Annotated in this window: 97 protein-coding genes, 1 rRNA gene and 1 other RNA gene (1 of these 99 running past the window's edge); 29 read left to right on the top strand and 70 right to left on the bottom strand. The window is 71.8% G+C overall.

Annotated elements, in window-relative coordinates; all coding sequences use genetic code 11:
* Positions 1-650 carry the 3' portion of a PTS transporter subunit EIIC gene (locus tag ACIHCX_RS27855; RefSeq protein WP_400034135.1) on the top strand. The gene continues 655 nt to the left of window position 1, outside the view, so 650 of the gene's 1,305 nt are visible here — the last part of the coding sequence; its start codon lies off the left edge, out of view; the stop codon is at positions 648-650.
* 80 nt (positions 651-730) lie between these two features.
* Here the strand turns inward: ACIHCX_RS27855 and ACIHCX_RS27850 are convergent, their stop codons facing one another.
* On the bottom strand, positions 731-1,483 hold the full coding sequence (locus tag ACIHCX_RS27850) for an MBL fold metallo-hydrolase (protein WP_400034133.1): 753 nt from the start codon (positions 1,481-1,483) through the stop codon (positions 731-733).
* Between the two features lie 220 nt (positions 1,484-1,703).
* Here ACIHCX_RS27850 and ACIHCX_RS27845 point away from each other — a divergent pair, with 220 nt between their 5' ends.
* The gene (locus ACIHCX_RS27845) at positions 1,704-2,153 is read left to right on the top strand and encodes a type II toxin-antitoxin system PemK/MazF family toxin (RefSeq protein ID WP_400034131.1); all 450 of its coding nucleotides are present in this window, start codon (positions 1,704-1,706) and stop codon (positions 2,151-2,153) included.
* 73 nt (positions 2,154-2,226) lie between these two features.
* Here ACIHCX_RS27845 and ACIHCX_RS27840 read toward each other — a convergent pair whose 3' ends face one another.
* From ACIHCX_RS27840 to clpS, 8 genes are all read right to left on the bottom strand, one after another.
* A complete protein-coding gene (locus tag ACIHCX_RS27840; protein WP_400034129.1) occupies positions 2,227-2,403 on the bottom strand; it encodes a hypothetical protein in 177 nt (58 codons plus the stop codon).
* 157 nt (positions 2,404-2,560) lie between these two features.
* On the bottom strand, positions 2,561-3,511 hold the full coding sequence (locus ACIHCX_RS27835; protein ID WP_400034127.1) for a PLP-dependent cysteine synthase family protein: 951 nt from the start codon (positions 3,509-3,511) through the stop codon (positions 2,561-2,563).
* Between the two features lie 17 nt (positions 3,512-3,528).
* Entirely contained in the window at positions 3,529-3,807 is a 279-nt protein-coding gene (locus ACIHCX_RS27830; RefSeq protein WP_400034125.1) for a MoaD family protein, read from the bottom strand.
* A gap of 144 nt (positions 3,808-3,951) precedes the next feature.
* A complete protein-coding gene (locus tag ACIHCX_RS27825) occupies positions 3,952-4,047 on the bottom strand; it encodes a putative leader peptide (RefSeq protein ID WP_400034123.1) in 96 nt (31 codons plus the stop codon).
* A gap of 89 nt (positions 4,048-4,136) precedes the next feature.
* A complete protein-coding gene (locus ACIHCX_RS27820) occupies positions 4,137-4,559 on the bottom strand; it encodes a Mov34/MPN/PAD-1 family protein (RefSeq protein WP_400034121.1) in 423 nt (140 codons plus the stop codon).
* A gap of 143 nt (positions 4,560-4,702) precedes the next feature.
* Positions 4,703-6,121, bottom strand: a complete 1,419-nt coding sequence (locus ACIHCX_RS27815) for an amino acid permease (protein ID WP_400034119.1) — start codon at positions 6,119-6,121, stop codon at positions 4,703-4,705.
* 442 nt (positions 6,122-6,563) lie between these two features.
* A complete protein-coding gene (locus ACIHCX_RS27810; protein ID WP_400034117.1) occupies positions 6,564-7,166 on the bottom strand; it encodes a DUF2017 domain-containing protein in 603 nt (200 codons plus the stop codon).
* 12 nt (positions 7,167-7,178) lie between these two features.
* On the bottom strand, positions 7,179-7,496 hold the full coding sequence (gene clpS / locus ACIHCX_RS27805; RefSeq protein ID WP_400034115.1) for an ATP-dependent Clp protease adapter ClpS: 318 nt from the start codon (positions 7,494-7,496) through the stop codon (positions 7,179-7,181).
* A 157-nt stretch (positions 7,497-7,653) separates the two neighbouring features.
* Between clpS and ACIHCX_RS27800 the strand changes: the two genes are divergently transcribed.
* Positions 7,654-9,000, top strand: a complete 1,347-nt coding sequence (locus ACIHCX_RS27800; RefSeq protein WP_400034113.1) for a nicotinate phosphoribosyltransferase — start codon at positions 7,654-7,656, stop codon at positions 8,998-9,000.
* A 97-nt stretch (positions 9,001-9,097) separates the two neighbouring features.
* The gene (locus tag ACIHCX_RS27795; protein WP_400034111.1) at positions 9,098-9,685 is read left to right on the top strand and encodes a nicotinamidase; all 588 of its coding nucleotides are present in this window, start codon (positions 9,098-9,100) and stop codon (positions 9,683-9,685) included.
* Positions 9,686-9,705: 20 nt separating this feature from the next.
* On the opposite strand, the gene ACIHCX_RS27790 is transcribed toward ACIHCX_RS27795, so the two are convergent.
* Positions 9,706-10,065 (bottom strand): hypothetical protein, encoded by a 360-nt coding sequence (locus ACIHCX_RS27790; RefSeq protein WP_400034109.1) that lies wholly within the window; start codon positions 10,063-10,065, stop codon positions 9,706-9,708.
* 121 nt (positions 10,066-10,186) lie between these two features.
* Positions 10,187-12,535, bottom strand: coding sequence for an immune inhibitor A domain-containing protein (locus ACIHCX_RS27785; protein ID WP_400034107.1), 2,349 nt, complete (start codon positions 12,533-12,535; stop codon positions 10,187-10,189).
* A gap of 485 nt (positions 12,536-13,020) precedes the next feature.
* Here ACIHCX_RS27785 and ACIHCX_RS27780 point away from each other — a divergent pair, with 485 nt between their 5' ends.
* Positions 13,021-13,341 carry a hypothetical protein gene (locus ACIHCX_RS27780; protein WP_400034105.1) on the top strand — a complete coding sequence of 107 codons (321 nt, stop codon included), beginning with the start codon at positions 13,021-13,023 and terminating at the stop codon, positions 13,339-13,341.
* Between the two features lie 24 nt (positions 13,342-13,365).
* On the opposite strand, the gene ACIHCX_RS27775 is transcribed toward ACIHCX_RS27780, so the two are convergent.
* Positions 13,366-14,220: an RDD family protein gene (locus tag ACIHCX_RS27775; protein ID WP_400034103.1), complete on the bottom strand. Its 855-nt coding sequence runs from the start codon at positions 14,218-14,220 to the stop codon at positions 13,366-13,368.
* 144 nt (positions 14,221-14,364) lie between these two features.
* Positions 14,365-15,873 carry an RDD family protein gene (locus ACIHCX_RS27770; protein WP_400034101.1) on the bottom strand — a complete coding sequence of 503 codons (1,509 nt, stop codon included), beginning with the start codon at positions 15,871-15,873 and terminating at the stop codon, positions 14,365-14,367.
* Positions 15,874-16,115: 242 nt separating this feature from the next.
* Here ACIHCX_RS27770 and ACIHCX_RS27765 point away from each other — a divergent pair, with 242 nt between their 5' ends.
* Entirely contained in the window at positions 16,116-16,529 is a 414-nt protein-coding gene (locus ACIHCX_RS27765; protein WP_400034099.1) for an SsgA family sporulation/cell division regulator, read from the top strand.
* A 10-nt stretch (positions 16,530-16,539) separates the two neighbouring features.
* Here the strand turns inward: ACIHCX_RS27765 and ACIHCX_RS27760 are convergent, their stop codons facing one another.
* The gene (locus tag ACIHCX_RS27760) at positions 16,540-17,946 is read right to left on the bottom strand and encodes an FAD-binding oxidoreductase (protein ID WP_400034097.1); all 1,407 of its coding nucleotides are present in this window, start codon (positions 17,944-17,946) and stop codon (positions 16,540-16,542) included.
* 240 nt (positions 17,947-18,186) lie between these two features.
* A complete protein-coding gene (hppD, locus tag ACIHCX_RS27755; RefSeq protein ID WP_400034095.1) occupies positions 18,187-19,335 on the bottom strand; it encodes a 4-hydroxyphenylpyruvate dioxygenase in 1,149 nt (382 codons plus the stop codon).
* 123 nt (positions 19,336-19,458) lie between these two features.
* On the opposite strand from hppD, the gene ACIHCX_RS27750 reads away from it, so the two are divergent.
* From ACIHCX_RS27750 to ACIHCX_RS27740, 3 genes are all read left to right on the top strand, one after another.
* The gene (locus tag ACIHCX_RS27750; protein WP_400034093.1) at positions 19,459-19,926 is read left to right on the top strand and encodes an Lrp/AsnC family transcriptional regulator; all 468 of its coding nucleotides are present in this window, start codon (positions 19,459-19,461) and stop codon (positions 19,924-19,926) included.
* Positions 19,927-20,002: 76 nt separating this feature from the next.
* Entirely contained in the window at positions 20,003-20,587 is a 585-nt protein-coding gene (locus ACIHCX_RS27745; protein ID WP_400034091.1) for an ArsR/SmtB family transcription factor, read from the top strand.
* Positions 20,588-20,598: 11 nt separating this feature from the next.
* Positions 20,599-20,784 (top strand): hypothetical protein, encoded by a 186-nt coding sequence (locus ACIHCX_RS27740; RefSeq protein WP_400034089.1) that lies wholly within the window; start codon positions 20,599-20,601, stop codon positions 20,782-20,784.
* 13 nt (positions 20,785-20,797) lie between these two features.
* Here ACIHCX_RS27740 and ACIHCX_RS27735 read toward each other — a convergent pair whose 3' ends face one another.
* The 11 genes from ACIHCX_RS27735 to ACIHCX_RS27685 all read right to left on the bottom strand — a co-directional run bounded on the left by ACIHCX_RS27735 (position 20,798) and on the right by ACIHCX_RS27685 (position 35,663).
* Entirely contained in the window at positions 20,798-21,589 is a 792-nt protein-coding gene (locus ACIHCX_RS27735) for a PDZ domain-containing protein (protein ID WP_400034087.1), read from the bottom strand.
* 99 nt (positions 21,590-21,688) lie between these two features.
* Positions 21,689-22,330, bottom strand: a complete 642-nt coding sequence (locus ACIHCX_RS27730) for an IclR family transcriptional regulator (protein WP_400034085.1) — start codon at positions 22,328-22,330, stop codon at positions 21,689-21,691.
* A 322-nt stretch (positions 22,331-22,652) separates the two neighbouring features.
* Positions 22,653-24,455: a DEAD/DEAH box helicase gene (locus tag ACIHCX_RS27725; RefSeq protein WP_400034083.1), complete on the bottom strand. Its 1,803-nt coding sequence runs from the start codon at positions 24,453-24,455 to the stop codon at positions 22,653-22,655.
* Positions 24,456-24,669: 214 nt separating this feature from the next.
* Entirely contained in the window at positions 24,670-26,154 is a 1,485-nt protein-coding gene (locus ACIHCX_RS27720) for an MFS transporter (protein WP_400034081.1), read from the bottom strand.
* A 95-nt stretch (positions 26,155-26,249) separates the two neighbouring features.
* Positions 26,250-26,861 carry an SUKH-4 family immunity protein gene (locus ACIHCX_RS27715; RefSeq protein ID WP_400034079.1) on the bottom strand — a complete coding sequence of 204 codons (612 nt, stop codon included), beginning with the start codon at positions 26,859-26,861 and terminating at the stop codon, positions 26,250-26,252.
* A 376-nt stretch (positions 26,862-27,237) separates the two neighbouring features.
* Complete coding sequence (locus ACIHCX_RS27710) at positions 27,238-29,541, bottom strand: xanthine dehydrogenase family protein molybdopterin-binding subunit (RefSeq protein WP_400034077.1); 2,304 nt, start codon at positions 29,539-29,541, stop codon at positions 27,238-27,240.
* Positions 29,538-31,760 (bottom strand): 2Fe-2S iron-sulfur cluster-binding protein, encoded by a 2,223-nt coding sequence (locus ACIHCX_RS27705; protein WP_400034075.1) that lies wholly within the window; start codon positions 31,758-31,760, stop codon positions 29,538-29,540. Before ACIHCX_RS27705 ends, ACIHCX_RS27710 begins: the two co-directional genes overlap by 4 nt.
* Entirely contained in the window at positions 31,757-32,650 is an 894-nt protein-coding gene (locus ACIHCX_RS27700) for an FAD binding domain-containing protein (RefSeq protein WP_400034073.1), read from the bottom strand. Before ACIHCX_RS27700 ends, ACIHCX_RS27705 begins: the two co-directional genes overlap by 4 nt.
* A gap of 263 nt (positions 32,651-32,913) precedes the next feature.
* Positions 32,914-34,644, bottom strand: coding sequence for a beta-N-acetylhexosaminidase (locus tag ACIHCX_RS27695; protein ID WP_400034071.1), 1,731 nt, complete (start codon positions 34,642-34,644; stop codon positions 32,914-32,916).
* Between the two features lie 139 nt (positions 34,645-34,783).
* Positions 34,784-35,065: a DUF3039 domain-containing protein gene (locus ACIHCX_RS27690; RefSeq protein ID WP_365420505.1), complete on the bottom strand. Its 282-nt coding sequence runs from the start codon at positions 35,063-35,065 to the stop codon at positions 34,784-34,786.
* A 28-nt stretch (positions 35,066-35,093) separates the two neighbouring features.
* The gene (locus ACIHCX_RS27685; RefSeq protein ID WP_400034068.1) at positions 35,094-35,663 is read right to left on the bottom strand and encodes a YqgE/AlgH family protein; all 570 of its coding nucleotides are present in this window, start codon (positions 35,661-35,663) and stop codon (positions 35,094-35,096) included.
* 275 nt (positions 35,664-35,938) lie between these two features.
* On the opposite strand from ACIHCX_RS27685, the gene murA reads away from it, so the two are divergent.
* Positions 35,939-37,285: a UDP-N-acetylglucosamine 1-carboxyvinyltransferase gene (murA, locus tag ACIHCX_RS27680; protein WP_400034066.1), complete on the top strand. Its 1,347-nt coding sequence runs from the start codon at positions 35,939-35,941 to the stop codon at positions 37,283-37,285.
* Between the two features lie 181 nt (positions 37,286-37,466).
* Here the strand turns inward: murA and ACIHCX_RS27675 are convergent, their stop codons facing one another.
* The 16 genes from ACIHCX_RS27675 to ACIHCX_RS27600 form a co-directional block, all read right to left on the bottom strand.
* On the bottom strand, positions 37,467-37,748 hold the full coding sequence (locus ACIHCX_RS27675; RefSeq protein WP_003990598.1) for an HU family DNA-binding protein: 282 nt from the start codon (positions 37,746-37,748) through the stop codon (positions 37,467-37,469).
* 297 nt (positions 37,749-38,045) lie between these two features.
* Positions 38,046-39,461 carry an NAD-dependent malic enzyme gene (locus ACIHCX_RS27670; protein WP_400034064.1) on the bottom strand — a complete coding sequence of 472 codons (1,416 nt, stop codon included), beginning with the start codon at positions 39,459-39,461 and terminating at the stop codon, positions 38,046-38,048.
* A gap of 386 nt (positions 39,462-39,847) precedes the next feature.
* The gene (locus tag ACIHCX_RS27665; protein ID WP_400034062.1) at positions 39,848-42,169 is read right to left on the bottom strand and encodes a HelD family protein; all 2,322 of its coding nucleotides are present in this window, start codon (positions 42,167-42,169) and stop codon (positions 39,848-39,850) included.
* Between the two features lie 64 nt (positions 42,170-42,233).
* The gene (locus ACIHCX_RS27660; RefSeq protein WP_400034060.1) at positions 42,234-42,998 is read right to left on the bottom strand and encodes an anti-sigma factor family protein; all 765 of its coding nucleotides are present in this window, start codon (positions 42,996-42,998) and stop codon (positions 42,234-42,236) included.
* Positions 42,999-43,048: 50 nt separating this feature from the next.
* Positions 43,049-43,570 (bottom strand): sigma-70 family RNA polymerase sigma factor, encoded by a 522-nt coding sequence (locus ACIHCX_RS27655; protein WP_400034058.1) that lies wholly within the window; start codon positions 43,568-43,570, stop codon positions 43,049-43,051.
* Between the two features lie 343 nt (positions 43,571-43,913).
* Positions 43,914-44,507, bottom strand: coding sequence for a CGNR zinc finger domain-containing protein (locus tag ACIHCX_RS27650; protein WP_400034056.1), 594 nt, complete (start codon positions 44,505-44,507; stop codon positions 43,914-43,916).
* Positions 44,508-44,657: 150 nt separating this feature from the next.
* Positions 44,658-45,461 (bottom strand): hypothetical protein, encoded by an 804-nt coding sequence (locus ACIHCX_RS27645; RefSeq protein WP_400034054.1) that lies wholly within the window; start codon positions 45,459-45,461, stop codon positions 44,658-44,660.
* Between the two features lie 31 nt (positions 45,462-45,492).
* Entirely contained in the window at positions 45,493-46,530 is a 1,038-nt protein-coding gene (locus ACIHCX_RS27640) for a hypothetical protein (protein ID WP_400034052.1), read from the bottom strand.
* Positions 46,518-47,180 carry a hypothetical protein gene (locus ACIHCX_RS27635; protein ID WP_400034050.1) on the bottom strand — a complete coding sequence of 221 codons (663 nt, stop codon included), beginning with the start codon at positions 47,178-47,180 and terminating at the stop codon, positions 46,518-46,520. Before ACIHCX_RS27635 ends, ACIHCX_RS27640 begins: the two co-directional genes overlap by 13 nt.
* A gap of 195 nt (positions 47,181-47,375) precedes the next feature.
* Positions 47,376-48,278, bottom strand: a complete 903-nt coding sequence (locus ACIHCX_RS27630; RefSeq protein ID WP_400034048.1) for a MauE/DoxX family redox-associated membrane protein — start codon at positions 48,276-48,278, stop codon at positions 47,376-47,378.
* Between the two features lie 34 nt (positions 48,279-48,312).
* A complete protein-coding gene (locus ACIHCX_RS27625) occupies positions 48,313-48,933 on the bottom strand; it encodes a cell wall protein (protein WP_400034046.1) in 621 nt (206 codons plus the stop codon).
* A 13-nt stretch (positions 48,934-48,946) separates the two neighbouring features.
* Positions 48,947-49,150, bottom strand: a complete 204-nt coding sequence (locus ACIHCX_RS27620) for an RlpA-like double-psi beta-barrel domain-containing protein (RefSeq protein WP_400034044.1) — start codon at positions 49,148-49,150, stop codon at positions 48,947-48,949.
* Between the two features lie 571 nt (positions 49,151-49,721).
* Entirely contained in the window at positions 49,722-51,008 is a 1,287-nt protein-coding gene (locus ACIHCX_RS27615) for an acyltransferase (protein WP_400034042.1), read from the bottom strand.
* 332 nt (positions 51,009-51,340) lie between these two features.
* On the bottom strand, positions 51,341-53,569 hold the full coding sequence (locus ACIHCX_RS27610) for a glycosyltransferase (protein ID WP_400034040.1): 2,229 nt from the start codon (positions 53,567-53,569) through the stop codon (positions 51,341-51,343).
* Complete coding sequence (locus ACIHCX_RS27605) at positions 53,569-54,939, bottom strand: hypothetical protein (RefSeq protein WP_400034039.1); 1,371 nt, start codon at positions 54,937-54,939, stop codon at positions 53,569-53,571. The genes ACIHCX_RS27610 and ACIHCX_RS27605 overlap by 1 nt, the downstream gene beginning before the upstream one ends.
* A 138-nt stretch (positions 54,940-55,077) precedes the next feature.
* Complete coding sequence (locus tag ACIHCX_RS27600; RefSeq protein WP_400034459.1) at positions 55,078-56,082, bottom strand: LysR family transcriptional regulator; 1,005 nt, start codon at positions 56,080-56,082, stop codon at positions 55,078-55,080.
* A gap of 77 nt (positions 56,083-56,159) precedes the next feature.
* Here ACIHCX_RS27600 and ACIHCX_RS27595 point away from each other — a divergent pair, with 77 nt between their 5' ends.
* On the top strand, positions 56,160-57,389 hold the full coding sequence (locus tag ACIHCX_RS27595) for an MFS transporter (RefSeq protein ID WP_400034037.1): 1,230 nt from the start codon (positions 56,160-56,162) through the stop codon (positions 57,387-57,389).
* On the opposite strand, the gene ACIHCX_RS27590 is transcribed toward ACIHCX_RS27595, so the two are convergent.
* Together ACIHCX_RS27590 and ACIHCX_RS27585 are read right to left on the bottom strand one after the other, a co-directional pair.
* Positions 57,360-57,542, bottom strand: coding sequence for a DUF397 domain-containing protein (locus ACIHCX_RS27590; RefSeq protein ID WP_400034035.1), 183 nt, complete (start codon positions 57,540-57,542; stop codon positions 57,360-57,362). The two genes, ACIHCX_RS27595 and ACIHCX_RS27590, sit on opposite strands and share 30 nt — an antisense overlap.
* On the bottom strand, positions 57,539-58,357 hold the full coding sequence (locus tag ACIHCX_RS27585; protein WP_400034033.1) for a helix-turn-helix domain-containing protein: 819 nt from the start codon (positions 58,355-58,357) through the stop codon (positions 57,539-57,541). Before ACIHCX_RS27585 ends, ACIHCX_RS27590 begins: the two co-directional genes overlap by 4 nt.
* 137 nt (positions 58,358-58,494) lie before the next feature.
* Here ACIHCX_RS27585 and ACIHCX_RS27580 point away from each other — a divergent pair, with 137 nt between their 5' ends.
* Positions 58,495-58,986, top strand: a complete 492-nt coding sequence (locus ACIHCX_RS27580) for an ATP-binding protein (RefSeq protein ID WP_400034031.1) — start codon at positions 58,495-58,497, stop codon at positions 58,984-58,986.
* On the opposite strand, the gene ACIHCX_RS27575 is transcribed toward ACIHCX_RS27580, so the two are convergent.
* The 6 genes from ACIHCX_RS27575 to ftsE all read right to left on the bottom strand — a co-directional run bounded on the left by ACIHCX_RS27575 (position 58,908) and on the right by ftsE (position 63,361).
* Entirely contained in the window at positions 58,908-59,243 is a 336-nt protein-coding gene (locus tag ACIHCX_RS27575; RefSeq protein WP_400034029.1) for a hypothetical protein, read from the bottom strand. The genes ACIHCX_RS27580 and ACIHCX_RS27575 overlap by 79 nt on opposite strands.
* Before the next feature lie 180 nt (positions 59,244-59,423).
* Positions 59,424-59,823, bottom strand: a transfer-messenger RNA (tmRNA) gene (gene ssrA, locus ACIHCX_RS27570).
* A gap of 119 nt (positions 59,824-59,942) precedes the next feature.
* Complete coding sequence (gene smpB, locus ACIHCX_RS27565; RefSeq protein ID WP_400034027.1) at positions 59,943-60,422, bottom strand: SsrA-binding protein SmpB; 480 nt, start codon at positions 60,420-60,422, stop codon at positions 59,943-59,945.
* Between the two features lie 57 nt (positions 60,423-60,479).
* Positions 60,480-61,652: a S41 family peptidase gene (locus ACIHCX_RS27560; RefSeq protein WP_400034025.1), complete on the bottom strand. Its 1,173-nt coding sequence runs from the start codon at positions 61,650-61,652 to the stop codon at positions 60,480-60,482.
* A gap of 68 nt (positions 61,653-61,720) precedes the next feature.
* Complete coding sequence (gene ftsX / locus ACIHCX_RS27555; protein ID WP_400034023.1) at positions 61,721-62,638, bottom strand: permease-like cell division protein FtsX; 918 nt, start codon at positions 62,636-62,638, stop codon at positions 61,721-61,723.
* 33 nt (positions 62,639-62,671) lie between these two features.
* A complete protein-coding gene (ftsE, locus tag ACIHCX_RS27550) occupies positions 62,672-63,361 on the bottom strand; it encodes a cell division ATP-binding protein FtsE (RefSeq protein ID WP_225078664.1) in 690 nt (229 codons plus the stop codon).
* 253 nt (positions 63,362-63,614) lie between these two features.
* Here ftsE and ACIHCX_RS27545 point away from each other — a divergent pair, with 253 nt between their 5' ends.
* Complete coding sequence (locus tag ACIHCX_RS27545; protein WP_400034020.1) at positions 63,615-63,806, top strand: hypothetical protein; 192 nt, start codon at positions 63,615-63,617, stop codon at positions 63,804-63,806.
* Between the two features lie 130 nt (positions 63,807-63,936).
* On the opposite strand, the gene ACIHCX_RS27540 is transcribed toward ACIHCX_RS27545, so the two are convergent.
* The 4 genes from ACIHCX_RS27540 to ACIHCX_RS27525 all read right to left on the bottom strand — a co-directional run bounded on the left by ACIHCX_RS27540 (position 63,937) and on the right by ACIHCX_RS27525 (position 69,770).
* The gene (locus ACIHCX_RS27540) at positions 63,937-64,713 is read right to left on the bottom strand and encodes an LPXTG cell wall anchor domain-containing protein (protein WP_400034018.1); all 777 of its coding nucleotides are present in this window, start codon (positions 64,711-64,713) and stop codon (positions 63,937-63,939) included.
* Positions 64,714-65,032: 319 nt separating this feature from the next.
* Positions 65,033-66,145: a peptide chain release factor 2 gene (gene prfB, locus ACIHCX_RS27535; RefSeq protein ID WP_400034016.1), complete on the bottom strand. Its 1,113-nt coding sequence runs from the start codon at positions 66,143-66,145 to the stop codon at positions 65,033-65,035.
* 529 nt (positions 66,146-66,674) lie between these two features.
* Positions 66,675-67,958 (bottom strand): serine/threonine-protein kinase, encoded by a 1,284-nt coding sequence (locus ACIHCX_RS27530; RefSeq protein ID WP_400034014.1) that lies wholly within the window; start codon positions 67,956-67,958, stop codon positions 66,675-66,677.
* A 111-nt stretch (positions 67,959-68,069) separates the two neighbouring features.
* On the bottom strand, positions 68,070-69,770 hold the full coding sequence (locus ACIHCX_RS27525) for a protein kinase (RefSeq protein ID WP_400034012.1): 1,701 nt from the start codon (positions 69,768-69,770) through the stop codon (positions 68,070-68,072).
* A gap of 585 nt (positions 69,771-70,355) precedes the next feature.
* Between ACIHCX_RS27525 and ACIHCX_RS27520 the strand changes: the two genes are divergently transcribed.
* The 6 genes from ACIHCX_RS27520 (at position 70,356) to galE (ending at position 81,376) form a co-directional block, all read left to right on the top strand.
* The gene (locus tag ACIHCX_RS27520; RefSeq protein WP_400034457.1) at positions 70,356-74,081 is read left to right on the top strand and encodes an FHA domain-containing protein; all 3,726 of its coding nucleotides are present in this window, start codon (positions 70,356-70,358) and stop codon (positions 74,079-74,081) included.
* 163 nt (positions 74,082-74,244) lie between these two features.
* Complete coding sequence (locus ACIHCX_RS27515) at positions 74,245-75,639, top strand: ABC transporter substrate-binding protein (protein WP_400034010.1); 1,395 nt, start codon at positions 74,245-74,247, stop codon at positions 75,637-75,639.
* A gap of 7 nt (positions 75,640-75,646) precedes the next feature.
* Positions 75,647-76,990 (top strand): carbohydrate ABC transporter permease, encoded by a 1,344-nt coding sequence (locus ACIHCX_RS27510; protein ID WP_400034008.1) that lies wholly within the window; start codon positions 75,647-75,649, stop codon positions 76,988-76,990.
* Positions 76,987-77,898 carry a carbohydrate ABC transporter permease gene (locus tag ACIHCX_RS27505; protein WP_400034006.1) on the top strand — a complete coding sequence of 304 codons (912 nt, stop codon included), beginning with the start codon at positions 76,987-76,989 and terminating at the stop codon, positions 77,896-77,898. Before ACIHCX_RS27510 ends, ACIHCX_RS27505 begins: the two co-directional genes overlap by 4 nt.
* A gap of 822 nt (positions 77,899-78,720) precedes the next feature.
* Positions 78,721-80,340: a glycosyltransferase gene (locus tag ACIHCX_RS27500; protein WP_400034455.1), complete on the top strand. Its 1,620-nt coding sequence runs from the start codon at positions 78,721-78,723 to the stop codon at positions 80,338-80,340.
* Between the two features lie 55 nt (positions 80,341-80,395).
* On the top strand, positions 80,396-81,376 hold the full coding sequence (gene galE, locus ACIHCX_RS27495; RefSeq protein ID WP_400034003.1) for a UDP-glucose 4-epimerase GalE: 981 nt from the start codon (positions 80,396-80,398) through the stop codon (positions 81,374-81,376).
* On the opposite strand, the gene ACIHCX_RS27490 is transcribed toward galE, so the two are convergent.
* The 3 genes from ACIHCX_RS27490 to ACIHCX_RS27480 form a co-directional block, all read right to left on the bottom strand.
* Positions 81,321-82,280: an ABC transporter substrate-binding protein gene (locus ACIHCX_RS27490; RefSeq protein ID WP_400034001.1), complete on the bottom strand. Its 960-nt coding sequence runs from the start codon at positions 82,278-82,280 to the stop codon at positions 81,321-81,323. The two genes, galE and ACIHCX_RS27490, sit on opposite strands and share 56 nt — an antisense overlap.
* Before the next feature lie 23 nt (positions 82,281-82,303).
* Positions 82,304-83,059 (bottom strand): SDR family NAD(P)-dependent oxidoreductase, encoded by a 756-nt coding sequence (locus ACIHCX_RS27485; RefSeq protein ID WP_400033999.1) that lies wholly within the window; start codon positions 83,057-83,059, stop codon positions 82,304-82,306.
* Positions 83,060-83,140: 81 nt separating this feature from the next.
* Positions 83,141-83,779: a TetR/AcrR family transcriptional regulator gene (locus ACIHCX_RS27480; protein ID WP_400033997.1), complete on the bottom strand. Its 639-nt coding sequence runs from the start codon at positions 83,777-83,779 to the stop codon at positions 83,141-83,143.
* A 169-nt stretch (positions 83,780-83,948) separates the two neighbouring features.
* Between ACIHCX_RS27480 and ACIHCX_RS27475 the strand changes: the two genes are divergently transcribed.
* Both ACIHCX_RS27475 and ACIHCX_RS27470 read left to right on the top strand, forming a co-directional pair.
* Positions 83,949-84,863, top strand: a complete 915-nt coding sequence (locus tag ACIHCX_RS27475) for an ABC transporter permease (RefSeq protein ID WP_400033995.1) — start codon at positions 83,949-83,951, stop codon at positions 84,861-84,863.
* A complete protein-coding gene (locus tag ACIHCX_RS27470; protein ID WP_400033993.1) occupies positions 84,856-85,665 on the top strand; it encodes an ABC transporter ATP-binding protein in 810 nt (269 codons plus the stop codon). The genes ACIHCX_RS27475 and ACIHCX_RS27470 overlap by 8 nt, the downstream gene beginning before the upstream one ends.
* An 81-nt stretch (positions 85,666-85,746) precedes the next feature.
* Here ACIHCX_RS27470 and ACIHCX_RS27465 read toward each other — a convergent pair whose 3' ends face one another.
* The 4 genes from ACIHCX_RS27465 to ACIHCX_RS27450 all read right to left on the bottom strand — a co-directional run bounded on the left by ACIHCX_RS27465 (position 85,747) and on the right by ACIHCX_RS27450 (position 94,210).
* On the bottom strand, positions 85,747-87,261 hold the full coding sequence (locus tag ACIHCX_RS27465; RefSeq protein ID WP_400033991.1) for a hypothetical protein: 1,515 nt from the start codon (positions 87,259-87,261) through the stop codon (positions 85,747-85,749).
* 247 nt (positions 87,262-87,508) lie between these two features.
* Positions 87,509-92,440, bottom strand: coding sequence for an NAD-glutamate dehydrogenase (locus ACIHCX_RS27460; protein WP_400033989.1), 4,932 nt, complete (start codon positions 92,438-92,440; stop codon positions 87,509-87,511).
* A gap of 506 nt (positions 92,441-92,946) precedes the next feature.
* The gene (locus ACIHCX_RS27455) at positions 92,947-93,615 is read right to left on the bottom strand and encodes an HAD family hydrolase (RefSeq protein WP_400033987.1); all 669 of its coding nucleotides are present in this window, start codon (positions 93,613-93,615) and stop codon (positions 92,947-92,949) included.
* A gap of 79 nt (positions 93,616-93,694) precedes the next feature.
* Entirely contained in the window at positions 93,695-94,210 is a 516-nt protein-coding gene (locus ACIHCX_RS27450; protein ID WP_400033985.1) for a DUF6912 family protein, read from the bottom strand.
* Positions 94,211-94,570: 360 nt separating this feature from the next.
* On the opposite strand from ACIHCX_RS27450, the gene ACIHCX_RS27445 reads away from it, so the two are divergent.
* The gene (locus ACIHCX_RS27445; RefSeq protein WP_400033983.1) at positions 94,571-95,314 is read left to right on the top strand and encodes an Rv3235 family protein; all 744 of its coding nucleotides are present in this window, start codon (positions 94,571-94,573) and stop codon (positions 95,312-95,314) included.
* 136 nt (positions 95,315-95,450) lie between these two features.
* Here ACIHCX_RS27445 and secA read toward each other — a convergent pair whose 3' ends face one another.
* Positions 95,451-98,267, bottom strand: a complete 2,817-nt coding sequence (gene secA / locus ACIHCX_RS27440) for a preprotein translocase subunit SecA (protein ID WP_400033981.1) — start codon at positions 98,265-98,267, stop codon at positions 95,451-95,453.
* A gap of 291 nt (positions 98,268-98,558) precedes the next feature.
* On the opposite strand from secA, the gene ACIHCX_RS27435 reads away from it, so the two are divergent.
* Both ACIHCX_RS27435 and ACIHCX_RS27430 read left to right on the top strand, forming a co-directional pair.
* The gene (locus ACIHCX_RS27435) at positions 98,559-99,137 is read left to right on the top strand and encodes a GNAT family N-acetyltransferase (RefSeq protein ID WP_400033979.1); all 579 of its coding nucleotides are present in this window, start codon (positions 98,559-98,561) and stop codon (positions 99,135-99,137) included.
* Between the two features lie 143 nt (positions 99,138-99,280).
* On the top strand, positions 99,281-100,483 hold the full coding sequence (locus ACIHCX_RS27430) for a winged helix-turn-helix domain-containing protein (RefSeq protein ID WP_400033977.1): 1,203 nt from the start codon (positions 99,281-99,283) through the stop codon (positions 100,481-100,483).
* A 24-nt stretch (positions 100,484-100,507) separates the two neighbouring features.
* On the opposite strand, the gene ACIHCX_RS27425 is transcribed toward ACIHCX_RS27430, so the two are convergent.
* The 7 genes from ACIHCX_RS27425 to mtnA form a co-directional block, all read right to left on the bottom strand.
* The gene (locus tag ACIHCX_RS27425; protein WP_400033975.1) at positions 100,508-101,254 is read right to left on the bottom strand and encodes a response regulator; all 747 of its coding nucleotides are present in this window, start codon (positions 101,252-101,254) and stop codon (positions 100,508-100,510) included.
* A gap of 227 nt (positions 101,255-101,481) precedes the next feature.
* Positions 101,482-102,168: a ribosome hibernation-promoting factor, HPF/YfiA family gene (gene hpf / locus ACIHCX_RS27420; protein ID WP_400033973.1), complete on the bottom strand. Its 687-nt coding sequence runs from the start codon at positions 102,166-102,168 to the stop codon at positions 101,482-101,484.
* Between the two features lie 314 nt (positions 102,169-102,482).
* Positions 102,483-103,322: a ComF family protein gene (locus ACIHCX_RS27415; RefSeq protein WP_400033971.1), complete on the bottom strand. Its 840-nt coding sequence runs from the start codon at positions 103,320-103,322 to the stop codon at positions 102,483-102,485.
* A gap of 184 nt (positions 103,323-103,506) precedes the next feature.
* A complete protein-coding gene (locus ACIHCX_RS27410; RefSeq protein WP_400033969.1) occupies positions 103,507-105,381 on the bottom strand; it encodes an LpqB family beta-propeller domain-containing protein in 1,875 nt (624 codons plus the stop codon).
* The gene (mtrB, locus tag ACIHCX_RS27405) at positions 105,371-107,446 is read right to left on the bottom strand and encodes an MtrAB system histidine kinase MtrB (protein WP_400033967.1); all 2,076 of its coding nucleotides are present in this window, start codon (positions 107,444-107,446) and stop codon (positions 105,371-105,373) included. The genes ACIHCX_RS27410 and mtrB overlap by 11 nt, the downstream gene beginning before the upstream one ends.
* A gap of 1 nt (position 107,447) precedes the next feature.
* Positions 107,448-108,137 (bottom strand): two-component system response regulator MtrA, encoded by a 690-nt coding sequence (gene mtrA / locus ACIHCX_RS27400; RefSeq protein WP_009188938.1) that lies wholly within the window; start codon positions 108,135-108,137, stop codon positions 107,448-107,450.
* Between the two features lie 112 nt (positions 108,138-108,249).
* Positions 108,250-109,392, bottom strand: coding sequence for an S-methyl-5-thioribose-1-phosphate isomerase (gene mtnA / locus ACIHCX_RS27395; protein ID WP_400033964.1), 1,143 nt, complete (start codon positions 109,390-109,392; stop codon positions 108,250-108,252).
* Between the two features lie 140 nt (positions 109,393-109,532).
* Here mtnA and ACIHCX_RS27390 point away from each other — a divergent pair, with 140 nt between their 5' ends.
* Genes ACIHCX_RS27390 through ACIHCX_RS27370 form a run of 5 tightly spaced genes read left to right on the top strand, consistent with a single transcriptional unit; the run spans position 109,533 to position 115,176 of the window.
* Positions 109,533-110,900, top strand: coding sequence for a hypothetical protein (locus ACIHCX_RS27390; RefSeq protein ID WP_400033962.1), 1,368 nt, complete (start codon positions 109,533-109,535; stop codon positions 110,898-110,900).
* 4 nt (positions 110,901-110,904) lie between these two features.
* On the top strand, positions 110,905-111,684 hold the full coding sequence (locus tag ACIHCX_RS27385) for a DUF4129 domain-containing protein (RefSeq protein ID WP_400033960.1): 780 nt from the start codon (positions 110,905-110,907) through the stop codon (positions 111,682-111,684).
* Positions 111,681-112,877 (top strand): DUF4350 domain-containing protein, encoded by a 1,197-nt coding sequence (locus ACIHCX_RS27380; RefSeq protein ID WP_400033958.1) that lies wholly within the window; start codon positions 111,681-111,683, stop codon positions 112,875-112,877. The genes ACIHCX_RS27385 and ACIHCX_RS27380 overlap by 4 nt, the downstream gene beginning before the upstream one ends.
* The gene (locus ACIHCX_RS27375; protein WP_400034453.1) at positions 112,877-113,866 is read left to right on the top strand and encodes an AAA family ATPase; all 990 of its coding nucleotides are present in this window, start codon (positions 112,877-112,879) and stop codon (positions 113,864-113,866) included. The genes ACIHCX_RS27380 and ACIHCX_RS27375 overlap by 1 nt, the downstream gene beginning before the upstream one ends.
* Entirely contained in the window at positions 113,866-115,176 is a 1,311-nt protein-coding gene (locus ACIHCX_RS27370; RefSeq protein ID WP_400033956.1) for a DUF58 domain-containing protein, read from the top strand. Before ACIHCX_RS27375 ends, ACIHCX_RS27370 begins: the two co-directional genes overlap by 1 nt.
* Positions 115,177-115,259: 83 nt before the next feature.
* Here ACIHCX_RS27370 and rrf read toward each other — a convergent pair.
* Positions 115,260-115,343 (bottom strand): 5S ribosomal RNA (gene rrf, locus ACIHCX_RS27365); the annotation flags it as partial.

Here is a 115,343-nt window from a genome sequence, read left to right as displayed (position 1 = left end):
GCAAGTGGATCACTGGGCTGGGCGCCGTAGGCGCCGGACTGTTCGGTCTGGTCAACCGTGCGCTGATCCCGGTCGGCATGCACCAGTTCGTCAACACCGTCTCGTGGTTCCAGATCGGCGACTTCACCAACTCCGCCGGCCAGGTCGTCCACGGCGACCTGAACCGCTTCTTCGCGGGTGACCCGCACGCCGGCCAGTTCATGTCGGGCTTCTTCCCGATCATGATGTTCGGTCTGCCGGCTGCCGCCCTGGCCATCGCGCACTCGGCCCGGCCGGAGCGCCGCAAGGCCGTCCTGGGCATGATGATCTCGCTCGCGCTGACCTCCTTCGTGACCGGTGTGACCGAGCCGATCGAGTTCACGTTCATGTTCATAGCCCCGGTGCTGTACGCGATCCACGCGGTGCTGACCGCCCTGTCCATGGCGATCACCTGGGCGCTCGGCGTGCACGCCGGCTTCACCTTCTCCGCCGGCTTCATCGACTACGCCCTCAACTGGAACCTGGCGACCAAGCCGTGGCTGATCATCCCGATCGGCCTGGTGTTCGCGGCGATCTACTACACCGTGTTCCGCTTCGCCATCACCAAGTTCAACCTCCCCACCCCGGGCCGCGAGCCCGAGGAGGAGACCGAGGACCTCACCAAGGCGTGAGCCCGGTCACAGCGTGAGAGGGCCCCCGGAGTTCCACGACTCCGGGGGCCTTTTCGCGTCCTGGGCCTGCTGACCTGGGCCTAGATGTCGTACGACGCTCCGGGCGCCGCGAGCTCCACCGGGCCGGCGTAGGCCGCGCGGGCGTGGGCGAGGTTGATCTGCGGGTCGGTCCACGGGGGGATGTGGGTGAGGACCAGGCGGCGGACTCCGGCACGCGCGGCGGCCTCGCCCGCCTCGCGGCCGTTGAGGTGCAGATCGGGGACGGTCTCCTTGCCGTCCGTGAAGGCGGCCTCGCACAGGAAGAGGTCGCTGCCTCGGGCGAGTTCCTCCAGCGCCGCGCTCACCCCGGTGTCCCCGGAGTACGTCAGCGCGCGCCCGCCGTGCTCGACGCGGATGGCGTAGGCCTCCACGGGGTGGGCCACCCGCTCGGTGTGCACGGTGAACGGGCCGATCTCGAAGGTGCCGGGCTTGACCGTGTGGAAGTCGAAGACCTCGCTCATCGAGGAGGCCGTGGGGGTGTCGGCGTAGGCGGTGGTCAGCCGGTGCTCGGTGCCCTCGGGCCCGTACACCGGGATGGGGTCGCACCGGCCTCCGTCGTAGCGGTAGTAGCGTGCGACGAAGTAGCCGAGCATGTCGATGCAGTGGTCGGCGTGCAGATGACTCAGGAAGATGGCGTCGAGGTCGTAGAGACCGCAGTGGCGCTGCAGCTCGCCCAGGGCGCCGTTGCCCAGGTCGAGGAGCAGCCGGAAGCCGTCGGCCTCGACGAGGTAGCTCGAGCAGGCCGATTCCGCGGACGGGAACGACCCCGAGCAGCCGACGACGGTGAGCTTCATGAAGCAGAAACCTCCGCTGGCGGGAAAACTTCAGAAGAGAGGAAGGTGACGGGGGTCGTGCGGTCCGTCGAGCCTAAGGCGGGATACGGCCGGTCGCTCCTCCGGCAAAGCCCGTTGTGGGCGAACTCACCTGTGGTGTCACCGGTTCGGCTGGACCTGGGGCGCATGGGGGGCGTTGAAGGGCGCGCACCGAGGGTCGCACGCCGGTAACGTCATGGTTGTGGACACGTCCTGGTGGCTGGCGCTCGCGGCGGTGGTGTTGCTCGCGCTCGTCGCCACGCTCGTCGACGGCTGGGGACGGGGCCGCAGGCCGCCGAAGAGGTTGCGTCCCGGCCGTCCGGGCGGGCGGCGTGCCGCGGCGCGGCCGCAGCCCGCGGAGATCTGGTGGGCCAGTCTGCCCCACGGCGACGGGCCGGGGGCGAAGGACCGGCCCTGTCTGGTGCTGGCGGTGCACGGCAAGCGCGCCAGGGTCGCGGAGATCACCAGCAGGTACCACGACGAGCGGTCCGGAGTGATCCCGCTGCCGCCGGGCTCGGTGGGGGACACGCAGGGGCGGACCAGCTTCCTGGAGACCGACGAGGTCCGGGAGGTGCCGGTGTGGGACTTCCGCCGCCGGGTGGGGGTCGTGGACCCGGTGCTCTGGGACCAGGTCCGGTACCTCGCGGGCTGAGCGGGACGTGCGCGGGCGGGCTGGGCGGGACGGGCGCGGCGTTGTCGTGTCCGTGTGTCGCGGCCCGTCGGGTTCATGACCCCGTCACCCGCACGGTGACCGTCCACCGCCGGATGCCGTGACAGGCGCTCCGGCCCGGGCCGGCGGGGGTGGCGTCCTCGCCGCGGTCCGCGCCGTCGTGCGGTGCGGCGCGGCCGAGGAGGAGCAGGGCCGCCGCCTCGGCGGTGGCGTGGAGCGTCGAACGGCGCATGGGGGCGGCCGCCTTTCTGCTGTGCCCGGGATGCCGTGCCCTGTCCTTCTGCCGGTGTGGCGTTCCTCCAGCACATCAGGATCCCGTCCCCCACGCACGCGGGGCCCCGGCCGGATACGACGGCCGGGGCCCCGCGGTCGGGACTTTCGCACAGGCCCTACGCCCAGAGCTGGCCCTGGAGGGTCTCGATGGCCTCCTCGGTGGTGGCCGCGGTGTAGACGCCGGTGGAGAGGTACTTCCAGCCGCCGTCGGCGACGACGAACACGATGTCGGCGCTCTCGCCCGCCTTCAGTGCCTTCTTCCCGACGCCGATCGCCGCGTGCAGGGCGGCGCCGGTGGAGACGCCCGCGAAGATGCCCTCCTGCTGGAGGAGTTCGCGGGTGCGGGTGACCGCGTCGGCGGAGCCGACCGAGTAGCGGGTGGTGAGGACGGAGGCGTCGTAGAGCTCGGGGACGAAGCCCTCGTCGAGGTTGCGCAGGCCGTACACCAGGTCGTCGTAGCGCGGCTCGGCGGCGACGATCCTCACGTCCGGCTTGTGCTCGCGCAGGTAGCGGCCGACGCCCATGAGGGTGCCCGTGGTGCCGAGGCCCGCGACGAAGTGGGTGATCGAGGGCAGGTCGGCGAGGATCTCGGGGCCGGTGGTGGCGTAGTGGGCGCCGGCGTTGTCCGGGTTGCCGTACTGGTAGAGCATCACCCAGTCCGGGTGCTCGGCGGCCAGTTCCTTGGCCACCCGCACGGCGGTGTTGGAGCCGCCCGCGGCCGGGGAGGGGATGATCTCCGCTCCCCACATGCCGAGCAGGTCGCGGCGCTCCTGGGAGGTGTTCTCGGGCATCACGCACACCATGCGGTAGCCCTTGAGCTTGGCCGCCATGGCCAGCGAGATGCCGGTGTTGCCCGAGGTGGGTTCGAGGATCGTGCAGCCCGGGGTGAGCCGGCCGTCCTTCTCCGCCTGCTCGATCATGTGCAGGGCGGGACGGTCCTTGATCGAGCCGGTCGGGTTGCGGTCCTCCAGCTTCGCCCAGAGGCGGACGTCGGCCGACGGCGACAGCCGCGGCAGGCACACCAGCGGGGTGTTGCCCACCGCGGCCAGCGGGGAGTCGTAACGCATCGCTGCTCAGCGACCGATCAGCGCATCCCACCGGCGACGGCCGGCAGGATCGTCACGTTGTCGCCGTCGGTGAGCTTGGTGGAGATGCCGTCCAGGAAGCGCACGTCCTCGTCGTTCAGGTAGACGTTGACGAAGCGGCGCAGCTGCTCGCCCTCCACGATGCGGGCCTGGATGCCCGGGTGCCGGGCCTCGAGGTCGGCGATGAGGTCGGCGAGGGTCTCCCCGTTGCCGTCCACGGCCTTCTGGCCGTCGGTGTACTGGCGGAGGATGGTGGGGATGCGGACCTCGATGGCCATGGTTGCGGGCTCCTGTCGGTAAGGATGTCGTCGGGGGTGGATCCCCGGCTCGGACGCGGCCGGGCGCACGTTCGGGATACCCCGGGCTTTCGGCACGGGGAAGGGAGCGCCGCGGCCCTCACGGCCGTGCGGCGGCGCGGAACGTCAACAGATGGCGCTCTTCAGCCTGCACAGGTCGACGTGCAGCCGCGCCACGAGCAGCATGCCCGGCGTCTTGTCGCTCACGTCGTGGAAAACCATGCGGTCATCGTATCGATTCCCGGTCCGGGACCCGGAGTGTGATCTCGGGACTCGGACACTTCGCATCCGCGTCACGAGACGTTCGGCGCTCAGTACGCCTCCACCACCTTGACTTCCTCCTCCGTGACCTCGCCCTCCACGATGCGGAACGAGCGGAACTGGAACTCGCCGAGCCCGTCGGTGTCGGCGGTGGAGACCAGGACGTAGTGCGCGCCGGGCTCGTTGGCGTAGCCGATGTCGGTGCGGGAGGGGTAGGCCTCGGTCGCGGTGTGCGAGTGGTAGACGATCACCGGCTCCTCGTCCCGGTCGTCCATCTCCCGGTAGAGCTTGAGCAGGTCCTGCGAGCCGAACTCGTAGAAGGTGGGCGAGCGGGCCGCGTTCACCATGGGGATGAACCGCTCGGGCCGGCCGGAGCCCACGGGTCCGGCCACGACGCCGCACGCCTCGTCCGGGTGGTCCTTGCGGGCGTGGGCGACGATCTGGTCGTAGAGGGCCTGGGTAAGGGTCAGCATGGCGGCCAGCATAGACATGTGGGCCGTTCCGTACCGGAGTTCGGTACGGAACGGCCCACATGCTGGACGTCCTGAGCGGCCGCGGAAGCGGGTGCTTGGGGGACCCGCTCCTGCCGAACGTCCGGTCGGTAAGTGCCTCGGGGTCAGCCGATCTTCTCGAGTTGCGGTTCGCGGCGGTCGGCGACCTGTGGGTTGCGGGTCCTGAGGACCGCCCAGCCGACGGCCAGGGCGGCGGCCCACCCGGCCATCACGTACAGGCAGACGCGGGAGTCGGCGTCGTACGCGATCAGGCCGGTGACGAAGAGCAGGAACGCGATGGCGACGTAGGAGCACTTGGCGCCGCCGGGGGCCGGGAAGGAGGAGGCGCGCAGCCGGCCCGCCTCGACGCCCCGGCGGTACAGGACGTGGCTGATCAGGATCATCAGCCAGGTCCAGATGCCGGCCGCGGTGGCGACGGAGGTGACGTAGCCGAAGGCCTTCTCCGGGACGACGTAGTTCAGCACCACGCCGATACCCATGAAGGCGACGGAGACGGTGATGCCGAACGCGGGGGTCTTGGAGCTCGACAGGCGGCTGAAGCACCGGGGGGCCTCGCCGTTGTCCGCGAGGGTGCGCAGCATCCGGCCGGTGGAGTACATGCCGGAGTTGCAGGAGGACAGGGCCGCGGTGAGCACCACGAAGTTCACGATGCCCGCGCCGGCCGGGATGCCGATGACCGCGAACGCCTTCACGAAGGGGCTGACGCCCTCGCCGAACTCGGTCCACTTCACCACGCACAGGATGACGGTGAGGGCGCCGACGTAGAACAGGGCGATGCGCCAGGGAAGGGTGTTGATCGCCTTGGGGAGGGTCTTCTCCGGGTTCTCGGACTCGCCCGCGGTGACGCCGACCAGTTCGACGGCGAGGTAGGCGAACATCACGCCCTGGAGGGTCATCAGGGAGGAGCCGACACCCCTGGGGAAGAAGCCGTCGAACTCCCAGAGGTTGCTGACGGCCGCGGTGTCGCCTGCGGCGCTGAAGCCGAAGGTGAGGACGCCCAGGCCGATCACGATCATGCCGATCAGGGCGGTGACCTTGACCATCGAGAACCAGAACTCGATCTCGCCGAAGACCTTCACGGAGATCAGGTTGGCCACGAACAGGACCACCAGGAACACCAGGGCGGTCACCCACTGCGGGATGGCGGGGAACCAGTAGTGGACGTAGATCGCGGCGGCCGTCAGCTCGGCCATTCCGGTCACCACCCACATCAGCCAGTACGTCCAGCCGGTGAAGAAGCCGAAGAACGGGCCGAGGAACTCGCGGGAGTACTCCGCGAAGGAGCCCGAGACGGGGCGGTAGAGCAGCAGTTCGCCGAGCGCCCGCATGATGAAGAAGATGATCAGGCCCGCGAGGGCGTACATGACGATGAGGCTGGGTCCGGCCTTGGCGATGTTCGCCCCCGCGCCCAGGAAGAGACCGACGCCGATGGCGCCGCCGATGGCGATCATCTGGACCTGGCGGCTGCCGAGCCCTCGCTCGTATCCCTCTTCGGGAGCTTCCGTGACCTGTGGGGAGGTCATGTGGTGTGCGCCTTTCTCCATGCCGACCCGGGCCCTCGGTCGGCCCCGGATCGGGTTTCGATCCCCCCGGATTGATGGAGTGCGTGCCCGGGTCTCCCCGGATCCGCTGTGCCTGGCCGGCTGTTGCCGGCTCGGTGGCGCACCCGGCCGGACGTGGGTGGTGTCCGCCGGGCGGTCGTGAAGATGTACCACGGCCGCATCGCTGATCGGCGGGGAGCTGTGTGATGCATGCCACAGGAAGAAGCGGACAAAGCACGCAGAGCGCACTCATACCCGGCCGCCACGGAGACCCGATCGTTATCCGGATTTGAGCGTCCTCTGAGCGAACGCGAAATCCGGATATACCGGGTGGATCACGGCACCGGGCGGGCCTGGACCGGATGGATCACGACGTGGGACCACGGCACGAGAGGCGTGGGACTACGTCATGGAAGGCGCGGCGCTACGGCAGGAGAGTGGAGACGAGGGTCTCCTGGAGCCCGCCCAGCCACAGGTAGGCCATCACCATCGGCTTGCGCGGATCATCGTCCGGCAGGCGGTAGAAGTCGTCCGTGTCGTCCTCGTCGGTGATCTCCAGTCGGGAGCCGATGGCGAGGCGCAGGTCGTTGAGCGCGCCGAGCCACCGCCGGGACTCGTCCGGCGTCAGCTCGAGCACCGCCGGGCCCTCTCCGCCGGGGGCGAGCGCGTTGAGCGAGTGGATCACCGCGAGGGCGTTCTCGCGCTTGCCGGCCCGCAGGTCGTTCTCGGTGTAGCGGCGGAACTCGGCGGAGTGGGCGCGCTGCTCGGCGGCCTCCCGCGGAGTGCCGGGCGTCTCGGGGTCGCGGTAGGCGTCCGGGAAGAGCCGCTTGAGGACGGGGTCGGAGGGCGGTTCGCTCGGGCCCTCGGCGAACAGCTCGGCGAGCGGGTCGGCGGGGGCGTCCTCGGCGGGACCCGGGCCGATCAGTTCGAGGAGCTGCACCGCCAGCGAGCGGATGATGGAGATCTCGACGTCGTCGAGCGCGACGGACGCGCCGCCGCCGGGGAGCGGTTCGAAGGTTCCGGGCATGGAGGGAGTTCGCTACTTCCGGTCCTGCTGCAGGGTGGCCCACAGACCATAGCCGTGCATGGCCTGCACGTCCCGTTCCATCTCCTCGCGGGACCCGCTGGAGACGATCGCCCGGCCTTTGTGGTGGACGTCGAGCATGAGCTTGGTGGCCTTGTCCTTGGAGTAGCCGAAGTACGTCTGGAAGACGTACGTCACATAGCTCATGAGGTTGACGGGGTCGTTGTGGACGATCGTCACCCAGGGCACGTCGGGTTCGGGTACGGCGAAAACCTCCTCCGCCGACTCGGTCTTCTCGATCTCGATGGGTGCGGCTGCCGTCACACGCCCCATGCTGCCACCCCGAGGGGGTACTCGCATAAACCAAGGGTCAAATCGTCAGTCTGACGAAATGGGAGTACGATTCCTCGCCAGGCATCATCCGGGGACGGTCCCCGGAACCCCCGGCCACGCCCGGGGGCACCCGCACGACATGTCTAGGAGAGCTTCGGTGAGCGTTGCGGACCTTGGGCTGCCGGTGGACGTTCCCTCGACGGCTCTGTTCACCGATCACTACGAGCTGACAATGCTCCAGGCCGCGCTGAGGGCCGGGACGGTCGGACGGCGCAGTGTGTTCGAGGTGTTCACCCGGCGGCTGCCCGACGGGCGCCGCTACGGCGTCGTGGGCGGCACCGGACGGGTGCTGGACGCGGTGGAGAACTTCCGCTTCGACGCGGGCGTCCTCCGTTTCCTGCGCGAGCGCCGGGTGGTGGACGAGCCGACCCTGGAGTGGCTCGCCGACTACCGGTTCGGCGGGGACATCTGGGGCTACCCCGAGGGCGAGGTGTACTTCCCGGGCTCGCCGATCATGCGGGTGGAGGGGTCGTTCGGCGAGTGCGTGCTGCTGGAGACCGTGATCCTGTCGATCCTCAACCACGACTCGGCGATCGCGGCCGCCGCCTCCCGGATGGCCTCGGCCGCCGGCGACCGCCCGCTGATCGAGATGGGGGCCCGCCGCACCCACGAGCTGGCCGCGGTCGCCGCCGCCCGGGCCGCCTACGTCGGCGGCTTCACCTCCACCTCCGACCTGGCCGCCGGCTTCCGCTACAACATCCCGACGGTGGGCACCTCCGCCCACGCCTTCACGCTGCTGCACGACAGCGAGCGGGACGCCTTCCAGGCGCAGGTCGACTCGCTCGGCCGGGACACCACGCTGCTGGTGGACACCTACGACGTGGCCGAGGCGGTCCGTACCGCCGTCGAGATCGCCGGGCCGGAGCTGGGCTCGGTGCGCATCGACTCCGGCGACCTGCTGCTGGTCGCGCACCGGGTGCGCCAGCAGCTCGACGAGCTGGGCGCCCGGGACACGAGGATCATCGTCACCTCGGACCTGGACGAGTACGCCATCGCCTCGCTGGCGGCGGCGCCCGTGGACGCGTACGGCGTGGGCACCCAGCTGGTCACCGGCTCCGGCCACCCGACGGCGTCCATGGTCTACAAGCTGGTCGCGCGCGCCGAGACCGGCGACGCCGGGGCGCCGCTGGTGCCGGTGGCGAAGAGGTCCACCGGCGGGAAGACCTCCGTCGGCGGCCGCAAGTGGGCGGCGCGCCGGCTGGACGCGCACGGGGTCGCGGAGGCCGAGGTGGTGGGCACCGGTCCGGTGCCGGACGACCTGGCCGGCCGGCAGCTCCTGGTGGAGCTGGTCAAGGGCGGCGAGGTGGTCGCCCGCGAGCCGCTGGACGCCGCCCGGGACCGGCACACGGCCGCCCGCGCCAACCTGCCGCTGTCGGCGACCCAGCTCTCTCGAGGGGAACCCGTCCTTCCGACGGAGTACGTCCACGGAGGGTCGGGTAGCTAAAGCGCGTGCCCCCGCTTCGGTACGCCCCCGAAAGTCCCCTCCTGTCCGGCCCCGCTCCCCCTCCGCCCACCGATCCGACAGCCGAAGGACACCGCCCATGCACCGCGCCTTGATCGTCGTCGATGTGCAGAACGACTTCTGCGAGGGGGGCAGCCTCGCGGTGGCCGGGGGCTCCGACGTCGCCGCCGCCATCACCGAGCTCGTCGGGCAGGCCCCTGCGGGCTACCGCCACGTGGTGGCGACCCGGGACCACCACATCGCGCCCGGTGGCCACTTCGCCGACAACCCCGACTTCGTCCGCTCCTGGCCCGCGCACTGCGTCGCGGGCACCGAGGGCGTGGGCTTCCACCCCAACTTCGCCCCCGCCGTCGCCTCCGGGGCCGTCGACGCGGTCTTCGACAAGGGCGCCTACTCCGCCGCCTACAGCGGCTTCGAGGGCACCGACGAGAACGGCGAGTCGCTGGCCGGCTGGCTCAGGGCCCGGCAGATCGACGAGGTGGACGTGGTCGGGATCGCCACGGACCACTGCGTGCGCGCCACCGCCCTGGACGCCGTGAAGGAGGGCTTCCGCACCCGGGTGCTGCTGGACCTCACCGCCGGGGTGGCCCAGGCGACCACCGAACGGGCGCTGGAGGAGCTGCGGCAGGCGGGCGTGGAACTCACGGGCAAGCCGGTCGTCGCCTAGGGCCTGTTGCGAAAGTCCCGTCAGGGCCCGGTGCGGTCTGTCACGACGCCTGCCGGTTGGGTGGCCGGTCTGCGCAGCAGGGCTCTGATCGGGTGCCACAGCTCCGGGGCGCCGACGGTGTCGCCGGGTGACGTGCGCCATATCAGGCCGTCGGGGTGGTGCAGGACCGCGGTGACCTCGTCCGGGGTCGGCGGGGCCGCGTTGCCCCGCAGGTAGACGGCGCGCAGGCCCAGGTTGCGCAGCCGGGTCAGAGCCCGGGCGCGGTTGCGCGCGTGGACGAGCACGCGCACGCCGCCGGTCCCGTCGAGAGTGGGGCTGGGCAGGTTCAGCGCCACCACCACGGTGCCGTTCGGCAGCTTGCAGAAGCCTCCTGCGGCCATGCGGTCACTTCCCCGTTCCGGTCGGTGTCAATAAGCAGGTCACAGCACGCACCTAAACACGATCGGCGGCAACCCGCCAGAGGGTTGCCGCCGATGTGCGTTTGACCTGCGAGGACGCCGATTACTTCAGCGCGCTGCCGACCTCGATCTCGATCGTGGAGCCGTCCTTGGCCTCCTTGGTGATCTTGATCTTGGTGTTGGTGTCAGTGACCTTGACGCTGCCGGTCGGGTTCGCCGGGTCGTAGTAGGTGCTGGCGTGGTCGTTGAAGACCGACACCCCCTTCGACGACTTGATCTTGGTCTTGACGCCCGCCTGGTGCAGCGTGATGCCGTCCGTGCCGTACAGGCTGAACGGCGAGTCGTAGGTCTGGACCCGGTTGCGCATCAGCGTGCCGTCGGACCACCGCAGCGCGTCCGGGTGCGAGTCGACCGGGAGGATCCGGCCGGTGCCCCGATGCTTGCTGGTGTTGTTGTCGGCCTCGGAGGTGTCCCACTTCCAGATCAGCAGGCCGTTCTGGTACGGGTAGTGCTCGACCCAGTCCGGACGGTCGGCGAAGCCGAAGTTGTACGGGCCGGTCTCCAGCGTGGTGTCGTACGAGACGTACTGGCGGTTCTCGGCTATGTAGTACTGCTGGTAGTCCTTGGTGAAGGACGCGCCGATGCGGGAGAAGCCGCTCGCCGTCCACTCCGGGTCCGCGCTCTCGGCGTCGTCCGCGAAGACCACCGAGCCGTCCGCGGTCAGCGTGATCCGGTCGGCCGTGAAGCCCTTCAGCGCCACGCCGCCGTCGGTCTGGTAGCGGAAGCGGAGCAGGATCTTCTGGCCCGCGTAGGCGTCCAGGGAGTACGACAGCTGCGTCCAGTCGTCGACCGAGCCGGTCAGGGCCGGGTTGCCGCTGCCGTCGCGCGGGATCGGCCGGCCGTCCACCGTGCCGTCCAGGGCGGTGTAGTTGGCGCCGCCGTCGGTGGAGACCTCGGCGTAGAGGAAGTCGTAGTCGGCCTCGATGTCGTACCAGCCGTCAAGGGTGAGGGCGGCCGACGTCTTGCCGGTGAGGTCCACGGACCGGGTCAGGGTGTTCTTCAGGTTGTTGGCGCTGCCGCTCCACCACTGGGTGGCACCCTGGGCCGGGGTGACGATCGTGGTGGTGACCGCCTTGTCGGGCAGGGAGACCACCACGGCCTGCCGGTGCTTGGTGTTGTACTCGGACAGACCCAGCTTGTGCGCGGACGTCACGCCGGCCTTGGCGAGGTCGTAGTTGAGCCAGCCGAGCTGGAGCTTGTCCCAGGCGTTCATGTCGCCCGGCAGGTCGCCGATGGCTTCCTTGCCGCGGCCGAGCCAGGAACCGGAGGACATCAACGTCCAGAAGCCGGTGGAGTTCTCGCCGCCCGCGGTGTCGTACTCGTCCGGCAGACCGAGGTCGTGGCCGTACTCGTGGGCGAAGACGCCGAGGCCGCCGTTCTCCGGCTGGATGGTGTAGTCGCCGACCCAGATGCCGGTGTCGCCGATCTGCGCGCCGCCGAGCTTGTTGTTCTCGGGGCCGGTGGAGCCGGCGTCGGTGCCGAAGGCGTACCAGCGGTGGGCCCAGATCGCGTCGGTGCCCTGGGCGCCGCCGCCGGCGGACTCGTCCTCACCGGCGTGCACGATCTGGAAGTGGTCGATGTAGCCGTCCGGCTCGTCGAAGTTGCCGTCGCCGTTGTAGTCGTAGCGGTCCCACTGGTCGTACTCGGCCAGCTGCGCCTTGATCTGGGCGTCCGTCTTGCCGGCCGCCTTCTGCTGGTCGACCCAGGCGTTCACACCGTCGCTGACGATGTTCCAGACGCTGGAGCAGGTGCTGGAACCGCACGCGTTGTTGCCGTAACGGGCCTCGTTCCACGGCACCTTGACCCAGTCGGAGACCGTGCCGTTGACCGAGTAGCGGCCCGAGGACTGGGTCTCGTAGTACTTCTTCATCGACTCGACGTTCTTGCCGGTGCCGAAGTACAGGTCCTGGTAGTGCTGCTGGTTGTAGTCCTTCTGCCAGGCCGTGGAGTTGTCCTTCTTGCGGTCCGGCGCGGCGATCTCGTTGTGCAGCGGACCGGGGGTGCCGCCGTACCTCGAGTCCGCCTGGTCGCCGAACTCGACCAGGATGGTGAAGATCTTGTCGGTCTTCTCCCGGCCCAGCTCGACGTACTTGGTGTCGCCCTTCTTGCCCTTGAGCTCGACGACCTTGGAACCCTTGTGGTCCTTCACCTTGGTCTTGCCGGCGATGACCTGGCTCAGGGCCTCCTGGCGCTGGGCCTTCTGCGTCCTGCTCAGCGGGCCGTCCAGGTCGTGCGCGTGCTGCTCCACCGGCTGCGGGTCGTGCCGGGTCACGGGAGCGGAGTCGGCCGTCGTCGCGGCCTCCGCCACGGCGAACGTCGAGAACGTGGCGGTGGCCGCCGCGAGCGCGACACCGATCGCGGTCGTTCTGAACGCCCAGCGTCTACTGGTCACTTGTGGTCCTCCCCTGCCGCGTCCGGGCGCGCGGAGAGGGCGGTCATGGGCCAGGGTCATGGGCCCATGGATCCTGGAGAGATCCGCGCGTGCGACGAACGCGTGTAGTCAAGTGACGCCATTCGACTAGACGTTCGCAAGAAAAACCAGATCTTGACTTGACCCCGTCAACTGCACTATGCGGAGCCGGTGTTCGCTTTGCGGACACGAAAGAGCCAGGGCCGAACGGCCCCTCCGGGCGCGTGCGCCCGTCCGCTCCGTGGATCGCATGACTCCGTGCGCCCCCCGTGCACCGGCACCACGGGTTAGGTCGTGCTTACCAACGGTTCCCGTCGGGCACACAGGCGAATAGAGTCGATTGGCGGACCGCCCGCACACGGGTGGAAAGCCAGGCCACGCCCGCGTCACACCTACACATCCTGTCCGCACCCTCCCCCGCAGCGAGAGGCACGGGGGGAGACCCCCACTTCCGAGGACCGATTGCCATGCCTCGTCCCACTGCCGCACAGGTCGCCTACGGTTCCTGCACCGTGATCCTCTCGACGCTCGCCATGCTGCTGCTGTCCAGGACGAGTTCGGGCCTGGGGATCGTGGTCATCACCCTCGCGGCACTCGCGCTGGGGCTCCTGGTCGCCCTGACGGTGCCCATGCCGAAGGCCCGCACGACCGAGTCGTCCGGCGCCCGCACCGCCGACGCCGGGCAGGTTCGGACGCAGGCCCGGGTCCAGGCACGGATGCGGGCGCGGGCACACCGGGAGCCCGTTCCGGCCGGCGTCGAGCCGGTACGGGGGCCGACGGCTCCCTGACCTCCTCGCCGCCCCGGACCGGGGTCAACCGGTGCTGACCACCACGGTCTTGGCCGCCTTGTCGTGCAGGCCCTGCTTGTACGGGCGGTCGAAGAAGCTCCAGCCTCCGCTGATCGCCAGCCAGAGGCAGGCGCAGCAGAACCAGCACGGGACCCAGAGCACCGCCGCGCGGGCCAGCGCGGTCGGGACGGACGGGGTGGAGCCGTCGTCGAGGTTCGCCACCCGCATGCCCAGCCACTTCTTGCCCAGGGTCTGCCCGTAGCGGGAGATCATGAAGGTGTCGTAGGCCATGTAGAGCACCACACCGACCACCGACTGCGCCACGGACTTGCCCACCTGCACGTTCCCGGCGTTGACCGCGTACTCGTTGACCCGCAGGGCCCAGGTGACGAGGGTGACGACGATACCGACGAGGATCAGGTCGACGATCCGCGCGAGGGTGCGTTTGCCGCTGTCGGCGAGCGGGGGCATACCGGCGAGCGGGTCACGGCCGTAGGGGCCGCCGCCGTACCCGCCGCTCTGCGGGCCACCACCGTAGGAACCGCCGCCGTAGCCACCGCCCTGCGGGCCGTAGGGGCCGCCACCGCCGTACCCGCCGTCTTGGGGGCCACCGCCGTACGGCCCGCCGCCCTGCGGGCCACCGCCGGGGGGCGGCTGTTCTCCGGGTGGCGGGGGCTGCTCGCCCGGGGGCGGGGGCATGCCAGCTGACGGGTCGTCGGAGTACGGGGAGCCGCCGGACCGTCCGCCGCCCTGCCCACCGCCCCACGCTCCGCCGCCAGTCCACGCACCGCCGCCCCACGGGCCGTCACCGTGGGATGGTCGCCGCCCTCCGGGGGAAGGGGGCTGCGGTCCGGAGCCGGGGGGCGGTTCGGTGCTCATGCACCCAATGGATCGTGCCCCCGGCCGCCCCGCATCCGGTACGCGGCCGTACGGATGAGACCGGCTCGGGCAGCGGCGGCGCGGGTACGGAGCCGCCCGCCCCTCCGTCCCGGTCGGCCCAGCCGGTCAGCCCGGTCAGCCCGGTCAGCCCGCCACGAACGTGTGCGCCGCCTTGTCGTGCCAGCACTGGCGCCACGGCCGGTCGAACAGGCACCACGCCATGCCCACGAGCCCGATGCCGAGGAGCCCGGGGACACCCCAGACGAGCCAGCGGCGCAGGGCCGAGCCGAACGACGGGGGCTCGTGGCCCTCGATGTCCCGCACCTCCAGACCGCACAGCCTCTTGCCCAGGGTGCGGCCCCACTTGGCGGTGGGCAGCACCTCGTAGACGACGCCGACGAGCAGCAGGACGGCGAGGACGACGGCGAGGTACGTCCCCGTGGTGCCGTCCAGGAGCCAGACCGTCACCGTGCGGCCGGAGAGCTTGGCCTCGTCGATCTTGCCGTTGACGTGGTCGATCGCCTTGGTGCCGAGCGGTACGGCGGCCACGGCGGTGACGCCCCCGAGGACCACCGAGTCGACGAGCCGGGCGGCCAGCCGCTTGCCGAGGCCGGCGGGCCGGGCCGCCGCCTGCCGCCGCACCACCGCCTGAAACGGGTCCTCCACCGGCGGCTTCCAGGGCGCCACGGGCTGCTGCTCACCCGAGCCGGCGAGCTGGTGCACCTGCTGCGCCCAGGAGGACTGCCCGCCGCCGGCACCACTGGTCAGCGGTGTCGCTGCGGGGGCGCCGGGGGCTTGCGGTCCACCGCGCTGAAGGGGCGGGGACGACGCGGAGGACGCCGGGGGCGCGGCCGGTGCGGAGGCGGCACCCGCCCTGGCTCCGGCCTGGCCCGGCGGCTGGGCCGCTGCCGCCCGCCCGGCGGAGGCATGTCCGGCCCCGAGACCGTGACCGCCGGCACCGCCTGCCACGGGCCCACCGGCGGCGGAAGCCCCGGCGGGCCCGGTGCAGGACGGGGTCCCGGAGGCCGGCGCGCCCTGGCCGGGCCGGCCCGGCGCGCCTACCGCCGGGGGCCTGGGACGCACCGTACGGAAGGTCATCGTGCCCTCGTCGACGGGCGTGCCCGGTCCCGGAACCCCGGGGGCGGCGTCGGCCGGGGCCCCCGGGGTACCGCCCGCCGTGGGGCGGCGGAAGACGAACGTGCCGTCCGAGGCGGCGCGGCCCGCGTCCGGGGCCGGCTCCGCGTCGGCCGGTGCGGGGTCCGCCGCGTGGGCCACCCTCGGGTCGACCGGTGCCGGGGACCCCCAGGAGACGCGGCGGTCCTGCTCGCCGCCGAAGCCGGACTGCCGGTTGCGGTCGGCGCCCCAGGCCGACGCCGGTTCGGGGCGGCCGCCCTGCGGTGGAGCGGCGGGGCCCGGGTCGGTCACGGGGTCCTCGTCGAAGAAGTGCGGCCCCGTCTCCTCGACCGGCGGGACCAGCGTCGTGTGCACGCCGGGCGGCGGCGCGAGGGGCTCGCCGTCGGCCGGTGCCGGGCGGCTGGTGCCCGGCACCCAGGCGGCACCGTTCCAGTACCGCACGTAGCCGGGGATGGACGGGTCCGGGTAGTAGCCTTCGCGGGGCCTGTCGTCACCGGGTGCCGGGGTTGGGGCGCTCATGTCCGTCGTCCCGTATCTGCTCGGGGGTCTCTTGAGGGCCTCCACATCTATCAGACCGAGGCGGGCAACACCCGCGGTCCGGCCGGACCCACTCCTTTCCGGGCAACCTCGTACACGTACTTCACGATCAGGTGACATCCGGATCGAAAAAGTTCGAGTGGCCCGCGTAATGCCCGGCGCTCACCGTGCTCTTCCTTCACAGGGGTCCGTCCAGGGGCCCGTCGGAGAGAGGAGAGACAACCATGGGGCACACCGTGGTGGACCGCGAACTGGAGCTGAGACTGATCCTGTCGCCCGAGTACGGCATCCCCGTCCCGGCGCGGCTCGCCTACCGCACCGACGACCCGTACGCCGTGCACATCGTCTTCCACGTCGACTCCGAGCATCCCGTGCACTGGACGTTCGCCCGGGAACTGCTCGTGGAGGGGGTGTTCCGGCCGTGCGGGACCGGCGACGTGCGGGTGTGGCCCTCGAAGGCGTTGGGCCGCAGCACGGTCCTGCTGGCGCTGAGCGCGCCCGACGGCGAGGCCCTGCTGGAGGCGTCGGCCGCGCAGGTGTCGGCCTGGCTGGAGCGCACGCTGCGCCTGGTGCAGCCGGGCAGCGAGGGCGAGCAGCTCGGCATCGACGACGAGCTGGCCGGGCTGCTCGCCCCGTGAGCGCGGGGTGTCAGAACAGCTTGCCGGGGTTGAGGATGCCCAGCGGGTCGAAGGCGTGTTTGACCGCCCGCTGCATCTCGACCCCGACCGGGCCGATCTCACGCGCCAGCCACTCCTTCTTCAGCACACCCACGCCGTGCTCACCGGTGATGGTGCCGCCGAGTTCGAGGCCGAGCGCCATGATCTCCTCGAAGGACTCGCGGGCGCGCCGCGACTCGTCGGGGTCCTGCGCGTCGAAGCAGACGGTCGGGTGGGTGTTGCCGTCGCCCGCGTGCGCGCAGACCCCGATGGTGAGCCGGTACTTCTCGGCGATCCGTTCGACACCCTCGAGCATCTCGCCGAGCCGGGAGCGGGGCACGCACACGTCGTCGATCATCGTCGTGCCCTTGACGGCTTCCAGCGCGGTGAGCGACAGCCGCCGCGCCTGCAACAGCATCTCGGACTCGGCGGCGTCGTCGGCGGGGACGACCTGGGTGGCGCCGGCCGCCTCGCACAGCGCGCCGACCGCGGCGAGGTCGGCGGCCGGGTCCGGCGTGTCGAACGCGGCAAGGAGCAGCGCCTCGGTGGTCTCCGGCAGGCCCATGTGGGCGAGGTCGTTGACGGCCTTCACCGTCGTACGGTCCATGAGTTCGAGCAGGGAGGGCACGTGTCCTCCCGACATGATCCGGCACACGGCGTCGCAGGCGGCGGCCGCGGAGGCGAACTCAGCGGCCAGCACGAGCTGTTGCGGCGGCTGCGGCCTGAGCGCCAGGGCGGCCCGCACGACGATGCCGAGCGAGCCCTCGGAACCCACGAACAGCCGGGTCAGGTCGTATCCGGCGACGCCCTTGGCGGTGCGGCGGCCGGTGGACATCAGCCGCCCGTCGGCCAGCACGACGTCCAGGCCGAGCACGTACTCGGCGGTGACCCCGTACTTCACGCAGCACAGGCCGCCGGAGGCGGTGCCGATGTTGCCGCCGATGGTGCACATCTCCCAACTGGAGGGATCCGGCGGGTAGTACAGGCCGTGCTCGTTCACCGCGCGGGAGAGCGCGGCGTTGACGACGCCCGGCTCGACGACCGCGATCCGGTCGACCGGGCTGATCTCCAGGATGCGGTCCATCTTGGTCAGGGACAGCACGATGCAGCCGTCGGAGGCGTTGGCCGCGCCGGACAGTCCGGTGCGGGCGCCCTGCGGCACGACCGGGACGCGCAGCTCGGTGGCGGTGCGCATGACGTGCTGGACCTGTTCCACCGTGCGCGGCAGGACGACGACGGCCGGGGCGCCGGACGGGCAGAAGCTCGCCATGTCGTGGGCGTAGGCGGCCGTGACGTCGGGATCGATGAGGACAGCCTCGGCCGGCAGGCCCGCCAGGAGCCGATCGGTGAGGTTGCCCAGGGATGCGTCGGGTGCGGCTTCAATACGGCTCACGATCACAGCCTCGCACCCGGGGACCGTCGGTGGGAACCCGTCGGCCGCACCCCCCTGCGCCTGGCCCTCGGTGGGCGCCGCACCGGGACCGGGCGGGCCGGGAAGGCGCCCGGTGGGCGGCACGACGGCGGCCCGCCCGCCGCGCGGGTGTCGCGGCGCGGGCGGGCGGGATGCCGCGAGCGGTGCCCCGGGCGTGGTGCGTGGGCGGGCTCGCGGCGAGCTCGGCGTGCGGGCCCAGCGGCGGGATCAGAGGTTTCCGCGGCGCTCCTGCTCGCGCTCGATCGCCTCGAACAGGGCCTTGAAGTTGCCCTTGCCGAAGCCCATCGAGCCGTGCCGTTCGATGAGCTCGAAGAAGACGGTCGGGCGGTCCTGGACCGGCTTGGTGAAGATCTGGAGCAGGTAGCCGTCCTCGTCGCGGTCGGCGAGGATCTTCATCTCGCGCAGGGTCTCCACGGGCACGCGGGTGTCGCCGACCCACTGGCCGAGGGTGTCGTAGTAGGAGTCGGGGGTGTCCAGGAACTCGACCCCGGCCGCGCGCATCGTGCGTACGGTCTGCACGATGTCGTTGGTGTTGAGCGCGATGTGCTGGACACCGGCGCCGCCGTAGAACTCCAGGTACTCGTCGATCTGGGACTTCTTCTTGGCGACCGCGGGCTCGTTGATCGGGAACTTGACCTTGAGCGTGCCGTCGGCCACGACCTTCGACATCAGCGCGCTGTACTCGGTGGCGATGTCGTCGCCCACGAACTCCTTCATGTTCGTGAAGCCCATGACCTTGTTGTAGAACCCGACCCACTCGTTCATCCGGCCGAGTTCGACGTTGCCGACGCAGTGGTCGACGGCCTGGAAGACGCGCTGGGCGGGCGGCTCGACGATGGGCTTCGCGGCCACGTAGCCGGGCAGGTACGGGCCCTCGTAGCCGGACCGCTCCACCAGGGTGTGGCGGGTCTCGCCGTACGTGGCGATCGCGGCGAGGACGACGGTGCCGTGCTCGTCCTTCAGCTCGTACGGCTCGGTCACCGAGCGGGCGCCGTGCTCGATGGCGTAGGCGTACGCGGCGCGCGCGTCCGGGACCTCGATGGCGAGGTCGATGACGCCGTCGCCGTGCTCGGCCACGTGCTGGGCGAGGAAGGTGCCCCAGTCGGTGGCGGGCTTGATCGCCGAGGTGAACACGAAGCGGGCGGAGCCGCTCTCCAGGACGTAGCTCGCGGTCTCGCGGCTGCCGTTCTCCGGTCCGGAGTAGGCGACCAGCTTCATGCCGAAGGCGGTGGAGTAGTAGTGCGCCGCCTGCTTGGCGTTGCCCACGGCGAAGACGACCGCGTCCATTCCCTTGACCGGGAAGGGGTCGGCCTGCCGGGCGGTCGCGTCGGGAGTGAGGTGTGTGGTCTGCGTCATAGCGGAAGCGTCACCCGGTCTCGCAAGGTGCGCAATAGTTCGCGCACTTGCTGGGCAATGTGCTCGGTGGAGGCGGCGAGTCTTCGGGCTTTCTGTACAGGATGACCATTGGGGAGACGGGACATGGCGATCGATCATCTGGACGGCCGCATCATCGTGCTGCTGGCGCGCGAGCCGCGCATCGGCGTGCTGGAGATGTCACGGCGGCTGGGGGTGGCGCGGGGGACGGTCCAGGCGCGTCTGGACCGCCTTCAGGCGCGCGGGGTGATCCGCGGCTTCGGTCCGGAGGTGGATCCGGCGGCGCTCGGGTATCCGGTCACGGCGTTCGCGACGCTCCAGATCCGGCAGGGGCAGGGTCCGGACGTACGGGCCCATCTGGCGAGCGTGCCGGAGGTGCTGGAACTGCACACCACCACCGGCACCGGCGACATGCTGTGCCGGCTGGTCGCCCGCTCCAACGCCGATCTCCAGCGCGTGATCGACCGGGTGGTGGGGTTCGAGGGCATCGACCGGGCGTCCACGGCGATCGTGATGGAGAACCCGGTGCCGCTGCGGATCATCCCGCTGGTGGAGCAGGCGGCGCAGGAGTGAGGACCGGGGCGACCGACGCGGCAGAGTTACAAAGGACCTGTTGCAAAGAGGCCTTTGCAACACTATCTTTGTACGCATGAACGAGCCCAGCGAATCGTCGGTCCGTCCTCTCGACGCCCGCTCGCTGCGGGGCCTCGCCCATCCACTGCGCATGCGGTTGCTGACCGCGCTGCGGCGTGGCGGGCCGGCCACCGCCTCCCAACTTGCCGCGAAACTGGGTGAGTCCAGCGGGGCCACCAGTTACCACCTGCGCCAGCTCGCCGCGCACGGGTTCGTCGAGGACGCTCCCGAGCACGGCAAGGGACGGGAGCGCTGGTGGCGGGCGGTCCACATGGGAGTGACCTTCGACGAGACCGTGCTGATGGACACCGACCCCGAAGTGCGCGGTGCCGCGGACCTGTACCTGCACGAGATCGCGAACCAGCGCACCCAGGAGCTGGCGACCTGGCTCGGCACCAGGAACGACTGGCCCGAGGCCTGGCGCCGCGCCTCGGACATGAGCGACTGGATGCTGCGTCTCACGCCGACGCTCGCCGCCGACCTCATCGAGAAGATGCACGAGCTCCTGGAGAGCTACCGGGCCCTGGCCCCCGAGGACGGCACCCCTGACAGCGAGACGGTGCGCGTCCACACGCACGTCTTCCCCATCCGCACGGACTGAAAGGCCGCCCCATGCACTCCGAGACCCACCTCGTACTGCACCGCACCCGCGCCGCCGAGCTCCGGGCCGAGGCCGACGCGTACCGGTCGGCCGCCCGGAGAGACGCCCCCGGCGCCCTGCGCACCCGGCTGGGCTGGACCCTCGTGGAGCTCGGCCTGCGCCTGGCCGCCGCTCCCAGGCCGGCCCCTGCCGTCTAGGGCCTGTTGGTCGTCAGCAGCTCGGGACGGAGCCCTTCCCCGTCTCCAGGGCGCCCAAGGCGTTGACGGCGCCCTTCAGGGTGGTCACCGGGATCAGGCGCAGCCCCTTGGGGAGTTCGGACTTGGCCTCGGCGCACTCCGCCCGGGGGACCAGGAAGATGGTGGCGCCGTCCCGGTGGGCGGCCTGGGTCTTGAGGGCCACGCCGCCGACGGCGCCGACCGTGCCGTCGGCGTCGATGGTGCCCGTACCGGCGATGGTGCGGCCGCCCGTGAGGTCGCCGCCGTTGCCGTCGCCGTGGAGCTTGTCGACGATGCCGAGGGAGAACAGCAGGCCCGCGCTGGGGCCGCCGACGTCGGCGAGCTTCAGCGTGACCTCGACGTTCTTGTCGCTGACGCCGAGGTACTTCAGGGCGGCCCGGGTGGCCGCGTCCTGGGACTGCCTCATCTGCTCGGCGTTGTGCTGCTCGATCTCCTTGACGCTGTCGCCGCTCGGGTAGACCGCGTCGCGCGGCATGACCGCCCGGTCGGTGGCGAACCAGCCGTCGATCACGTCCCCCAGGGAGACCTGCGCGTCCGGCCCTGTCGCCTCGATGGTCGTCATACGGAGCTGCCCGCTGGTGCTGCGGACGGGCGCGCCGGAGATGGTGATGACCTGGGTGCCCTTGTTCTCCCCGAGCACGTTCGCCGTCATCCCGGGCTGGGCCACCGAGAACGGCAGCGGCGCGAACACCGCCGTGGCGATCAGAGCCGCGACGGGCAGCGCGCAGACGGTGAGGGCCTGGGAACGCGTGAGACGAGAGAGCACGGGTTCAATCTATCCCGCGCACGCATTCCGGCCGGCCGACGGAGGACGAGGCGGGACGGGCCGGACGGGACAGGACGGGCCAGGTGGGTTCGGCGGCGGTCAGCGCAGGGCCTCCGCCACCTCGCAGGCCGCGTGTACGACGCGTGGGCCGACCCGTTCCGGTACGGCGTCCGCCAGCATGACGACCCCGACGCTGCCCTCCAGGCCCGTCACGCCGAGCAGGGGGGCCGCCGCCCCGCAGGCCCCGGCCTCCAGCTCGCCGCGGGTCAGGGTGTAGCCGGGTTCCGCGGCCGGCTGCCGGCGGGCCGCGAGGATCGCCTTGCCCGCGGCGCCCCGCTCCAGGGCGTGCCGGAAACCGGCCCGGTAGGCCACGTGGTAGTCGGTCCACGTCGGTTCGACCACGGCGACGGCCAGCGCCTCCGCGCCGTCCACCAGCGTCAGATGCGCGGTCGCCCCGATGTCCTCGGCCAGCGACCGCAGCGCGGGCAGCGCCGCCTCCCGCACCAGCGGATGCACCTGGCGGCCCAGCCGCAGCACTCCCAGCCCGACCCGGGCACGACCGCCCAGATCACGGCGGACGAGCATGTGCTGTTCCAGGGTGGCGAGCAGCCGGTACACCACGGTCCGGTTGACGCCCAGCCGGTGCGACAGCTCGGTGACGGTCAGCCCGTGGTCCGTCTCGGCCAGCAGTTTGAGGACTCTCAGTCCCCGGTCGAGCGTCTGGGAGGTCTCCGCGGTCACGACGCCCACTCCTTCGTGGTGAGGTAGGCGGCTCTCTCCACGTCGGACGCGTCACCGGGTCCCGTCGGTGACGCGCGGCAGAGGCCGCCGATCGGCCGGCGGTCCGGGCCGTCCCGGACTGAAGTCGCTTCACGGCTGCGCTCCGCGGCGGCGCTGCCACGGTGCGTCGGCGTAGCGGGACATTAGCGAAGCCGGTTCGCTGAGCGGAAGACTCCGTCCAGAATCCGGTCATCGTCCGGTACGGAGTGCGGTGTTCCTCCCGATACGTACTCCGGTGATGCCGTCGGACGACGCCTCAGGAACGCCCGGCGGCACCCCGGTGTCACTTCATCCGCGTGGCCCACTCCTGCACCTTGGCGATGCGCTGGCGCAACTGACCCGCCGTCGCCTCGGCGCTGGGCGGCCCGCCGCACACCCGGCGCAGCTCGGTGTGGACGACCCCGTGCGGCTTGCCGCTCTGGTGGACGTACGCGCCGACCATCGTGTTGAGCTGCCGGCGCAGCTCCATCAGTTCCTTGTGGGTCACCACCGGCCGCCGGTCGGCGGGCAGTTCGAGCAGGTCGGCCTCGGTGTCGGGCCGCTTGCGGCTGTGCGCGATCTGCCGGGCCTGCCGCTTCTGCAACAGCATCTGCACCTGCTCGGGTTCGAGCAGGCCCGGAATGCCGAGGTAGTCCTGCTCCTCCTCGCTGCCCGGGTGGGCCTGCATGCCGAACTCGGCGCCGTCGTAGAGGACCCGGTCGAAGACGGCGTCGGACTCCAGCGCCTCGAAGGGCAGCATGTCCTGCTCGCCGGTGTCCTCGTCCTGCTCCCGGTTCGCCTCGTCCATCTCCTTCTCGGACTCGGCGTACGGGTCCTCCTCGCCGTCCTTCTTCGGCTTGTCGAGGGCGTGGTCGCGCTCGACCTCCATCTCGTTGGCGAAGGTCAGCAGGTCCGGGACGGTCGGCAGGAACACGGAGGCGGTCTCGCCGCGCCTGCGGGACCGCACGAAACGGCCGACGGCCTGGGCGAAGAAGAGCGGGGTGGAGATGGTGGTCGCGTACACCCCGACCGCGAGCCGGGGCACGTCGACGCCCTCGGACACCATGCGGACGGCGACCATCCAGCGGTCCTCGCTGCCGCTGAAATCGTCGATGCGCTGGGAGGCGCCGGCGTCGTCGGACAGGACGAGCGTCGCGCTGCTGCCCGTGATCTCGCGGATCAGCTTGGCGTAGGCGCGGGCGGAGTCCTGGTCGGAGGCGATGACCAGGGCGCCGGCGTCCGGGATGGCCTTGCGGACCTCGGTGAGCCGCTGGTCGGCGGCGCGCAGCACGGCCGGCATCCACTCGCCGCGCGCGTCGAGCGCGGTGCGCCAGGCCTGGCTGACGGCGTCCTTGGTCATCGGCTCGCCCAGCCTGGCCTCGATCTCGTCGCCCGCCTTGGTGCGCCAGCGCATGTTGCCGCTGTAGGAGAGGAAGATGACGGGCCGGACGACGCCGTCGGAGAGGGCGGAGCCGTAGCCGTAGGTGTAGTCGGCGGACGAACGCCGGATGCCGGCCCCGTCCTCCTCGTACGTGACGAATGGGATGGGGTTGGTGTCGGAGCGGAACGGCGTACCGGTGAGGGCGAGCCGGCGGGTCGCGGGCTCGAACGCCTCCAGGCACGCCTCGCCCCACGACTTGGAGTCGCCGGCGTGGTGGATCTCGTCGAGGATGACGAGGGTCTTGCGCTGCTCGACGCGGTTGCGGTGCAGCATGGGGCGCACGCCGACGCCGGCGTACGTCACGGCGACGCCGTGGTACGACTTGCCGAGCGGGCCCGCGCTGTACTCCGGGTCGAGCTTGATACCTATCCGCGCGGCGGCCTCGGCCCACTGCTTCTTCAGGTGCTCGGTCGGCGCGACCACGGTGACCTGCTGGACGACGTGGTGGTGCAGCAGCCAGGAGGCCAGCGTCAGCGCGAAGGTCGTCTTTCCGGCGCCGGGGGTGGCCACCGCCAGGAAGTCGCGGGGCTGGGTCTGGACGTACTTCTCCATCGCCCCCTGCTGCCAGGCACGCAGCTTCCCGGCCGTACCCCAGGGGGCGCGACCAGGAAAGGCGGGCGAAAGGTGATGCGAGGAGTGGGACGAGCTGGCGGCGGTAGTAGTCACGGTCTCCGGTTCGCTGTGCTGGGGGTCTCGGCTACGTATGACGACCGGGCCACCCTACCGGCGGCCCGACGATGCCCACGCGCCGACGGCACAACGTCACCCGGGGATGGGACTGAGGTCACAACAGCGCCGTCACCGACGCACGGTCACTTCAGCCGCTCCGGGAGCTCCGCCCACTCGGCGGTCAGGTAGCCGGGCGGCGGACCGGTACCGCTCAAGGGTGAATTCGCAACCGCCGCGTCACCCAGACCCCCGTCAGTGCCACCGCCGCCATCGGCAGGAACACCGCCGCGAACGCGGCCGGGTGGGAGGTGGAGCCGGTGGTGGCCGCGGTCGTGTGGGCCACCGTGCCGCCGCCCAGGGCGGCGAAGGCGGCGCCGCCGGCGGCGAGCAGGACGACGTTGGAGAGGGCGTCGGAGATCTGCAGGGCCGCGGAGTTGGTGCCGGCCTCCTCCGGGGCGGACAGCCGCAGCAGCAGCACGCTGGTGGAGGCGATGACCAGGCCCATGCCGAAGCAGCCGAAGGCCCAGGAGACGGCGACCGTCCAGACCGGGACGGCGTGGATCAGCACACTGGGCACGGCGGCGACGGCCGCGGCCACCAGCACCATCCCGAAGGTCATCAGCCGCTCCCGGTGCGGCGCCATCCGCGGCCGCGACTGCACCCACGAGCCCAGCGCCCAGGTGACCCCACCGGCCGCGAGGGAGAACCCGGCGAGCGTCGGGGACAGCCCCCGCTGGGTGACGAGCATCAGCGGCACGAAGGACTCGGCGGCGATGAAGGAGCCCGCCGCGACCCCGCGCAGCAGCACCACGGACGGCAGCCCGCGCGCCGCCCGGTAGGTGCCGCGCGGCAGCAGCCCCCGCACGGCCGGAACCAGCAGCGCGGCCCCCACCACACCGGGCAGCAGCGACAGCCAGCGCAGGTCCTGGGCCGCGTACTGGAGCAGCCCGGCGCCCAGCGAGATGCCGAAGGCGAGCCGGATGCGGCGCAGGTCGAAGGAGGACTGCCCGCCGCTCTCCTCGCCGTCCTCCCCGGCGCCCTCGCCGACCGGGCCGCCCGCCCGCCGCCGAATCTGCGGCAGGGCGATGGCCAGCGGGAACACCACGAGCACCGGGATGCCGACGAACACCCAGCGCCAGCCCAGGTGCTCGGTCACCGCGCCCGAGGCGAGCGGTCCGACGATCGACGGGACCACCCAGGCCGCCGCGAACGCCGCCATGATCGACGGGCGCAGCCGCTCGGGGTAGGCCCGGCCGATGACGACGTACAGGGCGACGATCACCAGGCCGCCGCCGAGTCCCTGCACGGCCCGCCCCGCGATGAACACCCACATCGTGCCGGCCGTGCCCGCCAGCAGCAGCCCGGCCACGAACGAGCCGATCCCCGTGGTCAGCGGCCCCAGGGGTCCCCGGCGGTCCGACCACTGCCCGGAGAGCACCATCCCGAACAGGCTGGTGGTGAAGAACCCCGAGAACGCGAACGCGTACAGCGACACCCCGTCCAGCTCCCGCGCCGCGACGGGCATCGCCGTACCGACGGCGGTCGCCTCGAAGGCGATCAGCAGGACGACGGAGACGATCCCGATGCTCAGCGCCCGGTAGCTGCGGCTCAGCACGGTGTCGGTCGCCCCGTCAGGGGAGCCGGGTCTATCAGGGATGTCCGCGACCTCGGTGTCGCGTGGTTCCAGGGCGCTCATGGTCGCCAGCGTAAGGTGCGCAGTCCGCTTTGGCCCCTGTCGGGAGTCGGTCCGCGGTCAGGACCTTGGTCGTAGGACCAGGGCGAGGGCCCCGTTCATGAACGCCGCGTGGCAGTCCCGTTGCGTCCGCGGCACAGGAGCCACAGAGTGAAGGCGAGAGTGGAGACGTCCTTGGTGAGGGGGGCCGGCTCGGCCGCGGGCCCGCTCCAGGTGAGGACCTCGCCGGTGGTGCCGTCGACCAGCAGGTTGCCGCCGCCGGCGAAGCGGCCGAGGCGTATCAAGTGGGCCGCGCGCGCGGGGAGTTCGTCCGGCCAGAAGTCGTCGGGGCACTCGTCGGCGCAGAACTCGGCGAGCGTCGGCAGGGGTACGTCGCTGTCCGACTGGAGGAGTACGCCGTCCTCGGGCAGGCCCGTGTCGCGCAGGAAGCGGCGGGTGGGCTCGTGGGTGAGCGCGGCGGGGAAGTCGACCTCCTCGTAGCGCGCGACGCGGCCGTGGCCGAAGTCACGGTGCAGCAGGCGGGCGCGCAGGTCGAGGGTCAGCCCGGAGGCGGTGCCGGGCCGCACGGCCGGCACCGCCGGGCGGACGCGGGCCGCCGGGCGGGTGGGTGCCACCGCCGGGTGGAACGCGAACTCGGCGTAGGCACGGCGTGGGTCGCACCCCGCCTCGGGCAGGGTGATCACCCTGACAACGGTGTCGGTCGTACTCATCGGTCCCCCGTGCTGTTCGGTTCAGGTCCGGGACGGACGGCGTCCCGGGCTAGTGCCGCGGCGGGCAACGTTTGCCCGTCAAGGAGCGGCGTCCGGTGCGTGCTCTCGGTGTGCCGGCCGGAAGTCCTCGTACTGGATGTACTCGGGCTTTCGGCCGGTGCGGCGAGAGTGCGTGCCGGGCGTCGCGACGGGGCAAACGTTGCCCGTCGCGGCACTAGGTGGGTCCGGGCGCGCTCCGTCGCGGGCAACTTCCCTCGCCCCACTGCCAGAAGACTACGCCCCCTCACTGACAACACCCCAAAACGGAAGACGCCGGGCGGACGCCCGGCGTTGCCTTCCGGCCCGCCTCACCGCGGGCGGTCCCCCTGGACTTCCCTCACTGCGTGGTCACCACCGCGGCCTGCGGCCGGATGGGCAGGCGGTTGACCGGACGGCCCGTGGCGGCGCGCACCGCGGAGGCGACGGCCGCAGGGGAGGTCACCACCGGTACCGCGCTGACCGCCTTCGCGCCGAAGGGGGCGACGACGTCCCGCTCCTCGACCAGCTTCACGATCCGGACGTCGGGGGCGTCCAGGGCGGTGGACAGGGCGTAGCCGGTGAGGTCGGGGTGGCGCACCAGCCCGCGCGGGGTGCGCAGGTTCTCGGTGAGGGCGATGCCCACGCCCTGGGTGACGCCCCCCTCGATCCGGGCGGCCAGCTGGGCCGGGTTGAGCACCCGGCCCACGTCCTGGGCGAGGGCCATCTCCACGACCCGCACCGAGCCCAGTTCGACGTCCACGTCCACCACCGCGCGGATGGCGCAGAACGCCAGGCCCACGAAGGCGTCGCCCTGGCCCGACTCGTCCAGCGGCTCGGTGGGGTGCGGGCGGCACTGGGCGGTCGCCCACAGCTCCTTGCCGTCCAGCGCCTCCGTGACCGTGGTGGACAGCACACCGTCGTACGACGTGATCTTGCCGTCGGTGATCTGGAGCAGCTCGGTGGACATGCCGAACTTGTGGGCCAGCGGCTGGAGCAGCTGGGTGCGGACCATCTTCGCCGCGCGTTCCACCGCGCCGCCCGACACCCAGGTGTGGCGGCCGCGGCAGCCGGCGCCGGCCGGCGGCTGGTCGGTGTCGACCGGGGCCACGTGCACCTCGTCGACGCCGAGCGTGTCCTGGACGATCTGCCGGGCGAGCGTCGTGAAGCCCTGGCCGCTCTCCACCGCCGCGCACAGCACCGTCGCCACGCCGCCCTGGACCCGCACGGTCGCCGTGGAGACCTCGTCGGCGCCCTCCGCGCCGAGCATGTGCACCATGCCGAGGCCGTAGCCCACGCCCCGGCGCACCGCGCCCGGTTCGCCCGCGCCCTCGAGGCCGCCGGGCAGCAGCCACTCCTCCTCGGGGACGTCCTTGGGCAGCGGCGGCAGCGGGTGGTCCCGTACGGCCTGGAGCAGTTCGGCGACCGGGGCCGGGCACGTCACCGTCTGGCCGGTCGGCAGTACGTCGCCGGTCGCCATGGCGTTGCGCAGCCGCACCTCGGCCGGGTCCAGGCCGAGCTTCTTGGCCAGCTTGTCCATCTGCGCCTCGTAGGCGGCGCACACCTGCATCGCGCCCTCGCCGCGGACGTGTCCGGAGGGCGGGTTGTTGGTGCGCACGGCCCAGCCCTCGATGAAGGCGTTCGGGACGACGTAGGGGCCGCAGGCGAAGGACACGGCGGCGGCGAGGGCGTCGGAGGAGGTGTCGGCGTAGGCGCCCGCGTCCAGCAGGATCTGCGCCTCGACCTTGACCAACGTGCCCTCGGCGTCGGCGTGGTGGCGGTAGCGCAGCAGTGTCGGGTGGCGGTGGGTGTGGCCCAGGAACGACTCCTCGCGGGTCGCCGTGAGCTTCACCGGGCAGCCGGTCCTCAGCGCCAGCAGGCCGAGCGGGAGTTGGAAGCCCTGGTCCTCGCGGTCGGCGGTGGCGCCCGGCACACCGGTGACGACGATCTTCACGCGCTCGGGTTCCAGGCCGTAGCAGGCGGCGAGCGCGTCGCGGTCGGTGTGCGGGTCGGTGGAGGCGAGGTACAGCTCCACGCCGCCGTCGGGGCGGGGCACCGCGAGACCGGCCTCGGCGCCGATGGGGGCCGGGTCCTGGCGGCCGATGCGGTACAGGCCCTCGACGACGACCTCGCCGGCCGCCTCCGGGTCGCCGTGGCGCAGCGGGATGTGCCGGATCAGGTTGCCGTCGGGGTGCAGCGGCTCGGCCTCGAAGGCCTGTTCGGGGTCGGTCACCGGGTCGAGCACCTCGTACTCGACGATGACGGCGGCGGCGGCCATCCGCGCGGTGTCCGGGTGGTCGGCGGCCACGGCCGCGATGGGCTCGCCGTGGTGGCGTACGACCTCGGAGGCGAACACCGGGCGGTCGGCTGTGCCGCGGCCGTGCACCGGGCGGCCCGGGACGTCCTCGTGGGTGACGACGGCCCGTACGCCGGGCATCTCGCGCGCGTGCTTGGTGTCGATGGACAGGATGCGCGCGTGCGGGTGCGGGGAGCGCAGCACGGCCGCCCACAGCAGGCCCTCGGCCCACAGGTCGGCCGCGTACGGGAAGGTGCCCTCCGTCTTGGCGCGGGCGTCGGCGGCCGGCAGGGAGGAACCGAGACCGAGCGGCAGTGGTTCGGGTGCGGGGGCGGTCTCCGCGGCGGCGGTGGCGGCTTCGTTGCTCACGCCTGCCCTCCGTCCTGGCCGTAGGGGTCGTGCGGTGCCGGGGTGTCGAACGCGGAGGGGTGGACACCGCCGGCGCCCGGACCCGCCTGGTGGGGGATGCGCGGCTCGTCGGCCTCCTGCTCGGCCTCGTCCGTCGCGGTGTGCGCCTCGCGTTCGGTGACGACTTCCTTGACGGCCTGGAGGACGCCTCGGTAGCCCGTGCAGCGGCACAGGTTGCCGCAGAGCGCCTGGCGGGCCTCCAGTTCGGTCGGGTCCGGGTTGCCCTCCAGCAGGTCGTGCACGGTCATCGCCATGCCGGGCACACAGAAGCCGCACTGCACCGCGCCGCACCGGGCGAGCGCCCGCTGGACGTCCGAGGGCTGACCGTCCACGGCCAGTCCCTCGACCGTGCGCACCTCGCTGCCGGCCGCGGTGACCGCGGGCACCAGGCAGGAGGCGACGAGGCGTCCGTCGACCTGCACGTTGCAGGCGCCGCACTCGCCCTGCGAGCAGCCGTCCTTGGCGCCCGCGAGTCCGAGCCGCTCGCGCAGCACGTACAGCAGGGACTCGCCGATCCAGGCGTCGGTGACGGGCCGGTCGGCGCCGTTGACGCGCAGCACGTACGAGGCGAGCGGGTGCTCGTCCTGCGGGGGTGCCGGAGGCGGGTCCTCCTGGGCGGCGTCCGGCTGTCCGGCGTCCGGCTGTTCGGCGTCCGGGTCCGGGGTCGCGGAGCCCGTTGCGGGCTCCTCGGCGGCCCGGGAGGGCGACTGGGCATCCTCGGCCGGGCCGGGCCGTGCGGGCGGCTCGGCGGGCCCTTCGGCGGCCTCCACGGCCCCTCGGGCGTCCTCGCCGGCCTCGGCCGCGCCGGACGTGGACCGCGGGGAGTCCGCGGGGGACTCCGCCGGGTGCTCGGGCCGGGCCTGCGGGGCCTGGGCGCCCTGGTCCGCGCGGAGTTGGGCCTGCCGCTCCGCCGGGGCGCCGGCGGTGCCGTGCCCGGGTGCGGCTGCCGCGCCGTGCCCGTGCGGGGCGCCGGGCCCCTGGGCGGCGGCGGTGTCCGCGCCGGTTCCGGCCGCGGCCGACGGGAAGGGAGGGGCGGTCGCCGCGGAGGAGGCGGCCTGCGGCGCCGGCTGCTCGGCCGCGCGCGGACCCTCCGCCGGACGGCCCTCCACACGGCCCGCACCCGATGCCGCCCGGCCCTCGCGCGCCGCGGTCCCGTACGCGGCTTCAGCCGCCCCGGCACCGTCCGGCCGCCCGGCCGGGGCCGCGCCACCGGTCACGTCCCGCGCGGCGAAAGCCCCCGGCAGCCGCACGCCTCCGTGCGCGCCGTCCGCCGAAGTCCCGGCCCCGTACACGCCCTGGGCCTGCCCGGCACCGTGTCCAGCCGCACCCGGCCCTCCGGCCGGGGCCCCGCCACCGGCCGCTTCGGCGCCGGCACCCTGTCCGACCCCACCGGGCCGACCGGCCGCGAAGCCGCCATCGGCCGCACCACCCGCACCGGAAGCCCCCGGCAACCGCACACCCGCGCCCGAACCGCCCGGTGCAGCCCCGTACGCCGCTTCAGCCGGGCCGGTCCCGTAGGCGCTCTCGTGGGGGCCGCCCATCGGCGGCTCGCCGGGCTGTCCCGGTGTCCCGGGCTCGGCGCGGGGGCGGCTCCAGGCCTGGCCGACCTCCTCCGTGGCCCACGGGGCGGCCGCGCCGCCGGGGAGGGTGGTCGGAGGGGTGCCGCCCCACTGCTGCATCAGCGACGACGTGGTGAACTCGCCCGATTCGTCAGGGATGTCGCCCCCGGCGACCGGGATCGACCACTGCCCGGTCACATCCTGGCCCGGCACGTCCTGGCCGGGCGCGGAAGGGGCCTGGGCGACCGGGCCCCCCTGGGACTCGCCGAAGTTCCACTGCTGGGTGGCCTCCGGACGGTACGTGAACCGGTCGTCCGTGCCCGCGTCCTGCGGCACGGCGTTGGGGTCGGGCCACTGCGCGCCCTCGGCGGACCCGCCCGGCACGCCCCAACCGCCGGGCCCCGCCGGGTCGGTGCCCCCCGGGGAGGGCGTGGCCGCTATCCGCGGCGGCACGTAGCCGTGGCCGGGCGCCGCGAGCGGGCTGTCGGCGGCGAGGAGGGCGTCGATGCCGCCCTCGGGCAGCTTCACGAAGGCGGTGGCGCCGTCGTCGTACTCGCCCTGCGGCAGCGGATCCCATCGGCTGCCGCCCGGCGTGCCCTCCGCGTGCTGGTCGTCGGTCACGACAGCGCCCTCCCCAGTGCTCGTCGGGCCAGCGCGGCGACGGTGCGCCGCAGATGCAGTACGGCGGGCGGAAGCTGCTGCACGGAGCCGTCCTCGGCCGGAACCGGATCGGGGATGCAGGCCGCGGCCACGTACTCGCCGAAGGCGTTCTGCGCCTCCGGGACGATCACGCGGCCGTTGTCCCAGTCGATGAGCTGGGCCACCCAGTGCTCGGCGTCCAGCGGCCGCAGCGGCATCGGCGCTATGGCGCCCACCGCGCACCGCACCCCGCGCCGGGCCGGATCGAGGACCAGCGCCACGGACGCGACCGCGCGGCCCGGTCCGGTACGGCCGGTCGCCTTGAGGAAGACCTGCGGCGCGTGCAGCAGCGGCACGCGCACGTAGCCGATGAGTTCGCCCCCGCGGAGCATCTCCACGCCGGCCAGCAGGTGCGACACCGGGATCTCCCGGCGGGCTCCGCCCGGGCCCGCGATGATCAGGGTCGCCTCCAGGGCGGCCAGCACCGGCAGCGCGTCCCCGGTGGGGGCGGCGGTGGCGATGTTGCCGCCCAGGGTGCCCGCGTTGCGGATGTGCGGTGGGCCCGCGGCGCGCGCGGCGGCGGCCAGCGCCGGGATCAGCGCGGCGAAGTCGGGACGCCCCATGCGGGCGTGGGAGAGGCCGGCGCCGAGCAGCGCGTGGCCGTCCTGGTACTGCCAGCCGCGGATCTCGCTGATCCGGCCGAGGCCGACCAGCGCGGTGGGCCTGAGCTGCCCGGAGTTGACGGCCGCCATGAGGTCGGTGCCGCCCGCCACGGGCACCGCGGCGGGCATGGCGGTGAGTGCCGCCACCGCCTCGTTCAGCGTCGTGGGCAACGTGACGGCCTGCGCCGCCTGAGGTGCGTGCGTGGTCAAAACCGGCTGCCCCTTCCCGCTGCCCCCGCTGGTCCCACCTGTGCTGCCGTACGGTACGTGCCGACAGGGCGGACGTGGCAACTCTGGCACATCTTCGCAGGGCCCGAGGACAGGGGTCCGCTAGGTGACATTCGCCCACCTCATCGGGGACATCGTCCGATTTGGCACACCATCACCGATGCGAGCGAATTCCCACTCTTCGCTGACTCTTGCGGTCTTTTTCCGGCACTTGTTCGAGACAGCGGGCGGAACCGGTCGTCCCGCTACCTCGACGGCGGCGGCCCCTCCAGGGGCCGCCCGAGAACGCCGGGGCGCCGCTGCCACGGGCGCGGTCCGGCGGGCGGCCGGTAGCGGACTCCCAGGGCGTCCAGGCGCCCGTAGTGGGCGGTCATCCGCCGCTCGAAACCCGCGAAGTCCCGTTCCGCCGGGGCGGGCAGGGCGCTCCAGGCGACCTCGGCGAACGCGGCCAGCCGGGGGAACACCTGGTAGTCCACGCGGGCCTGATCCTCCATCACCTCGGTCCACACGTTGGCCTGCGTGCCCAGCACCCGGCGGGCCTGCGCCGCGTCCAGCTCCGGGGGTACCGGCTCGAACCGGTAGACGTCCTCCAGGGTCCGCACGAAGCCGATCGGCACGGGCTCGTCCTCGCCCGGGGCCTGGCGGTGGTCCAGGTACACCTGCTGCTCGGGGCACATGACGACGTCGTGACCCGCCCGCGCGGCGGCGATCCCGCCCGCGTACCCGCGCCAGGACGACACCGCGGCCCCCGCCGCCAGGCCGCCCTCCAGGATCTCGTCCCAGCCGATGAGCCGGCGCCCGCGCGCGGCGAGCCAGGCGTCGAAGTGGCCGACGAACCAGGCCTGGAGTTCGTCCTCGCCGGCCAGTCCGAGTTCCGCGATGCGCGCCTGCGCGGCCGGCGAGGCCCGCCACTGCTCCTTGGGGCACTCGTCGCCGCCGATGTGGACAAACGCCGAAAACGCAGAGAACGCTGAGAACGCTGAGAACGCTGAGAACGCTGCGGACCCCGAGAACCCCGCGGACCCCGCGGACCCCCCGGATCCGGTGTTCGCCACGGCGTCCACGGGGAACAGGTCGAGCAGTTCCTCGAAGACGCCCTCGTAGAAGCGCAGGGTGGTGTCGGTGGGGGCGAGGACGTTCGGACTGACCCCCCAGTCGTCCCAGACGGTGAGGGCGGCGGTGTCGACGACGTCGGTGTTGCCGAGTTCCGGGTACGCGGCGATGGCGGCCTGCGAGTGCCCGGGGACGTCTATCTCGGGGACGACGGCGATGTGCCGCTCGGCGGCGTAGGCGACGATCTCCCGGATGTCGTCCTGGGTGTAGTGACCGCCGTGCGGTTTGTCCTCCCACAGCGGGGACGCCCGGTGGCCGAATCTCGTCCGCGCCCGCCAGGAACCGACCTCCGTCAGCCTCGGGTACCGCTTGATCTCGACGCGCCAGCCCTGGTCGTCCGTCAGGTGGAAGTGCAGCACGTTGAGTTTGTGCGCGGCCATCAGGTCGAGGTAGCGCAGGACGCCGTCCTTCGGCATGAAGTGGCGGGCCACGTCGAGCATCAGACCGCGCCAGCGGAAGCGGGGGGCGTCCTCGATCACGCCCGCCGGGACCGCGTGGGCGGCGTCCGGCCGCAGGGGGGCGCGCCGGAAGGCGTCGGGGCCGAGCAGCTGGCGCAGGGTCTGCGCACCCCAGAAGACCCCGGCCGGGGAGCCGCCGCGGATCTCGACGCCCCGGCCGGGCACGGCGGCGAGCCGGTACCCCTCGGGCTCCAGGGAGTCGTCCAGGCGCAGCCGTACGGAGTCCGGGTCGTCCTCGGCGCCGGGCGCGAGGGGCAGGCCGAGGGCCGCGCCGAGCGTGCCGCGCAGCCAGCGTTCCGTGCCGCCGGTGCCCTCGGCGGCCCACAGGGTGGTGCCCCGGTCGAGGGGGACGGCGCGGTCCGGGAGGCCGGCCACGGCGCGCGGGGCCGGAATCACGTCGGTCATGCCCCCATGGGTAGCGGCGGCCGCGACACGGCGCAACGCCCGTTGCACATGGTGCACCGGCCGCCCCACGACACAGGCCCCCGAGGCGCGCCAGACGCGCCTCGGGGGCCCTGCGAGTCTCTGCCGAGCGGGCAGCGGGTTACTTCTTCTTGTCGTCGCCGCCCTCGCCGCCGCCGGTCATGGATTCGTAGATCTCCTTGCACAGCGGGCAGACGGGGTACTTCTTCGGGTCACGGCCCGGCACCCACACCTTGCCGCACAGCGCCACGACGGGCGTACCGTCGAGGGCGCTCGCCATGATCTTGTCCTTCTGGACGTAGTGGGCGAAGCGCTCGTGGTCGCCGTCGCCGTGGGACACCTGCGGCGTCGGCTCGACGAGGGTACCCGTACCAGTGCCGCGCTCGGGCTCGAGAGTGCTCATACGGCAAGGGTACTGAAGGCGCCGCGCATCAGTTGAGCGAAGGGTCGTCCGGATATGTGGCGACCATCGCCAGTTCGTTGCGCTGGCGGCGCAGCACCTCGCGCCACAGTTTCTCGGGGGCCGGTGAGGACACGTCGCCGGGTTCCGACTCGACGACGTACCAGGCACCCTCCGCCAGCTCGTCCTCCAGCTGGCCGGGTCCCCAGCCGGCGTATCCGGCGAAGATCCGCAGTGAGCCGAGGGCGGAGGCCAGCAGCTCGGGCGGTGCCTCCAGGTCGACGAGACCGATCGCGCCGTGCACCCGGCGCCAGCCCAGCGGGGCGCCTTCGCCGGAGCCGCCGGGGATGACGGCGACGCCGAGTGCGGAGTCCAGCGACACCGGGCCGCCCTGGAAGACGACGCCGGGCTCCCCGGCGAGGTCCGCCCACCCCTCCAGGATGTCGCCCACGTCCACGGGGGTGGGACGGTTGAGGACGACACCGAGGGAGCCCTCCTCGTCGTGGTCGAGAAGGAGCACCACCGCACGGTCGAAGTTCGGGTCCGCCAGGGCGGGCGTGGCCACGAGCAGCCGCCCTGTGAGCGAGGACACCTCGGTCATGCCAGACATGATCCCGCATCTTCCCCGCGCATGGGGAGCCAATCCGGCTACGGGGGTGAGCGCAGCTCAGGGGACACCGAAGCGTCACCGGCGCACGGCGTGTGCGGTGACCGCACGTGCCCGGTGCTCAACGGGGCGTGTTGGTGCGGTGTGGTAGGCCAACCCGGGCCGCCGACGGGCTTTCTGAAGGGGGGCGCATGGCGATTACCCTGTCTCTCCGGCCCCCTCCGAAATGATCGGCCGGCTCCTGCCCACCTCATCGGAACGCGAGATACATGACCGTCAACGGCACTGATGACGTACTGCTTGTCCATGGCGGAACCCCGCTGGAGGGTGAGATCCGTGTCCGCGGTGCGAAGAACCTCGTACCGAAGGCCATGGTCGCCGCCCTGCTGGGCGGTGAGCCAAGTCGCCTCCGCAACGTTCCGGACATCCGTGACGTGCGTGTCGTCCGCGGTCTGCTGCAACTGCACGGGGTGACGGTCCGTCCGGGTGACGAACCCGGTGAGCTGGTGCTCGACCCGACCCGCGTGGAGAGCGCGAACGTCGCCGACATCGACGCCCACGCGGGCTCCTCGCGCATTCCCATCCTGTTCTGCGGGCCGCTGCTGCACCGGCTGGGCCACGCGTTCATCCCCGGCCTGGGCGGCTGCGACATCGGCGGCCGGCCCATCGACTTCCACTTCGACGTGCTGCGGCAGTTCGGCGCGGTCATCGAGAAGCGGGCCGACGGGCAGTACCTGGAGGCCCCGCAGCGGCTGCGCGGGACGAAGATCCGGCTGCCGTACCCGTCCGTCGGCGCGACCGAGCAGGTGCTGCTGACGGCCGTGCTGGCCGAGGGTGTCACCGAGCTGTCCAACGCGGCCGTCGAGCCGGAGATCGAGGACCTGATCTGCGTTCTGCAGAAGATGGGCGCGATCATCGCGATGGACACCGACCGCACCATCAGGATCACGGGTGTGGAGAAGCTCGGCGGCTACGACCACCGGGCCCTGTCGGACCGGCTGGAGGCCGCGTCCTGGGCGTCGGCGGCGCTGGCGACCGAGGGCGACATCTACGTCCGCGGCGCCCAGCAGCGGTCGATGATGACCTTCCTGAACACCTACCGGAAGGTGGGTGGCGCGTTCCGGATCGACGACGAGGGCATCCGCTTCTGGCACCCGGGCGGCCAGCTGAAGTCCATCGCGCTGGAGACGGACGTGCACCCCGGTTTCCAGACCGACTGGCAGCAGCCGCTGGTGGTCGCCCTGACCCAGGCCACGGGCCTGTCGATCATCCACGAGACGGTGTACGAGTCGCGGCTGGGCTTCACCTCCGCGCTCAACCAGATGGGTGCCCACATCCAGCTCTACCGCGAGTGCCTGGGCGGCTCCGACTGCCGCTTCGGGCAGCGCAACTTCCTGCACTCGGCCGTGGTGTCGGGACCGACCCGGCTCCAGGGAGCCGACCTGGTCATCCCCGACCTGCGCGGCGGCTTCTCCTACCTGATCGCGGCCCTCGCCGCCCAGGGCACCTCCCGCGTCCACGGCATCGACCTGATCAACCGCGGCTACGAGAACTTCATGGAGAAGCTCGTGGAGCTGGGCGCCAAGGTGGAGCTCCCGGGCCAGGCCCTGGGCTGACCGAGCCCTCCCCCGCCGGGCCGGGCCCTGGGCTGATCCGCGCCCCCCGGCGGGCGCCGGGGGGCGCGTACGACGTTGGGGCGGCCCCCGGTGAGGGGACCGCCCCAAGGGCGTCGTGGTGGCCTGGAAGGACCGGCCTACAGCGCCTCGTACGCCGTCCCATGGCGTACGGACGCCGAGGTCACTTGCCCTTGGCCGCTTCCTTGAGCTTGCTGCCCGCGGAGACCTTCACGCTGTAGCCGGCCGGGATCTGGATCGGCTCGCCGGTCTGCGGGTTGCGAGCGGTGCGAGCGGCACGGTGGGTGCGCTCGAAGGTCAGGAAACCAGGGATGGTGACCTTCTCGTCCCCCTTGGAGACGATGTCGCCGACGACGTCGGCGAACGCGGCCAGCACGGCGTCGGCGTCCTTGCGGGTCACCTCGGCGCGGTCGGCCAGCGCGGCCACCAGCTCACTGCGGTTCATGTTGTTACTCCCGTGTTCTTCTTGCCGTTGCGGCGAGGCCGCATGTTGGGCACAGCGAAGCCGATGCTGCCAGGGTCCTCGGTGAGTCCCCGGACCCGGGTCCGTCGCCGAACCCTCGCGCCCAGGGAGGCATCCTGCCCCCACCTGCGGCGCGAATGCCAATCCAGCACCCATAGGAGTCGTGAGAACACCCTTGGGAGTCACACGAAGAGATGCCCGAGCCTGGCCGTCACGATAGGGCCGCACCGGCGGCGTGGTGCCACGACGCGCCGGTTTCGCGGCGCGTCGTGGCCATCCTCACGCCGTTGCCGCAGTCTTCGCGGCCGCCTCCCGGACCGCCCCGGCGACCGCGCCGGCGACCTTCTCGTTGAAGACGCTCGGAATGATGTAGTTCGGGTTCAGCTCGTCCCCGGTGACCACGTCGGCGAGGGCCTGCGCGGCGGCCAGCATCATCTCCGTGTTGACGGTACGGGACTGCGCGTCCAGCAGGCCGCGGAAGACACCCGGGAAGACCAGCACGTTGTTGATCTGGTTGGGGAAGTCGGAGCGGCCGGTGGCCACAACCGCCGCTGTCTGACGGGCGATTGCCGGGTCGACCTCGGGGTCGGGGTTCGCGAGCGCGAACACGATCGCACCCTCCGCCATGGCGGCCACGTCGTCGCCGTCGAGCACGTTGGGCGCCGAGACGCCGATGAAGACGTCCGCGCCGTGCACGGCCTCCTTCAGCGTGCCGGTCAGGCCCTCCGGGTTGGTGTTGTCCGCGATCCAGCGCAGCGGGGAGTCCGGGGCGGCCCCGACCAGGTCCTCACGGCCGGCGTGCACCACACCGTGGATGTCGGCGACGACGGCGTTCTTCACACCCGCGGCGAGCAGCAGGCGCAGGATCGCCGTACCGGCGGCGCCGGCGCCGGACATCACCACGCGCACGCTGTCGATCGACTTGTCGACCACGCGCAGCGCGTTGGTCAGCGCGGAGAGCACGACGATCGCGGTGCCGTGCTGGTCGTCGTGGAAGACGGGGATGTCGAGGGCCTCGCGCAGCCGGGCCTCGATCTCGAAGCAGCGGGGCGCGGAGATGTCCTCCAGGTTGATGCCCGCGAAGCCGGGGGCGATCGCCTTGACGATCTCGACGATCGCGTCGCTGTCCTGGGTGTCCAGGCAGATCGGCCAGGCGTCGATGCCGGCGAAGCGCTTGAAGAGGGCCGCCTTGCCCTCCATGACCGGCAGGGCGGCCTTCGGGCCGATGTTGCCCAGGCCGAGCACGGCCGAGCCGTCCGTCACGACCGCAACGGAGTTGCGCTTGATGGTCAGGCGCCGAGCGTCCTCGGGGTTCTCCGCGATCGCCATGCACACGCGGGCCACGCCGGGGGTGTAGACCATGGACAGGTCGTCACGGTTGCGGATGGGGTGCTTGGACGCCATCTCGATCTTGCCGCCGAGGTGCATGAGGAACGTACGGTCCGAGACCTTGCCCAGCGTGACGCCCTCGATGCCGCGCAGCTTCTCGACGATCTCCTCGGCGTGGGACGTCGAGGTGGCCGCGATGGTGACGTCGATCCGGAGCCTCTCGTGGCCCGACGCGGTGACGTCGAGGCCGGTCACCGACCCTCCGGAGGACTCCACGGCCGTGGTGAGCTGCGATACGGCGGTTCCGCCCGCCGGCACCTCCAGACGGATGGTCATCGAGTAGGAGACGCTGGGCGCCGTTGCCATGGCCGACTTCCTCTGCTTTCACCGTGTCGCGAAGTTCTGCCGTCCGATCGTCGCACCTACCCCCGGGTACGCGGTAGCCGCCCCTGATTGCGGACGTAGTGTTCACCGGGAGGTGTCGTTTTCGGAAAGTGAATTCCACCATACGAGAATCGGTGCGGTCACGGAAGACGCAGGGGCGGCGGGGAACGACAAAAGAGGCTCACGTCACATCGTGACGTGAGCCTCTTGGAAGTTTGACGACACCGACCCGCCATGCTCGCCTCGCGGCAAGTGGTCGCTCGTAGCGACAAAGGTTGGGCCCGGGGGCTTGGATCGGGCCGGTGCCGTGTCCAGGCTAACAAACGGATGGCTTGTGGCCATTCCCGTCGCAGCGGTTACTCCCGGATTCAGTCCCGCAGCAGATCCGGCACCCCGGCCCCGTCCGGCTCGTCCCGCTCGCCGGAGACCACCGTGAGCTGCTGGGTGGCCCTGGTCAGAGCGACGTACAGGACCCGCAGGCCGGCCGGGGACTCGTCCGCGATCTCCGCGGGCGAGACGACGATCGTCGCGTCGTACTCCAGGCCCTTGGCCTCCAGGCTGCCGAGGGCCACCACACGGTCGCCGAGCCCGGCCAGCCAGCGCCGGGCCTCCTCGCGCCGGTTCATGGCGACGACCACGCCGACCGTGCCGTCCACCAGGTCCAGCAGCCGTTCGGCCTCCGCCCGCACGGTCTTCTCCACGGAGCCCCGGACGACGGCGAAGCGCGGCTCCACGCCGGTGGAGCGCACGGCCCTCGGCGCGGTGGAGCCGGGCATGGCCAGGGCGAGGACCCTGGAGGACAGCTCGGCGATCTCCGCCGGGTTGCGGTAGTTCACGGTCAGCTCGAAGCGGCGGCGCGGCCGGGTGCCCAGGGCCTCGTCGCGGGCCTCGGCCGCCTCGTCCGGGTCGGACCAGGAGGACTGTGCGGGGTCGCCGACGACCGTCCAGGTGGCGTGCCGACCGCGGCGGCCGACCATCCGCCACTGCATGGGCGTGAGGTCCTGCGCCTCGTCCACGATGACGTGCGCGTACTCGGTGCGCTCCTGCGCCAGTCGCTCCGCCCGCTCCCGCTGCGACTCCTCGCGCACCGGCATCAGCTCCTCGAGGCCGGTGAGCTGGTCCAGCGGATCCAGTTCGCGCTTGCGGCGCGGGCGGGCCGGGGTGCCGAGGATCGCCTGGAGCTCGTCGAGCAGGGCGACGTCGTGCACCGAGTGGCCGCCGCGCCGCAGCGAGCGGGCCACCCGGCGCACCTCCCCCGGGTTGAGGATCCGGCGCGCCCAGCGGCCCAGCCGCCGCTCGTCGGCCATCGCGGTGAGCACCGCGGACGGGGTCAGCTCGGGCCACCAGGCGTCGAGGAAGGCCACGAAGGAGTCCTCGCCGGTGACGTCCTCGTCGAAGGAGGAGCGCAGCTCGGCGGCGAGTTCCGGGTCGGTGTGCCGGCCGGCGGCGCCCGACTTCTCCCACAGGGCGTCCAGGAGCAGCTTGCGGGCGCGCGGGCGCAGCAGGTTGACCGGCGCGGTGCCGCCGAGGGCGGTGCGCCGGACGTGGTCGAGCTCCTCGGCCTCCAGTTCCAGCCGGCGGCCGAAGGCGACGACCCGCAGCCGGTCCGGTGCGCCGTTCTGTTCCAGCGCGCCCCGTGCCGCCTTGCGCAGCACCTTCAGCATCCGGTACGAGCCCTTGGCCCGCGCCACCGCCGGAGCGTCGTACAGCGTGGCCTCGGTGCCGTCGACGAGCGAGCCGATCGCCCGGATGGCGACCTGGCCCTCCTCGCCGAGCGAGGGCAGCACACCCTCGGTGTAGGCCACGAGCAGCGGTGTCGGGGAGACGATCAGGATGCCGCCCGCATAGCGGCGCCGGTCCTGGTAGAGCAGGTAGGCCGCCCGGTGCAGGGCGACCGCCGTCTTCCCCGTCCCCGGGCCGCCCTCGACGTACGTCACCGAGGCGGCGGGGGCGCGGATGACCAGGTCCTGCTCGGCCTGGATGGAGGAGACGATGTCCCGCATGGTGTGGCTGCGGGCCCGGCCGAGCGCGGCCATCAGCGCGCCGTCGCCGATCGCGGGCAGCTCGTGGCCGTCGAGGAAGGCCTTCAGCTCCGGGCGCATCAGGTCGTCCTCGACCCCGAGCACACGCCGCCCCTTGGAGCGGATGACCCGCCGGCGTACGACGCGGCCGGGGTCGACCGGGGTGGAGCGGTAGAACGGGGCCGCGGCCGGTGCCCGCCAGTCGATGACCAGCGGGGCGTAGTCCTCGTCGAGGACGCCGATGCGGCCGATGTGCAGGGTCTCGGCGATGTCCGCCGTGCCGTCCCCGCGGACCGCGCCCTCGGCCGGCTCCACCGCGGTGTACGCGCCGTCCGGGCCCTTCCTGCCGTCCTTGCCGAGCAGCAGGTCGATCCGGCCGAAGAGGAAGTCCTCGAACTCGTTGTTCAGCCGGTTGAGGTGGACGCCCGCCCGGAAGACCTGCGCGTCCCGCTCGGCCATCGCGCCGGGTGTGCCCACCTGGCCGCGCTGGGCGGCGTCGCGCATGAGGAACTCGGCCTCGTGGATCTTCTCCTCGAGGCGGCGGTACACCCGGTCCAGGTGCTGCTGTTCCACACCGATCTCACGGTCCCGTACGGAGTCGTGCGCCGCTTCGTGCGCTGCGCCGTGGACCGATCCGACCGCGGAATCCTGTTGAGCCTGTGCGGCCACCGGGCCCCCTTCTGACGTGCTGGGCAGCCGTCAACCGTACGCGAAGGGGGCCCGCTCACGGAAGTTACGCGGGCACCTCGACGAGTCGCTGACCGTCGAAGGTCATCACTTCGAAGTGGTCGATCTGGTTCGGCTCCAGGGCCGAGCCGCCGCGGACGTAGAGGGGGTTCTTCGCCTCTTCCGTCTTCGCGTTCGGGACGCCGTAGCCCCACTTCGGGACGGACCAGGACGTGACCGTCTCGCGCTCGCCGTTCTTGCCGACGGCGACGAGCGAGCACTTCTGCGGGCCGGTGACGTTGTTCAGCTCGAGAACGGTGTTCGTGCCCCAGTCCTTCTTCTCGACGGCGACCGTCGCGGTGACCTTCGTCGTCGGGTCCGTCGCCGTGACCTTGTCGGGCATCGACTCGAAGGCGGACCGCGCGGGGCTCACGGCCACCGTGGTGTTGTTGTCACCGCCGTCCGAGCCGCTCACCGCGAACACGGTCAGCGGGCTGCCGATGATCAGCGCTGCCGCCGCCGCGACCAGATAGAAGCCGCGCCGGCGCTTCTGGGCGCGGCGTTCGGCGACCTCGTCGACGAGCTTCTCCACCAGGCGCGGGCCGGGCTTGGCCGACAGGGACTCGCCGACCACCTCGGGTGTGCCGGAGCCCGGCAGGTCCGCGAGCGCGGCCAGCATCGGCTCCATCCCGGCCAGCTCGTCGAGCTGCTGGGCGCACCACTCGCAGCCGGCGAGGTGCGTCTCGAAAGCGGTTGCCTCGGCGTCGTCGAGAATCCCGAGGGCGTAGGCGCCGACGGTCTCGTGCTCGTTCGGAGCCGGGGTTCCCTGCATGGCCCCAGACATACCCGCACCACCCGTTCCGAATCCCCCGTACCTGCTCATCACGCCGTCACCCCCCGCTCCTCCAGCGCCAGCTTCATCGACCGCAGGGCGTAGAACACCCGTGAGCGGACGGTGCCGCTGGGTATGCCGAGCGTCTCGGCCGCCTCGTTGACGGTACGCCCTTTGAAGTACGTCTCGACGAGCACCTCCCGGTGAGCCGGGGTCAGGTCGTCGAGCGCGTCCGACAGCGTCATCAGCCACAGCGCCTTGTCGATCTCGTCCTCCGCGGGGATGACCTCCAGCGGCGACGGATCGACCTCCTGCGGCCGGGCCTGCCGGCTGCGGTGGTTGTCGATGACGATGCGTCGGGCGACCGTCACCAGCCAGGGGCGTACCGAACCGGTCGCTCGATTGAGCTGGCCGGCGTTCTTCCAGGCACGGATGAGCGTCTCCTGCACCACGTCCTCGGCGCGCTGCCGGTCTCCGGCCACCAGCCGCAGGACATACGCGAGGAGAGGTCCGGCGTGCTCGCGATAGAGCGCACGCATCAACTCCTCATCAGGTTCCGAGGACTGGGACATGCGATGTCGGGCCCTCGATCCACGTTCATTGGCCACGGCCGCATCCTTGCGCACGCCCACCTCCGGTGTCCGGGGCTTCCCCCCAGTCGGTCGCTCGCCGACGGGTACGGATGCCGGGCACACCGTGTTCAAAACCGGCCGACGGATTTCCGTGGGGTGATGTGACGAGGGAGGACATGGGCGCACATTCCCCCCGCGTGGCCTTCACATTTCCGACACAGACACGAAGATGCGTGCGCTGCCCGCTCCGAGTGAAGACCAAACGGGGTGTTACGGAAATCACTTCGCCACCGGACTCACACAACCGGCAAATCGGCTGCGGGAGTTACCACCCCCACCCCCTCTACGCCCTTGAGTGGGCGGTGCGGCGGCGGTGGCGGGCCACCCGTTCGCGGTTCCCGCAGACCTCACTGGAACACCAGCGCCTCCTGCGCCCGCGGGACGTGTCCAGGTACACGATCGGGCAGTTGTCGCCCTCGCACTGGCGCAGGCCCGCCCGGGCCACCGGGTCGGTGAGCAACTCCACGGCGTCCCGGGCGATGACCGCGAGCAGGGCGGCGCACTCGGGCGGCCCCGCCAACTCCCGTACCAAAGCTCCGTCTTCGCCCCGTACTGCGCGGGGTGCGGGCGGCGCGGTGCGAGCGACGTCGTTGACGCGGGCGAGCGCGGGATCGTACGCCCGGGGCTCGATGGCGAGATACCCACGGACCAACTTCCCCACATTTCCCCGTAGTTCCCGAAAACCGGCGAGCCAGGAGGCGTCCGCGTGCGCCAGCGGGGAGCCTGGCGGCACCAGCCCCGAGCCGATGATCCACGCGCGCAGGGGCGCGACGGCGTCCAGCCGTTCCTCGGGGTGGGTGGTGGAGAGGAGATCCAGGCAGACCCGCCCGGCGTCGAACCTCAGCTCGTACGGGGCCGTGGCCGCAGCCAGTGCCATGTGCCTGTCACCGCCTAGGCTCACCCCGGCCGGCAGGCCTCACCGGGGCATCGTCGGAGGCCGGAAAACCGCTTCCCTCCCACAGTGCCCGCCCACCGGCCGGACCGGTAGCCCCCGGGCGGTCCGCCTCCGGTGTCCGGCCGGGGCGCCCTACTGGGGGTGGTACGGACCCGGCGGCTGCGGCGGGGTGTACGGCCCCGGCGGGGGGTACGCCTGCGGGTGAGGCGCCTGGGGGGCGGCGTACGGACCGCTCGAGTACGGCTGACCGTAGGGCCCGTTGTTGTACGGCCCGTTGTTGTACGCCCCGTTGTTGTACGGCCCATGACCGTACGGCCCCGCCTGCGCCGCCTGCCCCGCAACCTGCGCGCCTGACGGCAGATACCGGACCCGTCCGTCCTCCTGCGTCACCGGCACGAACCCCGCGGCCCCGAGCCGTGCCGCGAACTTGGCGTGGCGCTTGCGCGTGACGAGGACTCCGATGCCGAGAAGCACCATCGCCCCGGCCCACACACTCGCGGCGACGAGGAAGGCGGACGCATCGGCACCGAGCCGCACCGCGAGGATGACGCACCCGACGGTTACGCCCAGAGCTCCGTACACCATGCGCTTCTCAGCGCTCTTGTCGGTGAGGTCGAAGTTGATGCGCGCCTTGAGGAGTTCCAGCGCGTCCGGCACGAGCGGCGGCAGCGACACCCCGTCCCCGGCGTTCGGATACTGCGCCCAGTTCTGCGCGGCCCGCGCCTGGGCCTGCGGACCGGGGTCGGGCACGAGCAGCAGCGTGAGCACGTTGTTCCGTCCCCCGGAAAGGCGCGCGTCCGCGTACTCGTACCCGAACTGCTGGGCCACGAAGGAGAGTTTCGCGGCCTTCTTCACCGATCCCATGGGAATGGTCAGCTCGACGGGCTGCCCCTGCCGCACCAGTTCCAGCATCTTCCGAACCTGCTGCTTACTCACCACGCCCCCTTTTTCGTCTCTTCACCGTTGCTCAGCGGTTGACGGCCTGGATCTCCTGGACCGTGACGTCCTGGGTGTCGCCGAACGTGCCCTCGGGCAGATCGCCGCCCGCGCCGCCGGTGCCCGTCCAGTGGATCTTCCAGGTGATCGTGGCCCTCAACCGGTAGGAACCGTCACCCGACGACCGCAGGTACCTGACCCCGCAGGGCGGCGTCCGGTCGGCCTTCCCCTTGGCGTACGCCTCCCCGATACGGCCACCGTTGATCGCGCAGACCCCCGAGGCGGGGTAGGTCTCGGCGTCCGCCGTGCCGGGGTCGATCCTCAACGAGACCGGCTCGGCGGTCGTCGTCGCGGACATGTTCAGCACCGGAACCGAAGCCGTCACGGACACGGGCCTGAACCGCGCCCCGTCCAGCCACGCCCAGGTCGGCAGATTCACCTTGGTCGCCCCCGCGGGCGCGAGGGTCACCTCGGTACCGGGGACCCGGATCTCGTTGTAGGCGAGTTCGGCGAGGATCTGGGGGGTCACGGCGTTTTCGATGTTCGCGGGTGGAGCAGCGCCCCGATCAACCCAGAAGATCGGCTCATCACACTTGTCCCACCCCGGCGGGAAGTCCCTGTTGACGTACGAGTCCCACCAGTAGCCCTTGCCGGCCTTGTCCTTGTTGAAGTCCTTGTACGGGTGTCCGTCGACGTACCGGTCACGCTGCTGGGCGTCCCACTCGGGCCCGGTGGACTCGGCCTCCCAGATCGGCTCCAGGTACTTCTGCAGTTGCCCCGGCGTGTATTTGGGGGCATACCAGCAGGCGGGCGGGGTCCAGGAGGTAACCGGCGCGACCGGTCCCACGGAGCTGCCGGTCCCGTTCTTGGAACGATCGAAAACAATGCCACCGGCCGTCGCGGAGATCGTGTCACCGTCGGCTCCGCCCGAAGGTCCCTCCCCTGAGGACGGAGTCCGGGCACCGCCGCCGATCTTGTTGTCCGCCAGGGCAGGAGAAGCACCTGCGAAGGTCGATGTAATCAGGGCCAGCACAAGCAGTCCCCGTAGGCGCCGCTTCACGGCTGGCACTTGGCACTCCCCCGCTGCGAGGCAAGCTTCTCGATGGTCCAGACACCCTTGTCGTTCCGGTGCAGCCGAGTGCTGTACAGCACGTAGCTGTTCTTGGTGACGGGGGTCTTGTCGACCTTCTTCGACTTCAGGTACAGGTCGTACGCTTTGCCCTGATCCTCACAGTAGAGAAGGGACGCGCTGTTGGAGCCGCTGACATCGACTACCGGGTTGTAGTAGCGGTAGCTGCCGGTGGTACGCGCCTCGGCCTTCACGTACGCCTCGATGAACTGCTGCGTCTGCGCGGCAGCCTCGCCCTCGTAGTAGAACCGGTACGCCGCGTCGAGCGGGTTCTGGTTCACGATGGCGAGGTCCACTGACTTGATCGACTGCTCGCTGTCGGCCAGCACGGCGTCCTTGTCCCGGTCTCCCGTCTTCGGCCAGTCAAAGGTGTACGACAGATCCGACGGCAGCTGAATCTTGGGCCGCTCCACCGCCGGAGATGCCGATGCGCTCGGCGAAGCCGAGGTCTCTCCTCCGGTATCCGCGCCCGCGATCTTGTCGTTGGCTTTCGAGCCGCCGGCGTCGCTCCCGCCGCAACCGGCGAGGAGCAGTGCGGTCGCCGTACCGGCGACGGCTGTGGTGAGCAGGCGGGTTGGACGGCGGGTCACAGCAGGCTCCTGGTGGGGCAGGTGGGTTGGGCGAAACAGCCGACACGCTATCGAGACCACCCAAGCCCACACCAGCGCGATGCGCATCCGCCACGTCCGCGCATGAGACGTACGCGAACGGAGCCCGCGCCTCCGCTCACAGCTCACCGCCCCTGCGAGGAAGGCAGGGGCGGTGAGCCGGGCGGGACCGGTTCGTCAGCCGAGTGTGGGCAGGGCCCTGCGTGGGGGGATCGCGTTCAGCAGGTCCGATGCCAGTGGCTCCCCGGTGTCCGCGTCGACGAAGCTGACGCGGACCACGGGGTCGCCGGCGGTGTCGCGGCTGGCGGTGGCGTCCAGGGCGAAGACCACGGACACCGGCCGCGCGTTCTCCCGCGTCCCGTAGACACCCGAGAACAGGAGGATCCGCCAGCCGTCCTCCTCCCAGTGGTCCAGCAGACTCGACCGGACCACCGGGAAGGCGGTCTGCCAGGCGAGGGAGTTCTCCAGCAGCTCGACGCTGGCGGCGACCGGCACCCGGTCGCCGGCCTCGGTGCCGAAGAGCGGATGCCCGAAGACACGCAGCCTCAGCCGGCGCAGCGGCAGCAGCCACCACCGGTCGAGATCGACCGACAGTGCCACCAGGACGGCCGCGGCCACGGCCAGGAACACGAGCGAACCGCCGGGCCGTCCGGTGAGCGTGGACCACCAGGCTCCGTGCGCCACCGCCGCCGTCGCACCGCCCGCGAGCACCAGTGCGGCGCGCACGAACGCGCGCCAGGTGATCGGGGTGTCCTCGTTGGCCGTACAGCCGCAGGAGGACTCCGGTGCCAGCGCCCGGCCGTAGCCGAGATAGCCGAGGAACCCGGCCCCGAGGACGGCGGTGGCCGCGCCCGGCACCGGGTTCGCCGGTACGGCCAGCAGGCCCGCGGCGAGCAGGAGTTCCACGGCGCCGGTGCCGCGCAGCACCAGCGCCGCCCGCTCGCTGCTGCGCAGCATCCGGGCCAGCGCCGTCCTCGGTGCCTGGCGCACGGTGTCCCGGTCGAAGAGCTTGACCGAGCCGGTCCACCCCAGCAGACCAGCGAGGACCAGCGGTACGAGGCCCGTTGTCAGTGAGAGCATCCTTGTCTCCCCTTCTCCTCCTCGGATCCGGCCGTCAGTGCCCGACGGAGATGCGGACGACGTCCACCGCGTTGTCGGACGGCCGCCAGGCCCCGAGCACCTGGGCGCTCTGCCCGATGCGCAGCCGGGACAGGTCCGGGGTGAGCGCGCGGCCCGCGTAGGAGGCGTTCGTCGTGTCCCGGTGGAGGTGGCCGACGATCTCGTGCTGCCCGTGGGAGAAGTGCAGCCGGTCCTTCGCGATGCCGCGGATCGTGGTGTCGATGTTCACGATGTTCACCCACACCGCGTCGGCGGCGACGGTGCCGTCCGGCATCGGTACGCCCCGCGCGTACAGCCCGTCCCCGATCTCGATGTCGCGGGCGGTCGTCGGGCGGACCTTCCAGACGCTGGTGACGTTGGTCATCTGGACCCGGGAGTGGTCGCCGTAGGATCCCGCGACCTCCAGGACACTGCCGGTGATGCCGGTGATCCGGCCCTCCACGAAGGCCGACTTGGGGATCGCCGGGTCGAGCGACGGCTCGGCGGCGAAGGCCGCGTCGGCGTCGAAGCCGCCGAGGGCGGACGCCCCGACGATGGTGGCGCCGCTGAGCGCGGCCGTGGTGAGGAAGCGCCGGCGGCCCAGACCGCCGTTGTCGTTCTTCTGTCGATACGTCATGCCGGAGTCCTCCTCACTCGTAGATGTAGACCGGCAGCATGCCGGAGCTGAGGTTGCCGATCGCCGAGAAGGCGGCCGGGGTCAGGTCCAGGACGCGGTTGGTGCGGCAGGCGCCGTTGCAGCAGGTGGCCTCGCCGCACCAGGACTTGGTGCGCGGTCCGCAGTCGGTGATCGTGATGCAGACGGTGGCGCCGGAGCACTGGTGCCTGACGTTCATCACCGAACCGCAGCCGCGTCTGGGGATGTTCTCGCCGCACAGGTCGGGCCGGGTGATGTCCCAGCACGCCTGTGACGCGTTGGGCCAGGCGCCGTGATGCGCGCTGGACTGGCAGTTGCCGCAGGCGCCGCCGCCCGCGCTACCGCACGGACCCCAGGAGGATCCGCAACAGAACCAGCTCGTTTCACCGGCCCATAGGCTGGTCGATCCGCAAGCCATCGTGCCGTCTCCCTTTGTCGCTGAATGACGCGCGTGAGTGAGCGTGCATCCCCCGTTGTTTTGACGAGTGCATGACAATTTCAGGGTGAGGGTTGTGCGCACAGAGCATCCCCATGATGCGCCCGTCTACGCGCGTTGGCCAGAGCCCCGCAGCACTCCGACTCCGCGGTCTGCGAAGAGACTTCGTCCCCGGGTTCCCGGGCCCCCGGCGGCGACCCCGGTCCGCGCGGCCCGAACGCCCGGCCGGGGGCACCGACGCGAAGGCCCCGCGCCCGAAGGGACGCGGGGCACCCCGCCTCAGTGGACCCGCCTCAGCGGCGGCCCGCCTCACCGCCCCCGTGGGCGGCCCGGCTCAGCGGGCTCTCGCCGCCTGCTTCTTCTTCGCCCCGTTCGGCCACAGCCGGGGCTTGCGCTTCGCCGCCAGGTCCTCGATCCAGCCGACGGAGAGTACGGCCAGGCCTATCAACGGCCAGATGAGCACGAACTGCCAGAACATCTCCGTCGAGTCCAGCCACGAGGAGGCCGCGTCGCTCTCCATGAAGGGCAGGTTGTAGACCTGGTCGAGTATCGGCACCGTCGCCATGATGAGCAGGTTGTGCCAGAGGTAGATCGTCACCGCTCGGTTGTTGGAGAGGGTGATGAGCTTGTCCCACTTGGCCAGCCGGCCCGGCAGCGTCTGCCACGACGGGGAGTACTGCAAAAGGATCACCACGATGCCGAACGACCAGGTCGCCTGCGCGAGCGGGATGTCGTTCAGGTCCCAGCCGTCGGGGCCGAGATGACCGGACGCCCACCACAGCCCGAACGCCATCACCGCGGCCGCGCCGGACACCGCCGCATAGCGCGGGATCTTCTTCAGCATGCCGTTGTTGTGGGCGAAGCCGAGCACCCAGCAGCTGCCGTACACGGCGAAGTCCTGGACCGCGTTGCCGGTCTCGCCGGGGATGGTGACCAGGCCGGTGCCGATCACGGCGGTAAGCGCCAGCGGGAACAGCAGGGTCGCCCACGGCACCCGGCGGAACGCCCACAGCAGCAGCGGGGACGCGAGCACGAACCACAGGTAGGCCCGCAGGTACCACAGCGGACCCGCCGCCTGGTCCGCCCAGCTGCTCTCCAGCAGCCCGGACTCGGAGCCGATGCTCAAGGGGTACGGCGGGGCGCCGATCGGCACCAGGTAGTTGAACACGCTGACCGGGCCCCAGAAGGAGCCCCCGAGGTCCGGGTCCCTCGCCGGGCTCCAGCCCTGCACGAACAGGATGCCGAGCACCAACGCGCTGAACACCCACATCGGGGGCACCAGCCTGCGCACCCTGCTCTTGATCACGGACCACGTGGGCCGGCTGAGCGAGCGCGCCATGAGCGAGCCGGCCAGGGCGAACATCACGCCCATGGACGGGAAGAGGACCGACAGCCAGGCCCAGCCGAAGAGGTGGTACACCACCACACGCACCAGGGCGACGGAGCGCAGCAGGTCCAGATAGCGGTCACGACCCGCGCCCGCCGGCTTCTTCGCCGCGGCGGCCGCGTCCGCGCCACCGGTGGCGTCGACCGCGCCGGTCGCGTCGACCGTGCCGACCGCACCGGCGGTGCCCACCGGGACCGCGCCGTTCGCCGCGTCCCCCATCTTCTGCGCGGGCATCCGCACCTCGCCCGCACCGTCGTACGGCCACCCGGCAGTGGTGTCGACCGGATGCCCGCCCGCGGAACCGGCCGGGAATCCGCCGGCGGTACCTGCCGGGTACGGGTACCCGCCCGCAGAACCGGAACCGGCCGGGAATCCACCCGCGGTACCTGCCGGGTACCCGCCCGCGGAACCGGCCGTCGCCCCCGTCGCGTCCCCGTACGGCCAGTTCCCCGGGGCCTGCCCCGAGCCGGCGGGTGCAGAGGAGCCGTAAACGGGGTCCGGGCCCGGGGGCCTCCCCGGTACGCCCGGCGGCGGTGTGCCGTCCGCCGAGCCGTACTCGTGTGCCGTCATCCGACGGGCCTCCGTTCACTGCCGCTGTCCGCGGTCCGCTGTTGCGGTATCGAACCCGGCGCCTCCACCACGCCGGTACGCCGCAGCTTCTGCCAGCGCAGCCGACCGCCGGTGAGCGCCGTCATCCAGGACCGGAGCAGGACGACGTACATCAGTTGCCGATAGAGGATCTGCTGGAGCGGCAGCGAGATGAGGTGGTTCATCTTCTCGCGGTCCAGCCGGAAGGCGTACGCGGCGCAGATCGCCTGCACCGCCAGCACGCCGAGCCAGGCGCCGACGGTCTTCTGCGTGGGTCCGAACAGCAGCCCGTAGAGCAGGAAGACGTCGATCAGCGGGGCCAGCAGCGGAGCCACCACCATGAACAGGGAGACGAACGGCAGTCCGACGCGACCGAAGCGGCCGGAGGGTCCCCGTTCCACGACGGCCCTGCGGTGCTTCCAGATCGCCTGCATGGTGCCGTACGACCAGCGGTAGCGCTGGGACCACAGCTGCTGCACGGACTCCGGGGCCTCGGTCCAGGCGCGGGCGTTCTCCGCGTACACCACGCGCCAGCCGTCGCGGTGCAGGGCCATGGTGACGTCGGTGTCCTCGGCGAGCGTGTCCTCGCTCATGCCGCCGACCCGCTCCAGCGCGGTGCGCCGGAAGGCGCCCACGGCTCCGGGGATGGTCGGCATGCAGCCGAGCATGTCGTACATCCGGCGGTCGAGGTTGAAGCCCATCACGTACTCGATGTGCTGCCAGGCCCCGATGAGCGAGTCCTTGTTGCCGACCTTGGCGTTGCCGGCGACCGCGCCGACCTTCGGGTCGGCGAAGGGCTGCACCAGCTCGCGGATGGTGGACGGCTCGAACACGGTGTCGCCGTCCATCATCACGATGATGTCGTACCGGGCGTTGGCCAGGCCGCGGTTGAGCGCGGCCGGCTTGCCCGCGTTGAGCTGGCGGATGACACGCACGCCCGGCAGGTTCAGGTTCTCGACGATGCGCGCGGTGCCGTCGCTGGAGCCGTCGTCGATGACGAGCACCTCGATCGGGTGGTCGCTCGCGACGAGGGAACGCACCGTGTTCTCGATGCACTTGGCCTCGTTGTACGCCGGGACGAGCACCGTCACCGGCTCGGTGATCGGCGCGTCGGGGCCCCAGCGGAAGTTCTTCTTGCGCACCCGGCGGGCGTGCGCCCCGGAGAGGAGCAGCATCAGGCCGAAGCGGACGAGGACGAGGGTGCCGATGACGGCGAGGCCGACGACCAGCCCGCCGGTGATGTCGTCCGAGGCCTGCACCAGGAAGATCCAGGCCCGGCCCTTCCACAGTTCGGAGCCGGTGACCGGGGTGTGCGCGCTGGGTGCGCCGAGGGCCTCGGTGAGGTTCTGGAACTTGTAGCCCTTGGCCTGGAGGTCGGGCAGGAACCTGTCGAGCGCCTCGACGGTCTGGTGCCGGTCACCGCCGGAGTCGTGCATCAGGACGATGGCGCCGTCGCCGTGCCTCGGGGTGGCCCTGCGGATGATCTCGTCGACACCCGGCTTCTTCCAGTCCTCACTGTCGGTGTTGTTGAGGACGGTGAGGTAGCCGCGGGAGCCGATGTACTTGGTGACCGGCCAGGACGCGTTGTCCATCGCGTCGGCGAAGGACGAGTACGGCGGCCGGAACAGCGACGTGCGGATGCCGGCGGCGCCCTCCAGGGCCATCTGGTTCTGGGACAGCTGCCAGTCGATGCCGCTGGGCGACTTGTAGGACAGGTCGGGGTGGTTGAAGGTGTGCAGCCCGATCTCGTGTCCCTCGGCCACGATGCGCTTGACCAGGTCCGGGTACTGCGAGGCCATGGTCCCGGTGATGAAGAACACCGCGTGCGCGTTGTGCTTCTTGAGCACGTCGAGCACCTTGGGGGTCCACGTGGGGTCGGGACCGTCGTCGAAGGTGAGGACGAGCCGGTGCCTGGGCACGCTGAGGCTGGAGATCTTGTCGCCGCGGGTGTCGATGACCGGGCCGCCCTCGATGATCTCCTCGGGCACCTTGTCGTAGGAGACCTCGGGCCTGACCCGGTAGTCGGCGAGGATCTCGCTGTGCACGTAGCCGCGCAGCATCAGCATCGCGGTCATGGCGAGCAGCAGCATGACGGGGAGCACCCAGCGCATGGGCAGCCGGCGGCGTCTCAGATTGACGGGTGCCGGGGCACGCTGGGATCTCCCGTCGCCTCCGGTGGAGCGGCGACGGTTGGAACGGGAGGCCATCAGAGGACGTTCTCCGGGGAGTTGTCGGATGCGGCGCCGGGCTGGTCGGCGGCCAGGTCGGTGGTGGCGACGGGGTCCGCCTTGGGGGCTCCCCCGGCGTTGGTGGGATTGTCGGGCGTGGGCGGGTCCGTGTCCTGGCCGGGGTCGGTCGAGCCCGGATCGGTCGACGACGGGCCCGGGTCCGGGGACGAGCCGCCGCCCCCGGTGACGGGCGGCGTGGAGCTGCCCGGGGTGTCCTTCTTCGTGCTGGACGCGGAGGGCTGGGGCTTGGTCGACGCGGCGGGCGCGCTGCCGGGCGCGGCCGGGGCTCCCGGTCCGGCGGTGGATCCCACGGGCGGGTTCACACCGGCGCTCGGGTCGACGGGGGCGGAGGGGTCGACGGAGGCGTCGGGCAGGCCGCTGGCGTCCGGGGACGGGCTGGTGGCGTCCGACTGCTGCGGGGACTCCTTGACCTTGCTCGACGGCTGTTCGTCGGAGCCCGGGACCGGGAGCGGCACCCACGGGGCGGCCGCGTTCCCGGACAGCAGCGTGACGACGATGACGACCGCGTAGACCGCGCAGGCGAGGCCGATGGCGATGCCGAGCCGGCGGAAGCGGCGGCTGCGGCGGCCGGACTCGTCGACGAAGACGGGCCGGTCGGCCTCCTTGGCGACGGGCCCGGCCGAGCCGAGAGTGCCGCCCGGCCGCAGGCTCACGGCGTCGAGCTGCACGGTCACCTCGTGCGGGTCGTGGTTCTCCCACGGGTCCTCGACCTGGACCCGCAGGGGTCCGGTGCCCGCGGGGCCGCCGCCGACCGGGTCGGCCTGGTCCGTGTCCGCGCCCGCCGACGTCCCGGGTACCGCGACATTCGGCGTTCCGGACAGTACCTGGGTCTCCGCGGCGAGCGCGGGTCCCGGCAGCATCTGCGTCTCGGCGGCGGCCGAGCCGGACGGCATCGGGGTGTCCGCGGCGGCCGGGTCGGCCGTCGTCCAGGGGTCCGCCACCGGACCCGGCCCGGGCAGCAGCTGCGTCTCCGCCGCGGCGTCCGGGTCGGTGAAGTGGCCGTTGTCGAACCAGGACCCGGCCGCCGGCCTCTGGTTCAGGCCCTCGCCGGCTCCCCGCGGGTGCCCTTGCGCACCGTCCGGACCGGTCTTCGGCCAGGCCGCCGTCGGTCCGGCGGTGTCCGACCGCGCGTCCCGGCCACCGGTCTCCGGTGTCGTTTCGGCGGGACGGCCCGATTCCGGTTCCGTGCCGGAGGAGTCAGCGGATACGAGTGACTCACTCGGGTCCGCGGCCCTCTCGCGGCCGCCTCCGGACAGCGGTCCGGAGCCGCTCGGTTGGGCGTGATTTGGCCATTTGTCGACGCGCACGTACTTCCCCCCCAGGGGCATGACTTCCAGGTGGGTTACGAATCCGGGCCTATGTACTGTCGGCGGGCAAGGACCCCCACCCGGCCCGAGCGCCCCCCTTACCACAGTGCACCCGGGCCCCTGAATGTATCGCATGTGGCCATGCCATGGAGATGGGACTCAAATGTGCACACCCATCACCACCTCGTCCATGGCCGGAATCCATTCCTCCACAGGTCTGCACAACCACCCCTCCTCGCGTGCCAGTTCGACGGCGGAACGCCTGAGCGCCTCCAATCCCGGATGAATCAGACCTTTCCGCCACACCAACGAAACCGGCGACAGGGGCACAGGGTCGACAAGAGGCCGCAGAACCGTCTGGGGCATCGCCGGAAAGTCGACCACGGCGAGGATCGGGTTCCGGTGCTTGGCCATGATCCGCCGGAATTCGGCCACGCCGATCGCGAGCGGAGCGGGCGGTGCGACGCGGATGCCGCGTCCCTCGAACAGGTCACGGGCGAGGTCCGTCCACTCCAGCGTGCGCGGATTGCCCGCGCCCGCGTACACGGTCTCCCCGGCCAGCGCGTCGAGCGGCACCTGCTCCAGGTGCGCGAGCCGGTGCCCCTCGGGCAGGATGACGGCCATCCGCTCGTACCGCACGGGCTGGTGCAGCAGTCCCTGCCGGACCACGGGGTCGAGCCCGGCGAACCGTCCGAACGACGCGTCGAGCCGCCCGGCCAGGATCTCGGCGGCGGCACCGGTCAGGCCGCTCTCGAAACGGGTCATCAGTTCCAGGTGCGGGACGCGGGAACGGGCGCGGTCCAGCACCCGCTCCCCGAACAGGCCCGGGCTGTTGACGTCGACGAGCAGCGGCCGCTCCGAGCCGCCCCGGCCGAAGGCGTCGAGCAGCGCGCGCTGCGCCTGGAGCACCCGGCGGGCGTACGGCAGCAGCCGGGTGCCCTCGGCGGTCAGCGCGACCTGCCGGGTGGTCCGTACGAACAACACGGCGCCCAGCTCCCGTTCCAGCCGCCGGATGTCCCGGCTGAGGGCCTGCTGGGCGACGTACAGCCGGGCGGCGGCGCGGGTGAAGTGCAGTTCCTCGGCGACGGCGACGAAGGCACGCAGCAGGCGGGGGGCGATGTCCTCGACGGAGAGGGGCGGTCCGGGTTCGGCAGGCACCGGCAGAACTTACAACGCGGATGCGTCAATCGCATCCGATCAGGTGTTGGACCGCAGGTCGGGCCGCGGGTGACGGTAAGCGCATGCCGCCTTCACCGTCTCTCGCAGCACCGGCCCGGAACCCGTACCGGCGTCTGTTCACCCAGCCCGGCACCGTCGCCTTCACCCTCGGCAACCTCGTCGCCCGACTGCCCATGGGCATGTTCAGCGTGAGCGCGGTCATCATGATCGCCGGCTCCCGGGGGTCGTACGCCCTCGCCGGTGCGGTCACCGCCACCGGCCTCGCGGCGACGGCCGTCGTGGCCCCCTGGATCGCCCGGCTCGTCGACCGCCACGGCCAGGCGCGGGTCGCCGTGCCCGCGACGACGTTCGCCCTGCTCGGCGGTCTTGCCCTGCTGCTGTGCGTGCACTACGACGCCCCGGACTGGACCCTGTTCGCCGCCTACGCCGCCACCGCCACGACCCCCAACATCGGCGGGATGTCCCGGGCGCGCTGGGCCCACCTCTTCCGGAGCGACCCGGAGGCCCGGCACACCGCGAACTCCTTCGAACAGGCCGCGGACGAGCTGTGCTTCATGCTGGGCCCGGTGCTGGCCGCGTTTCTGTGCGGGTCCCTTTTCCCGGAGGCGGGCACGCTGACCGGCGGGATCCTGCTGCTGACGGGCATGCTGCTGTTCACGGCCCAGCGGGCCACCGAACCGCCGCCGAGCCCCTCGGGGAGGACGGCGCCCCCGCTGCGCGCCCCCGGTATGCCGCCGCTGCTGCTCTCCCTCGTCGCCACCGGCGCGGTCTTCGGGTCGATGGAGGTCGTCACCATCGCCTTCGCGGACGCCCAGGGTCACCGGTCGGCCGCGGGTGCCGTGCTCGCCCTCCAGGCGGCGGGATCGTGCGCGGCGGGTCTGCTGTACGGAGCGGTGAAGCCGTCCGGGCCCGCCGAACGCCGTCTTCTGTGGTGTCTGGCCGCGATGGCGGCACTGATGACCCTGCCCCTGCTCGCGGCGGGCATCACCGGGTCCCTGGTCGCACTGGCCGCCGCCCTGCTGCTCGCGGGGATGGCCACCGCCCCCACGATGGTCACCACGATGACCGTGGTGCAGCACCGCACCCCCGAGGGCCGCCTCAACGAGGGCATGACCCTCGCGGTGACCGGCCTGCTCGGCGGCATCGCCTGCGGCAGCGCGACCGGCGGCTGGGCGGTCGAACACGTCTCGCCGACGGCGGGTTACGCGGTCCCGGTGGTGGCGGCGACCATCGCCCTGCTGATCTCGCTCGCGGGCGCGCGCTCAATGCGCGGCATACGCAAGGAAGACTGACCAGGCGTCGGCGTCCACCACGAAACGGGGGCCCTCGACGCCGAGTTTGGAGTCCCGGACGTGGATGGTGCGGGGGGAGACGGCGACTTCGACGCAGGCGCCGCCCTGCGAGTCGCTGTAGCTGGACCTGAACCATGTCAGGGGTTCGCTCATAGCTCCTTCGCCACCTTCCTGATGAATGCGGCCGACTCCTCAACTCCCAGAGCCTGCATACGGATCATCCCATGTACCTGCACCAGGTCGCTGACCCTATTTGCGTCAGCGTGCAGCACGCTGGTCTCCGGACCCTCAACGTACGCGAAGCGTTCGTGTTCGTCAGTCTCAAGCAGGATGAACGAGCCGTTGAGTGCGAGGCCGCCGCACCTACCGAAGGGCAACACCTGGATGGCCACGTTGCGCCGCCCGCCGATCTCCGGCAGGTGGAGCAGCTGCTGACGCATCACCTCCCGTCCGCCCACCTCCGTGCGGAGCGCAGCCTCGTAGAGGACGAAGCCGTAGACCACTTTGCTGCGAGACGTCAGCGCCCCCTGCCTTTCCAGTCGCGCTCTGACCCGCTCCTCAACTGTCTCGTCGTCCAGCGGCGGACAGCTCTCGCCGATCAGTGCTCGCGCGTACTGCTCGACCTGCAGGAGACCGGGAATCAGCCCGAGCGAGTAGTCATGCACGGCGATGGCCTCGGCCTCGAGCGCCATGTACTCCTGTGACCGCGCCGGAAACGGCTCGGGTTTCAGGAACTCGTGTGCGGCAACCAACTTGCCGCCGGCCCGGCACAGTTGGTCCGCGATCTGCAGCAACCTGAGGGTCGGTCGGCGTCGGCCGCACTCCATCGACTTGACGTACTCGTAGTCGTAGCCGGCCTCTTCGGCCAGGGACTGCCGGGTGACCTGGGCCTCCTCCCGCCACAACTTGATCTGCCCACCGCAGTAACGCCAGTTCTGCTGCGCCTGCTGGGACTCCCCCGTGGCCACGCGCCCTCACCCGCCTCCCGCCGCCGCACCGTGTACAGCCACGCCGCGTACCCGACCCGCTCCTTTCGAGGCTAGGCACAGGCCAGCAGGATTTTCCCGCCGAACGACGGAGAATCACACGCAAGGAACCCGCCGGTATGCCGACACCGCACCGCTCCCCCACCGCGCTCCCCCGGGACATCGAGTTCCGCTTCCCCCGCGACGCGCGCAGCGTGGGCCGGGCCCGGCTGCTCCTGCGCGAACAGGCCAGGTCGTGGAAGCTGCCCGACGAGGTGACGGAGACGGCGGTGCTCCTGCTCAGCGAGCTGATGACGAACGCCTACCGGCACGCGAAGGCTCCCGGCCGGGAGATCCGGGCGCGCTGCGTACTGAGCGACGGGGGCCGCCTGCGCGTCTCGGTCGCGGACGCCGAGGACACGCTGCCCACGGTCCGGGAGGCGTCACCGGAGGAGGAGTCGGGCCGGGGGCTCGCCCTCGTGGAGGCACTGGCGGACGACTGGGGCGCCGAGCCCCGCCCCGGCGGCATCGGCAAGACGGTGTGGTTCGAGCTTCACTCGGAGGCGAAGGAGAAGCTGTGCCAGGGACCGGTGGCCTTGACGGCCTGGTCGGAGTTCCCGATGTCCAGGTAGTTGCTCTGTCCGCCCGGCGGCACGGTGCAGTCCTGTGTGGTGTACAGGACGAGGTTGCTCTGCGTCTGGTTGTCGACGTTGGTCACGCCCTCGGGGAAACGGTGGCATCCGTCGATCGGCGGGTTGGTGACGGTCTCCACGACCCGGGCACCGTTGCGGCCCACGACGTGACCGGACGCCGTGTCCTGGCACGCGGTGAGCGCGAGGCCGAGCAACGCGATCCCGATGAGCGCGGCCTGCGACCGTGAAGAAGGCATCGAGCCTCCTGAGGTACGAGGAACTGCGAGGGACGTCGTCCTTCCTTCACTATCCGCCAGATCGGACGGACCCGCCCGGCGAACCGTGCGCGGCGGCCGGGGCACGACGAGAAAAGCCCCGCCGCTCGAAAGCGACGGGGCCTTGCCCACATGGGTGAAGGAGGCTCGGGAGCCTCCCGATCGTGGAGATGGCGGGAATCGAACCCGCGTCCAACGGTGCGGAATCAGGGCTTCTCCGTGTGCAGTCCGCTTCGCTTTTCTCAGCCCCGGAGATCACGCGGACAAGTCTCCGACGGGCTCAGTCACTGTGTGGTTTCCCTCTTCACCCCGTGACCGGGATCAAGGTTTAGTCCCCTAGCTGATGCCAGGATCCGGGTCGGGAACAGCCCCGGGCTGACACTCCCTTTTGTAGGAGGCTCGCTCTGCTACCTGAGATCAGGCAGCGAGGGCGAAGGCCTGCTGGGAGGAATCGCGCTTGGTGTTGGCGATTATTTTTTCGGCCTGTGGTTTACGAGATCATGGCCGCTTCCTCGACACGCTTCCCCTGCTTCGACAGCCGCTGTCGAAACCGATCATCCCCATGTTGACTTTTCAAAAACCCTCCGAGGAGGGGGTCGCACCTGCCTCGCGGTGCTGGTGCCATCGTACGTGACCAACGCGGGTCCGTGCCAGCGTATTCCCCGCGTCCCGGACCCGCCGCTACGCCCGCTGCCTGCGCCGCGCCGCCGCCACCGCGCGGTCCGTCTCGCGGCGGTCCTGCTTCTCGCGGAGCGTCTGCCGCTTGTCGTACTCCTTCTTGCCCTTCGCCAGCGCGATCTCGACCTTGGCCCGGCCGTCCTTGAAGTACAGCGCGAGGGGCACGATCGTGTGACCCGTCTCCTGGGACTTCGACTCCAGCTTGTCGATCTCCGCGCGGTGCAGCAGCAGCTTCCGCTTGCGGCGGGCGCTGTGGTTGGTCCAGGTGCCCTGGCTGTACTCGGGCACGTGCACGTTGTGCAGCCACGCCTCGTGCCCGTCGAGCTGCACGAACCCGTCGACCAGCGACGCCCGCCCCTGACGCAGCGACTTCACCTCGGTCCCCATCAGCACCAGACCGGCCTCGTAGGTGTCGATGATGAGGTAGTCGTGCCGCGCCTTCTTGTTCTGCGCGATCAGCTTGCGCCCTTTTTCCTTAGCCATAGTGCGGTCCATTTTCGCACTACGGAGGCGGTGTGTGGGAAGCGCATTAAACGGGCCTCAGGTCGAGTCGCCCAGACCGGTCAGAACCGTCTGCGCGCGCCGCAGCGCGTCCGGCCCGGCGTCCAGGTCCGGGGTGATGCCGTGGCCGTCCACGGCGTGCCCGCCGGGGGTGCGGTAGTGCCCGACCGTGAGCTCGGCGACCGCGCCGTCCGGCAGCCGGCTCGGCATCTGCACCGACCCCTTGCCGAAGGTGCGGGAGCCCACGACCACCGCGCGGCCGCGGTCCTGGAGGGCGCCGGTGAGCAGTTCGGCGGCGCTCATCGTGCCGCCGTCGACGAGCACGACCAGGGGCCGGGTGGTGTCGCCGCCGGAGCCGGCGTGCAGGGCCTGCTGGTCGCCGTCGACGTCGTAGGTGGCGACCAGGCCGCCGTCGAGGAAGACGGAGGCGGTGGTGACGGCCTCGGCGACCAGACCGCCGGAGTTGCCGCGCAGGTCGAGGACGATCCCACCGGTGGCCGGGGACCGGCGTACGGCGGTGCGGACCTCCTCGCCCACGCCCTTCGAGAACGCCGCGATCCTGACGACGGTCACACCGCCCGCCGACCGCTGTACCGTGACCGGGTCCGTCGACAGGCGGGCCCGGCGCAGCGACTGCGTCCACACGCGCCGGCCGCGTTGCAGGCCCAGGGCGACGGTGGTGCCGACGGGCGCGTCGTCGGCGTCGCCCCGCAGCAGCGCGACCACGTCGGTGACCGGCAGCCCGTCGGTCCGCTCGCCGTCGACGCTGCGCAGCCGGTCGCCCGGGCGGATACCGGCGGCCGCCGCGGGCGAGCCCGCCCGGACCTTCGCCACCTCGACCCGGCCGTCCCGCCGGCGCCGCGCCGACAGGCCGACGCCGGTGTACTGGCCGTCCAGGGCCTCCTGGAACTCCTCGTACTCGCCCCGGGAGTAGACGGCGCCCCAGAGGTCACCGCTGCGGCTGACGGCGCGTTCGGCGGCCTGAAGGGGGGACTCGCCGTCGGCCACGGCCTCGGCCGCCGCCCGGGTCACTTCCTCGGACCGGCCCACCGGCTGCACCGAACGGGCCTCGTCCTCCTGGGACTTGAGGTCGTCGTGGCCGGGCAGGGAGCCCGTCGCGGCGCCCGCCACCAGCACGCTTGCGAAGACCAATGTCAGGGCGGCCCCGGCGCGACCGCGGCGGGGCTGACGAAACAGGTCACGGCCTGACATGGCGGTGAGTCTAGGACAACGCCCCGAGGTCGCACGGTTGCTCGACCGTACGACCTCTTTGGCGTGCGTCACACCTTCAGGTACTTGCGCAGCGCGAAGAACGCGGCCAACGCCGGCATCAGCACACTCGTCGCCAGGATGAGCGGCAGCTTCGTCAGCACCGCGTCCCAGCCGATGAAGTTGATCAGATTCAGCTTCTGCGACAGGGCGAGACCGTGGTCGATGATGAAGTACCGCGCGGTCACCAGGAACGCGCAGGCGACTCCGCCGCCGATCACGCCGGCGACCGCCGCCTCCATGATGAACGGCGCCTGGATGTAGAAGCCGGAAGCGCCCACCAGGCGCATGATCCCGGTCTCACGCCTGCGACTGAACGCCGAGACACGCACGGTGTTGACGATCAGCATCAGCGCGACGACCAGCATCAGCGACATCACCGCGCGCGCGGCCCAGTTCATGCCGTTCAGCAGCCCGAAGAGGTTGTCCAGGATGCCCTTCTGGTCCTGCACGGAGTACACGCCGTCCCGCCCGTTGAAGGCGCTGGCGATGACCTTGTACTGCTCCGGGTTCTTCAGCTTGACCCGGTACGACTCCTGCATCTGGTCGGGCGTGATGGTGCCGGCCAGCGGGGTGTCGCCGAACTGCTCCTGGTAGTGCTTGTACGCCTCGTCCTGGGACTCGTAGGTGACCTTCTCGACCACCGACATCTTCTTCAGGTCGGCGAGGATCGTCTTCTTCTGGTCCTCGGTGACCGCGCCCTTCGCGCAGTTGGGGTCGCTCTGGGCGTTGCTCTTGTTGCAGAAGTAGATGGTGACGTTGATCTTGTCGTACCAGTAGCCCTTCATGTTGTTGACCTGGTCGCTCATCAGGAGCGACCCGCCGAACAGGGCGAGCGACAGGGCGACGGACACGACGACGGCGAACGTCATCGTCAGATTGCGACGAAGACCGACACCGATCTCCGACAGGACGAACTGGGCGCGCATGGCGTCTGGTCAAGCCTTTCCGTCGTGGACTGGTCAGTGCTGGTAGCCGTAGACGCCGCGCGCCTGGTCGCGGACGAGGCGGCCCTTCTCCAGCTCGATGACGCGCTTGCGCATCTGGTCCACGATGTTCTGGTCGTGGGTCGCCATCACCACGGTGGTGCCCGTCCGGTTGATGCGGTCGAGCAGCTTCATGATGCCGACGGAGGTCTGTGGGTCGAGGTTGCCGGTGGGCTCGTCGCAGATGAGCAGCTTGGGCCGGTTGACGAAGGCGCGCGCGATGGCGACGCGCTGCTGCTCACCGCCGGACAGCTCGCCGGGTCTGCGGTCCTCCTTGCCGCCGAGCCCGACGAGGTCGAGCACCTGCGGCACGGACTTGCGGATCTCGCCCTTGGACTTGCCGATGACCTCCTGGGCGAAGGCGACGTTCTCGGCGACCGTCTTGTTGGGCAGGAGGCGGAAGTCCTGGAAGACCGTGCCCAACTGGCGGCGGATCTGCGGGACCTTCCAGTTGGAGACGCGTGCGAGGTCCTTGCCCAGGACGTGCACCTGGCCGTGGCTGCACCGCTCCTCGCGGAGGATCAGCCGCAGGAAGGTGGACTTTCCGGAGCCGGAGGACCCCACCAGGAACACGAACTCACCCTTCTCCACTTCCAGGGAGACATCCCTGAGGGCCGGGTGGGTCTGCTTGGGGTAGACCTTGGAGACATTGTCGAATCGGATCACGGATGCACCACGGATCGCCGGGGGTAGGTGAGCGTGACCATACGCGAACCGGGTAGGGGCGCGCAGTCGCCGGTTGGGTTTACGTAGGGGATGTGTGTTTTTGTACGGGGCATATTCTCGCGGAGTTGATACAGAACCCACGCTTGCGGAGCGACCCGCGCGCCGATCCGGCGAACCTGGCATGGTGGGGGAGGGAACGTTCGCGCGCGCGTGGGCGTTGACTGAGTGGAACCGGTGCAAGGAGGGCGAGCGCATGACGTACGACCGGCTGGTGTGCGCGAACTGTGCGGCGCCCGTGAGCGAGGGCCGGTGCCCCGTGTGCCGTGCGAACCGCGAGCGCCTTCAGCAGGAGAACTTCTTCGCGGGCCTGAACCCTGTGGCGCTGATCGCGCTGCTGGTGGTGCTGATCGGCGCGCTGGCGCTGCTGGCCCACCAGACGGTGTAGGGCGCCACCGAGGACTACGCGGACGACGCGCAGGGGGCCCGGAGCTTGCCGCTCCGGGCCCCCTGGTCATTCACTCACCCTTACGCCGCGTACCGGACGCCGCGTACCGTGCGTGTACCGGTCGCCACGCTCAGGCAGCGGCGCCGCCGCGGCCCTCCATCAGACGCGGCAGGAACCGGAAACCGATACCGCCGGCGATCATCGTGGCGGCGCCGATCAGCAGGAACGTGGTCTCCGCGGCACCGGTCTCGGCGAGCTCCTTGCCGTTGCCCTGCGCGGACGGGTTGCGGTCCGCGCCGGTCTCGGTCAGGGCAGAGGAGCCCTGCTCCTGCGGGACGGTGTTGTTGCCACCGTTGGGGGTGGTGCCACTGTTGCCACCGCCGCTGTTGCCACCGTTGCCGCCGGCGTTGCCGGAGCCACCGCCGTTGTTGCCGGAGCCACCGTTGTTACCGGAACCACCGTTGTTACCGGAGTTGTCGTCGCCACCGCCGGGGTTGCCCGGGTTGTCGTCGCCACCGCCGGGGTTGCCCGGGTTGTCGTCGCCACCGCCCGGGTTGCCCGGGTTGTCGTCACCGCCACCCGGGTTGCCCGGGTTGTCGTCGCCACCACCCGGGTTGCCCGGGTTGTCGTCACCGCCACCCGGGTTGCCCGGGTCGTCGGGGCAGTCCGGGCCGGCACCGATGTCGCAGGGGTCGCCGTTGTCGTCGCCGCCCTCGTCGCCGCCCTGGTTACCGTTGTCATCGTCGCCGGTCAGCGACACGTTCGCCTTGATGCCGGTGCCGCCGATGCCGGCGTTGACACCGAGGTCGAGGGCCGAGGCCGCGCCCGCGGCGGTCAGCGAGGCGCCGGCTGCGATCACGGCGCCGGCCGCGATACGCGCGACACGAACCCGCGTCTTCTTCGTCATATGGTTGCTACCCCCAGTAGCTGAATCGTCTTCGAGCGGCGCGCGGGGCCGTGATCAACGGGGGTGGTTGGCGCAGTTGCAGATCCCCCCGGTTCACATGCGCCCCAGAAATGCGCATGCCACGTTTTACCCTTCCCGCTTTTCAGGGGAGCGTCAAGGTCGTTGCGGGCGTGATGTCCAACTGTGCCTTGTTTGCACATGGTTGGAGTCTGTGAGTGTGACGTAAAACCCGGACATCGCCCAACAGAAAAGGCAACTACCGCTGCAGGAGCGGCAGTTGCCTTGTCGACAAAGAGTCGGCTGCTGGTTTCCCGGGCTGCTACTTGCCCTGGTCCTGCTGCTTGCGCCAGCGAATTCCCGCCTCCAGGAACCCGTCGATCTCACCGTTGAACACGGCCTCGGGGTTGCCGACCTCGTGCTCGGTGCGCAGGTCCTTGACCATCTGGTACGGGTGCAGGACGTAGGAGCGCATCTGGTTGCCCCAGGAGTTGCCGCCGTCGCCCTTGAGGGCGTCCATCTTGGCCTGCTCCTCCTGGCGGCGCCGCTCGAGCAGCTTGGCCTGGAGGACGTTCATGGCGGTGGCCTTGTTCTGGATCTGCGAGCGCTCGTTCTGGCAGGAGACGACGATGCCGGTGGGGATGTGGGTGATGCGCACCGCGGAGTCGGTGGTGTTCACGCCCTGGCCGCCGGGTCCGGAGGACCGGTAGACGTCGATACGCAGGTCGGACTCGTCGATGTCGACGTGGTCGGACTGCTCGACGACGGGCAGGATCTCGACGCCGGCGAAGGAGGTCTGGCGGCGCCCCTGGTTGTCGAAGGGGGAGATGCGCACCAGGCGGTGGGTGCCCTGCTCGACGGAGAGGGTGCCGTAGGCGTAGGGCACCTGCACGGCGAAGGTGGTCGACTTGATGCCGGCCTCTTCGGCGTACGACGTCTCGTAGATCTCGGTCTTGTAGCCGTGCTGCTCGGCCCAGCGCAGGTACATGCGCTGAAGCCGCTCGGCGAAGTCGGCGGCGTCGACGCCGCCGGCCTCGGCCCGGATGTTCACGAGCGCCTCGCGGGAGTCGTACTCCCCGGAGAGCAGCGTCCGGACCTCCATCTCGTCCAGCGCCTTCTTGACGTCGGCGAGCTCGGCCTCGGCCTCGGCGCGGGTGTCCGGGTCGTCCTCGGCCTCGGCGAGCTCGAAGAGCACGTCGAGATCGTCGATCCTGCCGCGCAGGGCCTCCGCCTTCCTGACCTCCGCCTGGAGGTGGGAGAGCCGGCTGGTGATCTTCTGCGCCTCGTCCGGGTTGTCCCACAGGGAGGGCGCGGCCGCCTGCTCCTCGAGCACGGCGATGTCTGCCCTCAACTTGTCGAGGTCCAGAACGGCCTCGATCGACTCCATGGTCGAGGAGAGGGACTTCAGCTCTTCGGATACATCGACGACTGCCACGCAACCAGCGTAACGGCTCCGCCGGCCGACAAACGCCGCACGCCCCCGCCCTCCCGGGGCACACAGACCCCACAGGGCCCACCACTCCCAGACGCCCCGCCCTCATGAGACCCCACCACGCACGGGACGCACCCACCCACTGGGCCCTACCACGCACGGGACGCACCCACCCACTGGGGACCAGCGCCTACGGGACGCACCCGCCTACTGGGCCCACCGTGTACGGGAGGCACCCACCCACTGAGCCCCAGCACCTACGGGACGCACCCGTCCGCTGGGCTCACCGCGTACGGGCACACCCACCCACCAGGCCCCACCCCGTACCGAGCACCGCCCCCTCCCGGCCCACCTCCCCACCCACCGAGACGGGTGGGCGGGTGGGAAACCGGGGGTGCAGGGGCAGAGCCCCGCCGGGGTCTGGGGCGGAGCCCCAGGGCGGGACCTCTCAGCCCACCGAGTCGGGCGGGCGGGTGGACGAAAACAGGGACGCAGACGGCACCCCGCAGGGGCCGGCCCCCAAATCCCGGCGTCACGGAGACGCCGACTGCCCCGGCACCCCCGATGTCCCGTCCGCCCCGTCCCCCGACGACGCCCACCACACCCCCGCCCCGAGCACGCCGGCGACCACCACTCCCGCGATCCCCAACGTCACCCTGCGCCGCCGCGCGGCGGCGCGATGACGCGCGGCCGAACCGGGCCGCGGCGCCCCCACCGCCCGCGGCACCCGCGCCGTCCCCCGCGCGCCCCCCGCCAGCTCGTCCGGCGCCGGCACCCGCATCGACGTGTGCGTGTCCCGGTTGGAGTCCGGCCTCGCCCCGGGCACCAACGGGACCGCTCCCCGTCGCCGTACCCGCTCCCCGGCCCCGCCCTCAGACCCGGCCCCGGCCCCGGCCCCGGCCGATTCCGCGGACCGGCCGGACAACGACTCCCCCGGTTCCGGCTCCTGCTCCGGCTCCGCACCCGGCTCGTCCACATCCAGCGGCGGCATCCCCACGAGCATCGGCTGGAGCTCCCTGAGCCGGGCGCCCAGCTCCGAGGCCCGCAGCCGCGACGCCGGCGCCTTGGCCAGGCACTGCACGATCAGCCGCCACAGCTCGTCCGGGATGCCCGGCAGCGGTGCCACCGTCTCCGTGACGTGCCGGCGCAGCACCGCGCCCGGATGTCCGCCGCCGAACGGAGTGAAGCCCGCCAGCAGCTCGTACAGGACCGTGGCCAGCGCGTAGATGTCCACGGCGGCCCGCGGGGGCAGCCCCTCCACGATCTCCGGCGCGAGATAGTCCGGCGTACCGATGATCTTCGTCGCCCGGGTCCGCTTCGGCGAGTCGATGAGTTTGGCCACACCGAAGTCGGTCAGCAGCGCCGGATGCGCACCGCCGGGGCCCAGCGGCCCCTCCATGTCCAGCAGCACGTTCTCCGGCTTGACGTCCCGGTGCACGACCCCGGCCGCGTGCGCCGCGGCGAGCCCGTCCGCCACGTCGGCCACGATCGCCACGGCCGCCTCGGGCGCCAGCCGCCGCTCCCGCTCCAGCCGGGTGCGCAGGTCCGTACCGCGGACCAGGTCCATGACGAGGGCCAGGTCGTTGCCGTCGACCACCAGGTCCCGTACGGAGACCACGTTCGGGTGCTCCAGACCCAGCAGCGCCGTCCGCTCCTGTACGAAGCGGCCCACGAGTTCCTGGTCGGACGCGAGGTCCTCGCGCAGCAGCTTGACGGCGACGGGGCCGTCGGGTCCTTCGCCGAGCCACACCGTGCCGGCGCTGCCCCGCCCCAGGATCTGGTTCGCGGTGTACCGGCTACCGATCTTCCGTGCCAAGACTGCTCCTACAGACGCGTGTTGCCGACAAAGCTACGCGTCCGACGAGCCAACCCTCACCACGGAGCCGGAATTCACCTCCCGGCTGTCGACAAATCCCCAGAACCGCGCCTAGTTGCCATTGCCGCTGCCACCGCCCAGTTCCTTGACCCAGTCGCTCACGTCGCCGGCCCAGGAGCTCAACTGCTCCCAGTAGCCCTTGCCGGTCCCGATCCAGTGCTGCAACGGCGTCAGTTCCCAGATGAGCCAGCCGGCCACCACCAGGATGATGATCGTGAACAGGCAGCCCTTGAGGCAGCCGAGCCCGGGGATCTTCATCGGGTTCGCGCTCCGCTGCCGCGGCGGCCTCGGCTCGCGTGCCGGCTGCCGGGGCTCCGGCTGGGCGGGCGGCGCGTACCGCTGGGGCTGTTGCTGCTGATAGCCGCGACCGGGCTGCGCCTGGGGACGCGGCCGGCGCTGCGGCTGCTGCTGGGGCCGGGCGACCTGCCGCTGGGGGCGGCGGCGCAGCGGGTCCTCGCCGGGGTCCAGGTACTGGACCTGCGTCTGCTCGTTGCGGTCGCGGGCGGCGCGCAGCTGGTTCTGCCAGGGGTGCGGCTGCTCGGGCTGCTGGTCCCCGTAGGGCCCGCCGCCGGCGCCGTTCATGTCGCCCGGCGCTCCCTGCGGCATCGGCGGCATCACGCGCGTGGAGTCGGCGCCGCCGTGCGCGGGCAGCGTTGTGGTCGGATCGGCCGCGCCGGGCGGGCCGGAGTGCGGCAGGACGCTGGTCGCGGCGTTCGGGTCGTACGACGCGGCGCCCTGCGGCAGCACCTGTGTGGGGTCGGCGGCGCCGGGGATGTCGGAGGCGGGCACGGTCGCGGGCGCCGGATCGGGCATCAGCAGCGCCCCCACGGCCTCCGCTGCGGCGATCTGCGCGGGGTTCGCGTGCACGCCCACGCCGTCGGCGACGACACGCAGCCCCCGGGCGAGGTTCTCGGCGCTGGGCCGCTCGTCGGGGTTCTTGCTCAGGCAGCGCTCGATGACCGTCCACAGCGGGTCGGGGATGGTGGACGGGCGGCGCGGTTCGGCGCTCAGGTGCTGGTGCAGGACCTCGAGCGCCGAGCCGCCGGAGAACGGCGGCCGGCCGGTGACCAGCTCGTACAGCAGGATCCCGGCGCCGTAGACGTCGACCGCGGAGGTCTGCGGCCGGCCCTCGGCGGACTCGGGCGCGACGTACGCGGGCGTGCCGACGAACTCGTGGGTGCGGGTGAGTCCCGGGGAGTCGGCCAGACGGGCGATGCCGAAGTCGGTCAGCATCGGGTGCATCTGCCCGCCGTCCTGCTTGAGCAGGACGTTGGCCGGCTTCAGGTCGCGGTGCACGACCCCGTCGGCGTGGCTCGCGGCGAGCGCGTCGGCGATCTGGGCGGTCAGCAGCGCGGCGGCCACGGGCGTGAGGGGGCCGTTCTCCCTCAGGTAGCGGTGCAGGTCGGGGCCGTCGACGAGGTCCATGACCAGCGCCAGCAGATCGCCCTCGACCACCAGGTCGCGCACCCGCACGATGTTCGGATGGGTCAGCCGGAGCAGGACGGACCGCTCCCGCAGGAACCGCATCACGATGTCGGAGTCGTTCGCCAGCTCCTCCTTGAGGACCTTGATGGCGACGGTCTCCCCGGGCTGCCCGGGCACGGCTGCCTCCGCGCCCGCCGCCTCCCTCCCCCAAGCTCCTGCGACGAGCTCCGGAGCAGGGGGTGCCCCCATGCGGGCTCGCCAGACGGTCCCGGTGGCACCGCGTCCGAGCGGCTCCTCCAGGAGGTACTTGCTGCCTACCGGCCGCACGTCATGCGCTCCCTGTTGCTTGCGTAGCTTGCATTGCTTGCGTTGCTTGGGCTGCTTGCCTGAAGTTGCTTACTTGCCTGAAGTTGCTTGCCTGCGTGAACCCGCGCTTCCGGGGCGTCCCGCGAGTGCCGGGACCCGCCACACGGGTGTTCCGACCCACTTTAGTTTGCCGCCCCCCGCGGTGCCGGACGGTCGAGCTGTCGCGCCCGGTCCCGCGCCCGGTTGTCCGCCCGCGCCGCGCCGGCTCCTTCCACGGCGACGTACGCACGGGGCTCCGTACATGTTCGATGGAAAGACGCTCGGCTCGGGTCGCTTGGTTGCCCGGTACGGACGTGAACGATCTCAAGCAGGCATCGAACGGACATCCGCCGAGCATCGGCCGGGAACTTTTGCGGGCAGAGCCGACCAATCAAGATCACTTGCCGGTGGGCGGCGGGCGCGGTGTCGGTGGCAGGTGCGAGGATGCCTCCAGAACTGGCCGACGTGCTCGTCCGGCGGTGGGGGAAAGTCCGCGGTGGGGGACCGCGGGGCGGTTTCGCCCCACGCCGGTCGCGGGCGCCCGCGCAGAAGGGACTGCTGACGGCGATGCAGATCCGGCTGACCGTCGTAGATCCGCAGGGCCCGCCCTCCCCCACGGTCCCGGCCTCGCAGGAGCAGGCCGGCCACCCACCGGCGCGGAGCCGCTCCGCGCGCTGCGACGTGCTGGTCACGGCGCCCGCCGGCACCGCCCTGGCCGCGGTGGCCGCGGCGCTGGCCGCGGCGGTCTGCGGCGAGGGGACCTCGGCGTCCGAGCGGGGCGGCCGGGAGCGGGGCGCGTCCGGCGGCCGGGAGCCGGGGACGGGTCCCGTGGTGCTGTACGCGGGCGCGGAGCGGCTGGACGCCCAGCGCTGCACGCTCGGCGAGCCCCCGCTGCTCGACGGCGCGGTGCTGTCCCTGGGCGCCCCCGCCGACCCCGAGCCGCACCCCGAACTCGACGACGCCCCGACCCAGCTGCACGTGGTCGCGGGGCCGGACGCGGGCGGGGTGCACCTGCTGCACGGCGGGCAGATCACGGTCGGCCGTTCCGCCGACGCCGACGTGCCGCTGGACGACCCCGACGTCTCGCGCGTGCACTGCGCGGTGACGGTCGCCCCCGACGGCGGCGTCTCGGTCGCCGACCTGGGCTCCACCAACGGCACGGTGCTGGACGGCAGCCCCGTCGGGTCCCGCCCGGTCCGCTTCGCCCCCGGGGCGCTGCTGCGCATCGGCGAGTCGGCCCTGCGCCTGACACCGGCCGCGGGACCGGACGCTCGCGTACGCACGACACCCGACGGGGAGGGCCATGTGCGGTTCCCCTCCGAGGGCGCGCCCGCCACCACGGCCGCCTCCCCCGCTCCCGCCCCCGCACATGAGCGCGTACAGGACGGCGCGGGCGACGGCCACGGCAGCGGTGCGCGAGGCGCGGACCCGCACACGTACGGCGATGCCACGGGCCCGACCGTGACCCACCGGGGAACACTCGCGCCGCACCCGCCGGAAACCCGGGCGCCCGGATCCTCAGAAGCCTCCGCGGCCCCCGCGGCCCCCGCGCAGGCCGGCGTGCCCCGGACCGAGAGCGGCGACGGCGCTCCCGGCACGACGCCCGCGCCGGTGCCCTTCGCCATCACGGCCGACGGCGGCACCGGCGTACCGCAGGTCCTGCGGCGGCGCGGCGGGCTCGGCGCGTGGGCGCGGCGGCTGACCGGCGGGCGCGGCGAACAGGGGGCCGACCGGCGCGGGACGTACGACGGCACGGCGGAGGACGTGCGCGCGCAGGACGCGCCCGCGTGGCGCACCGCGCCGCAGCTCCCGGACACCTGGCCGGACCCGGCGGCGCTGCTGCTCGCGGCCCTCGGCCCGGGACCGCGGCTGTGGGAGCGCGGGCCGGGGCACCCGGAGGCGCTCACCGTGCGGCTCGGCACGGCCGACCGGCCGGCCCCCGACGGTTCGGGGCTGCTGCCCGCGGTCCCGGTCACCACCGACCTGCGCGAGGTGGGGGCACTGGGCCTGGCCGGACCGCGCGCCCGCCTGTCCGGGCTGGCCCGCGCGGTGCTCGCCCAGCTCGCCGCGGCGCACTCCCCGGACGCGCTCGAGATCGTGCTGCTCAGCGCCGACGGCACCCGCCCGCTGGAGGAGCGCACCGCCGAGTGGTCCTGGCTCGGCTGGCTGCCCCACGTCCGCCCGGCCCACGGCCAGGACTGCCGCCTCCTGCTCGCCTACGACCGCGAGCAGGCCGCGGCCCGCACGGACGAACTCCTCCGGCGCGTGGAGGACCGCACGGCGGACCACCCGGGCGGCGCCCTCGCTTCCGGGACAGGCCCCGCGGTCGGCGACCACCGGGCCCAGGACGCGCGCGACGACGCCCGGTGTCCCTCCTGGGTGCGGGACGAGAACGCGGTGGACGAGCCGGGCTTCGCCGGGCCGTACACGGTGGTGGTCGTGGACGGCGACCCGGGCGGCGCGACGGTGCGCGAGGCGGTGGCACGCCTGGCGCACGAGGGCCCCCGGGCCGGGATACACGTCGTGTGTCTCGCCGAGACGACACCCGCCTCGCCCGCGTCCCCGGTCACGGACACCTACGAGGCGGCGTGCGCGGTGACGCCGGCGTTCGGGGCGTGCGGAGCCGTCGCCCTGCTCAGCGGCGACGTGGCGACGGCGCTGCGGCTGATGCGCGTCGCGGGACACCCGGCCGCGGCGCACCGGAACAGCGGATCCGAGCGGTTCCGACGACACGCGGACGCCCTGCGCGCACCGCGCGCCGACGCACCCGCCCAGGCCCCGGCGGCGCGGGCCCCGCACCGCACCCCCATATCCCCCGGCACCGTCGCCGTCGTCGACGCGGTGTCCCTCGCCTGGGCCGAGCGGTTCGCGCGGGCCCTGGCGCCCCTGCGGACGGACGGGCCCGGAGCGAACCGGCCGGCCCGGGTGTCGGCGCCGCTGCCCCTGTCGGCGCGGTTGCTCGACGAGCTGGGGCTGGCGCGGGCCACCCCGGCCTCGCTCCAGGCCCGCTGGGCGGACGCGGCCGACGACACGGCGGCCCTGGGCGGGCGCGCCGGGGCGATACTGGGCGCCGGTCCGCGCGGGCCGGTCTGCGCCGACCTCGTGGCCGACGGACCGCATCTGCTGATCGAGGGGCCCGCGGGCAGCGGCCGTACGGAACTGCTGCGCTCCGTCGTCGCCTCGCTGGCCGCCGCCGAGCGGCCCGACCGCCTCGGCATCGTGCTGGTGGACGGCCGGGACGGCACCGGCGCGGGCGGCGGGCACGGCGACGGCCTGCGGGTGTGCACGGACGTGCCGCACGTGACCACCCACCTCACCGCCAACGACCCCGTCCGCATGCGGGAGTTCGCCCAGTCGCTGAGCGCCGAGCTGAAACGCCGGGCCGAACTGGTCGGGCTGACGGACTTCACCGAGTGGCACACCCGACGCGAGGTCTCCGGCCGCCTGGTCTCCCCCCGCACACCGACGGCTTCCGGCACGCCCGGCCCGGCCACCCCGACCACCCCGACCTACGGGGCGCCGACCGCCCCGAGCGCGGCGGCCGGCGCCGACACCGCCCGCGCCCCGCAGCGGACGACGGCGACCCGCGGCAGCTTCGAGCCGGGACGCACCCCCACGGGCCCCGCCGGCCCGAGCACGGCCCACCCGGGCGTACCCGGCGCGCGGACGAGCGGCGCGGGCGCCGCCGGCACCGGTGACGCGGGGGATCTCGACAGCCCGCCCAGTTCGACGATGCGGCTGCGGCCCGCCGCCGCCCGTCGGCAGGCCGGCACCGCGCCGCCGCTGCCCCGGCTGGTGGTCGTCGTCGACGACCTGGACGCGCTGGTCTCGCCCTCGCTCGGGTCGCCCGGCCGGCCCTCGGCCGGGTCGGTGATCCGCGCGCTGGAGGCGGTGGCCCGGGAGGGCGAGCGGCTCGGCGTCCACCTGGTGGCGGCCACCACGCCCGGCGGCCGTACGGCGCAGACCGAACCGGCGCGCCGGGCCGCGCTGCGGGTCACGCTGGACGCACCGGCACCGGGACCGGACGAGCCGGCGCCCGGACGTGGGCGGCTGGCCTGTCCGGACGGCCGCGTGACGGCGTTCCAGGGCGGTCGCGTCACCGGCCGTATCCCCCGCACCGCGACCCAGCGCCCCACGGTCGTGCCGCTGGAGTGGCACCGCATGGGCGACCCTCCCACCCGGCGCTCGGTACGGGAGTTGGGCAACGGGCCGACCGATCTCGCTCTGCTGGCAAGCGCGTTGGAGCGCGCGGCGCGGGAGGTGTCGGCGGCCCGCGTTCCCTCGTTGCTGTGACCGGTCCCGCTGCCGTGATCGACATCTGACGCGGAGTCACGACGTGGTCACGATCGCCCGGTTGACGCCGTGGGCGCTCTTGCCGACTCCCGGACCCCGGCGTACACCAGAGCCCACGGGACAGCGTTCGGACGTTCGACGAGGAACGGAGAACGGGGCAGTCATGCGCAGCACGAGCAGCACCCTCCTCAGTCACCGGGCCGCGAGGACCGCGGCGGCCGTCGCCGCGGGGGCACTGGCCCTCTCCCTCACCGCGTGCGGCGGCACAAGCGACAACAAGAAGAGCGGCGACGACCACAGCGGCGGCGGGGCCACGGAGACCGCCGCCTCCGTCACCCTCCCCAAGCTGGACGGCGCGACGCTGGAGGTCGCCGCCGTCTGGACCGGCGGCGAGCAGAAGAACTTCAAGCAGGTCCTCGCCGAGTTCGAGAAGCGCACCGGCGCGAAGGTCACCTTCGTCCCCGCCCAGGACCCGATCATCAACTTCCTCGGCTCCAAGATCGCGGGCGGTCAGCCGCCGGACGTGGCGCTGCTCCCGCAGCCGGGGGCCATCAAGCAGGCCGTGGAGAAGAAGTGGGCCAAGCCCCTCGGCCAGGAAGCCCAGGAGCAGCTCGCCAAGAACTACTCGCAGGGCTGGCAGGACCTCGGCAAGGTCGACGGCACGCAGTACGCCGCCTATTACAAGGCCGCGAACAAGTCGCTGATCTGGTACAACGCCAAGGTCTTCGAGAACGCGGGGGCGAGTGAGCCCAAGACCTGGAAAGACCTGCTGAGCGCCGCGCAGCAGGTCTACGACTCCGGGGTCACCCCGTTCTCCGTCGGCGGCGCCGACGGCTGGACCCTCACCGACTGGTTCGAGAACGTCTATCTCTCCCAGGCCGGGCCGGAGAAGTACGACCAGCTCACCGACCACAAGATCAAGTGGACGGACCCGTCCGTCAAGGACGCGCTCACCACGCTCGCCCAGATCTGGTCCAAGAAGGACTACGTCGCGGGCGGCCCGACCGGCGCGCTGCAGATCGAGTTCCCGGCCTCCGTCACCCAGACCTTCACCGGCGGCGACCAGCCGAAGGCCGGCATGGTCTACGAGGGCGACTTCGTGCAGGTCAACATCGGTGAGACCAAGGCGAAGGTGGGCACGGACGCGAAGGTGTTCCCGTTCCCGGCCGTGGGCTCCACCGCGCCGGTGGTCTCCGGCGGCGACGCGGCCGTGATCCTGAAGGACTCCAAGGCGGCCCAGGCCCTGGTCACCTTCCTGGCCTCGCCGGACGCGGCGACGATCCAGGCGAAGCTCGGCGGCTATCTGTCCCCGAACAAGAACGTGCCGAACTCCGCGTATCCGAACGAGGTGCAGCGCACGATCGCCCAGGCGCTGATCGCGTCGGGCGACTCCTTCCGCTTCGACATGTCCGACCAGGCCCCGCAGGCCTTCGGGGGCACGCCCGGCAAGGGTGAGTGGCAGGACCTCCAGGACTTCCTGAAGAACCCCTCGGACGTGGCGGGCACCCAGGCGAGGCTGGAGAAGGACGCGGCGGCGGCGTACGGCGGCGGGAGCTGATCCGGCGATGGCGCCGGTCACGGCGGCGGGAGCCTCGACGGGCCCCGCCGCGCCCCGTCGTCGCAAGAGCGTGACCGGCACCCGCAGGACCGTGGCGGCCCTGTTCCTGCTGCCCGCCCTGGTGCTGCTCGGCGCGCTCGTGGTCTACCCCATCGGGTACTCGCTCGTCCGCAGCTTCTCCAACGCCTCCGGCGACGGCTTCGCCGGGTTCGACAACTACAAGGCCCTGTTCACCGACGACGGCATCCGCACCGCGCTGAAGAACAACGTCATCTGGATGGTGTTCGCGCCGACGGTCGCCACCGCGCTCGGTCTGGTCTTCGCGGTGCTGACCGAACGGGTGCGCTGGGGAACGGCGTTCAAGCTGGTCGTCTTCATGCCGATGGCGATCTCCATGCTGGCGGCCGGGATCATCTTCCGGCTGGTGTACGACCAGGACCCGGACCGGGGCGTCGCCAACGCGGTGTGGGTCGGGGTGCACGACACGTTCGCGCAGTCCTCGGCGTTCCCGAAGGCCCACCCGGGCCGCGACTCGCCGCTCGAGCCGGACCAGGGCGGCTTCCTCACCGCCGACCCGGTCCACACCGGGCAGTCGGTCACGCTCCCCCTGGTCGGAGTGGCCCCCGACCAGATGCCGAAGAGCGCCGAGCAGGCCGTCCAGGCCACGTCGGAGCCGGGGAGGATCACCGGCACCACCTGGCAGGACTTCACGCGCGGCAAGGGCGTCGGGAGGCTCGGCGTGGTCGACCCGGGCGAGCCGGGCTATGCCGGGATGCGGATCGAGGCGGTGAAGGACGGCACGGTGGTGGCATCCACGAAGGCCGCCGACGACGGCACGTTCACCCTGCCGGCGTCCGCCGACGGCGCACTGCTCCGGCTCCCGGCGAGCAACTTCAAGGCGCCGTACAACGGCGTGAACTGGCTGGGCCCGTCGCTGGTCACCCCAGCCGTCATCGGGGCGTACGTGTGGATGTGGGCCGGGTTCGCGATGGTGCTGATCGCCGCCGGCCTCGCGGCGGTGCCCCGGGAACTGCTGGAGGCGGCCCGGGTCGACGGCGCGAACGAGTGGCAGGTGTTCCGGAGGGTCACGGTGCCGCTGCTGGCACCGGTGCTCGCGGTCGTCGCCGTCACCCTGATGATCAACGTGCTGAAGATCTTCGACCTGGTCTACATCATCGCCCCGGGCTCCTCCCAGGCCGATGCCGACGTCCTCGCCCTGGAGCTGTACCGCAAGGGCTTCTCGGAGGGGCAGCCGGGCATCGCCAGCGCCATCTCGGTGTTCCTTCTGGTGCTGGTGATCCCGGTGATGCTGTTCAACTTGCGCAGGCTGCGGCGGGAGGTGCGGCGATGACGACGGAAGCCGGGACTCCGCCGAAAACGGTGCCCGTCCCCCGGGCCGTGCGGGCGAAACCGTCCCTGGGTTCGCGGCTGGCGCAGGCCGTCAGCGGCGGCGTGCTCCGCGTGTTCCTGATCGTGGTGGGCCTGTTCTGGCTGGTCCCGACGATCGGTCTGCTGCTGTCCTCGCTGCGCTCGCCGACGGACATGAGCGCGAGCGGCTGGTGGTCGGTGCTCAGCAAGCCCTCGCAGCTCACCTTCGACAGCTACCAGAAGCTGTTGGAGAACAGCGACATCACCAACTCCCTGCTGAACACCGTGCTGATCACGGTCCCGGCCACCGTCCTGGTGGTCCTGGTCGGCTCGCTGGCGGGCTACGCCTTCGCGTGGATGGAGTTCCCCGGCCGGGACTGGTGGTTCCTGGCCGTGGTCGGACTGCTGGTCGTGCCGGTGCAGGTGGCGCTCATCCCGATCGCCGAACTCTTCGGCAAGCTGGGCCTGTTCGGCACGATCTTCGGGGTGGTCCTGTTCCACACGGGCTTCGGCCTGCCGTTCGCGGTGTTCCTGCTGCGGAACTTCTTCGCGGAGATCCCCCGCGAGCTGCTGGAGGCGGCCCGCCTCGACGGCGCCGGTGAACTGCGGCTGTTCGCCCGCGTGGTGCTGCCGCTGGGCGGGCCCGCGATCGCGAGCCTGGGCATCTTCCAGTTCCTGTGGGTGTGGAACGACATGCTGGTCGCGCTGGTGTTCACCAAGTCCGGCACGCAGCCGATCACCGTCGCCCTCCAGACGCAGGTACGCCAGTTCGGCAACAACGTCGACGTACTGGCGCCCGGGGCGTTCATCTCCATGGTGATCCCGCTGGCCGTGTTCTTCGCCTTCCAGCGACAGTTCGTCTCGGGTGTGATGGCGGGCGCGGTCAAGTAAGCGCACGGTAAGACATTTCGGGGCGGGCCGGCGCGGGCCCGCCCTCCGCCACCGCCGGCCCGCCGTCCCCCGGATGCCTCAGCGGGCCGTGACCGACCCGCTCCACCGGCCGTTCCCGGGCAGAACGCCCGTGTCGGCCCTTGGATGCCCCCTTGCCCAGGTTCAGTGTCAACGTCCCCGCGCACCGGGTCCCGGCGTACCCGCGCGCATGCCTTGAGGCGTGCCGCCGCCGTTACCGCACCCTCGGCCTGTGGCCGGCGCTGCGCATCGGGTACATCGGGCTGCGGTACGCCCTGGTCAGGCTGGGCCCGCACCGCGCGATCCGGGTACTGCGACTGGTGGCGGCCCTGTGCCACCGGACGGTCGGACCGGCCGTCCGTCCGCTGCGTGTCCTGCGCGCCACGGCGCTACGGATCGCCGCGCTGCGGGCCACGGCGCTACGGGTCGCCGCGCTGCGGGTCCCGTCGCGCACGGGGTGGCCCAGCCGGTCGCCGTCCTCCCCTGCCGTCCGGTGTCGTCGCAGGTCGCGGCCCCGAGTCGAAGCCCGCTCGGGTCCGTGTCCCCATCCGCGGCCGCCAGACCGTTACCCAGAGCCGTGGAACACCGTTTGCTCTTTCGCGAGTCCGTCTGCCCGCGGCGGACCGGATCGCCGCCACCGGCCACCGCCACGCCGTTCTCCTTCGTCCGGTTGTGGCTGTCGACGGAATTGGTGAGGCCTCAAGGGGAACCCGAGTCGGACACTCACCGTCTTCCGGACGGGACACCAAGTCCCTCTTAACGGGAGATTACCGACTATCCCTACTATCTCCGCTCGTGGATACCATGCATCTGCACCCCGACCATGCCACCGACGTCAGCGTCGTCGTGATCGGTTACAACGACGTCACCCACATGGCCGACGCTGTGCGCTCGGCTCTCACACAGGGCCCCTCCGTCAGCCAGGTCGTCGCCGTCGACGACTGCTCGACCGACGGCACCTTCGAACTGCTCGAACGCCTGGCCGCGGCCGAACCGAGAGTGCGGGTGATCCGGCGCGAGGACAACAGCGGCGGCTGCGGCACCCCGCGCAACACCGGCATCGACGCGGTGACGACGCCGTACGTGATGTTCCTCGACAGCGACGACGTGCTGCCGCCGGGCGCGGTGAACGCGCTGCTCGCCGCCGCCCGGGAGGAGCGGGCCGAGGTCGTGAGCGGCCTGTGCGTGCGCCGTGAGCTGCCCTCCGGGCGCGAGGTGCCCTGGCAGCGCAAGCTCTACAGCGAGGGCGCCGTCCTCACGCGCCCCGCGCGGCTCCCGCGTCTGGTGCACGACACCCTGTGCGTCAACAAGCTGTACCGCACCGACTTCCTGCGCGAGCACGCGATCCGCTTCCCGGACGGGCACTACCCGTACGAGGACTTCGTGTTCAGCGCGCGCCTACTGGCCGCCGAACCGCGCCTGGCCCTCATCCCCGACCAGGTGTACGTGTGGAACGTGCGCCGGTCCGCCGGACATCTGTCGATCTCGCTGGACCGCGCGCACATCGAGAACTGGCGGGCCCGCACCGAGGCGAGCAGGACGGCGTACGACATCCTGCTGAACGCCGGGCAGAAGGAGCTTGCGCGGGCGGCACGCGCCAAGTTCCTCGACCACGAACTGCGCATGTACGCCCGCGAGTTGAGCCTGCGCGACGCGGAGTACCGGCGCGCCTGGTGGGAGCACACGCGGCAGTTCCTCGGCGAGTACGACGCGGCCGACTGGGCCGTCAACCCGACGGCCGCCGGGCGGCTCCTCGGACGGGTGATCCTCGCGTCGCCCGAGCCGCGCGACCTGCCGCGCCTGAAGGAGCTCGCCGCCCGCCCGGCCCGCCTGTGCCCGCCCTACGCCCGGGGCAGGGACGGCACCCCCGTATGGACCGAGGACCTCCCCCAGATCAGCCTGGAGCCCTACCTGGTCCGGCCGGTCCACGTCCTGCCCCTGGCCGTGGACGCGGAACTGCACCCTCACGCGGGCAGCAGCGTGCTGCGGCTGCGCCTGCACGACCTGTACGGCAGGGTGGCGGCCGCCGGACCGGAGGCGCTGGAGGTGGCGTGGCGGCACCGTGAGGGCGGGCGCACGGCCCAGCAGGTCACCGTCCCGCTCACGCCGGCGGCGGCGGAGGGCACCTGGTCGGCCGAGACGGGCGTGGACCTCGCGGGGCTGGGGGCCGGCACCTGGGACCTGCGGCTTCGGGTGTGCTTCGCCGACGGCACGAGCCGCGACGTGACGGCGCACGCGCGCGCGGGCGCCGGCCTGCTGCGCCGCCGCGCCGTGCCGAGCCTGCGCTACGGCGCCCTGCTGGTCCAGCCCTACGCCACGCATTCCGGCGCGCTGGCGCTGCGGCTGGCGATGGGGCTGCGCGGGGTGACGTCCATACTGCGTGGCAGACTGCGCCGTCTGTTCCACGGGGCCGCGTCACAATGAGCACGCGACCCGCATCCGCACGACGACCTGGGCCAACTGACGAGGAGACGCCCGCATGACCTGGCTGATCACCGGCGGCGCCGGCTACATCGGAGCGCACGTCGTCCACGCGATGACCGAAGCGGGCGAGCGGGTGGTGGTGTACGACGACCTGTCCACCGGCATCTCCGAGCGCGTCCCGCGGGACGTCCCGGTGGTCGTGGGCTCCACGCTGGACGGCGACCGGGTGGCGCGCGTCCTCGCCGAGCACGACGTGACCGGTGTCGTCCACCTGGCGGCGAAGAAGCAGGTGGGCGAGTCGGTGGAGTGGCCCCTGCACTACTACCGGGAGAACGTCGAGGGCCTGCGCGTCCTGCTGGAGGCGGTGACGGCGGCCGGGGTCGGCGCCTTCGTGTTCTCCTCCTCGGCGGCCGTGTACGGCATGCCGGACGTGAACCTGGTCACGGAGGAGACGCCGTGCGTGCCGATGTCGCCGTACGGCGAGACGAAGCTGGCCGGTGAGTGGCTGGTGCGTGCGACCGGCCGGGCGACGGGCCTGTCCACGGCGTCCCTGCGGTACTTCAACGTGGCGGGCGCGGCGAGCCCGGAGCTGGCGGACCTCGGTGTCTCCAACCTGGTCCCGATGGTTTTCGAACAGCTGACCGAGCACGCGCCGCCGCGCATCTTCGGGGACGACTACCCCACGCCGGACGGCACCTGCATCCGTGACTACATCCACGTGGCCGACCTCGCGGAGGCCCATGTGGCCGCGGCTCGCGCCCTGTCCTCCTCCCCCGGCCGCGACCTCACCCTGAACATCGGCCGCGGCGAGGGGGTCTCGGTGCGCGAGATGATCGACACGATCAACGCCGTCACCGGCTACGACACCCCGCCCACGGTCACCTCCCGCCGCCCCGGCGACCCCGCCCGCGTCGTCGCCTCCGCCGACCGCGTCGCCAGGGAACTCGACTGGAAGGCCCGGCGCGACCTCCACGACATGATCACCTCGGCCTGGCAGGGCTGGCTCCACCACCACCCGGAAGCGGCCCGCACCTGACCGGTCCGGCTTCCGGCTTTCGCTCATCCGTTCGCCCTGCCGTGGTGCGGTAGAACTCGGCTGCCGTGACGGTGACGGGGACGCCGAGTTCGGCGGCGACCGCGGTGATCGCGGTGGCGCCGACGGCGAGGTCGGCTTGGCCGTCGGTGGTGAAGAACGGCGCGATGAACGTCTCGTGGTGGGCTCGGGCTTCGTCTGCGGTGTGCCGGCCGAGGAACGTCCGGATGTACCGCACCGTGGTGTCGGGTTCGTCGTGGATGACCCGCAGGGCGCGCCGGTGGGCTCGTACGACGGCCTGGACCGCGGGGTCGTCCGGGTGCACGCGGGTGGGATCGACGGCCAGGCCCACGGTGGGGATCCGGAAGTGGTCGCCCACCCAGGCCAGGACGCGCCAGCCGTACTCGGCGGCTATCGCCTCCGGCGCCATGGTGCTGCCGACGAAGGCGGCGTCGATCGAGCCCTCGTGCAGCCGGCGCAGATCCATGCCGTAGTCGCCGGGCGGGCGGACGACGGTGTGGAGGTCGCGGTCCGGGTCGAGGCCCGCCTGGCGCAGCACGATCCGGGCGAAGCACCCGGGTGGGGTGCGGGGGGCGTGCACCGCCAGCCGTCGGCCGGCCAGATCGGCCAGGGAGGTCGGGCCGGGGCGGGCGAGGAACCAGAACAGCGGGCGGTGGGTGTTGACCTGGAGTGCGACCCAGGGGATGCCGTCGACCAGTCGGGACAGCAGTGCCCTGCCGAGTCCGATGGTGGCGCCCCGGCGCAGCCGTTCCACGTCCCAGGAGCAGCCGTCGTGCAGCGCGACGTGGACGTCCTCGTCGGCGTAGTAGCCCTGCTGGTCGGCGATGTACGCGACCAGTTCCTCGTGCAGGCCCCGCCCGACGTAGGCAAGATCGATCGTGTGCATGAGCACTCACCTTGATCGGGGGATCAGTCCATGGACATCCCGCCGTTGACCGCGGCCGTGGTACCGGTCATGAAGGCGTTGTCCTCGCCGGCGTAGAACGCGACAGCTTGGGCGACGTCGTCCGGGTGTGCCAGACGGCCCAGAGGAGTGGCGGCCACCTGCCGCCGCTTGTACTCCTCGTCGAGCGCACCCGCCATGCGGGTGTCCTCCACCGGGCCGGGCTCGACGATGTTGACGGTGATGCCCCGAGGGCCCAGCTCCTGGGCGAGGTACCGGGCGAACTGCGTCAGCGCCGCCTTGGCCGTGCCCAGTGCGATCATGCCCTCCCGGGGGCGGCGGCTGAGGCCGGTGCCGAGATAGACGATGCGTCCCCAACCCTGTCGGGTCATGGCGGGCAGGACGGCTTTGGTGACCGTGAACGCCGCACGCATCTCGTCGTCGAGCTTGCCGCCCAGTTCTGCCCACGTCATGTCCTGGAACGGCTTGATCACATACGGGGTGAGCGCGTTGTGCACGAGCACGTCGACGTCTCCCCAGGCCGCCTGGACCTGCTCAGTCATCCCCTCGACCGCCGCCGCCTCGCGCACGTCGGCCTGCACCGCCATGGCCTGGCCGCCTGCGGCCTCGATGCCGGCGACGACCTCCTCGGCCGCCTTGGTGTTGCGGAGGTAGTTGACCACCACACGCATCCCTCGCGCGGCGAGAAGGCGCGCGGTGGCCGCACCGATTCCGCTGCCGGCCCCTGTCACCAGTGCCACCCTGCCGCCTGATCCAGTCACGGACCCACCTCCTGCCGGCGCCGGCATACAACCGCGTCCACACGCATGCTCCGCGTTCCACGGCTTCCCGCACTTATGCCGTCAAAGAGCCTTGATCGCCTCGGCCGTCGCCCGGGTGAGGGCGGCCAGGTAGCCCTTGGGGAGCTTCGGTGTGCGGATGACGACCGCGCGCCAGTACAGCGGACCCGAGATCAGGTCGAGGGCCAGGTCGAGGTCCAGACCGGGACGGATCTCGCCACGGTGCTCGGCCGCCGCCAGGATGCTGCTGGCCACGCTCTCCTGACCGTCCCGCAGCGCCTTCTGCATGGCCTCGGCGATGTCCGGGTTGCGGGCCGCCTCCGCCTGGAGGTCGGGGATGATCTGCGAGGCCACGGGGTGGCGCAGGGCCCGGGAGGTCACCTCGTACAGCAGCCGCAGGTCGCCCTCCAGGGAGCCGGTGTCCGGCGCGGGCAGGCCCTGCACGGCGAGCGCCGAGACGATGTCCAGCACCAGGTGCAGCTTGGAGCGCCACCGGCGGTAGACGGCCGTCTTGCCGACGCCCGCGCGCCGCGCGATCCCCTCGATGGACATCCGCGCGTAGCCGACGGACGCCAGTTCCTCGAAGACCGCGGCCCGGATCGCCTCCGTCACATCCTCGCGGAGCACCGCCGCTCCGGCGGGGACCCGGCGGCGGGGGCTCGTCTGGGGCTCGTCGGCGTTCGTCGTCATGGGCCCCAGCATAGGGCGTTACGACGAAACGGTTGCGTTGCGACGTCACTTCGCCGTACGCTCGCGTTGCGACGATACGGTGCCGTTCCGACGTAAGAGAACGTGAAGAGAACCGTAAGGAAACGACGGCGACAACAAGCCGGACGCCCGCACCCCCTCCCCCCGAGCGAAAGCAGCGGATGTGAGCCAGGTCCTCCACACACCGCCTCCCACCCCGGCCCCGGCCGAGGACGGCCTCGCGGCGCTCGCCGCCCGCCACGGCCTGTCGGTCAGCGGTGCCCGCCCCTCCCTGTCCGAGTACGTCCGCCAGCTGTGGGCGCGGCGCCACTTCATCAGCGCCTTCGCCACCGCCAAGCTCACCGCCCAGTACAGCGAGGCGAAGCTCGGCCAGCTCTGGCAGGTCGCCACCCCGCTGCTGAACGCGGCGGTGTACTACTTCATCTTCGGCGTCCTCATGGGCACCAGCCGCGGCGTCGCGGACTACATCCCGTTCCTGGTGACGGGCGTGTTCATCTGGACGTTCACCCAGAACTCGATCATGGCGGGCACCCGGGCGATCTCCGGCAACCTCGGCCTGGTGCGGGCCCTGCACTTCCCGCGGGCCGCGCTGCCGGTCTCCTTCGCGCTCCAGCAGCTCCAGCAGCTGCTGTTCTCGATGGTCGCCCTCGTGGCGATCCTGCTCGGCTTCGGCATGACACCCGGCCTGTCGTGGGTACTGGCCTTCCCGGTGCTGCTGCTCCAGTTCGTGTTCAACGCCGGCGTCTCCATGATCATGGCCCGGATGGGCGCCAAGACGCCGGACGTCGCCCAGCTGATGCCGTTCCTGCTGCGCACCTGGATGTACGTCTCGGGCGTGATGTGGAGCATCGACAAGACGCTGAACCACAGCAGCATGCCGCACGTGCTGAAGGTGCTGCTCCAGTCCAATCCCGCCGCCGTCTACATCGACCTGATGCGCTTCGCGCTGATCGACAGCTTCAAGGCGCACCAGCTCCCCCACCACGTGTGGGCGTTCGCGGTGGGCTGGGCCCTGCTCGCCGGGGTCGGCGGCTTCATCTACTTCTGGAAGGCTGAGGAGACGTACGGCCGTGGCTGAGCTGAACACCGACAAGATTCCCACCGTCGTCGCCGACGGGGTCGACATCGTCTACCGGGTCAACGGCACCGGTTCCGGTCGAGGTTCGGCGACCGCCGCCCTCAACCGGATCCTGCGCCGCGAGAAGGCCGAGAAGGCGGCCGGCGTACGCCGGGTGCACGCGGTCAAGAAGGTCTCGTTCGTCGCCTACAAGGGCGAGGCCATCGGCCTGATCGGCACCAACGGCTCCGGCAAGTCCACCCTGCTCAAGGCGGTCGCCGGACTCCTGCCCGTGGAGAACGGCAGGATCTACACCGACGGCCAGCCCTCGCTGCTCGGTGTGAACGCGGCGCTGATGAACGACCTGACCGGCGAGCGCAACGTCCTCCTCGGCGGACTGGCCATGGGCATGTCCCGCGAGCAGGTCAAGGAGCGCTACCAGGACATCGTCGACTTCTCCGGCATCAACGAGAAGGGCGACTTCATCACGCTCCCGATGCGCACCTACTCCTCCGGCATGGCCGCCCGGCTGCGCTTCTCCATCGCCGCCGCCAAGGACCACGACGTCCTGCTGATCGACGAGGCACTGGCCACGGGTGACCGCTCCTTCCAGCGCCGCTCGGAGCAGCGGATCCGCGAGCTGCGTGCCCGGGCCGGCACGGTGTTCCTGGTCAGCCACAGCAACGCCTCCATCCGCGACACCTGCGAGCGCGTCCTGTGGCTGGAGCGCGGCGAACTGCGCATGGACGGCCCCACCGAGGAGGTCCTCGAGGCCTACGAGGCCTTCACGGGCGGCCCCGACAAGAAGAAGGCCAAGAGCTAGTGCCGCGGCGGGCAACGTTTGCCCGTCAAGGAGCGGCGTCCTGTCGCGACGGTCCCGCCCGTCCCGCGTCCGGCGGGCCGGTCAGGGGGTGACCGCGTACAGGACCTGGCCGTCGGGGCCGCGGGTCACCACGCGCAGTTCGCGGTCGCGGCGGGGCCTGCTCCCGTCCACGACCCAGCGCACGTCATAGGTGCGCAGGATGTCCCTGCGCACGTCCTCCGGGGTGCGGCGCGTGTAGTAGCGCCGCACCGCCCACTCGCGCCGCGACTCGTCCGGCAGGAAGAAGTCCGGGTAGCCGGGGGCGACGGTGTAGGCGCCGTAGGCCGGGATCAGCCGGGAGGGCAGGTCCCGGGCCATGACCACGTCCCCGTACTTCACGTACGGGGTGATCCAGTGGTACCCGGTCCACGGCGGGGTGTAGTCGGCCGCGAGCACGTCCGGCAGCGCCGCGCTCCCGACGGCGTACCCGAGCACCCCCGCCTGGGCCCACGCGCCCAGGGCCAGCGCCCCGCCCAGCATCCACGCCCAGCGGGTCCGCACGGCCCGCCGGCCGCCCTGCACCACCTCCAGCGCGGCGGCGAGCTGGGCCGGGACGAGGGCGGCGGGCAGGGTCCGGCCCCAGGCGTAGTGGCCCGTGCCGAAGCCCACCGCGCACACCAGCGCGCCCAGCAGACAGAAGATCACCAGCGGGTCCCGGCGGTCGCGCCGCCACCGCAGGACCAGCGCGGCGACTCCGAGCAGGGCCAGCCAGTAGCGGCCGACGAAGCGTGCGTAGAGGGCCCGGTGCACCTCCTCCAGATCGCGTCCGGCCGAGAGCAGGGCGAAGAAGTCGTAGTACGGCCACAGCCACAGCACCAGCAGCCCCAGGGCCGCCCCGGCGGCGAGCCGCGGCCACAGGGCCCGCGGGGGCCGGTCCGCGAGCACCGCGGCGAGACCGCCGAGCGTGGCGACGAATCCGGTGAACTGATGGCACAGCAGGATCAGTGCCCACAGCGCCCCGAGGCCCAGCCACACCTCCCACCCGGCCGCCGCGCGCAGCGCCCGGGTGAGCCACGCCCAGTAATGGAAGGCGAGGCCGAAGGCGAACACGCTGGGGTACGACACCGTCAGCGCGAGGGAGTTGAGGGAGAGGAACCCGCTCCAGTTGATGAGCTCCGTACCCCACAGGAGAACCAGGCTCAGGGCGGCCAGGGCGGGCGCGGCCCGGTGCGCGCTCAGCGTCCTGACGTACCGCCACACGCCCGTCGCGAGCAGCGTGAGCCCGGTGAGCGCGGCGATCCGCAGCACGACGAACACCGACAGGCCGCTCATCCGGGCGGCACAGCCGAGCAGCACCATCCACGGCGAGTAGTACGGGCTCGGGGTGACGACGTCGACCAGCGGATTGCCGGGGTGGAACAGGCTGTGGCGCAGCCTCTGCACGGTCGCCGCGTGCATGCCCAGGTCGCCGGCCCAGGGCAGCCGGACGATGACCAGGAGCAGCAGGGCGGCGACCAACGCGGCGGCCACACCGGGCGCGTGGACCCTTCCCGGGGCGGCCGTCGGCCGGGGGACGACTGCGGGCGCTGACGGTACCTCAGGCGGCGCGGTGCGCATCGTGCCGGAAGAGCCGGGTGCGACTACCGAGGGAGTTCACGCGGCAACTTTATACGAATGATCCCGTTCAGCCGGAAAAGATAAATTCGGCGTGCGGCGTTTCCTGGACCGGGACGATTCCTGGATAGGGGCATTCCCGAACCAGGGCGATTCCCGGCCCAGGGCGGGAAGACGGCATGGACGACATGAGGGCGCCCCGGACCGGCAAGGTCCGGGGCGCCCTCGAGTACGGGTCGGCCTCCCGCGGTTACGAGTGCGTCCGCAGCAGCGTGCGCATCGTCCGCATCGCCACCGACAGGTTGGCCAGGTCGAACGCGTCGGAGCTGCGGATCTCCTCGAGCGTGGCCCGCGCCCGGGACAGGATCGCCCCGTTCTTCTGCTCCCACACCTTGAAGCGCTGCTCCGGCGTGGCGGTGCCGTTGCCCGCGGCCAGCACGTCCGCGGTCAGCGCCGCGTGCGCCGCGTACAGGTCCTCGCGGATCGCCGCACGGGCCATGGACTGCCACCGGTCGGCGCGCGGCAGCTCGATGATGCGGTCCATCAGCTGGGCGATGTGCAGGCGGTCGGCGAGGTCGTAGTACACCTCGGCGACGTCCATCGGGTCCTTGTCCATGCGGTCGGCCACCGAGACGATGTCGAGCGCCGGGAAAGCGGAGGAGAACCCGGCCACGCGCGTGGCCAGCTCGTCCGTGACACCGGCGCCGGACAGCTCGTCGTAGACCTGCTGGTACCACTCCAGGTCCGCGCCCTTGAGCAGCTTGGGCAGCTCCGCCCACACCTGCCCGACCCGCTCGGAGAAGAACTCCACGGTCTCGGCGAGCTCCAGCGGCTGCGGCCGGTTGTTCAGCAGCCAGCGCGTGCCGCGCTCGACCAGGCGGCGCGAGTGCAGACGGATCCGGGTCTGGACATCGGCCTCGACCTTGTTGTCCAGTGCCTCGACCGCGTCCCACACCGGCGCCGAGCGGAAGATCGTGCGGGCCACCGTCTGCGCCCTGACGATCTCCTCCAGCGACGCGCCGGTCTCCTCCCGCAGGCGGTGCAGATACGTCGTACCGCCCGTGTTGACCGTGTCGTTGACCAGGACGGTCGTCGTGATCTCACGGCGCAGCGGGTGGTTGTCGATCCGCTCGGTGAACTGCTCGCGCAGCGCGGTCGGGAAGTAGGTGTGCAGCAGGCCGCGCAGGTACGGGTCGTCCGGCAGCGAGGTGTGCAGCAGCTCCTCGGCGACCGTGATCTTCGTGTAGGCCAGCAGGACGGCCGTCTCCGGACCGGTCAGGCCGTGCCCGGCGGCCAGCCGCTCACGGATCTGCCGGTCGGTGGGCAGGAACTCCAGCGCCCGGTCCAGATGGCCCTCGCGCACCAGGTGCTTCATGAAGCGCTGCTGGGCGTGGAGCATGTCCTTGGACTGGGCGAGCGCGTTGGCGATCGCCGTGTTCTGCGCGTAGTTGGTGCGCAGCACCAGCGCGCCGACCTCGTCGGTCATCTCGGCGAGCAGCTTGTTGCGCTGCTTGACGGTCATGTCGCCGTCCGCGACCAGGCCGTTGAGCAGGACCTTGATGTTCACCTCGTGGTCGGAGGTGTCCACGCCGGCGCTGTTGTCGATGGCGTCGGTGTTGATCCGGGCGCCCTGCATGGCGCACTCGATCCGGCCGAGCTGGGTGAAGCCCAGGTTGCCGCCCTCGCCGACGACCTGGACCCGCAGGTCGCGGCCGTCGACGCGGATGGCGTCGTTGGCCTTGTCGCCGACGTCGGCGTGGGACTCGGTGGACGCCTTGACGTAGGTGCCGATGCCGCCGTTCCACAGCAGGTCCACCGGGGCCCGGAGGATCGCCCGCATCAGGTCGGCCGGGGTCATCTTGGTGATGCCGGACTCGATGCCGAGGGCCTCGCGGATGTGCGCGTTGACCGGGATCGACTTGGCCGTACGCGGGAACACCCCGCCGCCCGCCGAGATCAGCTTGGCGTTGTAGTCCGCCCACGAGGAGCGCGGCAGCTCGAACAGGCGGCGGCGCTCGGCGTAGGAGACGGCCGCGTCCGGTTCGGGGTCGATGAAGATGTGCCGGTGGTCGAAGGCGGCGACCAGCCGGATGTGCTCGCTGAGCAGCATGCCGTTGCCGAACACGTCACCGGACATGTCGCCGATGCCGACGGCCGTGAAGTCCTGGGTCTGGGAGTCCACGCCCAGCTCCCGGAAGTGCCGCTTGACCGACTCCCAGGCGCCGCGGGCGGTGATGCCCATGCCCTTGTGGTCGTAGCCCGCCGAGCCGCCGGAGGCGAAGGCGTCGCCGAGCCAGAAGTCGTACGACTGGGCGACCTCGTTGGCGATGTCCGAGAACCGCGCCGTGCCCTTGTCGGCGGCGACCACCAGGTAGGTGTCGTCGCCGTCGTGCCGCACGACGTCCTGCGGGGGCACGACCTCGCCGGCGACCATGTTGTCGGTGATGTCGAGCAGCGCCGAGATGAAGGTCTTGTAGCTGGCGACACCCTCCGCCATCCACGCGTCCCGGTCCACGCTCGGGTCGGGCAGCTGCTTGGCGACGAAACCGCCCTTGGCGCCGACCGGCACGATGACGGTGTTCTTCACCATCTGCGCCTTGACCAGGCCGAGGATCTCGGTGCGGAAGTCCTCGCGCCGGTCGGACCAGCGCAGACCGCCGCGGGCGACCTTGCCGAAGCGCAGGTGCACGCCCTCCACGCGCGGCGAGTACACCCAGATCTCGTACGCCGGGCGCGGCGCGGGCAGGTCCGGGATGGCCTGCGGGTCGAACTTCATGGAGACGTACTCGTGCGGCCCGCCGCCCCGCGCCTCCTGGAAGAAGTTGGTGCGCAGGGTCGCCTTGATGACGGTGAGGAAGGACCGCAGGATCCGGTCCTCGTCGAGGGAGGCCACCTGGTCCAGGGCCGCGTCGACCTCTTCCAGCAGCGCGTCCACCAGCTCGTGCCCGGCGCGCTGGCGCTCCGGCGACATCCGCGCCTCGAACAGGGAGACCAGCAGCCGGGTGGTGTGGACGTTGTTGCGGAGGGTGTCCTCCATGTAGTCCTGGCTGAAGGTCGAGCCCGCCTGGCGCAGGTACTTGGCGTAGGCGCGCAGCACCATCGCCTGGCGCCAGGTCAGCCCGGCGCCCAGCACCAGGGCGTTGAACCCGTCGTTCTCGGCCTTGCCCGTCCAGGCGGCGGCGAAGGCGTCCTGGACGCGCTCACGGGCGTCGTCGCCGAGGTGGTCGCCGGCGCCGGACTCCTTCGGCATCCGCAGACCGAAGTCGTAGACCCAGGCCGTCGTACGGTCCGCGCAGCGCAGTTCGTACGGCCGCTCGTCGGTGACCTCGACGCCGAGCCGGCTGAGCACCGGCAGCACGGCGGACAGGGAGACCGAGCCGCCCTTCTGGTAGATCTTGAACCGGCGCTCCTCGGGGGCGGCGCCCACCGGCTCGTACAGGCTCAGCGCGAAGGTCCTGTCCTCGTTCAGCTGCTCGAGGTGGCACAGGTCGGCGACCGCCGCGCGCGGGGTGTGGTCGGCCTTGTAGCCCTCGGGGAAGCCGCCCGAGTAGCGGCGCAGCAGCTCCGCGGCGCGCTCCTCGCCGAGTTCGGCGGTCAGCGCCTCGGAGAAGGCGTCCGTCCAGGAGCGGGCGGCCTCGACCAGGCGGGCCTCGATGCGCTCCTTGTCGCCGTCGGACAGCTCGGGCAGCTCGGTGCCCTGCGGCACGCGGACGACGAAGTGCAGCCGGGAGAGCACCGACTCGGTGTTCCAGGCCGTGAAGTCGACGCTGGTGCCGCCCAGCTCCTCCTTCAGGATGTCGATGATCCGCAGGCGCACGCCGGTGGTGTAGCGGTCGCGCGGAAGGTACACGAGGGCCGAGTAGTAGCGGCCGTACTCGTCCTGGCGCAGGTACAGGCGCAGCCGGCGGCGCTCCTGGAGGTAGAGCACGGAGGTGGCGATCGCCTGGAGCTCGCCGACCGGGGTCTGGAAGAGCTCGTCGCGCGGGTAGGTCTCCAGGATCTGGAGCAGATCGCGCCCGTCGTGGCTGTGGGGCGAGAAGCCGGCGCGCTCGAGGACCTCCTCGACCTTGCGGCGGATGACCGGCACCCGGCGCACGGACTCGGTGTAGGCGGCGGACGAGAACAGGCCGAGGAAGCGGCGCTCGCCGACGACCTCGCCCTTGTCGTTGAACTTCTTGACGCCCACGTAGTCCAGGTAGGACGGCCGGTGGACGGTGGCCCGGCTGTTGGCCTTGGTCAGCACCAGCAGCTTGTGCTCGCGGGCCTTGGCGCGGGCGTCGGCGGGCAGCCGCTCGAAGGACGGGCTGACCGGGTGGCTGTCGTCGCCGGCGTGCGGCGGGTCCGCGCGCAGTATGCCCAGACCGGTGCCGGGCACGGCGGCCAGGGAGTCGTCGTCGCGCAGCGAGTACTCGCGGTAGCCGAGGAAGGTGAAGTGGTCGTCGGACAGCCAGCGCAGCAGCTCACGGGCTTCCTCGACGTCCTGCGTGCGCAGGTCGCCGGGCACCGGCTCGGCGGGCAGCTCCTCGGCGAGCCGGGTCGCCGCCTGGCGCATCTTCTCCCAGTCCTCGACGGCCTCGCGGACGTCGGACAGCACGCGCACCAGATCGGCGGTGATCTGCTTCAGGTCGGCGCGGTCGGTCTCGCGGTCGGTCTCGACGTGGATCCAGGACTCGATGTGCGCGTCGTGCGGCAGCTCCTCGCCGGGGGCCGCGCTGGGCAGCACCTCGATGAGCTTGCCGGTGACGTCACGGCGCACCACGAACTGCGGGTGGATCACGACGTGGATGCCGCGGCCCTGGCGGGTCAGCTCGTTCGTCACGGAGTCCACGAGGAAGGGCATGTCGTCGGTGACGACCTCGACGACGGAGTGGCTGCACGTCCAGCCGTTCTCCTCGACGGTCGGGGTGTGGACCCGGACGTTGGCCGTGCCCTGCGGGCGGTTCTCGGCCAGGCGGTAGTGGGAGTAGGCGGTGCCGAAGACGTCGACCGGGTCGCGGTCGGCGAGGTCCTCCGGGGCGGTGTGCAGGTAGAAACGCTGGAGGAACGCGAGCACGGACTCCCGGTCCGGCATGCCCTCGCCCGTCGACCCGGTCGGGATATGTCCCCCGAGCGGACTGTTCTCAGCTACCCGGGCGGCCCTCTCGAGCAGCTCGGCCTTGGCTTCGTCCAGCTTGGTCTGCATTGTCCTCTGGCTCCTGTCGCGCGCCGTTGCGTGACGTAGAAGGAAGTACGGTCTCTTCCTCTCCGGCGTGACGCCGCGGCCCGGAATGTCCGGTGTGCTTCGACGCTATGCCGGAAAGTGAGATGTGCGGGGGGATATCAGCCATCTTCGACGCGTCCGGCGGGTGTGACGCTGCTCTCCATCGCGTCCGTACCCGTGTCCGTACCCGTGGATGACGCGGCGTCCTCGGGGCCGCCGGGGCCCCTTCCCGCCCGCGAGGACCAGCGACTGCCGCCCGGACACGGATGCGGTCCGTGCTCACCGGGCGCACAACGGAGGCGGCGGCGCCCCCGCGAACTATCGCGCTGATCACCCCACCAGGCTATCGCTCCTCACCGGGGGCCCGTCATGAGCCGTATGTGTACAAAACCGGGGGTGGAAGTTTGACGTTCTGCACAGGGGTGGTGGCGGTGAAGGCGGCGTATGGCTCCGCCGCGCGCGCCGCTCACCCGGCCCTCACCCGGCCCTCACCCGGCCAGCCGCTGGGCCTCCGCGACCGCCTCCCGAAGGGTGTCCACCACCGGCACGCCCGCCTTCTCCAGGCTGGCCCGGCTGTGCGAACCGCCGGTGTAGAGCACCGCCCGTGCCCCGACGTGCAGTGCGGCCACCGCGTCGTCCGCCGCGTCCCCGATCACCACCGTGCGCACGGGGTTCACCCGGCCGGACAGCGCGCCGAGGTGACGCACCATGTGCTCGGCCTTGCTGCCGCCGGAGCGGCCCGTCCGCCCGTCCACCCGGAGAAAGTGCGGCTCGATGCCGAAGCCCCGCACCAGCGGGACGAGGTCCTCGTGCCCGTACATGCTGAGGATCGACTGGCTGTGCCCGGCCGACGTCCATCCGGTGAGCAGCTCCACGGCGCCCTCGGTCAGGGTGCATCTGACGCGGTGCTCGGAGTAGTACCGGTGGAAGACGCCGTCCATCGTCTCCCACTCGCCCTCGGTGGGCAGCCGGCCCAGCAGCCGCTCGTAGAACTTCGGGATCGGCACGCAGTACAGCGCGCGGTACTGCTCCAGTGTGATCGGCTCCAGGCCCAGCTCGGCGAATGCCGCGTTCGTCGCGCCGATGACCGCGTCGTTGTCGTGGAACAGCGTGCCGTTCCAGTCCCAGACGATGTGCGTCCCTGACTGATTCCCCATACCGGAAACGTACCCGCCGCCACTGACAATCAGGACAACGGCAGGTCGCGGACCGCGGTGCGGGCGCGGACCGTGGGCTTCAGCCGTCGAGCCCGACGAGGTTCGGGATCTCCTGCGTGGCGTACCAGAGCAGCTCGTGGTCCTCGGCCCCGTCCACGACGAACTGGGCGTCGTCGTCGCCCGCGTCCGCCGCACCCAGGGCCTCGGCCGCGGCGGTCACGTCCGCCTCCGCGTCACCGGCGTCGACATGCACGGCGGCCGCCTTGGCCAGCCGCACCGGCCCGGCCACCCGCACCTCGCCGAGCGCCGTCGGGTCGAGCCCGCGGTCGGGGTCGACCGTCGCCGCGCCGTCGGGTACGTCCACGGCGACCACCACGCGGCGCCGCGGTGCGCCCGGGTCCAGCGCCAGCAGCCGCAGCGAGGCGAGCGCGGCCCGGTTCAGCGCGGCGTACTCCAGCTCCTCGATGTCGTCGGAGAGGTACCACTCGCGCAGGGCGGGCGTCACGGCGTACGCGGTGACCGCCCCTGCCCCCAGCTCGCCCTCCTTGTGCGCCTCGGCGAGGCCCGAGAGGGTCAGGGGGACGTAGACACGCATGGCAGGCCGCTTTCGTGGTCGGAGGGCTCGCCGCCCGGACGGCCTTCAGGATACGTGCGGGAGCCCCCTTTCGAGTCCCCGGTCACCGCTGCGACACGTCCACCGCGCGCCCCTCGACTCACCCGGTCCGCCCCAGTTCCCGCACGGCTCACGCCCTTCTCGATCACACGGTCAGGTGAACTCGTCCACGGTCCGACGCGCACCACGGCTTCCTTGCCCCGGCGCCCTCGGCCCCGTACAAGAGCCCCAGCAGGAAGTTACTGCCTGGTACGAAACCGGTGCCCTGGGTCGACCCATGCCCTCGGCCCCGCGACCGACCACCCGGCGGCCACGCCGGACAACGACACCGAACGGGGACTCATGCACAAGATCATGACCAGGACCCAGCGCCGCCCTGGCACCCGCCCGCCCGGCCGCCGCGACCCACGCCGCCCCGGCGGCTACCCACCCCGCACCCCCGGAGGAACCCTCCCCCGCACAGCCGACGACAACCCCCCGCCCCGCAACAACCCCACGCCCCCGGCAGACCGCCCCCGCGACACCCGCCCGCCGTCCACCCCACTCGTGGGCGCAGCCGCCGGGACCGCCCCTGGACGTACCGCGGGCGTGGCCGGAGCCCGGCGGGTGGCCGCCTACAGGTCCGAGCCGGGCGGCCACACGGGCGCCGCAGGCGCGGCGGGGGTACGCACCGATGGGGTCGCCCGCGCGGCGAACATCGGGGCTGTCCGCGCCCAGGACGCCGTGCGGGCGGCTTCGCTGCCCGTGGCCACCGATCTGTTCGCCGATCGGCTGCTCGCCGTTCTCAGCGGGCAGCGGCCCGTGCACTGGATGCTCCGGCACACCGCGGGCCGGGCCTACGACGAGCTCGCCTGGCTCGCCGAGCGCGGCGCACTGCGGACCCGCGGCGCCCGCCCCGTCGTGTGCGACATCGGCTACTACGAGCCCCGCCCCGGCGCCGTGGAGGCCTTCGCCCGCATCGGCGCGGGCGACCAGCTGCGCGCGATGGCGTTCCGCCTGGAACAGGGCCGGGACCGGCGCTGGCGCTGTACGGCGGTGGAACTGGGCGGCCCCCGGATGCCCCACCTCGACGACGACCTGCCCTGAGACCAGCAGCCGCGGCGACGACCTGCTCCGACGACGAGCTGCCGTGACCGCCGGCGACAGCGCACGGCGAAGGGCCGGGCACCCGAGGGTGCCCGGCCCTTCCCTGTCCGCTGCCGGCTCTCTCAGAGAGCGCCGGTCACTTCTTGCGGCGGCGGCCCGCCTTGGCCTGCTTGCGCCGCTCCGCGCGCGTGAGACCGTCGGCCTCCGAACGCACGGGCTCGCCGTCCGCGGCGAACTCGCCCTCGACGACGCCGCCCTCGCCGTCCACGGTCGGCGCCGAGAAGTGCAGGTCACGCCGCTGCGGCGCGTCCAGCCCCTTGGCCCGGATCTCCGGACGCGCGCCGGCCTGCGCCGGAACCGCCTCGTGCTTCTCCAGGTCGGCCACCGGCTTGGTGTCCTCGACCGGCACCTCCTCGACCTGCTGCTCGACCTGGACCTCCAGGTTGAACAGGTAGCCGACGGACTCCTCCTTGATGCCCTCCATCATCGCGGTGAACATGTCGAAGCCCTCGCGCTGGTACTCGACCAGCGGGTCCTTCTGCGCCATCGCGCGCAGGCCGATGCCCTCCTGGAGGTAGTCCATCTCGTAGAGGTGCTCGCGCCACTTGCGGTCCAGCACCGACAGGACCACCCGGCGCTCCAGCTCACGCATGATCTCGGAGCCGAGCTGCGTCTCGCGGGCCTCGTACTGCTCGCGGATGTCGTCCTTGATGGACTCGCTGATGAACTCGGCCGTCAGACCCGCGCGGTCCCCGGCCGCCTCCTCCAGCTCCTCGATGGTGACCTTCACCGGGTAGAGCTGCTTGAAGGCGCCCCACAGCCGCTCGAGGTCCCAGTCCTCCGGGAAGCCCTCGGCGGTCTCCGCCCCCACGTACGCGTCGATGGTGTCGTCCATGAAGTGCTGCACCTGCTCCTGGAGGTCCTCGCCCTCCAGGACGCGGCGCCGCTCGCCGTAGATGACCTCGCGCTGCCGGTTGAGCACCTCGTCGTACTTCAGGACGTTCTTGCGCGTCTCGAAGTTCTGCTGCTCGACCTGCGACTGGGCGGACGCGATCGCGCGCGTGACCATCTTGTTCTCGATCGGCACGTCGTCCGGGACGTTCGCCATCGACATCACGCGCTCGACCATCTGCGCCTTGAACAGACGCATCAGGTCGTCGCCGAGCGAGAGGTAGAAGCGGGACTCGCCCGGGTCGCCCTGACGGCCGCTACGGCCGCGCAGCTGGTTGTCGATACGACGCGACTCGTGCCGCTCGGTGCCGAGCACGTACAGGCCGCCGATCCTCTCGACCTCGTCCTTCTCGGCCTTGACCGCCTCCTCGGCGCGCTGCAGCGCCTCCGGCAGGGCCCCGGCCCACTCCTCGATGTGCTCCTCGGGGTCGAGGCCGCGCTGGCGCAGCTCCGCCTCGGCGAGGTCCTCGGGGTTGCCGCCGAGCTTGATGTCCGTACCGCGGCCGGCCATGTTCGTCGCCACGGTCACCGCACCCCTGCGGCCGGCCTGGGCGACGATCGACGCCTCACGCTCGTGGTGCTTGGCGTTGAGCACCTCGTGCTGGATGCCGCGCTTGCTGAGCTGCTGCGAGAGGTACTCGGACTTCTCGACCGAGGTGGTGCCGACGAGGATCGGCTGGCCCTTCTCGTGCTTCTCGGCGATGTCGTCGACGACCGCCTCGAACTTGGCGACCTCGGTGCGGTAGATCAGGTCCGCCTGGTCCTTGCGGACCATCGGCCTGTTGGTCGGGATCGGGACCACGCCGAGCTTGTAGATCTGGTGGAACTCGGCGGCCTCGGTCATCGCCGTACCGGTCATGCCGGAGAGCTTGCTGTAGAGGCGGAAGAAGTTCTGCAGGGTGATCGTGGCGAGCGTCTGGTTCTCGTCCTTGATGTCCACCCCTTCCTTCGCCTCGATCGCCTGGTGCATGCCCTCGTTGTAGCGGCGGCCGGCGAGGATACGGCCGGTGTGCTCGTCGACGATCATGACCTCGCCGTCGATGACGACGTAGTCCTTGTCGCGCTTGAAGAGCTCCTTGGCCTTGATGGCGTTGTTCAGGTAGCCCACGAGCGGGGTGTTCACCGACTCGTAGAGGTTGTCGATGCCCAGCCAGTCCTCGACCTTGGAGACACCGGCCTCGTGGATGGCGACCGTGCGCTTCTTCTCGTCGACGTCGTAGTCGCCGGTCTCCTCGACGCCCTTGAGCGGGTTGCCCGCCTCGCCCTTCTTCAGGCGGGTGACCAGCTTGGCGAAGTCGCCGTACCACTTGGTGGCCTGGTCGGCAGGACCGGAGATGATCAGCGGCGTACGGGCCTCGTCGACGAGGATGGAGTCGACCTCGTCGACGATCGCGAAGTTGTGGCCGCGCTGGACGAGCTCGTCCTTGGACCACGCCATGTTGTCGCGCAGGTAGTCGAAACCGAACTCGTTGTTCGTGCCGTAGGTGATGTCGCACTCGTACTGCTCGCGGCGCTGGGCCGGCGTCATGTTGGCGAGGATGCAGCCGACACTCAGGCCCAGGAACCTGTGGACGCGGCCCATCATCTCCGAGTCGCGCTCGGCCAGGTAGTCGTTGACCGTGATGATGTGGACGCCGTCGCCCGAGATCGCGTTCAGATAGGCGGGAAGCGTGCCGACCAGGGTCTTGCCCTCGCCGGTCTTCATCTCGGCGACATAACCCAGGTGCAGGGCGGCGCCGCCCATCATCTGCACGTCGTAGTGCCGCTGGCCGAGGACGCGCTTGGCCGCCTCGCGCACCGTGGCGAACGCCTCGGGCAGCAGGTCGTCCAGGCTCTCGCCGTCGGCGTAGCGCTGCTTGTACTCGTCGGTGAGGGCACGCAGATCGGCGTCGGAGAGGGCGACGAAGTCTTCTTCGATGGAGTTGACCTGGCCCGCGATGCGGTGCAGCTTGCGCAGGATCTTGCCTTCGCCTGCACGCATGATCTTCGAGAGGACGGACACGGGGGTTGGTCTCCTTGCCGGTCGGGCCTGGGACGGTTTCCATTGACGTACTGAGCAACGGCCATCGTATGCGAGGACACGGCCGAGCCGGGAGGGCCTGCCGCAAGGCCACCCGTCCGCAGCTTCGCGGGGCCTCTACGGGAACAACGTCCGGGGGTCGCGGATGGTGCCGTGTCATGGAGATGATTTGTACGAATTGTGATCACTCCCTCACACACCGGGAGACACGGCCGTCTCCTCACCCCCGGGAAAGGGATGGCGTCCCTCGCGGCCCCCGAGCAGAATCGGGCGATGGAACCCGTCACCCTCACCACCGACCGACTGCTCCTGCGCACGCTCGGCCCCCAGGACACCGACGCGGTGTACGCGGCCGTGCAGGACCCCGACATCCAGCGCTGGATCTCCCAGCTTCCTTCGCCCTACCTGCCGGAGCACGCGCGGAGCTTCGTCGAGGACATGGTCCCCGTGGGCTGGGCCAACGGTTCGATGTTCACCTTCGGCCTCTTCCTCCCCGGCTCCGGCGGGGGCCTCGTGGGCACGCTCGGCATAACGATGCGGTCGCTGGGCGAGGCCGAGATGGGCTACTGGGCCACCAAGGAGCACCGCGGCAACGGCTACGTGACCGAGGCCTCCCTCGCCGTCGCCCGCTGGGCCTTCACCCACCTCGCCGTCGACCGTCTGGAGTGGCGCGCCGAGGTCGGCAACCACGCCTCCCGCGCGGTCGCCGAACGGGTCGGCTTCACCGTGGAGGGCGTCCTGCGCTCGGGGCTCAACAACAAGGGGGTACGGCGGGACTGCTGGGTGGGCTCCCTGCTGCCGTCCGACCTGAGCCTGCCCTCGGCGGCGCCCTACCTGCCCGCGCAGATCTAGGGTCAGCCGCCTCCGGGGTCTGTCGACTCCGGGGTCTGTCGGCTCCGAGGCCTGTCGACTGCAGGGTCTGTCGACTGCAGGGCCTGTCGGCGAAAGCCCAGCTCAGACCGCGTTGTCGGTGCCGCCCTCTATCGTGCGGTGCCATGACCTCGCTCCCGCGCCCCAGCACCGACCTCTCGGCGGACGAAGCCCGTCGCATCGCCCTGCGTGCCCAGGGTTTCCTCGGCGCACCCGACCGGCGGTCCGGGGTGCGCGGCGTCCTGCGGCACCTCGGCGCGGTCCAGCTCGACACCATCTCGGTACTCGCCCGCTCCCACGAGCTCGTGCCCTACGCCCGCCTGGGCGCCGTGGGCCGCAGGACCGTCGAGCGGGCCTACTGGACGGCCGCGTCCACCGGCACGCCGCCGGCCCGCCCACACGCGTTCGAGTACTGGTCGCACGCCGCCTGCATCCTGCCCATCGAGGAGTGGCCCCACTTCGCCTTCCGCCGCCGCGCCTACCGCAACCGCCCGCACTGGAACCACGAACTGCCCGACGGTGCGTACGACCAGGTCGTCAAGCAGCTGCACGCCGAGGGCCCGCTGACGGCGACGGAGCTGGGCGGGGCCAAGAAGACCAGCGAGTGGTGGGACTGGTCGGGCACCAAGGTCGCCGTCGAGCGCGCCCTGATGTACGGCGAGGTGGTCTGCGTCGAGCGCCGGGGCTGGAAGCGGGTGTACGACCTCGCCGAGCGCGCCGTCCCCGAGGAGCTGCTGCACGACGAGCTGGACGACACCGAGTGCCTGCGCCGGCTGGTCCGCCTGGCCGGCCAGTCCCTGGGCGTGGGCACCCGCGCGGACATCGCGGACTACCACCGTCTGAAGGGCGAGCAGGTCGACGCGGTGATCGGTGACTCCGGGCTGGTCCCGGTCACGGTCGAGGGCTGGTCCAAGCCGGCCTGGGCGGACCCGGAGGCGCTGGCGGCACCCCCGCGCGGCCGGCATCGCACCACGCTGCTGTCCCCGTTCGACTCGCTGGTCTGGGAGCGGGCGCGCACCGAGCGGATCTTCGGCTTCACCCACCGCCTGGAGGCCTACGTCCCCAAGCCCAAGCGGGTCCACGGCTACTTCGCGATGCCCGTGCTCGCCGGTGGCCGCCTGGTCGGCCGGGTGGACCCCGCCCGGGAGGGCCGCACCCTCGTGGCCAAGCAGGTCACCCTGGACGACGTCCGGTCCGTACCCGCCGTCGCCCAGGCGCTCGTCGAGGCGGCGAGCTGGGTGGACTGCACGGACGTACGCGTGGAACGGGTGGACGCGCCCGAGCTGCGCGAGCCCCTCGTGCTGGAGCTCTCCCGCGCGGTCGGCTGACCTTACGGGCCGCCCGGTGAGCCCCTACCGGATCTCGAGGATCTTCTCCCGCATCGCGTAGACCACGGCCTCCATCCTGGAGTGCAGCTGAAGCTTCTCCAGGATGTTGCGGACGTGGTTCTTCACGGTGTTCTCGGAGATGAACAGCTCCTTGGCGATGTCCTTGTTGTTCATCCCCGTGGCGACGAGCTTGAGGACCTCCAGCTCACGGTCGGTCAGCCGGGGCGCGGGGACGAGCCGGCGCTCGTCGGTCCGCTGGATCATCGACTTGAACTCGGTGAGCAGTTTCGACGCCATGGAGGGGCTGATCTGCGACTGCCCGTCGGCGACGGCGCGGATGGCGGTGGCCACCTCGTCCGTGGAGATCTCCTTGAGGAGGTAGCCGGTGGCGCCGGCCTTGATCGCCTCGTAGAGGTCGGCCTCCTCGTCGCTGATCGTCAGCATGATGATCTTGGCGCTGGGCGCGACCTCCTTGATGGACGTGCACGCCTCGATCCCGCCGCGCTTGGGCATGCGGACATCCATCAGCACGATGTCGGGCAGCAGGTCCGCGGCCTTGTCGACGGCTTCGGCCCCGTCGCCCGCCTCGCCCACCACCTGGATGTCCTCCTCGGCGGCCAGCACGATCTCCAGGCCGCGGCGGAAGAGGGCGTGGTCGTCCACGACAAGGACTCTGATCGGCTCCTTGCGCGCAGTGTCCGCCCCCGGTCCCACGCCGACGACGCCACCGTCGGCGTCCTCGTCCCGCATCGGTCCGAAGCTGTCCGCCATCGTTGTTCCTCCCCCTGAGGCTGTGGCCCGGTCTGTGGTGCGGTCTGTGGTGCGGTGGCCAACCCAAGGCAACAGCCCATCCGTTGGGCCGTTGCGGCCATGATTCCATGCCTGGCCGACACTGCGGTGACCAAGCGGCGCGCGAAGGGGGCGCACACCGGTGCCCCTGGGGGCGCACACCGCGCTCCAGGGGCACCGTCGCAGCTGTTGTCGTCGGCCGGCTGGGCTCAACCGCCCAGTGTTCCGCCTGCCTCGGGCGCCTGAGTGACCATCGTGTCCGTCCTGAGGTGGATCACTCCGTAGTCATAGGCATGTCGCCGGTAGACGACGCTGGGTTCCTTGGTCTCGGAGTCGACGAAGAGGTAGAAGTCGTGCCCGACCAGTTCCATCTCGTAGAGAGCCTGGTCGAGGGTCATCGGGGAGGCCACGTGCGTCTTCTCGCGGACCACGAGGGGTCCGTCCCCCTGCACCTCCAGCGAGCCGACCTTCTTGGTGGGCACCTGGCCCGCGTCCGCTTCCGTCGCGGTCTGACCGCTGCCGTTCAGGGTTGCCGCGCCGGGGACGTGGTCGGGGACCTCGGCGGCCGGGATCCGGCGCGCGCCACGCCGCGAGAAACGCTTGTCGTGCTGCTTGCGCAGCCGGGCGCCGAGCTTCTCCGCCGCCAGGTCGAGGGCGGCGTACGGATCACTGGCCGCTGCCTCCGCCCGGATCACCGGACCGCGGGAACGGAGGGTGATCTCCACCCGGTCGCAGCGGTCGGCCTGTCGGGGGTTGGGCTCCTTGGACACCTCGACGTCGAGGCTGATCACCTTGCCATCGAGCTTCTGGATCTTCTCCAGGTTCAGCTTCTCGGCCACGTGCTTGCGGAACCGCTCGGGCACCTCGGTCTTGCGGCCCTTGACGACGATGTCCACGCAGAACTCCGTTCCCGGATCGCTCCGCTCCGACGGCGGAGCATCTCCCTTGTGCACCCGGTTCCGGCGAGCTCCGGAACCTCGGACTCGGTGACGTCCACCTCCTCCTCCCCCGCGGGCGAGATCTCCACCCGGCCGGTACGGGTGATGGCGAAAACCCGCAGCACGGCATTCCGATATAGCGGGGACGGCCTGCGCCTTTCCCTCACAACCGAACATATCTCGCCCGGACGGATGACGTCACCCTCTACTGCCGCGTACCTCCGTTCAGGTGAATTGACCCCCTCATTACCTGCAACGATGCAGGTTCTCAGTCAGTTCCGGTCTATTCCGAAGGAATCCGGAGAGGCCGCGACGACCGCCGCGCAGACCACATCTCCGGCGCCGTACTCAGCCGCCCTTTCCGGTGGGCCATACAACGAGTTCCCCTCCTTCTGCGTCGATCTCGACTTCCGTTCCCTCATCCCTTCCCGGACCCGCGCCGTGTACACGGCCGTCGTCACCGCCCGCGCCGCCTCCGTCAACGAGGCCCCCGTCGTCATGACGTCGTCGACCAGCACCACCGGACCGCCCAACAGCAGCCGCGCCCCGCCCGCGGCCACCTCCAGCGCGCCGGCGACGTTCTCCAGCCGCTGCCGGGAGGTCAGCCCCGACTGGTCCGCCACGGCACGCCGCTGGCGCAGCACGGCCAGAGCCCGGGCCGGCGTCCCGGACCGCCGCAGCCCAGCGGCCGCCGCGAGCGCGATCCGCCGCCCGGGATCGTGCCCCCTGGCCCGCACCGCCCGCCGCGCGGACGGCACCGGGACGAGCAGCACGGCCCCACCGGCCGGCCCGGCTCCCGCTTCTGCTCCCGCCCCGGCCCCGAGCAGACCCGCCCGTACCGCACCCGCAAGCGCCGTGCCGAGCGGGTGTGCCAGCGCCAGTGCGCCCCGCTCCTTGTGGGCGAGCAGGGCCGCCCGTGCCGCGTCCGCGTACGGCGCCGCCGCGTACACCGCCGGCAGTCCGGCCGGCTCCGGCACCGGTCGCACCCGCCGTGGTGCCCTGCGGCTCAGGGCGGCACGGCACCGGGGACAGAGCACCGTGCGAGGCCTGCCACAGCCTCCGCAATCGGTCGGCAGCACCAGGTCGGTGAGGTCCTGCCACCACCTGCGCATGCCTCTACTGTGCCGACGGCGCACCGTCTCGGCCAGCCCTGTGGACAACGCCCTGTGGACAACTCCCGCCACCGCCCCCGAGGCTTCCCCCACACGGGCGACCGAGGGGTGTCTCGGCCTGATCGGGGAGCGCCAGGTGCCCAGCCGGTCGAGAGGGTCGAGGGGGTCGAGGGGGAAGGGGCGCTCAGCCCGGGTAGACGGGCGCCATCCCGTCCTTGACCACCTTCTGCCACTGCGCCCCGGACGGCAGCCGGACGATCCCGTCCTCCGAGGAGTACGCCACCAGCGGCAACCCGTCGTCCTCGGACGCGGCGATCGACTGCACCCCCGTGAGCGCGGCCGGCGGCGGGCCCTCCGGCGTGGAACCGTCGACCTGGACGTACCGCATCGTCTGCACGCCCCCCTGTTCCCGCCCGGCCACCACGAGCCGGCTGTCGCCGGCCCACGACATGGCGGTGACGTCCTCCAGCTCCGGGGCCGCCGACCGCAGATCGAGCACCGACACCATCGGCCGGTCCCCGGCCTTCTTGTCGCGGTCGTCGCGGTCGTCGCGCCCGCCACGCTCGTCGCGCTGGATCCGCCCGATGAGCAGGGATTTGCTGTCGTTCTCCGCCTTGACGACCAGAGCGATCCGCACCCCGTCGGCGGCCACCCGCACCGCGTCGACCCGCCCCTTCAGACCGGGGACCTGCACATCGAGCGGCTTGCCCCCGCCCTGTTCCAGCATCACCAGCCGCGGCCGGGCGGGATCGCGGTCGGCCACCCACAGGTCACCGCGCGCGTCCCAGCTCGGTGCCGTCAGCCGGTCGTGCTCGGTCTTGCCCTGGCTCACCAGCACCGGCTCGTCGAGCGCACCACCCGGCACGAGCGAGCCCACGAACAGCGACCTGCCGTCGTAGCCGACACCGGCCGCGGTGTGCTCGTCCCACGACACCGCCGCGGAGCTGAGCTTCTGGGTGCCCTCGCCCAGCGCCCCCGGCACGGGTTCGGCGCTCGAGGGGGCGTCGCCGCCGGCGATCCGCACCAGCCGCTGCTTGTCGTCGACGAAGTACAGGTAGTCGGGCCGCTTCACCGACCCCCGCGTGGCGACCCTCTCGGCCTGGGCGTCTCCGAGCGAGCACAGGATGTCGCCGTTGGCGCGCTGGAACGTGACGGTGTCCACGGTCGGGGTCAGGCTCTGCACCGTGAACAGCAGTTGGGTCGCCATCTCCCGGCACTTCTCGCGCCCGACCCCGGAGGCCTTCTCGTTCAGTGGCACCGTCAGCCGGTTCTGGTCGTCAGGCGTCAGCGAGGTGACCCCGTGGCGCAGCGCCGTCCCGGCCGGGAAGCTCGAACTGACCGCCGGCTCCAGCCACCGTGTGGGCCCGCTGAGCAGGGAGCGCACCACCTGAGTCATCGCGTCCACGCGCCGGCGCACGAAGACGGGATCGGCGACGGCGGTCGCCGCCCCCGTCGCGTCCGCCCAGGTGGTGGAGGAGAAGTAGTACTTGTTGACGGACGTGTAGTTGCGCTGGAAGTCCGACTGGCCCATGACGACGCCCTGCGGCAGCACGTCGATGCGCCACTGCCCGCTCTTCTTGTCCCGCGTCAGATGAACCGGCTGGCTGTAGTGGCCGCTCATCGGGGTGTACGACTGCTGCGGGTCCACCCGGGCCACCTTGCTGCCCGTCAGGGTGAACGCGTAGTCGTCGGTGCGGTCGTGTCCCACGGTGCGGTCGACCTGGATGTCCGGGCCGCCCGCGAGCACGGTCGTGGACTGCTCCGGTCGCCAGTTGCCCGACGCCTCCGCCGTCAGATACTGACGCGCCGTCGCATACTGCGGATCGTCACTGGTCAGAGCCTCCAGGAAGCCCTGCACGATCTCCGCGGGCACGGCGTCCTCCCGGGGCGGCATGGCGAACACCTGCAGCTGGCTGTCCTGGCGCGGGGTGGACTCCACGTCCCGCAGATCCCCGTTGTCCGGCATCGAGGCGCACCCCGCCAGCAGGACGACCCCACAAGCGGCGTACGCCACCGCGCGCACCGGCCGCCGCACGCCCCTCACGCGGTCAGCGCCCACGAAATGCCTCCCCTTGCTGTGTCACGTCCAGCGGCCCGGCTTCCGCCCCGGCCGCGGCGTCCGCCGGCTCGTCCCCCGCCGCGTCCACGGCGGACACGGTCTGCTGCCGTCGCTCGCCCGCGGCCGGCCGGGGCACCACACGCGCCCCGTTGCCGGGCAGCGCCGTCGGATCGGCCGTCGGAGCCACCGCCGCCGGGCGGGACGCGATCGGGTCCCGCGACGACGCGATCCGCTCACCCGTCGCCTGCATCGGCACGGTGGCACGCTTCCCGCTCGGCAGACCGGCGTCGTCGAGCCCGCGGTTGCGGCGCGAGTCCTTCGGCTCCAAGGGGACGGGTGAGCCCCGCAGCGGCTCGTCCGCGGTCCTCGGCAGTGTCAGCCGGAACTGCGAGCCGCCGCCCGGCTCGCCCCACGCCTGAAGCCAGCCACCGTGCAGCCGGGCGTCCTCCAGGGCGATCGACAGCCCCAGACCGGTACCGCCCGTGGTCCGGGCACGCGCCGGATCCGCCCGCCAGAAGCGGCTGAACACACGGGTCGCCTCGCCCGGCTTGAGCCCGACGCCGTAGTCGCGCACCGCGACCGCGACCGCGCCGCCCGCCGCGGCGAGCTTGACGACGACGTCCCTGCCCTCGCCGTGCTCCACGGCGTTGACGACCAGATTGCGCAGGACGCGCTCCACACGCCGGGTGTCGGCCTCCGCCACGATCGGCTGCTGGTCGCCGACGACCCGTATCCGCGTGCCCTTGCGCTCGGCGAGCGGCTCCGCGCCGCTGACGACCCGGTACACGACCTCCCTGAGGTCGATCGGCTCGGCCTCCAGCGCCGCCGCGCCCGCGTCGAATCGGCTGATCTCCAGCAGGTCCGCGAGCAGCGACTCGAACCGGTCGAGCTGGTCGGCGAGCAGTTCCGCCGAGCGGGCGGTGACCGGGTCGAAGTCCTCGCGCGCCTCGTGGATGACGTCGGCCGCCATCCGCACGGTCGTCAACGGCGTACGCAGCTCGTGCGAGACGTCGGAGACGAACCGGCGCTGCATCCGCGACAGCTCCTCCAGCTGCTGGATCTTCAGCTGAAGGTTCTGCGCCATCTTGTTGAAGGCCTCGCCGAGCCGCGCGATGTCGTCCTCGCCGGTGACCTTCATGCGCTCCTGGAGCCGCCCGGCCGACAGCCGCTCGGCGATCCCGGCGGCCATCCGCACCGGTGTGACGACCTGTCGCACCACCAGCCAGGCGATGGCTCCGAGGAGGACGACGACGAAGAGACCGGCCGTCGCCAGCGTGCCCTTGACCAGGCTCAGCGACTTCTCCTCCTGGGTGAGCGGGAAGAGGTAGTACAGCTGGTACGGATCCCCGTTGGGATCGTTGACCTGCTTGCCGATGACCAGTGCGGGCTGGGAACCCTTGTCGCCGTCCTTGTAGACGATGCGCGCGTAACTCTGGGCAGCCACCATGCTGTTGTTGATCCGGGCGCGCAGCTCCTCCGGAACGCTCGCCGTCCAATCCACGCCGCCGGAGGCGCGCGGACCGCGTCCGCCCCCGCTGTCGTCGCCGGCGGGCAGCGTGACCACGTCGAAGGCGCCCTGGCCGCCGCTGGACAGCGACGACACCAGGTCGCTCATCCACTGGATGACGTTCTGCGAGGAGTGGCCGTCCGTGACGGAGGCGTCGTCGCCGGGGGCGGTCGCCGTCTCGTCGGCCCGCTGCTTGGCCGCCGCGAAACCGCCGGTGGCCTGGCTCTGCGAGGCCTTCACCTTCGCGTCGAGCAGTCCGTTGCGCACCTGCCCGATGACGACGAAACCGAGCAGCAGGACGACACCCAGGGACATCAGCAGGGTGGTGGCGACGACCCTCAGCTGGATGTTGCGCCGCCACAGCCGCATCACGGGCAGCAGCGGCCTGCGCACCCAGCGCAGGAAGAGACGCAGGACCGGGCTGCCCTGGACGCCGCCGTTCAGCAGCCCGCCCTCCAGAAGGCGTCCCCAGCGGGATCCGGCGGTCGTCCGGCCGACAGGCCGCCCCGTGCCGGCCCCGGTGCCCCCGGGCGCCGAAGCGGCGCTGTCCCCCGACACGTCAGCTCGGTCCGGCCTTGTAACCGACACCGCGGACGGTCACCACGATCTCCGGCTTCTCCGGGTCCTTCTCGACCTTGGAGCGCAGCCGCTGGACGTGCACGTTCACCAGACGGGTGTCGGCCGCGTGCCGGTAGCCCCAGACCTGCTCGAGCAGCACCTCGCGGGTGAACACCTGCCACGGCTTGCGGGCCAGGGCGACCAGCAGGTCGAACTCCAGCGGCGTCAGCGCGATCGACTGCCCGTCCCGCTTCACGGAGTGCCCCGCGACGTCGATGACCAGGTCACCGATGGCGAGCTGCTCCGGCGCGGGCTCCTCCGACCTGCGCAGCCGCGCCCGGATACGGGCCACGAGCTCCTTCGGCTTGAACGGCTTCACGATGTAGTCGTCGGCGCCGGACTCCAGGCCCACGACGACGTCCACCGTGTCGCTCTTGGCCGTCAGCATCACGATCGGCACCCCGGACTCCGCCCTGATCAGGCGGCACACCTCGATGCCGTCGCGACCGGGCAGCATCAGGTCGAGCAGGACCAGATCCGGTTTGGCCTCACGGAAAGCGGCAAGCGCCTTGTCCCCGTCGGCCACGAAAGACGGCTCGAAACCTTCACCACGCAGCACGATCCCGAGCATCTCGGCCAGTGCGGTGTCGTCGTCGACGACAAGGACTCGTCCCTTCATAAACGACATCATCCCATTCTCGTAACGGTGGCGAAGATCCAGGTGAGACAGCTCACTGGCCTGTGACGATAGTCGTACGGAGCCGTCACTGTCTGCCTCCGGTCCCCGAACGGGGTGCCGACGCTCAGTCTGCCGTGGCCCCCCGCGACCTGGCGCACAAGTCTGCCAGGCCCTTGGCGGTCACCGGCGAGACGGCGCCCTCCTCGGTGACGATCGCCGTCACCAGGTCCGGCGGGGTCACGTCGAACGCCGGGTTGTAGGCCTGCGTGCCCAGCGGCGCGACCGGCAGACCGCCGCCGGCCCCCGTGACCTGGACCTGGGGCGCGACGAACTCGGTCACCTCGTAGCCCGGTCGCTGCTCGATCTCGATCGCCGCACCGTCCGGGGTCGCCGGGTCCACCGTCGTGACCGGCGCCACTACGATGAACGGCACGTGGTGGTAGCGCGCGAGCACCGCCAGCGGATAGCTGCCCACCTTGTTCGCCACCGAGCCGTCGGCGGCGATGCGGTCCGCGCCGATCAGCACGGCGTCCACCTCGCCGGCCGCGAACAGCGAGCCCGCCGCGTTGTCGGTGAGCAGGGTGTACGACATGTCGTTGCGGGCCGCCTCGTACGCCGTCAGACGGGCGCCCTGGAGCAACGGCCGGGTCTCGTCGACCCACAGCCGCCGCAGCCGCCCCGCGCGATGCGCCGCGAGCGCCACCGCGAACGCCGTGCCCTCCCCTCCCGACACCAGCGAACCGCTGTTGCAGTGGGTGAGGACGCGGTGCCCGCCGCCGGGCAGCAGCTCGTCCAGCAGCGCCAGCCCGTGCTCGGCCATCCGGGCGCTGGCCCGGGCGTCCTCCCGGTGCAGCTGCCGCGCCGCGGCCAGCGCCGCCGACGCGGCCTGCCCGGGGTCCCCGGTCCTGGCGAGCGCCGCCTGGTGGGCGGACAGCGCCCGGCGCACACCGAGGGAGAGGTTCACCGCCGTGGGCCGTGCGGCCGCCAGCGCGGTCGCGGCCTCGTCCGCGTCGAAGCCGCGCGCGGCGGCGAGCGCGACGCCGTACGCCCCGGCGATGCCCAGCAGCGGCGCCCCGCGCACGGCCAGCGACCGAATCGCCTCCACCAGCGCGGGCGCGTCCGTGCACACCAGCTCGACCTCCTCGGCGGGAAGCCGGGTCTGGTCGAGGAGGACCAGTACCGGGCCCTCGGGCGGCTCTTCCCAGCGGATCGCGGAGGTCCCGGCCGCCCGGTCGTCCTCGCGGGTCTGCGCGTACAGATCAGCCATGCCGTCAGTCTGCCCCTTGTCCCACGAACAATTGAAGGTACGCAGCCGCCACCACCGCCGGTCGCCCGAAGACCACCCCATGGCACGATGGCTGCCAACCTGCCGCCGCGACGGCGGACGGGCACCGTGAAGGAGCGACGATGACAGACACTCCGGGCTGGGCCTCGCCCGGATCCGCCCCGTCCGACGGACAGGAGACCGGTACGTCCGGACTTGGCGACGCCGCCGGCCGCCCCGACGCCGCAGCACCCGCGGGTCCGTCGGGCGAGCAGCCGCAGGGCCCCGGCGTGAAGTGGTCCAAGGAGCAGCCGCCGCCGGGCCAGTGGTCCGCGCCCACGGGAGCCCCGGCCTCCGGCCAGGCACCACCGCCGCCCGCCGGCCCCGGCTGGGGCGGACAGCAGCCCCCGGCCGGCTACGGCCCTGGCGGTCACGGCCCCGGCGGCTACGGCCCTTACGGCGGCCCTGCCTACGGCGGTCCCGGCGGCTACGGCGGCTGGGGTGCCGGCTGGGGCGGCCCGCCCCCCGCGGCCAAGCCCGGCGTGATCCCGCTGCGCCCGCTGGGCGTGGGCGAGATCCTCGACGGCACGGTGTCCACCATGCGCACCCACTGGCGCACCGTCCTGGGCATCACCCTGGCCGTCGCGGTCTTCGCCCAGATCATCGTCATCCTGCTGCAACGCCTGGTCATCGACAGCACCACGAGCAGCCAGGTCCTCAGCGACCCGAACGCCACCCCCGGCGAACTCGGCCGCGCCATGGGCGACGTCATGCTCAGCTCCGGCGCCGTCCTCGTCGTCTCCTTGATCGCCACCGTGATCGCCACCGCGCTGCTCACCACGGTCACCAGCCGTGCGGTCCTCGGCAAGCCGGTCACCACCGCCGAGGCCTGGCGGGACGCCCGCCCCCAGGTGCTCAAGCTGTTCGGGCTGGTCTTGCTGCTGCTGTTCATCTGCCTCGGCGTCATCGCCGTCGGCGCGCTGCCCGGCATCGTCGTCGCCGTCACGACGTCGTCCCTGGGCGGCATAGCACTGGCCGTCCTGGGCGGCCTGGCCGCCTGCGTACCCGCCCTGTGGCTGGCGATCCGCTTCTCGCTCGCCTCGCCGGCCCTGATGCTGGAGAAGCAGGGCATCGTCAAGTCGATGAGCCGCTCCGCCAAGCTGATCCGCGGCTCCTGGTGGCGCGTCTTCGGCATCCAGCTGCTGGCGGTGATCATCGCGTTCCTGGTCTCCGCGGTCATCGCCATTCCCTTCGTCGTCCTCGCCATGGCCTTCGGCGGTGGCGGCATGTCCGCCTTCGTCAGCGGCACCCCGAACATCGGCTGGGCCTACCTGATCATCACCGGGATCGGGTCCGTGATCGGCTCCACGGTCACCTTCCCGATCACGGCAGGCGTCACCGTGCTGCTCTACGTCGACCAGCGCATCCGCCGGGAGGCGCTCGACCTCGACCTGGCCCGGGCCGCGGGCGTCCAGGGCTACGGCTCCGACGCACCACCCTCCGGGAGCTGATGCCGTGAGCCCGGCGGGGGGAGTTCTCACAGCACTGCCGGCGTTCTCACACGCCGTGGACAAAGCCCTGCGGACCGCGCTGCACGCCCGCGGCGCGGTCCTGGCACAGTCGCGCTCCGGAGCCGAGCCGCCGGTGACCGTCCCCCGGGATCCGGCGCGGGAGGCGGCCCGGCGTGAGCTGTCCAAGCCGATGTACCACCAGCACGACCCTGGCCTGCTGCAACGCGCCCTGGACGCCTTCTGGGAGTGGCTCGGCAAGCTGTTCGGCTCCGCCGCGGTCGCCACCCCGGGCGGGAGCATCGGACTGGTCGTCGTCATCGTGGCCGTCCTCGCCGTGCTCGGGGCCCTGTGGTGGCGCCTCGGCACCCCGCGCCGCGCACCCATCTCCTCCACCACCTTGTTCGACGACCGCCCCCGCAGCGCCGCCGAACACCGCGCCGCCGCCGAGGCGCACGCCGCCCAGGGCCACTGGAACCAGGCCGTCCAGGAACGCATGCGCGCCATCGTCCGCTCCCTGGAGGAACGAGCCCTGCTGGACATACGGCCCGGCCGCACCGCCGACGAGGCCGCCGCCGAGGCCGGCCGGGCCCTCCCCGCGCACTCCGACCGACTGCGCGCCGCCGCCCGGGACTTCGACGCCGTCACATACGGCGGCCGCAGCGCGACCGAAGCGGCGTACCACCGCATCGCCGAACTCGACCGCGACCTGGAACGCACCAGGCCCCAGCTCACCGACACCGGCCAGGACAGGACCCCGGCCGGGCACCAGGGAGCCGCCGGATGACCACCGAGGCCACGCTCCCGCCCACCTCCGTCTCGCGCACCGGCCGCCAGGTGTGGACCCGCACGCGCGGGATCCTGCTCGCCCTCGTCCTCCTGCTCGCCGCCGCCGTCGCGATCGCCGCGGTCCAGTCGGGCGACCGGCACGGCCGCCTGGACCCACGCTCCGCGGACCCCTACGGCAGCCGTGCCATCGCCGCGCTCCTCGCCGACCACGGCGTGCCCACACGGGTGGTCACCACGCTCGACGAGGCACGCGCCGCCGCCGGTCCCGACACCACCCTGCTGATCGCCGTCCCCGACCTGCTGACGGACCGGCAGCAGTCCCGGCTGCGCACGACGATCGACGCCTCCGGGGGACGTACCGTCCTCGTCGCCCCCGACTTTCCCTCCGTCAGCGGCCTGGCCCCCGGTGTCACCGCGGCTCGCGCGCCCAGTTTCGACACCACCCTCTCCCCCGGCTGCTCCCTGCCCGCCGCCCGCCGCGCCGGCACCGCGGACACCGGCGGCGGCATCCGCTACGCCACCACCGCCAAAACCGCCGACGCCTGCTACCCCAGTGACGGCCTGCCCACCCTGCTGCGCGTCCCGCAGACCACCAAGGGCGGCGACACCGTCGTCCTCGGCACCCCCGACATCCTCTACAACAACCGCCTCGCCCAGCAGGGCAACGCCTCGCTCGCCCTGCAACTCCTCGGCTCCCGCCCCCATCTGGTCTGGTACCTCCCCTCGCTCTCCGACGCGTCGGCTCACGACACCGGCGACCGCGGCTTCTTCGATCTGCTCCCCTCGGGCTGGGTCTGGGGCACCCTGCAACTCTTCATCGCCGCGGCCCTGGCCGCCCTGTGGCGGGCACGCCGGCTCGGCCCCCTCGTGCCCGAAAGACTCCCCGTGGCGATCCGCGCCTCCGAAACCGTCGAAGGCCGCGCCCGCCTCTACCGCAAGGCGAACGCGCGCGACCGCGCCGCCTCCGCTCTTCGCTCCACCACGCGCACCCGCCTGGCTCCCCTCGTCGGCATCCCCGTCACCCAGGCGCACACGCCCGAGGCCCTGCTCCCCGCCCTGTCCGCCCACCTCCACGGCGGCGGACAGTCCCTGCACGACCTGCTCTTCGGCCCGCCGCCCGGCGACGACGCGGCCCTCGTCTCCCTCGCCGACCGACTCGACGCCCTCGAAAGAGAGGTACGCCGTCCATGATGGACCCGACCACTGACATCGCCGGGCGCACCGAGGACACCGGCGACGCCCGGTCGTCCCTGGAAGCCCTGCGCGCCGAGATCGCCAAGGCCGTGGTCGGCCAGGATCCCGCGGTGACCGGTCTCGTCGTCGCCCTCCTCTGCCGCGGACACGTCCTCCTCGAAGGCGTCCCCGGTGTGGCGAAGACCCTGCTCGTCCGCACGCTCGCCGCCGCGCTCGACATCGACACCAAGCGCGTCCAGTTCACCCCCGACCTGATGCCGAGCGACGTGACGGGCTCGCTGGTCTACGACGCCCGCACCGCCGAGTTCTCCTTCCAGCCCGGCCCGGTCTTCACCAACCTCCTCCTCGCCGACGAGATCAACCGCACCCCGCCCAAGACCCAGTCGTCGCTGCTGGAGGCCATGGAGGAGCGCCAGGTCACCGTCGACGGCACCCCGCGCCCGCTCCCCGAGCCCTTCCTCGTCGTCGCCACCCAGAACCCGGTCGAGTACGAGGGCACCTACCCCCTCCCCGAGGCGCAGCTGGACCGCTTCCTGCTCAAGCTGACGGTCCCGCTGCCCTCCCGCCAGGACGAGATCGACGTCCTCACCCGCCACGCCGAGGGCTTCAACCCGCGCGACCTGCGCGCCGCCGGAGTACGCCCGGTGGCCGGACGCGCCGACCTGGACGCCGCCCGCGCCGCGATCGCCGAGACGACCGTCTCCCCCGAGATCACGGCCTATGTCGTCGACATCTGCCGGGCGACACGGGAATCACCGTCCCTGGCCCTGGGCGTCTCCCCACGCGGAGCGACGGCACTGCTGTCGACGTCCCGTGCGTGGGCCTGGCTGACCGGCCGCGACTACGTCATCCCCGACGACGTCAAGGCACTGGCCCTGTCCACACTGCGTCACCGCGTGCAGCTGCGCCCGGAGGCCGAGATGGAAGGCGTGACCGCGGATTCCGTCATCAACGCGATCCTCGCTCACGTGCCGGTCCCCCGCTGATGGCCCTCACCGGACGCGCCGCGCTCCTCGCGGCCCTCGGCTCGCTCCCCGTCGGCATCTGGGACCCGGGCTGGACGGGCATCCTCGCCGTGAACGCCCCCCTGGCCGTGGCCTGCGCCTGCGACTACGCCCTGGCGGCGCCGGTGCGGCGCCTCGGCCTGACCCGCTCCGGAGACACCTCCGTGCGCCTGGGCGACAGCGCCGACGTCACCCTCACGGTCACCAACCCCTCACGCCGCCCGTTGCGTGCCCGGCTCCGTGACGCCTGGCCCCCCAGCAGCTGGCAGCCGGGCACCGAAACGGCGGCCTCCCGGCATCGCCTGACCGTGCCGCCCGGCGAACGCCGCCGTGTCACCACGCGCCTGCGCCCCACCCGCCGCGGCGACCGCGAGGCGGACCGCGTGACCATTCGTTCCTACGGCCCCCTCGGGCTCTTCGCCCGCCAGGGCACCCACAAGGTCCCCTGGACGGTACGCGTGCTGCCCCCGTTCGCCAGCCGCAAGCACCTGCCCTCGAAGCTCGCCCGGCTGCGGGAACTCGACGGCCGCACCAGTGTGCTCATCCGCGGAGAGGGAACGGAGTTCGACAGCCTGCGCGAGTACGTCCCGGGCGACGACACCCGCTCCATCGACTGGCGCGCCACGGCCCGCCAGTCCACGGTCGCCGTCCGCACCTGGCGCCCCGAACGCGACCGGCACATCCTGCTCGTCCTGGACACGGGCCGCACCTCCGCGGGCCGTGTGGACGACGCCCCGCGTCTGGACGCCTCCCTGGACGCCGCCCTGCTCCTCGCGGCTCTCGCCTCCCGCGCCGGCGACCGCGTCGACCTGCTGGCCTACGACCGCCGGGTTCGCGCCCTCGTCCAGGGCCGCTCAGCGAAAGATGTCCTGCCGTCCCTGGTGGACGCCCTGGCGACGCTGGAACCCGAACTCGTCGAGACGGATGCCCGTGGCCTTACCGCCACAGCGCTGCGTACGGCACCGCGCCGCTCGCTGATCGTGCTGCTGACCAGTCTGGACGCGGCACCCGTCGAGGAGGGCCTGCTGCCCGTGCTCCCTCAACTCACCCAGCGCCATACGGTCCTGGTGGCCTCGGTAGCGGATCCGCTGGTGGCACGGATGGCCACGTCCCGCGGAAACGTGGACGCGGTCTACGAGGCCGCTGCCTCGGCCCAGGCGCAGACCGAGCGCCACCGCACCGCGGAGCAACTCCGCCGCCACGGCGTCACCGTCGTCGACGCCACCCCGGACGATTTGGCGCCGGCGCTGGCGGACGCGTACCTGGCGCTGAAGACAGCGGGAAGGCTTTGAAGGACGGACGACGGACATGAGGGCGGAAGGCCCCGAACGCAGAAAGCCCCCGTGCCATTGGCACGGGGGCTTTCTCACAATTTGTTCGGCGGCGTCCTACTCTCCCACAGGGTCCCCCCTGCAGTACCATCGGCGCTGTGAGGCTTAGCTTCCGGGTTCGGAATGTA

The sequence above is a fragment of the Streptomyces sp. NPDC052043 genome (genome assembly GCF_044548235.1).
GTDB lineage: Bacteria > Actinomycetota > Actinomycetes > Streptomycetales > Streptomycetaceae > Streptomyces.
Note: the sequence above shows the minus strand (reverse complement) of the source record. Positions and strands in the feature narration are given on the sequence as shown.

Bases quoted from the DNA above. Each gene is read 5' to 3' on its own strand.
- ACIHCX_RS27850 (WP_400034133.1), bottom strand. From the start codon at position 1,483: ATGAAGCTCACCGTCGTCGGCTGCTCGGGGTCGTTCCCGTCCGCGGAA.
- ACIHCX_RS27840 (WP_400034129.1), bottom strand. From the start codon at position 2,403: ATGCGCCGTTCGACGCTCCACGCCACCGCCGAGGCGGCGGCCCTGCTC.
- ACIHCX_RS27835 (WP_400034127.1), bottom strand. From the start codon at position 3,511: ATGCGTTACGACTCCCCGCTGGCCGCGGTGGGCAACACCCCGCTGGTG.
- ACIHCX_RS27830 (WP_400034125.1), bottom strand. From the start codon at position 3,807: ATGGCCATCGAGGTCCGCATCCCCACCATCCTCCGCCAGTACACCGAC.
- ACIHCX_RS27825 (WP_400034123.1), bottom strand. From the start codon at position 4,047: ATGGTTTTCCACGACGTGAGCGACAAGACGCCGGGCATGCTGCTCGTG.
- ACIHCX_RS27820 (WP_400034121.1), bottom strand. From the start codon at position 4,559: ATGCTGACCCTTACCCAGGCCCTCTACGACCAGATCGTCGCCCACGCC.
- ACIHCX_RS27815 (WP_400034119.1), bottom strand. From the start codon at position 6,121: ATGACCTCCCCACAGGTCACGGAAGCTCCCGAAGAGGGATACGAGCGA.
- ACIHCX_RS27810 (WP_400034117.1), bottom strand. From the start codon at position 7,166: ATGCCCGGAACCTTCGAACCGCTCCCCGGCGGCGGCGCGTCCGTCGCG.
- clpS (WP_400034115.1), bottom strand. From the start codon at position 7,496: ATGGGGCGTGTGACGGCAGCCGCACCCATCGAGATCGAGAAGACCGAG.
- ACIHCX_RS27795 (WP_400034111.1), top strand. From the start codon at position 9,098: ATGCACCGCGCCTTGATCGTCGTCGATGTGCAGAACGACTTCTGCGAG.
- ACIHCX_RS27790 (WP_400034109.1), bottom strand. From the start codon at position 10,065: ATGGCCGCAGGAGGCTTCTGCAAGCTGCCGAACGGCACCGTGGTGGTG.
- ACIHCX_RS27780 (WP_400034105.1), top strand. From the start codon at position 13,021: ATGCCTCGTCCCACTGCCGCACAGGTCGCCTACGGTTCCTGCACCGTG.
- ACIHCX_RS27775 (WP_400034103.1), bottom strand. From the start codon at position 14,220: ATGAGCACCGAACCGCCCCCCGGCTCCGGACCGCAGCCCCCTTCCCCC.
- ACIHCX_RS27770 (WP_400034101.1), bottom strand. From the start codon at position 15,873: ATGAGCGCCCCAACCCCGGCACCCGGTGACGACAGGCCCCGCGAAGGC.
- ACIHCX_RS27765 (WP_400034099.1), top strand. From the start codon at position 16,116: ATGGGGCACACCGTGGTGGACCGCGAACTGGAGCTGAGACTGATCCTG.
- hppD (WP_400034095.1), bottom strand. From the start codon at position 19,335: ATGACGCAGACCACACACCTCACTCCCGACGCGACCGCCCGGCAGGCC.
- ACIHCX_RS27750 (WP_400034093.1), top strand. From the start codon at position 19,459: ATGGCGATCGATCATCTGGACGGCCGCATCATCGTGCTGCTGGCGCGC.
- ACIHCX_RS27745 (WP_400034091.1), top strand. From the start codon at position 20,003: ATGAACGAGCCCAGCGAATCGTCGGTCCGTCCTCTCGACGCCCGCTCG.
- ACIHCX_RS27740 (WP_400034089.1), top strand. From the start codon at position 20,599: ATGCACTCCGAGACCCACCTCGTACTGCACCGCACCCGCGCCGCCGAG.
- ACIHCX_RS27720 (WP_400034081.1), bottom strand. From the start codon at position 26,154: ATGAGCGCCCTGGAACCACGCGACACCGAGGTCGCGGACATCCCTGAT.
- ACIHCX_RS27715 (WP_400034079.1), bottom strand. From the start codon at position 26,861: ATGAGTACGACCGACACCGTTGTCAGGGTGATCACCCTGCCCGAGGCG.
- ACIHCX_RS27695 (WP_400034071.1), bottom strand. From the start codon at position 34,644: ATGACCGACGTGATTCCGGCCCCGCGCGCCGTGGCCGGCCTCCCGGAC.
- ACIHCX_RS27690 (WP_365420505.1), bottom strand. From the start codon at position 35,065: ATGAGCACTCTCGAGCCCGAGCGCGGCACTGGTACGGGTACCCTCGTC.
- ACIHCX_RS27685 (WP_400034068.1), bottom strand. From the start codon at position 35,663: ATGACCGAGGTGTCCTCGCTCACAGGGCGGCTGCTCGTGGCCACGCCC.
- murA (WP_400034066.1), top strand. From the start codon at position 35,939: ATGACCGTCAACGGCACTGATGACGTACTGCTTGTCCATGGCGGAACC.
- ACIHCX_RS27675 (WP_003990598.1), bottom strand. From the start codon at position 37,748: ATGAACCGCAGTGAGCTGGTGGCCGCGCTGGCCGACCGCGCCGAGGTG.
- ACIHCX_RS27670 (WP_400034064.1), bottom strand. From the start codon at position 39,461: ATGGCAACGGCGCCCAGCGTCTCCTACTCGATGACCATCCGTCTGGAG.
- ACIHCX_RS27660 (WP_400034060.1), bottom strand. From the start codon at position 42,998: ATGCAGGGAACCCCGGCTCCGAACGAGCACGAGACCGTCGGCGCCTAC.
- ACIHCX_RS27655 (WP_400034058.1), bottom strand. From the start codon at position 43,570: ATGTCCCAGTCCTCGGAACCTGATGAGGAGTTGATGCGTGCGCTCTAT.
- ACIHCX_RS27650 (WP_400034056.1), bottom strand. From the start codon at position 44,507: ATGGCACTGGCTGCGGCCACGGCCCCGTACGAGCTGAGGTTCGACGCC.
- ACIHCX_RS27630 (WP_400034048.1), bottom strand. From the start codon at position 48,278: ATGCTCTCACTGACAACGGGCCTCGTACCGCTGGTCCTCGCTGGTCTG.
- ACIHCX_RS27625 (WP_400034046.1), bottom strand. From the start codon at position 48,933: ATGACGTATCGACAGAAGAACGACAACGGCGGTCTGGGCCGCCGGCGC.
- ACIHCX_RS27620 (WP_400034044.1), bottom strand. From the start codon at position 49,150: ATGAACGTCAGGCACCAGTGCTCCGGCGCCACCGTCTGCATCACGATC.
- ACIHCX_RS27615 (WP_400034042.1), bottom strand. From the start codon at position 51,008: ATGCCCGCGCAGAAGATGGGGGACGCGGCGAACGGCGCGGTCCCGGTG.
- ACIHCX_RS27610 (WP_400034040.1), bottom strand. From the start codon at position 53,569: ATGGCCTCCCGTTCCAACCGTCGCCGCTCCACCGGAGGCGACGGGAGA.
- ACIHCX_RS27605 (WP_400034039.1), bottom strand. From the start codon at position 54,939: ATGCCCCTGGGGGGGAAGTACGTGCGCGTCGACAAATGGCCAAATCAC.
- ACIHCX_RS27595 (WP_400034037.1), top strand. From the start codon at position 56,160: ATGCCGCCTTCACCGTCTCTCGCAGCACCGGCCCGGAACCCGTACCGG.
- ACIHCX_RS27590 (WP_400034035.1), bottom strand. From the start codon at position 57,542: ATGAGCGAACCCCTGACATGGTTCAGGTCCAGCTACAGCGACTCGCAG.
- ACIHCX_RS27580 (WP_400034031.1), top strand. From the start codon at position 58,495: ATGCCGACACCGCACCGCTCCCCCACCGCGCTCCCCCGGGACATCGAG.
- ACIHCX_RS27575 (WP_400034029.1), bottom strand. From the start codon at position 59,243: ATGCCTTCTTCACGGTCGCAGGCCGCGCTCATCGGGATCGCGTTGCTC.
- smpB (WP_400034027.1), bottom strand. From the start codon at position 60,422: ATGGCTAAGGAAAAAGGGCGCAAGCTGATCGCGCAGAACAAGAAGGCG.
- ACIHCX_RS27560 (WP_400034025.1), bottom strand. From the start codon at position 61,652: ATGTCAGGCCGTGACCTGTTTCGTCAGCCCCGCCGCGGTCGCGCCGGG.
- ftsX (WP_400034023.1), bottom strand. From the start codon at position 62,638: ATGCGCGCCCAGTTCGTCCTGTCGGAGATCGGTGTCGGTCTTCGTCGC.
- ACIHCX_RS27545 (WP_400034020.1), top strand. From the start codon at position 63,615: ATGACGTACGACCGGCTGGTGTGCGCGAACTGTGCGGCGCCCGTGAGC.
- ACIHCX_RS27540 (WP_400034018.1), bottom strand. From the start codon at position 64,713: ATGACGAAGAAGACGCGGGTTCGTGTCGCGCGTATCGCGGCCGGCGCC.
- ACIHCX_RS27520 (WP_400034457.1), top strand. From the start codon at position 70,356: ATGCAGATCCGGCTGACCGTCGTAGATCCGCAGGGCCCGCCCTCCCCC.
- ACIHCX_RS27515 (WP_400034010.1), top strand. From the start codon at position 74,245: ATGCGCAGCACGAGCAGCACCCTCCTCAGTCACCGGGCCGCGAGGACC.
- ACIHCX_RS27510 (WP_400034008.1), top strand. From the start codon at position 75,647: ATGGCGCCGGTCACGGCGGCGGGAGCCTCGACGGGCCCCGCCGCGCCC.
- ACIHCX_RS27505 (WP_400034006.1), top strand. From the start codon at position 76,987: ATGACGACGGAAGCCGGGACTCCGCCGAAAACGGTGCCCGTCCCCCGG.
- ACIHCX_RS27500 (WP_400034455.1), top strand. From the start codon at position 78,721: ATGCATCTGCACCCCGACCATGCCACCGACGTCAGCGTCGTCGTGATC.
- galE (WP_400034003.1), top strand. From the start codon at position 80,396: ATGACCTGGCTGATCACCGGCGGCGCCGGCTACATCGGAGCGCACGTC.
- ACIHCX_RS27490 (WP_400034001.1), bottom strand. From the start codon at position 82,280: ATGCACACGATCGATCTTGCCTACGTCGGGCGGGGCCTGCACGAGGAA.
- ACIHCX_RS27480 (WP_400033997.1), bottom strand. From the start codon at position 83,779: ATGCTGGGGCCCATGACGACGAACGCCGACGAGCCCCAGACGAGCCCC.
- ACIHCX_RS27465 (WP_400033991.1), bottom strand. From the start codon at position 87,261: ATGCGCACCGCGCCGCCTGAGGTACCGTCAGCGCCCGCAGTCGTCCCC.
- ACIHCX_RS27460 (WP_400033989.1), bottom strand. From the start codon at position 92,440: ATGCAGACCAAGCTGGACGAAGCCAAGGCCGAGCTGCTCGAGAGGGCC.
- ACIHCX_RS27455 (WP_400033987.1), bottom strand. From the start codon at position 93,615: ATGGGGAATCAGTCAGGGACGCACATCGTCTGGGACTGGAACGGCACG.
- ACIHCX_RS27450 (WP_400033985.1), bottom strand. From the start codon at position 94,210: ATGCGTGTCTACGTCCCCCTGACCCTCTCGGGCCTCGCCGAGGCGCAC.
- ACIHCX_RS27445 (WP_400033983.1), top strand. From the start codon at position 94,571: ATGCACAAGATCATGACCAGGACCCAGCGCCGCCCTGGCACCCGCCCG.
- ACIHCX_RS27435 (WP_400033979.1), top strand. From the start codon at position 98,559: ATGGAACCCGTCACCCTCACCACCGACCGACTGCTCCTGCGCACGCTC.
- ACIHCX_RS27430 (WP_400033977.1), top strand. From the start codon at position 99,281: ATGACCTCGCTCCCGCGCCCCAGCACCGACCTCTCGGCGGACGAAGCC.
- ACIHCX_RS27425 (WP_400033975.1), bottom strand. From the start codon at position 101,254: ATGGCGGACAGCTTCGGACCGATGCGGGACGAGGACGCCGACGGTGGC.
- ACIHCX_RS27415 (WP_400033971.1), bottom strand. From the start codon at position 103,322: ATGCGCAGGTGGTGGCAGGACCTCACCGACCTGGTGCTGCCGACCGAT.
- mtrA (WP_009188938.1), bottom strand. From the start codon at position 108,137: ATGATGTCGTTTATGAAGGGACGAGTCCTTGTCGTCGACGACGACACC.
- mtnA (WP_400033964.1), bottom strand. From the start codon at position 109,392: ATGGCTGATCTGTACGCGCAGACCCGCGAGGACGACCGGGCGGCCGGG.
- ACIHCX_RS27390 (WP_400033962.1), top strand. From the start codon at position 109,533: ATGACAGACACTCCGGGCTGGGCCTCGCCCGGATCCGCCCCGTCCGAC.
- ACIHCX_RS27380 (WP_400033958.1), top strand. From the start codon at position 111,681: ATGACCACCGAGGCCACGCTCCCGCCCACCTCCGTCTCGCGCACCGGC.
- ACIHCX_RS27375 (WP_400034453.1), top strand. From the start codon at position 112,877: ATGGACCCGACCACTGACATCGCCGGGCGCACCGAGGACACCGGCGAC.
- ACIHCX_RS27370 (WP_400033956.1), top strand. From the start codon at position 113,866: ATGGCCCTCACCGGACGCGCCGCGCTCCTCGCGGCCCTCGGCTCGCTC.